Here is a 107,658-nt window from a genome sequence, read left to right as displayed (position 1 = left end):
ACTCCAGATTCTCCTCAATCCGATCCGCAATCCGATTCAAGATCACCGCCCGCTCCGCCGGCGAAGTCTTCCCCCACCCCGGCGCCGCAGCATGCGCGGCATCCAACGCCGCCTCCACATCCACCTCATCCGAACGCGGAATCTCACAAAACACCGCCCCCGTCACCGGCGACGGATTCTCGAAATACCGGCCCGCAACCGGGGCCACCCACTGCCCCCCGATGAAATTCGCATAACGCGCCTTAAACGACATCAAAGAACCCTCAGCGCCCGGGCGTGCATAAACAGTCACGATTGATCTCCTACGGTGTGGATGACTGTGTCGGTCGTCACTCAACGTAGTTTGCAACCCGTTGCAGCACCGTTGGGGTTTTCCGCAACGTTGGTCCAACGTCAGGACAGGGCTCTGTCCAATGCCGTCAGGTGCCCTCGGGTCTGAGCCCGGGTCAGCTCGTCGGAGCCCTGGTGATCATGCAGCGTCTGCCAGCCATCGCGGTCGTCGCGCGCCTCGGGAAGGTCCAGCCACCGGCGCAGGACATGCGAGTCACCGGCCAGCACGGCACCCCGCAGGCTCGCGCTGAGTTCGGTGCGCAGGCGTGCCACGGCCGGCGAACCGGACCGCGGCAGCAGCKGGCCGCTGTAGTTGTCCAGGGCGGCGGCGACGTCGCCGCGGCGCAGGGCCGCGAACACGTCGGCCATGTCGCTGTCCATGGTGCCGAGCAGTCGGTATGGGCGAGAGCCGATCATGTCGGTTCCGACGATGCGGCGCAGCCGCGACAGTTCGGCGCGGATGGTGACGGCGTCGAGTTCCCGTTCGTCGAGCAGCAGCGCGAGGTGGTCGCTGCTGAGACCTTCGGAGTGTTGGAGCAACAGCACCAGGATCTCGGCGTGCCTGCCGGACAACTGCTGGGCGCGGGTCCGGCCGCGTTCGTCGACGGTGTGCCAGCACGGCCGGTCCGAACCCAGGACCGTGAGGTGGCCCGCGGATCCGGCCGGCGCAGCGGGAATCTGCGTGTAGGCCAAGGCAAGTCGATGTTCGACGGCGACAGCGGTGGCGCGCACCAAAGCCAACGTCTGCGCCGAACCGATCGAGGAACCGCCGGTGAGGTCGATGCTGCCGATCGGCAGGCCGGTCACCGGATCGTGCACCGGCACCGCCGTGCAGGTCCATGGCCGAACCAGCCGGGAGAAGTGTTCATGCCCGTCGATCTGTACTTCGCGGTCCAGGGCCAGCGCGGTGCCGGGGGCGTTGGTGCCCGCCCCCTGTTCACTCCAGTCGGCGCCCGGCACGAAGTTCATCGCGGCCACCTTGCGGCACGCTTCGGTGTCGCCCTCGACCCACAGCATGGTGCCGTCGGCCGCCGTGACGGCCACCACGACGCCGGAGTCGACGGCGTATTCCACCAGCAGCTTGCGGATCACCGGGAGCGCCGCCGCCAGCGGGTGACCTTTCCGCAGTTCGGAAAGCCGCGCGGCCGCGGCTGCCTCCCGGGCGCCGCTGTCGGGGTCGACACCGGTCGCCAGGCTGCGCTGCCAACTCTCCGCGACGAACCGTCGGAGTGGTGTCTGACCAGCGACGATCAGATCGTGGGCGGGACGCGCGGACGCGGCCGTCGCACCGGGCGACGGCTTCACCGACCTCGTCTTGTCTGCCACGATCCACACGCTCCTGACGCCAGTGCCAACTACTCGCTGACCATCGGGCCTTCCGGCCACAATACCTGCACGTCAGGACCCCCGCGGCGATTCATGGGTGCAGTCGGCGGCCCTCCGTTACCCTTTGCCCATGATCGAGGGCGACACGGCGCCTGACTTCACGCTGCTCGATCACACAGGTCGCCCTCGAACACTGTCGACGCTGCTCACCCGGGGCCCGGTCGTCCTGTTCTTCTTCCCGTTGGCATCCTCACCGATATGCACCGCCCAGGCGTGTCATTTTCGGGACCTGGGCGACGAATTCGCCAAAATCCGCACCCAGCGAGTGGGCATCAGTACCGACGCCGTCGACAGGCAGGCCCACTTCGCCCAGCAGCGATCGTTCGACTATCCGCTGCTGTCCGACCCGGACGGCGTGGTGTCGGAGCTGTTCGGAGTGCGCCGCGGCCGGCTGACGAAGTTGCGCAGGTCCATGCCGCCCAAGAACCGTCAGCACAGCCGTCGTCGCGGCCTGCTCGCCCGGCTGATGCCGGTCCGGCGCACCACCTTCGTCATCGACACCGACCGCACCGTATTGAAGGTCGTCTCCAGCGAGTTGCGCGCATCGATGCACGCGGACGCTGCCTTGACGTTCCTGCAGAGTCTCCCGGCGCCACACATCGTGCCGGAGGACATCGGCACAGAATCGCAAGCCGTCGCCACGGCGAGCATGGTGCGGCCGTACGCGTTGACGGCAGGCCGCACCGACTCTGTCGTCGAACTGCCACTGGACGCACGCGTCGACGTCATCGACAGTGCAGAGATGGCGCCGCGCTGGCCCAAACATGATGTGCGGGGCCAGATCCTGACGTTGTGCGGGACCGGCCCGTCGGTCGCGGAGGTCGCCGCCGCGGTGTCCCTGCCGCTCGGTGCGACACGATTTCTGGTGGGCGATCTGGTGACCAAGGGGCATGTACGAGTGCACGCACCAGACGATTCGATGACGATCCATGACCGGCGTGAACTGCTGACGCGGACACTGCGCGGTCTGCGAGAAATCTGAGACCGTCCGCAATGTCGGCCTGACAGCTTCGTCATCGATATATATCCGGTGTGAAGGCTGTCAGCCCGACATTGCGATCGACATCGAACTAAACGTTGAAGCGGAACTCCACGACATCCCCGTCGGCCATGACGTAATCCTTGCCCTCGATCCGGACCTTGCCGGCAGATTTCGCCGCGGCCATCGAGCCCGCCTCGACAAGGTCGTCGAAGGACACGATCTCGGCCTTGATGAAGCCCTTCTCGAAGTCGGTGTGGATCACCCCGGCCGCCTTGGGCGCGGTGTCCCCGCGGTGAATCGTCCACGCGCGGGCCTCTTTCGGCCCGGCGGTCAGGTAGGTCTGCAGGTTCAGGGTGTGAAAACCGGCCCGCGCCAACGCATCCAGGCCGCGCTCGGTCTGACCGATCGACTCCAGCAGCTCAGCGGCCGACTCCTCGTCGAGCTCGATCAGTTCCGACTCGATCTTGGCGTCCAGGAACACCGCGTCGGCCGGGGCGACCAACTCGCGCAACTCGGCCTGCTTGGCCGCATCGGTCAGCACCGCCTCGTCGGCGTTGAACACGTACAGGAACGGCTTCGTCGTCATCAGATTCAGCTCGCGCAGCAGCGACACATCCACCCCGGCCGAAAAGAGCGTCTTGCCCGAGTCCAACACCGCCTGCGCCGCCACCGCCGCGTCCAGCACCGCTTTACGGTCCTTGTTGGTGCGCGCTTCCTTCTCCAGCCGCGGCAGCGCCTTCTCCAGCGTCTGCATATCGGCCAGGATCAGCTCCGTCTCGATGACCTCGATGTCCGAGCGCGGATCCACCCGGCCGTCGACATGGATCACATCGTCGTCGGCGAACGCCCGGACCACCTGGCAGATGGCGTCGCACTCGCGGATGTTGGCCAGGAACTTGTTGCCCAGCCCGGCGCCCTCAGACGCGCCTTTGACGATGCCGGCGATATCGACGAAGGTCACCGGCGCCGGCACGATCTTCTCGGAGCCGAACACCTTGGCCAGCGCGTCCAACCGCGGGTCGGGCAGCGCGACGACGCCTTCGTTCGGTTCGATTGTCGCGAACGGGTAGTTGGCGGCCAGCACGTCATTGCGGGTCAACGCATTGAACAGCGTCGACTTTCCCACGTTCGGTAGACCGACGATTCCCAGGTTCAAGCTCACGGACTCCAGAGTCTAGGAGATGAACGGTATGCGGCTCGCCACAGCGTGCTGGCCGCACGCCGCCAGCCTGAGCCGGTACGGTCAACATGTGTCAGGTCAGCCCGCAGAGCAGACGGATGCGGTGGTTGACCGCTCCGCGCTCCCCCGCGTTCCGGGGTTACCGTGGTGGAGCGCCGTGGTGATTGCGGTGATCTTCACCGCCATCGGTATCGCCTTCGACGCCGGTACCGGCAACAAGGAGCTCGGCGCGGTGTTCGCGACGTGCTACGTGTTGGGTTGCCTGCTGGCCGTGCTGGCAGTGCGACAGTCCTCGGTGTTCACCGCCGTCATCCAACCGCCGCTCATCCTGTTCGTCGCCGTGCCGAGTGCCTACTTCCTGTTCCACAGCGCGGAGATCGGCGGCATCAAGGACATCTTGATCAACTGCGGCTATCCGCTGATCGAGCGGTTCCCGCTGATGTTCTTCACCTCGGCGGCCGTACTTATTGTCGGGATGATGCGCTGGTACCTGCACGCATCGAACAAGAGCCTGTGGCCGGACAAGCCGGCCACGCATGTTGCCGCCGCTGCGGCGTCGGACGCTCCCGCACGTCGGGTGGCCCGGCGCTTCGCGCAGACCTCGGTCGCCGATGACGCGGAACAGGCCGACGAGGCCCCGCCGCGTCGCAGTTCCGCCCGCAGGCCCGCCCGGGACGCCACGGCGTCGTCGCCCCGGCGCAGTGGACGCCCGGCTGAACCGTCGCGGTCGCGGCACACCCGGCCGCCGGAGAACGACATCGCCGCCTCGGCGGCCGCCGCGGACCGCCGCGAACGGATGGCCGCGCGCGAGCGTCCGGCCCGCAGCCGCCGTGAAGGTGAGCCGCCGGTCGATCCGGCCCGCCAGCCGCGTCGTCCCCGTCCGCCGAGCCGGGAGGCGCGCCGCAGCGCGCCGAACCCCTATGAGCCGACCGACTATTACGAGCGGCCACGCCGCCCCGAGGGTCAGGACGCTTACGAGCGTTACGGCCGCGACCCGCGGGATGCGCGGTATGAAGAGCGGCAGCGCCCGCCGGCCGCCTCCAACCACCATCCGGTGTCGCGGGTGCGTTATCGCAGCAGCGACGAAGATCCGCGACCGCGCACCTCACACAGTCGCGATGACGACGGCTGGGACGGCGACCGCTAGAAGACCGCTACGAACGCGGCGGACGGATCTCGCGCGGCAGCGTGAACACCAGCGTCTCGTTCGCGGTGGTGACCGGCTGGACGGTGCCGTAGCCGTATTCGGCCAACCGGTCCAGCACGCCACGAACCAGGATCTCGGGTACCGACGCGCCGGACGTCACACCGATGGTCGTCACACCGGAGAACCACGCCGGGTCGATGTCGTCGGCGTAGTCCACCAGGTAAGCGTTCTGCGACCCGGCGTTCAGTGCCACCTCGACCAGGCGCACCGAGTTCGACGAGTTCTTCGACCCGACGACGATCACGAGCTCACATTCGGGGGCCATCGCCTTGACCGCGACCTGGCGGTTCTGGGTGGCGTAGCAGATGTCGTCGCTGGGCGGATCCTGCAGCGTCGGGAACTTCTCCCGCAGGCGGCGCACCGTCTCCATGGTCTCGTCGACGCTCAGTGTGGTCTGGGACAGCCAGATGACCTTGTTGGGGTCGCGCACGGTGACTTTGTCGACCGCGTCGGGATTGTCGACCACCTGCACGTGGTCGGGGGCCTCACCGGCGGTGCCGACGACCTCTTCGTGGCCCTCGTGGCCGACCAGCAGGATGTCGTAGTCGTCGCGGGCGAACCGTTTGGCCTCGTTGTGCACCTTGGTCACCAGCGGGCAGGTGGCGTCGATGGTCTTCAGATTGCGGGCGGCGGCCTCGACGTGGACGGTCGGCGCGACACCGTGCGCGGAGAACACCACGATGGCGCCTTCGGGCACCTCGTCGGTCTGCTCGACGAAAATGGCACCCGCCTTGGCCAGCGTGTCGACGACGTAGCGGTTGTGCACGATCTCGTGGCGCACGTAGATCGGCGCGCCGTGCTTTTCCAGCGCCCGTTCGACGGTTTCGACGGCACGGTCCACGCCTGCGCAGTAACCGCGCGGTTCAGCCAGGAGCACACGTTTGCCGGCCACGCCCGAGGTCACCGAACTCGTGGCGCCCGGAATACCCATATTGACTGTTGGCGGCATTCCTTCAGGGTACTGACCCGCCCCCGTACCGGGCCAGCCGTAGGCTGACACCCATGTCGACAGCACCGTACGGGGTCCGACTGCTGGTGGGTGTAGCGGTGACCGCCCTGGATGAGACCCGCAAGCTCCCGCAGACGATCCTCGCGTATCCGATGACGGTGGCCAGTCAGGTCGCACATCTGGTCATGAAAATGCAGCAGGACGTGGCCGATCTGGTGATCCGCGGCGACGAGACGTTGGGGGAGCTGTTCCCGCCGAAGGATGAGCAGCCCGAATGGGCGACCTTCGACGAGGACCTGCCCGATACCGGTGACGAGCCCATCGACATCCCGGTCAGCCGAAACACCGAAGGCCGCTTCGCCCTCTACAGCGAAGGCGAGCCCGAACGTGCCGCCGAGAAGACCGCACCGAGCAGCAACGGTTCGGGCCCGTCCGTCGTCGCCGACCTCGGGTACGACGCGCTGACGCTGGCGCAGCTGCGGGCGCGGCTGACCTCCCTGAAGGTCGACGACCTGGAGTCCCTGCTCGCCTACGAGGAGACCACCAAGGCCCGGGCCCCGTTCCAGACGCTGCTCGCCAACAGGATCACCCGCGCGACGGCCAAGTGAGCGATCCCGGCCAGTCACCGGAGAACCCCTGGCCGGTCCGCGCGGTGGCCACCCGGGTGGCCAAATGGATCGACCGGCTCGGCACGGTGTGGGTCGAGGGTCAGATTGCCCAGCTGACCATGCGCCCGGGTTCGGGCACCGTCTTCATCGTGTTGCGCGATCCCGCCGCCGACATGTCGCTGAGCATCACCTGTTCGCGGGAGCTGGTGGTGAATGCACCGGTGAAACTTGCCGAGGGCACCCAGGTCATCGTCTACGGCAAGCCGGCGTTCTACACCGGCCGCGGCACCTTCTCGCTGCGGGTCACCGACATTCGCGCCGTCGGCATCGGCGAGCTGCTGGCGCGCATCGATCGGCTGCGCCGGCTGCTCGAGGCCGAAGGGCTGTTCGATCCACGCCTCAAACGTCCGATTCCTTTCCTGCCCAGCACCATTGGGCTCATCACCGGGCGCGCCTCAGCAGCCGAGCACGACGTGGTCGCGGTCGCGGCCGCGCGCTGGCCCGCGGTGCGGTTCGCGGTGCGCAACACCGCAGTGCAAGGCCCCAACGCCGTCGCCCAGATCGTCGAGGAGCTCAAGGCACTGGACGGCGACCCGGACGTCGACGTCATCGTGCTGGCCCGCGGCGGCGGCAGCGTGGAAGACCTTCTGCCGTTCTCCGACGAGACCCTATGCAGGGCCATCGCGGCATGCACCACCCCGGTGATCAGCGCGGTCGGACACGAACCGGACAACCCGCTGTGCGACCTCGTCGCCGATGTGCGCGCCGCCACCCCGACCGACGCTGCCAAGCGGGTGGTGCCCGACGCGGCCGCCGAACAGGCCTTGGTGAGCGATCTGCGCCGTCGCGGTGCGCACTCACTGCGGCACTGGGTGCACCGCGAGCAGCGCCTCATCGAGCAGTTGCGCAGCCGGCCGGTGCTGGCGCAGCCCTTGCTGGCGTTGGATGCCCGCGCCGACGAGGTGGCACGGGCGCGCGGCACCGCGCGCCGCGACGTCAACCGACTGCTCGCGGGCGAGAGCGACCGCCTCGAGCACCTGACGGCGCGATTGTGGACGCTCGGACCGGCCGCCACGCTGGCCCGCGGGTACGCCGTGGTGCAGCTACTGACCGAGCAGACGCCTGTCCTGCGGTCCATCACCGACGCCCCGGCGGGCACCCGGCTGCGGGTACGCGTCGCCGACGGCGCCGTCATCACCATCAGCGAGGGATCAGATGAAGCCCATTAGTCAATTGGGGTACGAAGAGGCACGCGACGAACTGGTCGAGGTGGTGCGCACGCTGGAACAGGGCGGGCTCGACCTGGATGCCTCGCTCAAGCTCTGGGAAAGAGGCGAGGAGCTGGCCAAACGGTGCGAAGAGCACCTGGCCGGCGCGCGCAAACGGGTCGAGGACGCACTGGACTCAAGCGCCGCCGACGAAGATTGATTGCGCAACCAGTCGGGTCCGACCTTCATGGCGGACTTTAAAACTGGAACACGTTTCATTTATGCTCTCGACATGGGTGACGCATCACTGACGACCGAACTGGGCCGCGTTCTGGTGACCGGGGGCTCCGGCTTCGTCGGCGCCAACCTGGTGACCACACTGCTTGAGCGCGGCCACGAGGTGCGCTCCTTCGACCGCGTGCCCTCTCCGCTGCCAGAGCATCCGAAGCTGCGGACCCTCGTCGGTGACATCACCAACACCGACGACGTCACGAAGGCCGTGGACGGCATCGACACCGTCATCCACACCGCGGCCATCATCGACCTGATGGGCGGCGCCTCGGTCACCGAGGAATACCGGCAACGCAGCTTCTCGGTGAACGTGGAGGGCACCAAGAACCTGGTGCACGCCGGGCAGGCCGCCGGCGTGCAGCGGTTCGTCTACACGGCGTCCAACAGTGTGGTGATGGGCGGCCAGGACATCGTCAACGGTGACGAGACCATGCCCTACACGAAGCGGTTCAACGACCTGTACACCGAGACCAAGGTGGTGGCCGAGAAGTTCGTGCTCTCCGAGAACGGTAAGCAGGGCATGCTCACCTGTTCCATCCGGCCCAGCGGCATCTGGGGCCGCGGTGATCAGACGATGTTCCGCAAGGTTTTCGAGAACGTGCTCGCCGGACACGTCAAGGTGCTCGTCGGCAATAAGGACATCAAGCTCGACAACTCCTACGTGCACAACCTGATTCACGGTTTCATCCTGGCCGGACAGCACCTGGTGCCCGGCGGCACCGCGCCCGGGCAGGCCTACTTCATCAACGACGCCGAACCGCTCAACATGTTCGAGTTCGCCCGCCCGGTGCTCGCCGCGTGTGGCCGCCCGCTGCCCACCTTCCGGGTGTCCGGCCGGCTGGTGCACAAGGCGATGATGGCGTGGCAGTGGCTGCACTTCAAGTTTGCGCTGCCCGAGCCGCTGATCGAACCCCTTGCGGTGGAACGGCTTTACCTGAACAACTACTTCTCCGTGGCCAAGGCTCAGCGCGACCTCGGCTACCAGCCGCTGTTCACCACCGAGCAGGCCACCGACGAATGCCTGTCGTACTACACCGATCTGTTCAAGCAGATGGAGAGCCAAGCCGCCAGGCAGCCGGCGATCGCCTGATTCGGCGCCCGCCTACGGCGTGACCCCGGCTGTTGCGCCCGCCTACGGCGTGACCCCGGCTGTTGCGCCCGCCTACGGCGTGACGATGTTAAACCAGAACGGGAAAGTGTCCAGCAGCCCGACGAATTCGTCGACAGACTGCCGATCACCTTCGAGGGCAACCTTTTTCTGGTCGATGCCGTCGTTCAGTTTCAGCTTACCCAGCTGAATCTCGTTCATGGTGGCCTTGCTGAGCTTCAGACTCGCGTTGGCATCGGGGACCTTGCCCGGCTCGTAGTTCAGCACGCCGTTTTCCACGACCAACGTGTAGTCCTTGTTCAGGTCATCGAACGTCACGTTCAGCTTGAGGTTCTTACCGCCGGCCTTGGGGCCGTTGAGTCGGACACCGAGGTAGTCGAACATCATCTCCGGCGGCATCGCGTTGATAGTGTCGGGGCTGGCCACATCGGTGCCACCGGCGGACGGCACGCCGTTGCGCAGCTCGTACGCGCCCTGCAGGTACACCGAGCGCCACGGACCGGACTCGGCCTGATAACCCATCTGCTCGTAGGCGTCGGCCAGCAGGTTCTTTCCGTTGACGCTCTGCGGGTTGGCGAACACCACGTGTTTGAGCACCATGGCCGCCCAGCGGTAGTTCCCCGCGTCGATGTCCTTCTTGGCCTTGTCCAGGATCGCGCCCTCACCGCCCATGTACTCGACGTACTTCTTGGCCGATTCGACCGGCGGCAGGTCGTCCAGATCGGACGGGTTGCCGTCATACCAGCCCATGTAGCGCTGATAGACCGCGCGTGAATTGTGTTTGAGGGTGCCGTAGTAGCCGCGATCCGGCCAGAAGTTGTTCAGTTCGGGCGGCATCCGGATTTCTTCTGCGATCTCAGACCCGACAAGACCCTCATTCATCAACCGCACCGACTGGTCGTGAATGTACTTGTACATGTCACGCTGCTTCTTCCAGTAGTCGATGATCTTGGTTGCCCCACATCGGCCAGTGGTGACTCTGGAACTTCACCTCGGTGTTCGGGCCGTAGGTGTTGATGGTGTCGTTGAGGAACTTCGCCCAGATGCGGGCGTCGCGCACCTGCGCACCACGCAACGTGAGCAGGTTGTGCATGGTGTTGGTCGTGTTCTCTGCCATCCACATGGCTTTGAGCTGCGGGAAGAAGGTGTTCATCTCGGTGGGCGCCTCGGTGCCCGGTGTCATCTGGAACTCCAGGTCGACACCGTCGATGGTCATCTTCGTGCCCGTGGTGCTGACGATATCGGTGGGGATCACCAAGGTGGGAAGTCCGGTCGACACCGTCATGCCGAGGCCTCCGTTGACGCCGCCCTGCGGATTTCGCGGCAGGAGCGCGCCGTACATGAACACGGCACGTCGGCCCATCGCATTGCCGGCAATGACGTTCTCACTTACCGCATCTTCGACGAAGGCTTGCGGGGCAATGACTTTCACCTTGCCCGAATCGACGTCGGCCTGGTTCACAATGCCGCGTACGCCGCCGTAGTGGTCCACGTGCGAGTGACTGTGGATGACGGCGACCACGGGTCGCGCTCCGAGCTTCTGGTTGGCGAGATCCAGCGCCGCTTTCGCGCACTCGGGCGAGATGGCCGTGTCCATCACGATCCAGCCGGTGTTGCCCTTGATGAAGGTCACGTTGGAGAGATCAAATCCACGGACCTGATAGATCTTGTCCGCCAACACCTCGAACAGGCCGTACTCCATGCACAACTGGGCATTGCGCCACAGGCTCGGGTTGACCGTGTCGGGTGCAGCCTTGCCATCGCTGATGTAGGTCTTGTACTGCTCCAGGTCCCAGATGACATCGCCGTTGGCGTTCTTGATGGTCAGGTCTCCGGCCGCGCGATCAGTCCGCGCTTGGCATCCTCGAAGTCGGCCTTGTCATTGAACGGCAGCGTGTCGAGCAACGTCTTGTTCGCGGCTTTGGTCGCATCACTTGCCGACTTCGGATTCGCATCGGTGGTGAGTGCACCTCCCCCACCCGATGACGTGGACTGCGCTCCCTTGTCATCGCAGCCCGACACCAACGCTGTCGTCGCGACGGCACCAAAACCGAGGGCTGCCAAGCCACCCAGCGCACGCCGGCGGGACAACGTCCCCCGGTCATCGGTATCAACGGGCGCGACATCTCGATCGGCGTGTGATTCCATGCGGGCGAATTATGCCCCGGGCGAACCACTTTCACGGCGACATCACAGATTCAGTGCCCAACTCCCGGCGGAGCGGTGTGCCGGGCGCAACCAGGCAGGACCAGCAGCAATCTCTCCGGGGATGAGTGTCAGGCCGCTGTTCTCCTGCTTGCGGCGAGCCACCCCGTCGCGGCGAAGTCCTCTTGGTGCCAGGCCCAAAAACTGGACGAGGCCGGCGACGCTGTAGCGTCCCGGCCTCTGGTTTCCCGCTCAGCGTCTACAGTGCCGGGGAAACTTGGACTCCAGGGTACGGCACCGCGCCGCGGTCGGACAAACCGCACCTACCACCGCCGGTTTACCAGCGCCCAGGATCCAGCGCAGCGTGGGCACGCTGCACTGACCGACGGCGGCCGCGAGTACCCGGCGCGCGTCGATTCGGTGGCACCGCCAATGAGCGTGCGCGACCAAAATGGAATCAACCATCTCGCGGACCCGTGACGTACCCGCCCACGGCCAACTACGGTGAACTCAGTACCGCTCTTCTGCGACGAAGGAGTACGAAATGCCCAACGGCAAGCCCAACATCCTGGTGATCTGGGGCGACGACATCGGGATCAGCAACCTCAGTTGCTATAGCGACGGTCTGATGGGCTACCGCACGCCGAACATCGACCGCATCGCCAAAGAGGGCATGCGGTTCACCGACTCCTACGGTGAGCAAAGCTGCACCGCCGGCCGCGCCGCCTTCATCAGCGGACAAAGTGTGTACCGCACCGGGATGAGCAAAGTCGGCGTGCCTGGCGCCGATATCGGTTGGGCCGCTGAAGATCCCACCATCGCCGAACTGCTCAAACCGCTCGGCTACGCCACCGGGCAGTTCGGTAAGAACCACTTCGGCGACAAGAACAAACATCTGCCGACGGTGCACGGCTTCGACGAGTTCTACGGCAACCTGTACCACCTGAACGCCGAAGAAGAACCCGAGCAGTTCGACTATCCGCACGCCGACCAGTTCCCCAAGCTGCACGACTTCGCGCTGCCCCGCGGTGTGCTCAGGTGCAAGGCGACCACGGATGTGTCCACCGAACCCGACGATCCGAAGTTCGGTCCGGTCGGCAAGCAGACCATCGAGGACACCGGCCCGCTGGACACCAAGCGGATGGAAACGATCGACGACGACACCACCGGTGCATGCATCGACTACATCAAGCGCCAGGCCGCGGCGGACACCCCGTTCTTCGTGTGGATGAACACCACCCACATGCACCTGTACACCCACACCAAACCCGAGAGCCGCGGACAGGCCGGGCTGTGGCAGTCGGCCTACCACGACTCGATGATCGACCACGACCGCAACGTCGGCCAGCTGCTGGACTGCCTGGACGAACTCGGCATCACCGAGGACACCATCGTCATCTACTCCACCGACAACGGTCCGCACCGCAACAGCTGGCCCGACGCAGGCACCACGCCGTTCCGCAGCGAAAAGGACACCAACTGGGAAGGCGCCTTCCGGGTACCGGAGCTGATCCGCTGGCCCGGCAAGATCGAGGCCGGCTCGGTATCCAACGAGATCATCCAGCACCACGACTGGTTGCCTACGTTGCTGGCCGCCGCCGGGGAGCCCGAGGTCATCGAGAAGCTCAAGACGGGTCACAAGGCCGGCGCCGACGGCGACACCGAATACAAGGTGCACATCGACGGCTTCAACCTGCTGCCGTACCTGACCGGCGAGGTCGAGACCAGCCCGCGGCGCGGGTTCTTCTATTTCTCCGACGACGCCGATCTGCTGGCGATGCGATTCGAGAACTGGAAGGCGGTGTTCATGGAACAGCGTTGCCAAGGCACACTGCGCATCTGGGCCGAGCCGTTCACCACACTGCGGGTGCCCCTGCTGTTCAACCTGCGCACAGATCCGTTCGAGTACGCGCCCATCACCTCGAATACGTACTATGACTGGCTGCTGCATCACGACTACTTCATTTTCTATATGACCGCGATGGCCACGATGTTCCTCGAGACCTTCAAGGAGTTCCCGCCGCGGCACCCACCGGCCAGTTTCAGCGTGGATCAAGCCGTCGAGAAGCTGCACAAGTTCCTCGCGAAGGATTAGGGTCAGACCGCGACTTCCGCCGGAATCACAAGTGAAGATGAGGACCGCGCATGCCTGAGTCCAAGCCGAATATCCTCGTCATCTGGGGCGACGACATCGGCATCTCGAACCTGAGTTGTTACAGCCGCGGCATGATGGGCTACTTCACGCCCAACATCGACCGGATCGCCGACGAGGGCATGTTGTTCACCGATTCCTACGGTGAACAGAGCTGCACTGCGGGCCGGTCATCATTCATCACCGGCCAGAGTGTGTACCGCACCGGGATGAGCAAGGTCGGGATGCCCGGTGTCGATATCGGGCTGCAGAAGGAAGACCCCACGATCGCCGAGCTGCTCAAGCCACTCGGTTATGCGACAGGGCAATTCGGCAAGAACCACCTGGGCGACCTGAACAAGTACCTGCCGACCGTGCACGGGTTCGACGAATTCTTCGGCAATCTCTATCACCTCAACGCGGAGGAGGAGCCGGAGCACGAGGACTACCCCACCGAAGAGGAAGCCCCGCTGCTCCGCAAGGCACTGCTGCCGCGCGGGGTGATCCACTCCTGGGCCACCGACGAGGACAACAGCGAAGTCGACGAGCGCTACGGCCCGGTGGGCAAACAACGCATCGAGGACACCGGGCCGCTGACCAAGCTACGGATGGAGACCGTCGACGACGAGACGACCGCGGTGGCCGTCGACTTCATCAAGCGGCAGCACGAAGCCGAAACTCCGTTCTTCGTGTGGATGAACTTCACCCACATGCACTTTCGCACCCACACCAAACCGGAGAGCAAGGGCCAGGCCGGCCGCTGGCAGTCGCCGTACCACGACACGATGATCGACCACGACCGCAATGTCGGCACGCTGCTGGACCTGGTCGACGAACTCGGCATCGCCGAGGACACGATCGTCATCTACTCCACCGACAACGGGCCGCACGCCAACAGCTGGCCGGACGGGGCGACGACGCCGTTCCGTAGCGAGAAGGCGACCAACTGGGAGGGCGCCTTCCGTATCCCCGAGATGATCCGCTGGACCGGAAAGATCAAGCCGCGTTCGGTATCCAATGGCATTGTGCAGCACCATGACTGGCTGCCCACCTTCCTTGCCGCGGCGGGAGACACGGATATCGTCGACAAACTCAAGGCCGGCCACACGATCGGTGACACCACCTACAAGGTGCACATCGACGGCTACAACCTGCTGCCGTTCCTCACCGGCGAGGTAGCAGAGAGCCCCCGGCGCGGGATGATCTATTTCTCCGACGATTGCGACGTGCTGGGCATTCGGGTGGACAACTGGAAGATCGTGTTCATGGAGCAGCGCTGCCAGGGCACGCTGCAGCTGTGGTTCGAGCCGTTCACCAAACTGCGGGCGCCCAAGCTGTTCAATCTGCGCACCGATCCGTTCGAGCGGGCCGATGTCACGTCGAATACCTACTGGGACTGGGTGATCGACCGCCTGTATCTCATGTTCTACGGTTCGGCGCTGGTCAATCGGTTCCTGGAGACCTTCAAGGAGTTCCCGCCGCGTCAGGAGCCCGCCTCGTTCACCATCAACAACGCGGTCGAGGAGCTGGAGAAGTTCCTCGCCACCCGTGGGGGCTGAGCGTGGCTGAACTTGCAAGTTGGACGGACGGCCCCACGAAATCGGCGATCATCGATTTCGTGGACCGGGCAGCGGACCTGCCTGTCGAGGAGCGGGTGGCGGTCTTCGACAACGACGGCACGCTGTGGGTGGAGAAGCCGGCGTACATCCAGCTGGACTTCCTGGTCCGGCGGCTGGCCGCCCAGGCCGCCGAAGACCCTGCCCTGGCCGCCAAGCAGCCCTATGCGGCAGCGGCCGCCGGTGACCTGGCTTGGTTCGGCGACGCCGTCACCAAGCACTACAACGGCGATGATTCCGCCCTGAAAATCCTTGCCGGAGGAATTCTTTCGGCCTACCAGGGATTGACCGTCGAAGAACACGCGGCGCGGGTGACGGCATTCTTCGCCGAGGCGACGCATCCGACGCTGAGCCGGCCGTACACCGCGTGCGGATACGCACCGATGGTCGAGTTGCTGCGTTACCTGGAAGCCAACGGCTTCACCTGCTACATCGTGTCGGGCGGCGGGCGCGACTTCATGCGGCCGGTCACCACTGCCCTGTACGGGATCCCGCCGGAACGTGTCGTCGGCAGCTCCGTGGGCGTCACCTTCACAGACGGCAATCTGGTCACGACCGCACAGCCGGAATTCCTCAATGACGGCCCCGTCAAGCCGGTGCGGATCTGGGGCAGGATCGGCCGGCGGCCGATCTTCGCGGCGGGCAACTCCAACGGCGACATCGAGATGTTGCAGTACACCAACGGGTTTCGACTGCTGATCAATCACGACGACGCCGAGCGGGAGTTCGACTACACCGCGGGCGCGGAGAAAGCCTTGGCGCTGGCGGCCGAGGACGGCTGGACAGTGGCCAGCATCCGCAACGACTGGGCCACCGTCTTCAGTGGTTAGCCGGTTGACGCAGATCCCGGCGATCCTCCCGTACCAGCGTGCGTGGCTCCGCGCTGATGTGCTGGCCGGTCTGGCGACCGGTGCCGTCGTCATCCCTCAGGCGATGGCCTACGCCACCGTCGCGGGAATGCCGGTGCAGGTCGGCCTGTACACCTGCATGGTGCCGCTCATCGTCTACGCGTTCCTCGGCGGCTCGCGGACGGCCAGTGTCACCACCACGTCGACCATCGCCACCCTGAGCGCATCTGCCCTGTTGAGTGCGGGTGCGGTCATCGGCTCACCGGACGCCGAGGCGCGACTGGTGACCTTGACTTTCCTGGTGGGTATCTTTCTGCTCGTCGCGCGGTTCCTGCATCTCGGGTCGATCATCGAAAACGTCAATCAGGCAACACTACTGGGGATCAAGGTCGGAGTCGGCCTGACGGTTGCGGCGAGCCAGCTGCCGAAACTTCTCGGGGTACCGCCCGACCCCAAGGAGGACGGGTTCTTTGGGCTGCTTCGTTCGGCCTTCGCCGAGCTGAGTCACGCGAACGCGGTGACGATCGGCCTGTCGGTGGCGGCCATCGCGGTGCTGCTGGCAATGTCGAGGTGGACGCCGCGAATCCCCGGACCGCTGATCGTGGTGGCGGCGGGCATACTGCTTGCGGCCTACGCCGGCCTCCCTCAACACGGCGTCGCCTTGATACCCCAAGTAGCGCAGGGAATTCCAGTGCCTACCTTGCCGTCGCTGCAGCACATCCCCGACCTGGTCCCCGGGGCGCTGGCGATCGCGCTGATGGCCTTCCTGGAGACACTTGCCGTTGCGAGCAGTGTCCGGCGGCCCGATGAACCCGCGGTCGATCCCAACCGCGAGATCAGCGCCACCGGATTCGCCGCGATCTTGGGGGCGTTGACCCATTCGCTGCCGCCGGCAGGTGGGTTCTCCCAGACCGGCGTGAATCTGAAAGCCGGTGCGAAAAGCCAGGTTTCCGGCCTGGTGACCGCGGCGCTGGCCGTCCTGGTCGCCGTCGCACTGGCACCGGTCTTGAGCGAACTGCCGCAAGCGATTCTCGGTGCCATGGTGTTCGTGGCGGTGCTCGGGCTGATCGACGTCGACGCGCTGAGTCAGCTGTACCGTTTCGAGCGACACGAGTTCGCCCTGGCCGCTGTCGTCGCCGCGACAGCCCTGACTGTGGGGCTGCTGCCTGCGGTGGCGGCGGGCGTAGTACTGACGCTGTATTCGGTTCTGCGCGAACTCAACCGCGCGCATGTGGCGCAGCTCGTCAGTCAGCACGAGCTGTGGGTGGAAGGACCCGAGAACGTCCTGGCCGAGCCGGCCGACCCGTTGGTCGTCCGGACTCGGCTGGGCCTGTACACGGCCAACCTGCGGCCCAACGTCGACGGCATCCGCGGCATGGTGAGTGAATGCTCGCCAGCACCCGCGGTCCTGGTGTGGGACCTGTCCGCGCAGCCGGTGCTCACGTCGACGATGCTGAACGGCCTGCGCGACGCCGAGACCGAACTGGCCGGGATACGCGTCATCTACGCGGCACTGCAAGAGGCCTTGCATGAAACCGCCCAGCGCTGGCCGTGGTGGCAGCAGGTGGAGAGCGAAGGCCGGTACTTCCCGACCGTCAGCGCGGCGGTGTCGGCATGACCCACCCCGGACTGGTTTGGATCCCAGGACAGGCCGCCAGGCTCGGTTCGGATGAGCACTATCCGGAGGAGGCCCCCGCGCGCGACGTCACCGTGGACGGCTTCTGGATCCAGCCCCATCAGGTGACCAACGCCGACTACGCTCGGTTCGTCTCGGAGACCGGCTACGTCACGGTCGCCGAGCGCCCGATCGATCCCGCCGACTTTCCCGGTGCCCCGCCACAGAACCTGGTGCCGGGATCCATGGTGTTCCAGCGCACCGCGGGGCCGGTGGACCTGCAGCACCTGAGTCAGTGGTGGGTGTGGACGCCCGGTGCACGCTGGAATCATCCACGCGGGCCGCGGTCCTCACTCAAGGGACGCGAGCACCATCCGGTGGTGCACATCGCGTTCGAGGATGCCGAGACGTACGCGGACTGGGCCGGTTTGGCACTGCCGACCGAGGCCGAGTGGGAGACCGCCGCCCGCGGTGGCTTGGCAGGCGCCACCTACACCTGGGGTGACGAGCCGGAACCAGCCGGTCGGCGACTGGCCAACTATTGGCACGGCGAGTTCCCTCACCTGCCCGAAACCGGTTACGGGACAACGAAGCCGGTGGGCAGTTTCGAACCCAACGACTACGGCCTGTTCGACATGGCGGGCAACGTCTGGGAATGGACCACCGACTGGTACGGCCCGGACCGGGTGAGCACGCCGTGTTGCGCGTCCGACAGCCGCGACCCCCAGTTCCAGATACCACGCCGGGTGATCAAGGGCGGCTCGTTCCTGTGCGCGGACAGCTACTGCATGCGCTACCGGCCCGCGGCGCGCCGACCACAGATGGTAGATACCGGCATGAGCCACATCGGCTTTCGCTGTGTCGGACGGGGCTAGTCGAAGCCCGGTGCGACGAACCGCGCGAGCAACCGCTGCTCGTCCGAGGCACCGGCAGCGGGCCAGAACAACAGCGCCAACACCACCCGCACAGTCCACTGCGCCGCCTCGGGATCGTCGTCGGCGACCCCGGCGAACTCGGCGGCGAAGCGCATCACGGCCTCCGAGTCGGTGAGTGACCGCGCCCCGGGCGCACCTACCACAGTAGCGGCCAGTGGGTCGGCGCGAATCTCGCGCAGCGCCACCGAGATTGCGGTCACGACGCGATCCGCACCGGCCCGGTCGAGCACCGCGGCGCGAACCGTCTCGACGATGCGGGCTGCCGACCGGGCCAGTACGGCATCGCGGATCTGCGCCTTGGTGCCCGCGTGCCGGTACACGGTGGCACGCGAACAGTGCACGACGGCGGCCAGGGCGTCGATGTCGATTTCACCGAAGCCGCCGCGTCCCATCATGTCGGCGGCCGCGGCGTAGATCCGTTCGGCGGCGGCCACGCGACGGTCTCCGCCCACCAACCAGTCCTCACGCCTTGGCGACATGTGTACATCTTTATCGCATAGTGAGACAGATTGGAAATTTTTTCGCAGTCAAGGTGCACGTCAGCCGGCTGCGGTGAGACGCCGTGACGGGCAGTGCCGGTATCCCCCATATCAATTTCGCCGATCCCCATTGACGCCGGACCGCCCGCGACCGAACCTGGGAAAATGCTTGCGGCTCAAGACTTCTTCGCACCGGATGCGCTCGACACCCCGTACCCGCTGTATGACCGGTTGCGGGCCCAGCCCGTCCAGCAGATCGGCGACAGCGGCTTCTTCCTGGCATCCACGTGGGACGCGGTCGCCGAGGCCACCACCCGTACCGCCGATTTCTCGTCGAACCTCACCGCCACCATGGTGTACCGGCCCGACGGCAGCGTCACCCCGTTCCTCATGGACGGGCCCGGCGAACCCACCCACGTGCTGGCCACCGCAGACGAGCCGGCGCATGCGGTGCACCGCAAACCGGTGCTGCTCAAACTCGCCGCCAAACGACTGCTCACCCTGGAACCCGTGATCACCGGCATCTTCGACGAGCTCTGGACGGGCGTCGACGGCGACTGGATGGCACAGGTCGCCAACCGCCTGCCGATGATGGTGGTGGCCGAACTGCTGGGGTTGCCCGGGGACGACGTCGACGACCTGGTGCGGCGCGCCTACGCCAGTACCCAGTTGCTGGACGGACTGATCGAAGACGACCAGCTGGCCGCGTCCGGCGTCGCGGCGATGGAACTCGGCGGCTATCTGATCGACCGATTCACCCGCGCGGCAACGACGCCCGGAGACGACCTGATGGGCCAGCTGGCCCTCGCCTGCGCCGCGGGTGAGCTGGACCCGACCACCGCCGGCATGATGCTGATCCAGCTGGTCGCCGCCGGCGCCGAGTCGACGGCGTCCCTGCTGGGCAGCGCGGCCTGGCTGCTCGGGTCACGCCCGCAGGTGCAACAGCAGATCCGCGAAAACCCCTCGCTGCTCGGCACATTCATCGAGGAGGTGTTGCGCTACGAGTCACCGTTCCGCGGCCACTACCGGCACGTCACCACCGATACCACGCTGGCCGGCACCGACCTGCCGGCCGGTGCACGCCTGCTGTTGCTGTGGGGCGCCGCCAACCGCGACCCTCTCCGGTTCGACCAGCCCGGCGACTTCCGCCTCGACCGGGCCGGCGCCCGCACGCACCTGTCCTTCGGGAAAGGCATGCACTTCTGCGTCGGCGCGGCACTGGCCCGGCTGGAAGCCCGCGTCGTTCTCACGCAATTGCTGGAACGCACGGCCTGGCTGGAGGCGCCGCCCCAGCCGGAATGGCTGCCCAGCGTGCTGGTCCGCCGCCCCGCTCGGCTGGATCTCCGGATGCGGTGAGCCCGCGGGTACCCATTCGCTAGGGTTGGAACACGTTCTAATAACCCTGACGGAGGGCCTCATGACCGACACCGTGCTGGTAACCGGCGCCTTCGGGCTCGTCGGGTCGGCCACCGTGCACCGCCTCGCAGCCGACGGCCGCCGTGTGGTGGCCACCGACCTCGACAGTCCCGCGAACCAGAAGGCCGCGGCCACCCTTCCGGTCGGCGTCACCGTGCGCTTCGCCGATCTCACCGATCCGTCCGCCGTCGGCGCCCTGATCGCCGATGTCGCACCGTCGGCGATCATCCACCTCGCCGCAGTGATCCCGCCGTTCATCTATCAGCGTCGCGGGTTGGCGGAGAAGGTCAACGTCGGCGCCACCGGCACGCTGCTGGCCGCCGCCGAAAAGCTGCCCACGCCAACACGTTTCGTGTTGGCCTCCAGCATCGCCGTATACGGGTCGCGCAATCCGCACACCGTCGACGGGGTGCTCACCGCGGACACCCCGGTCAACCCGGCCGACATCTACGGCGACCACAAGGTCAAAGCCGAGACGCTGGTGCGGTCGTCCGCACTGGACTGGGTGATCCTGCGGCTCGGCGGGGTGCTGACCGCCAACCCTGGCTCGTACATGAAGATCGACAACTTCTACTTCGAAGGCATGCTACCCACCGACGGCCGCCTGCAGACCGTCGATGTCCGAGACGTGGCACGCGCTTTCGCCGCCGCCACCACCGCCGATGCGACCGGCGAGACGCTCCTGATCGGCGGCGACGACGCCACGCACCGATTGCTGCAGGGCGACGTGGCGCCGGCCATGGCCGCCGCGCTGGGCTTGGTGGGCGGGCTGCCCACCGGCCTCAAGGGCAACCCCGGCGATGATGCCGCGTGGTTCAACACCGACTGGATGGACACCACACGGTCGCAGGAAGTGCTTGACTTCCAACATAATTCGTGGTCGAACATGCTGATCGAAACTGCCGAGAACGCCGGTATCAAGCGCCCACTGTTGCGGTTGATCGCACCGCTGGCCAAACAGATCCTGCAACGCCGTACGGCGTATCACGGCACCGGCCAGCGCTACGCCGACCCGTGGAAAGCCATCGAAGCGAAATGGGGCGATCCTCGCCCGGACGGGAGTAAGGCATGACCAAGACCGCGATCATCGTCGGTGGCGCCTCGGGAATCGGCTGGGCGTCGGCCCGGGCGCTGGCCGCCGAGGGGTACCGCGTCGTCATCGCCGACCGCAATGGCGAGGGCGCCAAGGACCGCGCCGCCGAACTCGGGGCACCGCACACCGGCGAGACCGTCGACGTCATCGATGAATCCTCGGTGGCAACACTTTTCGAACGGACTGGCCCGGTCGACGCGGTGGTGAGCTGCGCCGGCTTCTCCAATATCGGCCTCATCGTCGATCTCGCGGTGGAGGACTTCCGCGCGGTCATCGACGTCTGCCTCACCGGTGCGTTCATCGTCGCCAAATACGCGGGAAAGCACCTGAACGACGGCGGCTCACTGGTCTCCATCTCCTCGCTCAACGGTCGCCAGCCAGCCGTCGGGATGAGCGCCTACTGCTCGGCCAAGGCCGGGCTCTCGATGCTCACGCAGGTCGCCGCGCTGGAACTGGCACCGCGCGGAATCCGGGTGAACGCCGTCGCGCCGGGGTTCGTGCACACCCCGTTGACCGAGGGCGCGGCCCTGGTTCCCGGCGTCGTCGAGGAGTACGTGGAGAACACCCCGCTGGGACGGGCCGGCACGCCCGAGGACATCGCCGAGGCCGTCGTGTTCCTCACCAAGGCGTCATGGCTGACCGGCGAGGTGCTCGACCTCAACGGCGGATCGCACATGAAGCGCTACCCGGACCTGCTGGGGCACATCATGAAACTCGCGGCGCCGTGACGTTTCCTGTGAGATAGCCCTGTGGATACCGAGTTCACCCTCACCCAGAAGAGGGCGCTGGCGATCGCGACCGTCGTCGCCATCGCCTTCGGGGCGTACTTCCTGCGTGGCTATTTCATCTTGATCGTGGTGGCCGCGGTGGTGGCTTACCTGTTCGATCCGCTGTACGAACGCCTGCGCAAGAAGCTGAGCAACGGCCTGGCCGCCACGTTGACCCTGCTGGCTGCGCTGGTAATGGTGATCGTGCCGATCGCCGGCGCTGTCGCCATCGGAGTGGTGCAGATCAGCGTGATGGTCCGCAGTGTCTCCGACTGGGTGGGCAAGACCGACCTGAGCTCACTGGGCGACCGGTCGCTGCGACTGCTCAACGAGTCACTGGACAAGGTGCCGTTCCTGCAGAGCACCAACATCACCCCGGAGTCGCTGCAGAAATGGGTGGTGACGTTCGCGCAGCGGGCCGGTCAGTGGGGCCTGGAATTCCTGCAGGGCGCGGCGGGCGGTCTGTTCGGCGGCCTCACCGCAGCGGTCATCTTCCTCTACGTCTTCATCTCGATGCTGGTCAAGGGCGAGGACCTGCGACTGCTGATCCGTCGCCTCAACCCCTTGGGCGAAGAGGTCACCGACCTGTACCTGGCCAAGATGGCCGCCATGGTGCGCGGCACCGTCCAGGGCCAATTCGTCATCGCCCTCGCCCAGGGCGTGGCCGGCGCCATCTCCATCTACGTCGCCGGATTCCACGACGGCTTCTTCATCTTCGCGATCCTGTTGTCCGCCCTGTCGGTCATTCCACTCGGCGGCGGCATCGTCACGATCCCGTTCGGGATCGGCCTGGCGTTGTTCGGCAACGTCGGCGGCGGCATCTTCGTCGTCGTCTTCCACCTGTTGGTGGTCACCAACATCGACAACGTGCTGCGCCCCATCCTGGTCCCCAAGGAAGCCAGGCTGGATTCGGCACTGATGCTGCTCTCGGTGTTCGCCGGGATCACCATGTTCGGTTTCCTGGGCATCGTGATCGGGCCGGTGGTGATGATCGTCATCGTCACGACCATCAGCGTCTACCTGTGGGTCTACAAGGGTGTCCCGATGGACATGGGCACCGAAGACGATGACGAACCGAAGAAACCGGGCCTGATCAAACGGCTGATCACCCAGGCCCGGGCGAACGCACATCGCCGACCCACGCCTGCGAAATCTGCGCCCACGACCGACAACTAGGCAGGCAGCGGCTGCGCGATCTGGACCGCCTTCGCCAGCACCCGGAACTCGTCGGCCCCAGCAGCTCCGGTGATCGCCAGCTGCGCGCCATCAGGCAGTCGCGTCGTCCAGGCGGGCTCGCCCTCGCCGGATTCGTAGACGACCCACTTCACCCCGTCCACATCCTGCGTTCCGGTGGGCACGAGGTCGATGTCGAGGGACGAGATGAGCGCCTCCTCGTCGGCATTGCTCTGCGTCACCGACAGGTACATCCCGGTGGGCGACAGATAGCCCACCCGGGAGCTGACCGCGCGGGTCTTCTGACCGGTCGCCGGGTCGACGCGACCGCCGTCGATGCCGCCCCTGCCCCCGGAGTTCGCGGTCCAGCCCTGCGGCAGCACCGGCAACCGGACGGGGATCTTCAGCGCCGCGGCATCGGCCTTCAGTGCGGCCGGTGCGTCGTAGTTGGGCGCGGGTCCCACACCGGGGCCACTGGGCTGGAACGAGCACATGCCCAGCACGCCTGCCAGCACGATGCAGGCCAGCACCAACGGGGCCATGGACCAGAACATGTCGCGGCCGTCCTGCAGCAGCCGGTTCTTGGCGGGCGCTGGCACCGGCACCATGATCGGCGTGTCGGTATCCGGGTCCCGCGGGGTACTCATGAGAGCCAGTATCCCAGTTCCCAAACTTCGGATCACTAATGGGAGAATCTGCCCCATGACGCCATCGCGCCGGGAGGCCCCCGACCGTAACCTCGCACTGGAACTGGTTCGTGTCACCGAGGCCGGGGCCATGGCCGCCGGTCGCTGGGTGGGTCGCGGCGACAAAGAAGGTGGTGACGGGGCTGCCGTCGACGCCATGCGCGAGTTGGTGAACTCGGTTTCGATGCGCGGTGTGGTGGTCATCGGCGAGGGCGAGAAGGACAACGCCCCGATGCTCTACAACGGCGAAGAGGTCGGCAACGGCGACGGTCCGGAATGCGATTTCGCCGTCGACCCGGTGGACGGCACGACGCTGATGAGCAAGGGCATGCCGAACGCCATCTCGGTGCTCGCGGTCGCCGAGCGCGGCGCCATGTTCGACCCGTCGGCCGTGTTCTACATGCACAAGATCGCCGTCGGCCCGGACGCCGCCGACGTCATCGACATCACGGCTCCCATCGCCGAGAACATCAAGCGCGTGGCCAAGGTCAAGAACTCCAGCGTCGCCGATCTGTCCGTCTGCATCCTGGACCGGCCCCGGCACGCGCAGCTGATCGCCGACGTCCGCGAGGCCGGTGCCCGCATCCGGCTGATCTCCGACGGTGACGTGGCCGGCGCGATCGCCGCCTGCCGTCCCGGTTCGGGCACCGACCTGTTGGTCGGCATCGGTGGCACCCCCGAGGGCATCATCGCCGCCGCGGCCATCCGCTGTATGGGTGGTGCCATCCAGGCCCGCCTGGCCCCCACCGACGACGACGAGCGCCAGAAGGCGCTGGACCGCGGCTACGACCTGGACCGGGTGCTGCACACCGAGGATCTGGTCTCCGGTGAGAACGTGTTCTTCTCCGCCACCGGCGTCACCGACGGCGACCTGCTCAAGGGTGTCCAGTACTCCGGCGGCGGTGCCACCACGCAGTCCATCGTGATGCGGTCCAAGTCCGGCACCGTCCGGATGATCGAGGCCTACCACCGCCTCGCCAAGCTCAACGAATACTCCGCGGTGGACTTCACCGGGGACCTGTCCGCAGCACACCCGCTTCCCTGACCCTTCCTGCACCGAGAAAAAGGACCCAGATGACCGACAGCGCAGTCGAGTACCGGATCGAGCACGACACCATGGGCGAAGTCCGGGTGCCCATCAATGCCCTGTGGCGCGCCCAGACCCAGCGAGCGGTGGAGAACTTCCCCATCTCGTTCCGCCCCCTCGAGCGGACCCAGATCCGCGCGATGGGTCTGCTCAAAGGTGCTTGCGCCCAGGTGAACAAGGACCTGGGGCTGCTCGCCGCGGAGAAGGCGGACGCGATCATCGCCGCCGCCGGTGAGATCGCCGACGGACTGCACGATGACCAGTTCCCCATCGACGTCTTCCAGACCGGCTCGGGCACCAGCTCGAACATGAACGCCAACGAGGTCATCGCGTCCATCGCGGCCGCCAACGGCGTGACCATCCACCCCAACGACGACGTCAACATGTCGCAGAGCAGCAATGACACCTTCCCCACCGCCACGCACATCGCGGCCACCGAAGCCGCTGTGCGCCACCTGATCCCGGCGCTGGAGATCCTGCACGAGTCGCTGGCCGTCAAGGCTCGGCAGTGGCGCACCACCGTCAAGTCCGGCCGCACCCACCTGATGGACGCGGTTCCGGTCACGCTGGGCCAGGAGTTCGGCGGCTACGCCCGTCAGATCGAGGCCGGCATCGAGCGGGTCAAGGCGACGCTCCCCCGCCTCGGTGAGCTGGCCATCGGCGGCACCGCCGTCGGCACCGGCCTCAATGCCCCCGAGGGCTTCGGCGCCAAGGTGGTCGACGTGCTGGTCGCCCAGACCGGGATCGCCGAACTGCGCACCGCCAAGGACTCTTTCGAGGCTCAGGCCGCCCGCGACGGACTCGTCGAGGCGTCCGGGGCACTGAAGACCGTCGCGGTGTCACTGACCAAGATCGCCAACGACGTGCGCTGGATGGGCTCCGGCCCGCTGACCGGTCTCGGCGAGATTCAGCTGCCGGACCTGCAGCCGGGTAGCTCGATCATGCCGGGCAAGGTGAATCCGGTTCTGCCGGAAGCGGTTACCCAGGTGGCCGCGCAGGTCATCGGCAACGACGCCGCCGTCACCGTGGGCGGCCTGTCGGGCGCGTTCGAGCTGAACGTCTACATCCCGATGATGGCGCGCAACGTGCTGGAGTCGTTCACGCTGCTCACCAATGTGTCGAAGCTGTTCGCGGCCAAGTGCATCGACGGTCTGGTGGCCAACGAGGCACATCTGCGTGAGCTGGCCGAGTCCTCGCCGTCCATCGTGACGCCGCTGAACTCGGCGATCGGCTACGAAGAGGCCGCCAAGGTCGCCAAGGAAGCCCTCAAGGAACGCAAGACGATCCGCCAGACGGTGATCGACCGCGGCCTCATCGGCGACAAGCTCTCCGAGACCGAACTGGACAAGCGCCTCGACGTGCTCGCGATGGCCAAGGTCAAGCCAGGCGACTAGGCGATGTCTGCCGAGTGTGAACCTGACGACGCTGTCGGGCTGATTCTGTCGTGACGTTCACACTCGGCGACGAAATCCGGGTCCAGGTCACACATCTGCTGACCAGCTACCAGTACCTGGCCGACACGGGCAAGGTCGAACGCCTGTCCCAACTGTTCGCCCCCGACGGGGTCCTGGAGATCGGCGACGGACGGTGGGTCGGACCCGACGCCGTGCTCGGGATGTTCCGGGACACCGCGGGCCGGTTCGCCGACGCCGACTTCCTGCCGGCCCGGCACCACCTGAGCTCGATCTACATCGAGCCGCAGCCCGACGGCACCGCGAAAACCTATGCGTGCTTTCAGTTCATCGGCACGCGCGGCCTCGACCACTGGGGGACCTACCGTGATGTGACGGTACCGGGGCCCGACGGCGGCTGGCTGTTCGCCCACCGCCGGGTGGTCACCGAGGGTTTCGCACCCGGATCACGGCTGAACGGCGCCTGACGCCAGCCGGTCGGGCGCGACGAATTTGATGCCCGGCCAGGCCGTCAGGCTGTGCAGCAGCAGGCTCAACGTCACGGTGATCACGACCGCCTCGGTGATGACCGCCGTGTTCTGGATACCGCCGTGCCCGAGCACCAGCAGACCGAGCACCAAGGTGCCGATGCCGCGGGGGCCGAACCACCCCACGAACAATCGGCTGCGCATCGGGACATCGGTGCCGATCAGCGCGAGTTGCACCGCGAGCGGGCGCACCAGCAACAAGGCGGCGACGCAGAACAGCACGGTGCGCCAGTCGATCTCGCGCCAGCCCATGAACATGGCGTACCCGCCGAAGATGGCGAAGACCACCAGCTCGAGTACTTGGCCCGCGGCGTCGGACACCTGGGTCGGGACCGACGTGTCCGCATGACGGGCCACGGCGGCGAAGCCGAGACCGCCCACAAAGGCGGCCACGAACCCGCTGGCGTGCACGCGTTCGGCCAGTCCGAAGCACACCAGAGCCATTGCGACGGTGGCCAATTGCGCCCAGGTGTCGTTCATCCAGCCGCGCCGCCACGAGGCGACGACGACCACTCCTCCGAGCAGTCCGATGGCCGCTCCGAGGACCACCGCGAGCAACTCGGTGTGCACCAGGAACCAGCCCCAGTGACCGACGTCGCCGTCGGAGTGTTCGGACGCCAAGGCCAGCGCCGCGAGGGCGGCTGCCAGCGCGAAGCCGTCGTAACATCCGCTCTCCACCGAGAGCGCATGCCGAACACGTTCGGGAATGCGCTGGTCTTCGAGCAGCGCATCGATGAGCGCCACCTCCGTCGGCGCCACCACCGCGGCCAGACACACCGCTTCCCACAGTGGGAGCACAGGCAGCAGCACCAGGGCCGTCGCCGTGCCCAGCACCAACGCCAGTGGAATGCCGACGATCAACAGCCGGAAGGTGGCATGGCCGCGACGGATGGCCTGCACCAGGTCCAGCGAGGCCGCCTGATTGAACAAGATGACGGTGAGGGCCAACTGGGCCAGCGTGGTGAACGTGTGCGTGTCGTCGGCGGCGATGACATCGAGCCCGAACGGGCCGAGCATCATGCCCATGACCACGAACACCAGCGCCGGCGCCAGGTACCACTTGTTGACCAAACCCGAGATCACCGCGTAGATCAGCACCAGCACGGTCAGGGCTAGCGCGGTGCCGGTGTGCATACCGCGAAATACTAGGGGTTTGGCCGCGGCGGCGAACTACGCGCGCCGCACGGCATCATTCGTCGGGTTGTGCGTTGTTGGCGCCGAGTGCCGCGGTGTTGATGGCGGTGCCGCCCATCCCGGCTGCCGCGGTGGCGATACCGATACCCGCGCTGTGCCGGGCCGCCGGCCGCTCCGGCGGCTTCGGGGCGGGCAGGGGCGCTGCCGGCAGGTGATAGTGCTGAACCAGCACCTGCTCTTCGTCCGGGGTGATGCCTTCGCGTGCACGCAGATTCGGTGCGTGCTTGATGGTGTCCTTGTCCACGGCGACGGTCACGGCATTGCGGTTGCAGTGCGCACCCGCGAGCGGAACGAACGCAGAGGACAGGCCGAACAGCCCATGGTTGACGGTGACCCACTTCGGCTCGTGGGTGTAGGCGTCGACGAAAATCTGATGGATCTTGCCGATCTTGTGACCGGTGACGTCATACGCGGTCGCACCGACGAAGTGCTGCGCCGTGCTGGTCATGAACTTCTCCTCCATCTGGGGAACGATCATCCACAGATCGGGTAGCCGCCTTGACCCCGCGGCTAAACATCACCAGGTCAAGCCCCGTTGTTGGGACCTCCGGAGTTCGCGCCGGGGATATCGGTGATGGGGAAATTCGGCATCGGTGCGGGCGACGGCGTGGCGGGCAGCGCGGGAATCTCGGCGGCCGGCAGGTCGGTGAGAACGTTTGCGGGTGCCCCGTTTTCGCGGCTGCCGTAGCTGGACCCCGGTGCGCGCTCGCCGAGCAGATGGCTGACGGTCACCAGGTGGTAGCCATTGGCCTTGAGTACCGGGATGAATTGGTACACCAGATCGACGGTGGAGGAATAGGTGTCGTGAAACAGCACCACGGAGCCGGGCTTGATCTGAGTCATCAGCATGTAGCGGGTGGCGGCGGTATTGGCGTCGTTGAACCAATCGAACGGGATGACGTCCCAGTTGATGTCGGCCAGACCCTGCTTGGCCGCCTCGGCCAGCACCGCGTCATCGACCAGTCCACCCGCGGTGCGTACCAGCTTCGGGCGCTTCCCGGTGGCGGCCTCGATGGCGTCGCCGGCCTTGCTGAACTGTGCGGGAATGTCTTGCGGCGGAATGGCCGTCATGTTCGGGTGTTCCCAGGTGTGGCTGCCGATCTCCATGCCGGCTTCGGCGATGCGTTTGGCGCCTTCGGGATTGGCCGCGACCTTGTTGCCGATCAGGAAGAACGTCGCCTGGGAATCGGTGTCGGCCAGGATCTTCAGCAGCCGGTCGGTGTACGGGCCGGGGCCGTCGTCGAACGTCAGCGCGACGCATTTGACCTCGGCGCAGTTCACCACGTCGGGATCGTCACGGCGGATGTGGCCGGACAGCCCTCCGACGCGGGTAAACGCGCCGAAATCACTCAGATCAGGGCAGCGCGTCGGGGGTGATCTCCTCCAGCATCTCGGTGACGAGCGCCGCGATCGGCGAACGCTCGCTGCGCATCAGCGTGATGTGCGCGAACAACGGGTGACCCTTGAGCTTCTCGATGACGGCCGCCACACCGTCATGCCGGCCCACCCGCAGGTTGTCGCGCTGCGCGACGTCGTGGGTGAGCACCACCCGCGATCCGGCGCCCAGCCGGGACAGCACCGTCAGCAGCACGTTGCGCTCCAGGGACTGCGCCTCGTCGACGATCACGAATGAGTCGTGCAGCGAGCGACCGCGAATGTGGGTGAGCGGCAACACTTCCAGCATTCCGCGGCTCAGGACCTCTTCGAGTACCGCAGGGCTGGCGAGCCCTTCCATGGTGTCGAAGACGGCCTGCGCCCACGGCCCCATCTTCTCGCTCTCGCTGCCAGGCAGGTAACCCAGATCCTGGCCGCCGACGGCGTAGAGCGGCCGGAAGACGACGACCTTGCGCTGGGTGCGGCGCTCGAGGACCGCCTCCAAGCCAGCACACAGCGCCAGCGCAGACTTGCCGGTACCCGCCTTGCCGCCGAGCGACACGATGCCGATGGACTCGTCCTGCAGCAGATCGAGGGCGACGCGTTGTTCGGCTGACCTTCCCCGGAGGCCGAACACCTCGCGATCACCGCGGACCAGTTGCACCCGTTTGTCGGCGTTGACCCGTCCCAGTGCCGACGAGCTTCCGCCGAGCAGCCGAACTCCGGTGTGGCACGGCAGATCCCGTGCCGTGGCCAGATCCAGGTCGCCGTCGGCGAACAGGGTGTCGATCTCCTCGGCGGCCACGTCAAGCTCGGTCATCCCGGTCCAGCCGGAGGTGACGACGTCCTGGGCGTGGTATTCGTCGGCTGTCAGGCCCACCGCGCCCGCCTTGACGCGCAGCGGGATGTCCTTGCTGACCAGGGTGACGTTCTTGCCCTCGGCCGCGAGGTTGGCCGCGCAGGTCAGGATCCGGGCGTCGTTGGTGTCGGTGCGGAAGCCCACCGGCAGCACGGTCGGATCGCTGTGGTTGAGCTCGATGTGCAGGACGCCACCGTGACGGCCGACCGGGATCGGCTGATCCAGCCTGCCGTGTTCCAGGCGTAGGTCGTCGAACAATCGCAAGGCTTGTCGGGCGAACCAGCCGAGTTCGTGATGGTGCCGTTTGGCTTCCAGCTCGCTGATGACCACGAGAGGGACAACCACCTCATGCTCGGCGAACCGTGTGCATGCCCAGGGATCGGACAGCAGCACGGAAGTGTCGAGCACGTAGGTCCGGATCGGCGAATCGGTCACGAGGCGCTCCTAGACCTCCGCGGCCCCGCGGAAGCTTTTCGGCGGGCACCGCGGTACCTAGGACCGGGGCCGGCCCCGTTCTCGCGAAAAGATCGGTACCGCCCGGACAGCAAAGCAATTCGCTAGCCATCGGAATGGACGCTACTCCCGGTCCGCGCAGTGCGCTTGGCAGGCGCGCCGGGTCAACCGGCACAACAGGTTACGCGCGCGTGAACTCTCGTAACACTGGTTCCTCGGACAGGTCCCAGGCGGCGATCAGGTCGGCGACGACGGCCCGCCGTGCGGCCTCGTCGAAGATGCCCGCGGACCCCACGGAGGCCACCTTGTCGGCGTATGCGTCGATATCGCTACCGACCGCGCCCAGCACCGCGGCCCGGGCGGCGACGGCCGCTGCGGTCTCGGTGCGTGCCGTCTGCGCCAGGTGGGCGACGAGGTTGGCGAAGAACACCGCGTGGCGCTCCTCATCAGCGGCGATCTTGCCGATCAGGCCCTTCAGCGTGGGCTCGGTGATCTGAGCTTCCAGATTGCGGCAGAACACCGCATTCGACCGCTCGAAGAACGCCAGGTTCACCAGCGTGTCGATCTGGGACAGCGTGTCGGCGCGGTAGCCCTTCATGACGTGCTCGACGCGCACGTCCTCATTGGCCGACGGGTCGACCTCGCGGGTGACGACGAGGTAGTTGCGCAACGCGATGGCGTGCAGGTGCTCCTCGGCGGTCCAGCGGCCGATCCAGCGGCCCCACTTCTTGTCCAGGATGAAGTGCTCGACGATCTCGCGGTGATGCGCGGCGAGGTTGTCCTTGGTGATGAGCAGGATCTCGCATGCGTCGGTGACCGGCTTGGGCAGCGTCACATCGGACGGGTCCCAGTCCTTGCCGCCCAGGAACGCGAAGTTCTCGCCTTGGTCGAACGGGACGTAGTCGTGGCCGTACCACGGCTCTTCCGTCGCGAGGTGGCGAGCCAGGTTCTCGGCGACAACAGGCTCCAGCTCGAGCGTCAGCGTATTGGCAACCGGCGGCGTTTTCTCTGCCATGAGATAACTGTAACCCTCGTACACATGTTTCTCGAAATTGCCGGCGACGTGTCGCTCTCCCATGCTCAGAGCGTCAGCCCCGGGTACAGCGGGTTGGCGGCCAGCAGCTCGGCGGAGGCGGCCTTGACCCGGTCGGCGGTGCCGTCGGCCAGCTTGTACTTGGCCTTCGACGAACCCTCCACCGAGGTGTTCGTGAGCACGTCGACCACCAGTTCGGCGACGCGGTCGAAGTCCTCGCCGCCGAAGCCGCGGGTGGTCAGCGCCGGGGTACCGAACCGGATGCCGCTGGAGTACCAGGCCCCGTTCGGGTCGTTGGGGATGGAGTTGCGGTTGGTGACGATGCCGGCGTCCAGCAGCGCGGACTCGGCCTGCCGACCGGTCAGGCCGAACGAGGTGACGTCGAGCAGCACCAGATGGTTGTCGGTGCCGCCGGTGACCAGTCGGGCGTCCCGCTTGAGGAAGCCGTCGGCGAGCGACTTGGCGTTGTCCGCGATGCGCTGGGCGTAGTCGCGGAACGAGGGCTGGCGGGCCTCGGCCAGCGCCACGGCCTTGGCCGCCATGACGTGGCTCAGCGGTCCGCCGAGCACCATCGGGCAGCCCTTGTCGACGGCGGGCGCGTACTCCTCGGTGGCCAGCACCAGGCCACCGCGCGGGCCGCGCAGCGACTTGTGCGTGGTCGTGGTGGTGACGTGCGCGTGCGGCACCGGGTCCTCGTCACCGGTGAACACCTTGCCCGCGACCAGGCCGGCGAAGTGCGCCATGTCGACCATCAGGGTGGCGCCCACCTCGTCGGCGATCTCACGCATCTTGGCGAAGTTCACCCGGCGCGGGTAGGCCGAGTACCCGGCCACCAGGATCAGCGGCTTGAACTCACGGGCGGCCGCGGCGACGGCGGCGTAGTCGATCAGGCCGGACTGCGCGTCGGTGCCGTAGCTGCGCTGGTGGAACATCTTGCCCGAGATGTTCGGCCGGAAGCCGTGGGTCAGGTGGCCGCCGGTGTCCAGCGACATGCCCAGCAGTCGCTGGTTGCCCAGCTTGTTGCGCAGCGTCTCCCAGTCCGCCTCGGACAGGTCGTTGACGTGTTTTGCGCCCAATTCGGCCAGGCCGGGGGCCTCGATGCGGGTGGCCAGGATGGCCCAGAACGCAACCAGGTTGGCGTCGATCCCGGAGTGCGGTTGCGCGTAGGCGTAGGGCGCACCGAACAGTTCCCGCGCATGCTCGGCGGCCAGCGCCTCGACGGTGTCGACGTTCTGGCAGGCCGCGTAGAAGCGGTGCCCGATGGTGCCCTCGGCGTACTTGTCGGAGAACCAGGTGCCCATGGTCAGCAGCACCGCCGGGGAGGCGTAGTTCTCGCTGGCGATCAGCTTCAGCGAATCACGTTGATCGGCAAGCTCTTTGCGGGTTGCGGCGGCAATCCGGGGCTCGACCTGCTCGATGACCTGCAAGGCGGCCCGATAGGCCTCGCTGGCGGTGGCGGCGTAGTCGGCGCCGAGTGCGCCGACCGTCGAATCTGCAGTCATGCCCGTAAGAGTATCGCCCCACGATCAGGCGGATTACCGGGGCGAGGCGGCCCTAACCCACCCGCAGAGCGGACGGGATCAGCGGTTCGTCCAGCAGTCGGCCGAACCGCTCGGTGAGCGACACCTCGGCCGGTCGGGCATCCAGCCACCCGCGCAGCAGCCGATAACCCTCGACGTAGGTGCTCGTGTATGCGCGCCACAGCGGAGAGGACAGGAACTTCAGCATCTGCCGGGCCCGGCTCTCGGAGGTCAACAGCCAGGTGGACAGGTAGGCGACCACCTCGTCGACGTCGCGGTGCTCGTCGTGCAGCATCAGTGCGGCGTCCTGGCGCACATCGGCCAGCGCCGCCGAGGCCTCCGAGACGGCTGCGGCCCGTTCACCGTCGAAGCGCAACCCGAGGTCGGCGTAGATTTCCGCCGCCCACGGGCCCCACTGCGGGCCCACCACGGCGTACAGCGCCAAGTCGGCCAGACCCTCGGCCATCAGGCACTGCGGCGTGTTGACCAGGAAGATGGTCTGCTCGGCCTGCCCGTCGCGTGCCACCAAGCCTGCCTCTTTCCGGCAGTGCTCGGTGTGGTGGCCCGGGTAGGACTCGTGGGCCACCAGCCGCGGCAGGTTGGACATCTGCTGTTTGAGATCGGCGTTGACGGCCACGGTCGACGTGTAGTCGCCGAGGTAGTAGTTGAACCCCGACCACGGTTTGTCGGTGACCACCTCGTAGTTGACGGTCTCGGTGTCGGGCAGCGGATAGGTGGCCCGCACCTTGTCCCGCAGCGCCGAGGAGAAGGCGTGGATGGCCTCCTCCAACCGGGCGGGTGGGATCTCTTCCCCGCTGCGGTAGGCGTGCATCCGGTCGGCCAGCGACCCACTGCCACCGACCGCTTCGTCGAGCTTGCGATGCGCGTCGCGGTAGCGCTGCGGGTCCCCTTTGGCGATGTCCACGTCGAAATACTCGCGGACCTCCTCGACGAACCCGACATCCTCGCCGGCGAACTTGCGGCCCGCGCAGGCGAGCGCCTTCAGGTGCGCCGCGAGGTAGTCCGCGCGCGGCCCGTCCAGACCGCTGCCGGGGACCTGCGACAGCAACCGCTGGGCCTGGCGCGCCAGATCCGCCGGGTCCGGTGCGGCCTCGTCGGCCACCCGCTTGCGCAGCCGCGGGTCGCCGGTGAACGAATCGACGTAGCCCTCCTCGACCCGGTCGAAGCGCAGTCCGAGAAGCAGATATTCGTGGATCAGGGCCTCTGAATCCGTACCGGCGTCCATGACCTCAACCGTAGATGTAAGACTGACGACATGCCGCGGCCTAGTGAGCCGAGCCCATATGTGGAGTTCGACAGAGCCCAATGGCGCTCATTGCGCATGGCCACGCCGCTGGCGCTGTCCGAGCCGGAACTGCGCAGCCTGCGCGGCCTCGGCGAGCAGATCGACCTGCTCGAGGTCGAAGAGGTCTACCTGCCGCTGGCCCGGCTGATCCATCTGCAGGTCGCCGCACATCAGCTGCTGTTCGCCGCCACCTCGGAATTCCTCGGCGAGCAGACGCCGGTGAATCCGGTGCCGTTCGTGATCGGTGTGGCGGGCAGCGTCGCCGTCGGAAAATCCACCACGGCCCGTGTGCTCAAGGCGCTGCTGGCCCGCTGGGACAACCACCCGCGGGTGGACCTGGTGACCACCGACGGCTTCCTCTACTCCAATTCTGAGCTGCGCCGACGAAACCTGATGCACCGCAAGGGTTTTCCGGAAAGCTACGACCGGCGCGCACTGATGCGGTTCGTGACGGCGGTCAAATCCGGAGCCGATGTCGCGTGCGCCCCGGTGTACTCACACCTGCTGTATGACATCGTGCCCGGCGAGAAGCAGCTGATCCGCCAGCCCGACATCCTCATCCTCGAGGGTCTCAACGTGCTGCAGACCGGGCCGGCGCTGATGGTCTCGGACCTGTTCGACTTCTCGCTGTACGTCGACGCGCGCATCGAGGACATCGAGGGCTGGTACATCTCCCGGTTCCTGTCGATGCGGGCCGGCGCCTTCGCCGACCCGGCCTCGCACTTCCACCACTACTCGACGCTGACCGACGATCAGGCCGTGTTCGCCGCCCGCGACATCTGGCATTCGATCAACCGGCCCAACCTGATCGACAACATCCTGCCGACCCGGCCGCGCGCAACGCTGGTGTTGCGCAAGGACTCCGACCACTCCATCAACCGGCTGCGGCTACGCAAGCTCTGATCTACGCTCCCAGCCGCCCCAGTCCTCCCCGGAGAACACCAGGCCGTCGGCAAGGGCGAAATGTTGCAGAAAGACCTGCAGGGCGGGCTGCATCTGGACGTGCAGCGCGGTCATGGCGTCGACGATGTCGGGCGTCATCGGGTCATACCCGGCCGGTTTCTGCGCCGGGATCAATCCCAGATGCAGCGCCATCTCCAACTGATAGAAGGTGAAGTCGCCGTAGGGCCGCTTGGGATCGGCACCCGGGATCTCCTCGTCGAGGTACGGGTCCGACAGCTCCCAACTCATCTTCGCCAGCAGCGCGCGGTGCGCGTCGGTGAACACGAAGCCGCACTCCTCCGGCAGTTCCTCGACGAAGAACGAGCATTCGTGATCGGCGGACGGGCGACCGTACAGGTAGGTGCCCGACGGGCAGGTGCCGAACTCAGTGGCGATACGCAGCAGGTGCACGTCGTCGGGCTCCGGTTCCCAGTCCGGCCCGAAGCACGGCGCCCCCACCTCGGTTCCGTCCCAGCCCACTCGGACGGTTCGCAGCCGGTCGGTATGACGTTGCCCCCATTCGATGTCCACCCCTCCCAGTGTGCCGAGCGGTCGCAAATGCCCGCGTCAGAGGCGGCGCAACCCTGCGTACTGCACCGCGCCGATGACCGCGGTGTAGAGCGCACCACCGAACAACAGCACGTAGCCCCAGGTGGTCAACGGCCAGATCCCTGCCTCCGCCAGCCCGACGAAGCCGACGGTGAAGAGCGCGTTGGCGGCGATGGTGCCGATCGCGCCGGGCCGCACCCGATCCCGGCCGGCGAGCCAGAACACGACCACGCCGTACGTCAGGAAGAACACGCCGAGCCCGTACTCGACGGCGACCGGCACTCCGGTCAGCGCGGACAGCTGGCCGGCGGCAGCCACGAACGGGATCCCGGCGATCCCCACGAGCACCGCGTCCAGGCGCATCGCGAAACGGAGCAACCCATCCTTGGTGGCGGGAGCTGTGATTGCGGTCATCGAGCGTTCCTTCCTACTTGGGTGAGAGGACAGACCGGTGCGGGGGCATCACGCCAACCTCTAGCGGGACGACCCCGCACCGGGTTCGAAGGGAGTCACGCCAGACGGCGCACTCCGAGGTACTGCAACCACGCGCAGCTGAGCGTGGCCAGCACGACCGCCAGCGTCATCAGGACGCCCGCGGTGGTCAGGGGCAGAACGCCGGCGGCCAACACTGCGAGTGTCACGACGGCGATCAGCACGTTGGCGGTGACGACACCGACACCGACGCGGCGCAGTCCCTGCACCGCAGCGAGCACTTGGAGCAAGGCGCCGTAGAGCACCAGCGCGGCACCGGCTATCCATTCCGAGGCGGCCGACAAGCCCGACAGCCGCGACAGTGGGTCGGCGGCCACCGCGATCAGCAGGCCGGTGCCCGCGCAAACGGTCGCATCGGCGCGCATCACGAACCGCAGCAGCGAATCCGTACTGTCCGACAGCGGTCGCCGGGTGAGTGTGATGGTCATGTCGGGCTCCCTCTTCGTTGAGGTTCTGGACACCCCCAACACTGCGGAAAAGCCGCTGCCAGATCTGCACCCGTCGCTGCCAGACGCTGCCAACCGCAGGTCACGCCGATGCGGCCGAGGGACGAGGCCGAGGAGAAGTGACCTCATGGGCACCGCTCAGGCCGTATGCACGACCTGCCCGCCGCGCAGGTCGGCGGCGATGACGCGCGCCGCCGCGTTCTGCCAGTTGTGCAGGGACCGCTGCGGCACCTCTGTCACCAGCCACTGCCAGGCCTGGCGGGCCACCGGGTCCAGACCCGACGCCGTGGCGTTCTGGGCGTACGCCCGCACACCCGCGACGTACGGGAAGTACAGCGAGTTGTAGTGCCGCCACTGCTCGCTGGTGCCGAAGTCGCCACCGTCGCGCGGTTTGAGTGCGGCGATCCGGTCAGCGAGAAGAGCCTTGAGTTCGTTGGCCCGTTCCAGCGGCTGGTCGGGTGCCCCGCGGGCGGCCAGCCGGGCATCGATGGCCGGGAGTGCCGTGAGCGGACTGGCCACGAGTTTGGACAGGTCCCCGTAGTGGCCCAGCGCGCGGCGGGTCAGCCGGGCGAACGCATCGTCGTCGACGCGGTCCAGCGGGTGCTCCGAACGCAGCGGCAGGGCGGCCTCGGTGCGGCGCAGCGCGGCGCGATCGGCACGCAGCGCCGGGGAGCGCGAGAACGTCACCCGGTCCAGCAGTCCGGCCAGCGGATCGGCGAGAACGTTGATGGTGATGGCGATCGCGACGCTGGTGAACAGCAGGACGGTCAGCGCGGTCTGGGCGGACGGACCAGCCACGGCCAGCCCGACGAGTGCCTGTGCGCCGAACACGACTGCCACCACGGACGTCGCCGCGAACGAGCGCAGCATGTCGGCCCGCAACGCCTGTCCCTCGTCGAACGCGTCGGACAGGGCGACGGCCACCCCGAGCAGGGCCACGTCGAATCCGGTGGACGCCAAGGCAAGCCAGCTCGGCACCAGTCCCAGCGGGATGACCAGGATCGCGTTGCCGAGCGCGAAGAACAAGGTGGCCACCAGGACGAAACGCACCACCGGCACGGGCTGCACGGGTCGCAGCGTCGTCGCCGCCATCGCGCCCAACGAGGACACCGACACCGCCGCGAACATCACCCAGTGCCCGGCCCGCAGCGGCCCTTCGACAGTGCCCGCCATGGCGGCGCCGGTGAAGGCGACCGCAGCCACGGCCGCGACGACCGCGACCTCCCGGGCCCGGCCGGCCGGGTTGTCGTGGGGCCGGGACAGTTCCAGCAGCACCGCGAACCAGAAGACGCCGGGCAGCACCACCAGGTACACCTCGACCTGCCCGAGCAGCTCCGAGTCGGCGACGACCCGCACGGCGTCCAGCGCGACGACGGCAGCGAAGCTGGTCAGTCCGGCCGCGGCCAGCGCCAGCACGGGCTTCCGTGGATTGCGGGCCAACAGATACAACCCGAGCCACCAGCTGAGCGCGAAGACGACCGCCGACAGCCCGGCCATGACGGCCTAGATGCCGTGGCGCCGGTGGCGCCGGGTGTAGTCACGCAACGCGCGCAGGAAGTCGACGCGGCGGAACGCCGGCCAGTGCGCCTCGGTGAACCACATCTCCGAATAGGCGCTCTGCCACAACAGGAATCCGGAGAGACGTTGCTCACCCGAGGTGCGGATCACCAGATCGGGATCGGGTTGCCCGGAGGTGTACAGATTCTCCGAGATCGCGTCGACGGTCACGGCCTCGATGAGTTGCTCGGCGCTCGCCCCCTCGGCCAGTTGCTTGCCGAGCAGCGCGCGCACCGCGTCGGCGATCTCCTGGCGGCCGCCGTAGCCGACGGCGACGTTCACGTGGAAGGAACCGGGTCCGCTACTGGCGGTTCGCGCCGTGCCGTCCACCGCTTCCCGCAGCCTGCGGGCGGGTTCCTGGCCGAGCAGTTCGAGGTCGCCGACGGTACGCACGCTCCAGCGATTGGCCGGGGCGCAGATCTCTTCGACGACGTCGGTGATGATCTCGATGAGCGACGACAGCTCCTCCGGGTCGCGCCCGAGGTTCTCCGTGGACAGCAGGTAGACGGTGGTCAATTCGATTCCGGCCGCCTGGCACCAGCGCAGCATCTCGGCGATCTTGGCCGCGCCCCTGCGGTAGCCGTAGCTCACATCGTCGTAGCCGGCATCCCGGGCCCACCGGCGATTTCCGTCACACAGCACGGCGATATGCCGAGGCAGTTCCGATTTGGACCGGAGCAACTCGTTGCGCAACCGCATCTCGTACAGCCGGTACGCCGGCTCCTTGAGACGCGGCGGAATGATCTCCACGAAAATCAGACTACTGTGGCGACCAACATCCCCCATCCCAGTTAGTGGAGGTGAGATGAGCCAAACGAGAAGCGAAGCGGGATCGCGCAGTAGTGATCCGGCTCCGATCGACGCCACCAAGCCATACCGATCCGCGGCGCAGCCGTTCGACGATCCCGAGGATCTGCCCGGGGCCGTCGCCGAAGGCGTCGCCCAGTTCCTGGGCAAGCCGCGCGCCCGCGGCTGGATCCACGTCTACTCCGCGATCGTCGCTTTCATCGCGGGCGCGGCGCTGGTCTCGGTGTCGTGGTCGCTGCAGGGCACCCGCGCCGGCCTGGCGACGCTGCTCTACACCTTCACCATCGTCGCGATGTTCGCCGTCAGCGGCACGTACCACCGGGTGACCTGGAAGTCGCCGGACACCCGCAAATGGATGAAGCGCGCCGACCACTCGATGATCTTCATCTTCATCGCGGGCAGCTACACCCCGTTCGCCCTCTTGGCGCTGCCGTCGTCCAAGGGCATGGTGCTGTTCTGGATCGTGTGGGGTGGCGCCGCGGCCGGCGTCCTGCTCAAGATGTTCTGGCCCTCGGCTCCGGCCTGGGTCGGGGTGCCGTTGTATCTGCTGCTGGGCTGGGTGGCCGCGTGGTTCATCGGGCCCATCATGGACGGCGCGGGCGTCGCGGCGGTGGTGCTGCTGATCGTCGGCGGTGCGCTGTACAGCATCGGCGGGGTGCTCTACGGGGTGAAGTGGCCCAACCCATGGCCGACGACGTTCGGGCATCACGAGTTCTTCCACGCCTGCACCGCGGTCGCGGCGATCTGCCACTACATCGCAATGTGGTTCGCCGTCTTCTAGCGAAATCGCTCAGTGGCTGGTGACGTTCTCCGGGCCCCAATAGGCCTTCATCGACGTGATCTTGGCGTCCGAGTCGAACGTCATGACGCTGATGATCTCGATGCTCATCCCGGTGCCGTTGCCGAAGTCCAGTGCCAACTGCCAGTAGTAGGCCGCCTCGTGGCCGAGCGCGCGCAGCGTGTGGATCTCGGTCTTGCCCTTGACGTTCTCGATGTTCGCGTAGAAGCCGCGGATCGCCTGGCGGCCGATGTGCACCTCGCCGCCCACCGGATCCTCCAGCGTGGCATCCGAGGTGTACAGCTCGGCAACCTCGTCCGGCGCGCCCTTGGCGACCAGCTCGAGGTAGCGATGAACGGTGGCGGTGATCTGCTCGGGAGTCGGCATGCGCCGCACGCTACACGGCGCGACTCAGCGCCGCGGCGAGATCCTGCGCCGTCGTCACCGGCAGGTCGCACGTCCGTCCGCGGCACACATAGGCGGCATCGCGCCCGCCGATGCGGTCCCGGCCGACCAGCAAATCCGAGCTGTCGACCGGACCGCCGACGACGATGGCACCCCCGGGTGCCAATGCCCGTGCGGCGGTGAGCAGTTCGGAGGCCTCCGGGTCGCAGGCGACGGCGATCTGGATGGGTCCGCGGACCGCGGCCTCGGCCACCGCCAGCCAGTGCCCGCCGGAGCGCGCCGCCTTGGCCAGGATCGGCGTCGCCGCCGCGAGGGACGCCGCCGCAGCCGCCGCATAGCGTTCCGTCCCGGTCAGGTGTGCAGCCAACTGCAACGCCTCGGCGATCGACGACGCTCCCGACGGGGTCGCCCCGTCCAGCGGATCGGCCGGGCGCAGCACCAGTGCCTCGGCGTCGTCGGCGGTGTCGAACCAGCGCCCGTCGGCGCCGGCGAAATGCGCGAGCGCGGTGTCGAGCAATCCGGTCGCCTCCGGCAGCCACGATCCGGTCAGCTGGTGCAAGGTCAGCAGTCCGGTCGCCAGGGTCGCGTAATCCTCCAGGATGCCCGCACTGTCGCCGACGATCCCGCCCAGACTGACCCGGCGCAGCCGGCCGTCCAGCAGATGACGGTCCAGCAGTGTGCGGGCGCATGTCGTTGCGGCGTCACGGTATTCGGGGCGACCGAGCGCCACGGACGCCTCCGCGAGCGCGGTGATGGCCAGCCCGTTCCACGCGGTGACGACCTTCGCGTCGCGTCCCGGCTGGACCCGCCGGGCCCGAGCGGCCAGTAGCGTGTCTCGCACCCGCGCGAACCGATCGGCATCGTCGGGGTCCGCGGGCAGCTGCAGCACCGATGCGCCGTCTTCGAACGTGCCGGCCGCCGTCACGCCGAAAAGCGTTGTGGCCCAATGCCCATCGTCGTCACCGAGGGCCTCGCGCAGCTGGGCCGGCGTCCAGACGTAGGTCAGGCCCTCCACCCCGCCGGAGTCGGCGTCCAGAGACGAGGTGAACATGCCGCCGTCGCGGAGTTCGGCGAGCAGGAACCGGGCGGTCTCGTCGGCGATCTTGTGCGCGAACGGATTTCCGGTGCGCCGCGCCCAGTGCGCGTAGACCCGCAACAACAGCGCGTTGTCGTACAACATCTTCTCGAAATGCGGTACCACCCAGGCATTGTCGACGCTGTACCGGGCGAATCCACCGGCCAACTGGTCGTAGATTCCACCACGGGCCATCGCCTGACAGGCCCGCTCCACCGCGTCCAACCCCGAGCCGGTCCGTTCGTGATGGCGCAGCAGCGCTTCCAGCAGGTTGGCCGGCGGAAACTTGGGCGCCCGGCCGAAGCCGCCGTGCACGGTGTCCTCGTCGCGCAGCGCGGCGGCCACCGCATGGTCACACAGGGCGGGCTCCAATGCCTGACCACCAGGCAGTCCGCCCGCCATCGACCGCAGCTCGTCGGCGATGGCGTCGGAAGCCTGTTCCACCTCGCCGCGGCGCTCGCGCCATGTCTCCTCGACCGCCGAGAGCAGTTGCAGGAAGCCCTCTTTGGGGTAGTAGGTGCCCGCGAAGAACGGTCGCCCGTCCGGGGTGAGGAAGCACGTCATCGGCCAGCCGCCCTGCCCGGTCAGCGCGACGGTCGCGTTCATGTAGACCGCGTCCAGGTCGGGGCGCTCCTCGCGATCGACCTTGATGCAGACGAAATTCTCGTTGACGATGGCTGCCACGTCGTCGGACTCGAAGGACTCGTGCGCCATCACGTGGCACCAATGGCAGGCGGCGTAGCCGATCGACAGCAGGATCGGGACGTCCCGCTCGGCCGCCTCGGCCAGGGCCTCGGGCGTCCACTGCTGCCAGTGCACCGGGTTGTCGGCGTGCTGGCGCAAGTATGGGCTGGTGGCCTGCCCCAGGGTGTTACCCCTGGGATTCACCCTTGGACTCACCTGCCGTGCCTTCGTCGATGGCCTGGTCGGGTTCGGGATGATCCGGATCGAAGGACTCCGGCAGCCGCTTGAGGTGCTTGTTCATCGACCACACCAGCGCGAAGGTGCCGACGAGCAGCAGCACGACGACGACAAGTCCCAGCGGACTGGCCTTGCCGAAGTCGGGTCCGGTGTCGCGGGGCCCGTCCTCGGCCAGCAGGCCGGCGATCAGGATGAGCGTGTCGGTCATGGTGTGATCCCCGCGAACAGGTCGGTTTCGGGCAGCTGCACCGGCACCCGGGACCGAGCGAGCTCGTACTCCTCGGTCGGCCAGAGTCGGTGCTGCCACTCGATGGGCGTGGTGAAGAAGAAGCTGTTCGGGTCGATCTGGGTGGCGTGCGCCCGCAGGGCGTCGTCACGCTGGGTGAAGTACTTGGCGCACTCGACGCTGGTGGTGATCCGGCGGTCCAGGACGTCGAGTTCGGGGTCCCAGTCCTTGAGCCACTTCTCGAACGGACCGACCTCGCCGTTCTTTGCGAACTCGTCCTGGAACAGCTGCATGCGCTTCCGCAGGAAGCCGTGGTTGTAGTAAAGCTTCGACACGCTCCACGGGTCACCCGCATCCGGATGCAGGCGGTAGTCCGCGGCGGCCTCGTAGGCGGCGACGCTGACCTCATGGCAGCGGATGTGATCGGGGTGCGGATAGCCGCCGTGCTCGTCGTAGGTGGTCAGCACGTGGGGCCGGAACTCCCGGATCACCCGCACCAGGCGTTCGACGGGTTCGGCCAGCGGCACCAGCGCGAAGCAACCGTCGGGCAGCGGGGGCAGCGGGTCGCCCTCGGGCAGCCCGGAGTCGACGTAGCCCAGCCAGTGGTGCTCGACGCCGAGGATCTCGGCCGCCTTGGCCATCTCGTCGCGGCGCACCTCGCTGATCCGGCCGTGTACTTCGGGCAGGTCCATCGCCGGGTTCAGGATGTCGCCGCGTTCCCCGCCCGTCAGTGTCACCACCATCACGCGGGCACCTTCGGCCGCATAGCGTGCGGTGGTCGCCGCACCCTTGCTGGATTCATCGTCAGGATGGGCGTGTACCGCCATCAATCGCAGTTCAGTCATCTCGTCTCATTCAACGGTTTCATCCAACAACCGCGGCCGCCGGCCCTTCATGCCCACGGTCCTATAGTTCCAGTCCTAGTAGAAGCAACCGACCGACGGGCAGCCAAAACCTTGACCATCGACCGTCCCGCCGCCCGCTACGGGCGTCAGCGATTGTCCCGCAGTACCCGGCGCCGGGTGGCGATCGGGTTGACCGTACTGATTGTGGTGGCAGGAGTGGCCCTCGCGCTCGTCGCCTTCAACCGGCTCGGCACCGGGGACGTCAAGGGCGAGCTCGGCGGGTATCAGCTGATCGATGACCAGACGGTGTCGGTGACCATCACGGTCACCCGCGCCGATCCGGGGCGACCTGCGGTGTGCATCGTGCGGGCGCGGTCCAAGGACGGCGGTGAGGTGGGCAGGCGTGAGATCCTCGTCCCGCCGTCGACCGAGACATCGGTGCAGGTCACCACCGAACTCAAGACGACCAAACCGCCCGTCGTCGGCGATATTTACGGTTGCGGCACCAACGTGCCCGGCTATTTACGGGCGTCCTAGCGACGCCGCTTTCGGGCCGCTCAAGCGTCGGCACAACCAACGCCGAACAGCGAAATCATGAAAATCCGCTGACCCGACGGTGGTAGACTCGGCCGATACACGGTTCCGGCTGGAGCCGTGTATTGCTGCTTTAGTACGCGATATGCGGCTGCGAAATGCGGCATCAAGCCACAGACCCACGCAGCGCAGCGCACGAAGATACCAACGACAGGAGCGCGAGGATATGACCGATACCCAGGTCACCTGGCTGACCCAAGAAGCTCACGACCGCTTGAAGGTCGAGCTGGACCAGTTGATCGCCAACCGGCCCGTGATCGCCGCCGAGATCAACGACCGCCGCGAAGAGGGCGATCTGCGCGAGAACGGTGGCTACCACGCCGCACGCGAGCAGCAGGGCCAGGAAGAAGCTCGCATCCGCCAGCTGCAGGAACTGCTGAACACCGCCAAGGTCGGCGAAGCCCCCAAGCAGTCCGGTGTCGCGCTGCCCGGCTCCGTGGTGAAGGTCCAGTACGGCGACGACACGAGCGACACCGAGACCTTCCTGATCGCCACCCGCCAGGAGGGTGTCAGCGACGGCAAGCTCGAGGTCTACTCGCCGAAGTCGCCGCTGGGCGAGGCCCTGCTCGACGCGAAGGTCGGCGACACCTGCAGCTTCACCATTCCCAACGGCAACACCGTCACGGTCACTCTGCTCAGCGCTGAGCCGTACCACGCTTGACGGCCGGGTCCTCGGCGGCACGTAGAGTCATCGCCTGATGGCCCAGATCGCCGAGGACCTGTTCCTGCTCCTGCTCGACAATTCTTCGGCCCAACCTGGCCTGGAGCGCCAGCGACGGCAGCGCGTTCTCGGAGCGGCCGTCCTACTGGACCTCGCCTACGCCTGCCGGCTGCGGCCCGCAGTGGACGGCGAACCTCATGCACCGGATCATCTGGTGGCGCTCACCGGCACCACTCCTCTCGATCCGGTGACCGGCCCCGCGTTCGACCTGTTGGCGCGGCGGCCGCTGCGGCCCGCGGCCGCGCTGACCAAACTGCGCAAGCACAGTGAAGGCCACGTGGTGGGCTGGCTGGAACACACCGGCCAGATCCGCCGGGAACAACCGGGCGCGGTCTTGCCGCTGCTGCGTCGCGATCGCGTCGACCCGGCCCGAGCGGCCGTGCTGGCAGCCCTGTTCGACCGGGAGCCTCCCCCGCCGCCGACCGCCGCCATCATCTCGCTGTTGCATTCGGTCGACGGGTTGGGCGCGCTGCTGAGCCTCAACGATCGCGGCTGGCGCTGGGTGCATGCCCGAGCCGGCGAGATCACGCTGGGCAGCTGGATCGACGAACAGCCCACCGGCCTGGCCGAGATCAACCTCGCGGTGACCACCTCGGCCCTGCGGCCGGCGCTGGCCGGCTGAGCCCCGGACTACCCGAGCGCCTGCTCCAGGTCGCCGAGCAGATCGGCCGACTCTTCGATACCGACCGACAGCCGGACCAGGTCGTCGGGTACTTCCAGCTGCGATCCGGCGGTCGACGCATGGGTCATGGCGCCGGGATGCTCGATCAGCGACTCGACGCCGCCCAAAGACTCGGCGAGAATGAAAATCTCGGTGCGCGCACACAATTCGTGGGCCGCCGCGCGTCCGCCCTTGAGCCGGACGGACACCATGCCACCGAATGCGCTCATCTGCTTGGCCGCGACGGCATGCCCGGGATGGCTGTCCAGCCCTGGGTACAGCACGGACGCCACGGCGGGATGCTCGGCCAGGAACTCCGCGACCTTGGCGCCGTTCTCGCTGTGCCGCTGCATCCGCAGCACCAGGGTCTTCAGGCCACGCATGGTCAGGTATGCGTCGAACGGGCCGGGCACCGCACCCGCGCCGTTCTGCAGGAATGCGAACGCTGTGTCCAGTTCCTCGTCACTGGTCAGCAGCGCGCCGCCCACCACATCGGAGTGTCCGCCGATGTACTTGGTGGTCGAGTGCAGCACGATGTCCGCGCCCAGGGTCAGCGGCTGCTGCAGCGCGGGCGAGGCAAAAGTGTTGTCCACCAAGAGCTTTGCGCCGCGCTCACGGGAAATGGTTGCCAGCGCCGCGATATCGGCGATGTTGAGCAGCGGGTTGGTCGGGGTTTCGACCCACACCAGCTTGGTCTGCGGGGTGATCGCCGCGGCGACGGCGTCGACGTCGGACAGCGGAACGGGCGTGTGGGTGACACCCCACTGCGTGAAGACCTTGTCGATCAGCCGGAACGTGCCGCCGTACGCGTCGTCGGGAATGACGACGTGGTCGCCGGGGCGCAGCACCGCACGCAGGGCACAGTCGGTGGCCGCCATTCCGGAACTGAACGCGCGCCCGTAGTCGGCCTCCTCGACGGCGGCCAGCGACGCCTCCAGCGCTGCGCGGGTCGGGTTACCGGTCCGGGCGTACTCGAAGCCACCGCGCAGACCGCCCACCCCGTCCTGGGCGAAGGTCGAGCTGGCGTAGATGGGGGCGTTGACGGCGCCGGTGGCCGGGTCCGGCCGGTACCCGGCGTGGATCGCCCGGGTCGCCAGGCCTTGCCAACGGTGTGCATCTGTCGCCGAACGCTTCTCGCTCATGTCGATCAGGGTAGTGGTCCGGCGAGAAAGCGAAACGGGGGGGACCGACTGCGGTCCACCCCGTTTCGTCCGACTGGTTACGGAGTCAGTGCGGCGATCGGGCCGCCGGTCAACTTGCGGTAGGCGTAGACGGTGACCAGCGACGCCACCGGGTAGGCGACGATGAGGCCGACGAAGCACAGCACCACTCCGAGGATGGTGATGGCGATGGTCGTCAGCCACGTCAGTGCCACCGGGCCGAAATTGGCCTTGGCGATGTTGAAGCTCGTCGTGATGCCTTCGATTCCGGGCACATTGCGATCGAGCACGATCACCGTGGTGAACATCAGCATGATCACCGCGATGATGCCGGGCACGATGCACAGCACGATGCCGATACCGACGATGATGCCGGAGACGACCGACGCGATGATGACGTTGACGACGTTGCGCGGCTTGAAGAACGAACCGATCTCGACCGGTTGCCCGTTGGCGATGTCGAGCATGCCGCCGATGTACGCGGACTGCACCACCGCCGCGACGACCAGCATGACGATGCTGCCGATGATGGAGACGACGATGCCTCCGGCCCCCAACGAGTAGCTCGCGGCGAAGCCGCTGTCATAGTCGCTGTAGGACGAGCTGTCGACGGTGGTGAACAGCCCCGAAATAACCTGGATGAGGCCCTGCAGAACGGCGTACACCACTCCGAAGGCCAGTGTCGGCACCAGAATTGCGGCCGTGTTCTTGCTGAACTTGTTCCACGCCCACGACACCGCTTCGCCGATGTTGAAGCCCTGGGCGGGCCCACCGAAGGCAGGCGCACCCGGGTATCCGGGCGGCGGCGGCGCGTAACCGCCCTGCGGGGGCGGCGGCGGGTAGCCACCTCCCGGCGGGGGCGGGTAATTCCCCTGCGGCGGTGGGTAGTTGCCACCGGCGGGCGGCGGCGGGTAACCACCGGGTGCGGGCGGCGGGTAACCGCCCTGCGGGGGCGGCGGCGGGTAACCACCGGGAGCCGGCGGCGGGTAACCACCCGGCGCGGGCGGCGGATAGCCACCGGCGGGCGGGACGTTCTCCGGCGGCGGATATCCACCGGGCGGCGGGTAGTTGCTGGGCGGAGGTGGTGGCTGAGTCATAACACCCTCTCGTGAGTTGGTCGTTACGGTGAAACGCCGGTCCGCGTAGTGATTCCGCGGACCGGCGCTTGGGTTGAGCCTAGGTCAGAGTGGCAGACAGACGGACTTCACAATCTTGTCCACGAGCGACTGCCGCTTCTGGTCCCACAGCGGGAACAGCACGGCGACGATCCAGACGATGCCGCACGCAACGTTGAACACGAAGTAGATGAGCTCACGGACGAGGGACATCCCAAACCCCAAGGGCTGGCCGGTGTCCTCCCTGACCACCTTGAACTTCATGATGCCCTTGCCGATGCTCGACCCGGTGGTGCCCTGGCGATAGCCCAGGTTCCAGATCACGAAGGCGAGCGCCAGAATCGAGGCGAGACCGACCGAGACCTGCCCCAGCGTCGATGCACCGCTGGCGCAGAAATCACCGAGGTCGTACTCCGAAGTGTCGGTGAGACAGACGGTTTCGCGAGTGCCCAGCAACAGGCCCCAGCCGATACCCATGATGATGTAGACCGGGATGTAATCCAGGATGTAGGCCAGCACGCGCGTCAACCACGGCGTGTACGCCTCCTGCGGCAACCCGCCGCCCGGAGGCGGTCCCCCGAATCCCGCGCCATAACCCGGCCCCACTCCCCCACCGGGCGGCGGAGGCGGCGGGAAGCCACCTTGCGGCGGAGGCGGATATCCGCCGGGCGGCGGTGGCGGCGGCGGATAATTTCCAGGCGGCGGTGGCGGAGGTGTGGTCATGGACGCCTTCCAGGTGAGGAATTAGCTGACTATGAGCGGTGTCACCCTACCTGAGAATTCGCCCGAAATGGCCGCCATGATCATTTCTTCACCGCGTCGACACAATGACCACCGCACGCCAATGATTGGCGTGAGTAGTTGATTTCGCAGATATCCGCCCGTGGGCAGACGCGCGAAAACGCGTAGATCTACCGGCGCAATCCGCCGTCGGACAGCGATCCGAGGAGATCATGGCGGGTCAGCACGCCGATCGGCTTGCCATCTTCGACCACCATCAGCGCGTCGTAATCGCGCAGTGTTTTCGCTGCGGTGCTGAGTAGTTCACCGGATCCGATGAGCGGCAACGGGGCGCCCATATGGTCTGCCACCGCGTCCACCAACTTTGCTCGTCCCTCGAAAACGGCGGACAGCAGCTCCCGTTCGGATACGCTGCCCGCCACCTCGCCCGCCATCACCGGCGGTTCCGCGCCGACGACGGGCATCTGCGAAACCCCGTACTCACGCAGGATGTTGATCGCATCGCGGACCGTCTCGGACGGATGGGTGTGCACCAGGTCGGGCAGCGCGCCCGACTTTCCGCGCAGGATGTCCCCGACCGTGACCTCCTCGACGGAACCGTCCAAGCGGCTGCGCAGGAAGCCGTACGACGACATCCATCCGTCGTTGAAAACCTTTGACAGATAACCGCGCCCACCGTCGGGCAGCAACACCACCACCACGGCTTCCGGGCCCTCGCGCTCGGCCACCCGCAGCGCCGCGACGACGGCCATGCCGCACGAGCCGCCGACGAGCAGCGCCTCTTCGCGGGCCAGCCTGCGCGTCATGTCGAAGGAATCCGCATCGGAGACGGCGATGATCTCGTCGGCCACCTCCGGGTCGTAGGCGCTGGGCCAGAAGTCCTCTCCGACGCCCTCGACGAGGTAGGGGCGCCCGGTTCCGCCCGAGTACACCGAACCTTCCGGGTCGGCGCCGATGACCTTCACCCGGCCGTCGGAGACCTCCTTGAGGTACCGGCCGGTGCCGGTGATGGTGCCGCCGGTGCCCACGCCCGCCACGAAGTGCGTGATCTTGCCGTCGGTGTCGGCCCAGATCTCCGGACCCGTGGTCTCGTAGTGACTGGCCGGCCCGTTCGGGTTGGAGTACTGGTCGGGCTTCCATGCCCCGTCGATCTCCCGGACCAGCCTGTCGGACACGCTGTAGTAGCTGTCCGGGTGGTCCGGCGGCACGGCCGTCGGCGACACCATCACCTCGGCGCCGTACGCGCGCAACACGTTCTGCTTGTCCTCGCTGACCTTGTCCGGGCAGACGAAGATGCATTTGTAGCCGCGCTGCTGCGCCACCAGCGCCAGGCCGACGCCGGTGTTGCCGGAAGTCGGTTCCACGATGGTGCCGCCCGGTTTGAGTGCGCCGCTGGCCTCGGCCGCGTCGATCATCTTCACCGCGATGCGGTCCTTGGAACTGCCGCCCGGATTCAGGTATTCGATCTTGGCGGCGACCAGCCCGGCGCCCTGGGGCACAACCGAGTTCAGCTGAACCAGCGGGGTGTTACCGATGAGGTCACTGATGTGCCTGGCGATGCGCATACGCCCATCGTGTCAGGCCGCGCAATCAGTCACCAAGCGGGAGTCACCAGGTGGCTTCGCGAATGTAGTCGCCGATCTGACGCAGCGAGCGCGTCGCCTCGTTCACGAACGGCGAACACAACTGGAAGACGTGCATTTGGCCAGGCCATACCCGCACCTCGACCGGGACGCCTTCGGCGGCCAGCATGCGCGCCGCCTTTCGCGCATCGTTGAGCAGAACCTCCGAACCCGACACGTGAATGAGGGTTCGGGGCAATCCCGGCTCGATGTGGTCGAGAGGTTCGTAGATCTCTTCGGCGGTCTTGCCTGCCGCCCGGCCGATCAGTTCGACCAGCGCCCCGAACGCATGCGGCGGGAACATCGCGTCGCCTTCGAGGTTCGGATGCTGCTCGCGGCCGGCGTTGTCGATCTCGAACAGCGGCGAGAGCGTCACCATGGCCGCGGGCTCTTCACCCTCGGCCAGCAGGCGCTGCGCGAGCGCCAAAGACAGGTAGCCGCCTGCCGAGTCACCGGCCAGCACGATGTGTTCGGGGGCGTACCCGGTGAGCCGCAGCCACTTGTAGGCGTCGTAACAGTCATCGAGGGCCTGGCCTATCGAATGCTTGGGCAGCATCCGATAGTTCACGACGAACATCGGGCTGTCGGCGAACTTCGACAGGTTCTCCACCAGCCGGCCGTGCGTGTTCACCCCGCAGGCCAGGAATGCGCCGCCGTGCAGGTACAACACGACGCTGCGCTTGCCGTCCGCAGGCAGCACGCCGTCGGCACGGACCAGTTGGGCGGTGCAGTGCGGCAACGCGATGGTGGCCCGGACGGTGCCGGCCGACGGCCGCAGGATTCTGGCGGCGAAGTCGACGATCCCGAACGGCCACGGCAGCGTGGGGGCATGACAGCCGATTGCCAGAACTGGCTTGATGGTCATCCGCACGGCCAACGAGGCCAATCGGCCTGCCACGCTCGGACCATCTTCGACGACCTCGACCGGGGCCCAGTCACTGACCGGGAACCGACGCCCTTGATACGCCCTAGCTGCACTGATGGCAGAACGAGGGGAGCCTGAGACCTTGCTTGGTGCCGTCATCGCCACCACTTCCTACGCCGTTGTAGTGCCCGGTAAGTCTAGTTACTTAGCCAACCGGAGTAACTTAGCTTGACACCGTCAATTAATTCAACAAAACGATCAGCCAATTTGGTACCGCACTCGATACCGCAACGTGACCGTTCGGACAGCTCGGACTCACTGACAACGGCGAATCCGTCCCTAAAATCAATCGTGTGGGTACACCGCGTCGGTCAACCATCGCCCTTGCAGCCGCGGCCACCCTCGCTTCGGGGGGGTCGGCGTATGTGGGAGCGCGGTCACTGCTGACCGGACAAGCAGCCAAAACACGGCAGGTCATCCCGAAGTCCTGGGATGTGCCGCCGCGCGCCGACGGCATCTACTCCCCGGGCGGCGGACCCGTCGAACGCTTTCAGCGCGATGTCCCGTTCGACGTGCACCTGATGGTCTTCGGCGATTCGACCGCCACCGGGTACGGCTGCACCGACGCCGAGGAGGTGCCCGGGGTGCTGATCGCGCGCGGCCTCGCCGCGGAGTCGGGCCGGCGGATCCGGCTGAGCACCAAGGCGATCGTCGGCGCGACGTCGAAGGGACTGTCCGGGCAGATCGACGCCATGTACGTGGCGGGCCCACCGCCGGACGCCGCGGTCATCATGATCGGGGCCAATGACATCACCGCGCTCAACGGCCTGAGCGCGTCGGCGCGCCGACTCGGAGCCGCGGTCCGCAGACTGCGTGGCAGCGGCGCGGTCGTCGTCGTCGGCACCTGCCCGGACTTCGGCGTCATCACCGCCATCCCTCAACCCCTGCGCCTGGTGACCCGCACTCTCGGGCTGCGGCTGGCCCGGATGCAGGCCGCGGCCGTGCACGGCGCGGGTGGCGTCGCCGTGCCCTTCTCGGACCTGCTGGCCCCCGAGTTCTACAAGGCCCCCGAGGTGCTGTTCTCCTCGGACATGTTCCACCCGTCGGCGGCGGGGTACGCGCTGGCCGCCACGCAGCTGCTGCCGGCCCTGGCATGTGAACTGGGCGTGCGCAACGTCGACTCCGACGTCGACGACGCACTCGAGTCGCGCTCCGGCGACGGCACACTGCTCGATCGCCTCGGCAACGTCAGCCGGCTGTGGCGGCGCACCACGGGCGTACCCGCGCCGATCGTCGCTCCCGTCACGGGCTAGGTTCTGGGGTAGCCACCCCGCCAACCTGGGAGCCAGAGGAGCCGTCATGCCCGAAGCCGTCATCGTTGCCACCGCCCGTTCGCCGATCGGCCGCGCCGTCAAGGGATCGCTGGCCACCATGCGTCCCGACGACCTTGCCACCCAGATGGTGCGCGCCGTCCTGGACAAGGTCCCGTCGCTGGACCCCCGCGACATCGACGACCTGATGATGGGCAGCGCGCAGCCCGCCGGTGAAGCCGGCTACAACATCGCGCGTGCCGTCGCCGTCGAGCTGGGCTACGACTTCCTGCCCGGCACCACCGTCAACCGGTACTGCTCGTCGTCGCTGCAGACCACCCGGATGGCGTTCCACGCGATCAAGGCCGGCGAGGGGGACGTGTTCATCTCCGCCGGTGTGGAGACGGTCTCGCGCTTCGGCGTCGGCGCCGCCGACGGCGCGCCGAACTCGAAGAACGCGCTGTTCGACGAGGCTCAGGCCCGCACCGTCACGCAGGCCGAAGGCGATATCACCTGGCATGACCCGCGCGAGGACGGCCTCATCCCGGACGTCTACATCGCCATGGGCCAGACCGCCGAGAACGTCGCCACCTACACCGGCATCAGCCGCGAGGACCAGGACCACTGGGGCGTGCGGTCGCAGAACCGCGCCGAGGAAGCCATCAAGAGCGGCTTCTTCGAGCGGGAGATCTCACCGGTGACGCTGCCCGACGGCACCGTCGTCTCCACCGATGACGGTCCGCGCGCCGGCACCTCCTACGACAAGATCAGCCAGCTGAAGCCGGTCTTCCGGCCCAACGGCACGATCACGGCGGGCAACGCGTGTCCGCTGAACGACGGCGCCGCCGCCGTGGTCATCATGAGTGACACCAAGGCCAAGGAGCTGGGGCTGACCCCGCTGGCACGCATCGTGTCCACCGGCGTCTCGGGCCTGTCGCCGGAGATCATGGGCCTGGGACCGATCGAGGCCATCAGGAAGGCGCTGGCCAAGGCGGGCAAGAAGATCTCCGACATCGACCTGGTCGAGATCAACGAGGCCTTCGCCGTCCAGGTGATCGGCTCGGCACGCGAGCTCGGCATCGACGAGGACAAGCTGAACGTGTCCGGCGGCGCCATCGCGCTGGGCCATCCCTTCGGCATGACCGGCGCCCGGATCACCGCGACCCTGCTGAACAACCTGGCGACCTACGACAAGACCTTCGGCATCGAGTCGATGTGCGTCGGCGGCGGCCAGGGTATGGCGATGGTCGTGGAGCGCCTGTCCTGATTTCAGGCTGAAACACGTTGAGGGCGCGGGCAATTGATTGCCCGCGCCTTCGGCGCTGACAGGGAGAAAAACATGACCACTCTCGGAACACCGCTCTCGCCGAATGCCACCCGCGTGATGCTGCTGGGCTCTGGTGAGCTGGGCCGCGAAGTGCTGATCGCGTTGGCGCGTCTCGGCGTCGAGACCATCGCCGTCGACCGCTATGACAACGCGCCGGGCCAGCAGATCGCGCATCACGCCCGCACCATCTCGATGACCGATCCCGAACAGTTGCGCGCGCTGATCGAAGCCGAGAAGCCCGATCTCGTCGTCCCCGAGATCGAGGCGATCGCCACCCCGGTGCTCGAAGCCCTGGAGGCCGAGGGCACCGTCCGGGTGATCCCGACCGCGCGGGCCGCGCGGCTGACGATGGATCGCGAAGGCATCCGCCGACTGGCCGCCGAAACCTTGGGCCTGCCGACCAGTCCGTACCGGTTCTGCGATTCGTTGGAAGAGTTACGGGCCGCGGTCGGTGAGATCGGCTATCCGTGTGTGGTGAAGCCGGTGATGAGCAGTTCGGGCAAGGGCCAGAGCAAGATCGACGATCCCGACGGTGTCGCGGCAGCCTGGGACTACGCCATGTCCGGCAGCCGGGTGAGTAACACCCGGATCATCGTCGAGGGTTTCGTCGATTTCGACTACGAGATCACGCTTCTGACGGTGCGGGCGCCGGCGGGCACGCAGTTCTGCGAGCCGATCGGGCACAAGCAGGTCAGCGGCGACTACGTGGAGAGCTGGCAACCGCACCCGATGTCGGACGCCGCACTGGCCGCGGCCCAGCAGATCGCACGCGCCGTGACCGAGAATCTGGGTGGGCAGGGCATTTTCGGCGTCGAACTGTTCGTCAAAGGTGATCAGGTGTGGTTCAGCGAGGTCAGCCCGCGCCCGCACGACACCGGCATGGTGACGATGGTGTCCCAGTGGCAGAACGAGTTCGAGCTGCACGCGCGGGCCATCCTGGGCCTGCCCGTCGACACCACGCTGAAATCGCCGGGGGCCAGTGCGGTGATCTACGGCGGGGTGGATGCCGAGGGTGTCGTCTTCGACGGGGTGGACGAGGCATTGCAGGTGCCGCGCACCGATATTCGGCTGTTCGGCAAGCCGGAGAGCTTTCTCACCCGGCGCATGGGTGTGGCGCTGGCCTTCGACGACGACGTCGAGGTCGCCCGGCGCAACGCCGTCGAGGCGGCGAGCCGCGTGACGCCCCACCAGGGGGGGGCSCCCTCGTTCGCAGTTGAACTAGTCGTTGTTGAAGTAACTCAACAGGCGCAGGATCTCCAGGTACAGCCACACCAGGGTGACCGTCAGGCCCAGGGCGATGCCCCATGCGGCCTTCTCCGGAGCACCGGCGCGGATCAGCTGGTCCGCCTGGTCGAAGTCGATCAGGAACATGAACGCCGCCAGGCCGATGCACACCAGCGAGAAGATGATCGCCAGTGGGCCACCGCTGCGGATACCGAAGCCCTCACCGCCGCCGACGCCGAAGAGACCGAGAACCAGGTTCAGCAGCGCGATGGCGAACACACCGAACAGGGCCGCGACCATCATCCGGGTGAACTTGGGCGTCACCCGGATGGCGCCGGTCTTGTAGACCACGAGCATCCCGACGAAGACGCCGACCGTGCCGAAGATGGCCTGCGCGATCATTCCGGGGCCGCCGGTGGATACCAGGTTGGCGAACAGGAAGGACGCCGCGCCGAGGAACAGACCTTCCAGGGCGGCGTAGCTCAGCACGATCGCCGGGTTGTCCTGCTTGCGACCGAACGTCGCGATCATGACCAACACGAAACCGCCGATGCCGCCGATCGCCACGAACGGCATCATCAGGCCGACGTTCTGCGACACGAAGAAGTACGACAGGACGCCTACGACGGTCACGACGGCCAAGGTGATGCCGGTCTTGGTGACGACGTCATCAATGGTCAGCGGCCGCGAGACACCGCGCTGCTGATCCGGGTACTGCGTGATGTACGGCTCTGCATCACGCACCTGCTGCGCACCGAAGCTTGCGGCTCCGGTACCGAATTGCGCGTATCCACCCTGCTGCCCTTTCGGCAGTGAGCGGAATACCGGGTTGCTGCTCTCGCGCACCGTAGGTCCTCTCCTGTGCTGTGGTCCGGAGTTCCCGGACTCACGGTCAACGATCAAGTCCCCGGCCGGGTTCCCGAAACACTGATAACACTCTCAGGAAACGTCCAGGATTGATCTTGTCCAAACCCTACCCGTCGCCCGACCCCGTGGGGCGACGAACTAGATTGCAACTGTGACCGAAAGCAAGGACATCCTAGTAAGTGTCCGCAATGGTGTCGGCATCCTCACCCTGAACCGGCCCAAGGCGATCAACTCGCTCAACGACGTGATGGTCGCCGGCATGCAGGCCGCCCTGACCGACTGGGAACGCGACGACGACATCAAGGCCGTCCTGCTCACCGGTGCCGGCGAACGCGGCCTGTGCGCCGGTGGCGATGTGGTCGCGCTGTATCACTCCGCCTTGGCCGACGGCGCCTACGCCAGGCAGTTCTGGTGGGACGAGTACCTGCTCAACGCTCACATCGGTCGCTACCCCAAACCGTATGTCGCCCTGATGGACGGCATCGTGATGGGTGGCGGCGTCGGTGTCGCCGCACACGGCAACATCCGGGTCGTCACCGAGAAGACGAAGATGGGCATGCCCGAGGTCGGCATCGGCTTCATCCCGGACGTGGGCGGCACCTACCTGCTCGCCCGAACCCCGGGCCTGCTCGGCCTGCACGCCGCACTGACCGGCGCACCGTTCACCGGCGCGGACGCCATCGCGCTGGGTTTCGCCGACCACTTCGTCCCGCACGAGCGACTCACGGACTTCGCCGAGGCCGTCATCACCGAGGGACATGAGGCCGCGCTGGCCACCTACGTCCAGGAGCCGCCGTCCAGCGACCTTCTCGCACAACGCGATTGGATCGACACCTGCTACGCGGGCGATACCGTCACCGACATCCTCGACGACCTGCGCGGCCATGACGACCCCGCCGCCAGGGGCGCAGCCGACCTGATCGCCACCCGCTCCCCCATCGCGCTGGCCGTGACACTCACCGCCGTCCGGCGCGCCGCCCACCTGAAGAGCCTGGAAGAGGTTCTGCAGCAAGAATTCCGGGTGTCGGCGGCCTCGGCGAAGTCACATGATTTCGTCGAAGGTATCCGCGCCCAGTTGGTGGACAAGGACCGCAACCCCCAGTGGTCGCCCGCCTCGCTCGCCCTGTGCGACGATGCGGCCATCGATGCGTATTTCGCTTCTGCCGAGCCCGACCTGACCTTCTAAGGAGCAGCATGACAACGGAGAACTACGAGACCATCCTGGTGACCCGCGACGGCCGGGTCGGCACCATCACCCTGAACCGGCCCAAGGCGCTCAACGCGCTCAACAGCCAGGTGATGCACGAAGTCACCACGGCCGCAGCCGAATTCGATGCCGATGCCGGCATCGGCGCCATCATCCTGACCGGTAGCGAAAAGGCTTTCGCCGCGGGCGCCGACATCAAGGAGATGGCCGACCTGTCCTTCGCCGACGTCTACTCGTCGGATTTCTTCGCGCTGTGGGGCAAGTTCGCCGCCACCCGCACCCCTACCATCGCCGCGGTCGCCGGCTACGCGCTGGGCGGCGGCTGTGAGCTGGCCATGATGTGTGACCTGCTGATCGCCGCCGACACCGCCAAATTCGGCCAGCCGGAAATCAAGCTGGGCGTGCTGCCCGGCATGGGCGGCAGCCAGCGACTGACCCGGGCCATCGGCAAGGCCAAGGCCATGGACCTCATCCTCACCGGCCGCACCATCGATGCCGCCGAAGCCGAGCGCAGCGGACTGGTCTCCCGCGTGGTCGCCGCCGACAGCCTGCTCGACGAGGCCAACGCCACCGCCGCCACCATCGCGGGCATGTCGCTGTCCGCGGCGCGGATGGCCAAGGAAGCGGTCAACCGGGCCTTTGAGTCCACGCTGACCGAAGGATTGCTCTACGAGCGCCGGTTGTTCCACTCGGCCTTCGCCACCGACGACCAGACCGAGGGCATGAGCGCGTTCACGGAGAAGCGCACACCGAACTTCACCCATCGCTAAAGTCCAGGGGTGACTGTCGAGACCACTGCAGCCGCCCCGGTAGCCGACCCGCCGTCCGCCAAGAGTGCGTGGTGGGCGCGGCATTACACGTTCTTCGGCACCGCGTTCGGATTGCTGTTCATCTGGTTGTCGATGACGCCGTCCTTGCTGCCGCGGGGCCCGCTGTTCCAGGGACTGGTCAGCGGCGCCGCAGGCGCGATCGGCTATCTGCTCGGTGTTTTCGGGGTGTGGCTGGTCCGGTTCATGCGCTCGAAAGAGACGAGCCCCGCCGCCCCGAAGCGAGCCTGGTTCGTGCTCGTCGTGGTGGGCGTGCTCGGCCAGATCGGCGCGATCGTCTGGTTCCACATGTGGCAGGACGACGTCCGCGACCTGATGGGCGTCCCGCGTCTGACGTTCTGGGATCACCCGCTGACCGCATTGCTGTCCGTCGTCTTCCTGTTCGCGTTCGTCGAAATCGGCCAGCTGGTAGGCAAACTGGTGCGCTTCCTGGTGCGCCAACTGGAGCGGTTCGCGCCGCCCCGGGTGTCCGCGGTGGTCGCCGTCGCGCTGTTGCTGGCCTTGACCATCGCGCTGCTCAACGGTGTGGTTGCGCGCGTCGCGATGTCAACCATCAACAACACGTTCGAATCCGTCAACGACGAAGCCGATCCCGACAATCCGGCTCCCACAACGCCTCTGCGCTCGGGTGGCCCACAGTCGCTGGTCAGCTGGGAGTCGATGGGTCATCAGGGCCGAATCTTCCTGTCCGGCGGCCCGTCGGTCGAGGATCTCTCGAAGTTCAACGGCGCCAAGGCCACCGAGCCGATCCGGGCCTACGCCGGGCTGAATTCGGCCGACGGCATCAAGGCGATCGCCCGGCTGGCCGCCCAGGAACTCAAGCGCACCGGCGGTCTGGACCGCAAGGTCATCGCGGTGGCCACCACCACCGGAACGGGCTGGATCAACGAGGCCGAGGCGTCGGCGCTGGAGTACATGTACAACGGCGACACCGCAATCGTGTCGATGCAGTATTCGTTCCTACCCAGCTGGATCTCGTTCCTGGTGGACAAGGAGAACGCCCGTCAGGCCGGCCAGGCGCTGTTCGAAGAGGTCGACGAGTTGGTGCGCGAACTCCCCGAGGGCAAGCGGCCCAAACTGGTGGTGTTCGGCGAGAGCCTGGGCTCCTTCGGCGGTGAGGCCCCGTTCCTGTCGCTGAACAATCTGGTGGCCCGCACCGACGGTGCGCTGTTCTCCGGTCCCACGTTCAACAACACCATCTGGACCGACCTCACCATCAACCGCGACGAGGGGTCACCGGAATGGTTGCCCATCTACGACAAGGGCGCCTACGCGCGTTTCGCCGCCCGCCCGGACAACCTGAACCGGCCCGCCGACCCGTGGGAGCGTCCGCGCGCGGTGTACCTGCAGCACGCATCCGATCCGATCGCGTGGTGGAACCCGGATCTGCTGTTCGCCAAACCCGATTGGCTCAAAGAGCCACGCGGCTATGACGTCTCGCCCCGGATGGAATGGATTCCGGTGGTGACCTTCCTCCAGGTCTCGGCCGACATGGCGGTCGCGGTCGACGTGCCGGACGGCCACGGTCACGTCTATGTGCGCGACGTCGCCAACGCGTGGGCGGCCGTGCTGCAGCCGCCGGGCTGGACACCGGCCAAGACCGAACAGCTCAGGCCGCTGCTCCGATCAGACGAGTGAGGCCGCCTTGAGCGCGTGATAACCGCCGACCACGTCGGTGGCCCGGTGCAGCCCGAGATCCTGTAGGGCGGCGGCGGCCAGGCTGGAGGTGTAGCCCTCCGAACACAGCACCACCCACTCGACGTCGTCGTCTTTCGCCTGCGGCAGTCGAGCGTCGCTGGTCGGGTCGGCGCGCCATTCCAGGACATTGCGCTCGATCAGCAGCGCGCCGTCCACCTCGCCCTCGGCCGCGCGTTGGGCGGCGGGGCGGATGTCCACCAGCAGGGCGCCACGCTCCAGAGCCGCGGGCACCTCGCCGGCCTCCAGTCGCCGCAGCCGCGACCGGGCGGCGGCCAATACGTCGTCGATCCGGCTCATGGTCATCCCTCGGGTGCGTCGGTCAGTTCGGTGCGGTTGCGCCGCAGCGTCTGTTTGTCGGTGACCTCGTAGTAGGACATCGCGGTCAGCGGTGGTGAGTACGCGTGCACGCTCAGCGTGACCGGCGCCCCAGCCGATCCCCCGGTCGCTACGCTCCTGCACACCGGACTGGGCGCCCACACCACATCGTGCACCCAACCCAACGGAAATCCGGCCTGGTCCCCGGCACGCAGCCGGCGGCGCTTCAGTGCCTGGCCGTCCCATCGGGTCTCGGTCAGCGCACCCGACACGACGGTCAGTGCGCCGAGTGAGCCGCCGTGGTCGTGCAGTTCGGTGGACCGGTCCGGCACCCAGCTGATCAACCAGATGTCGAGTTCGTCGTCGCCGTAGAGGCGGCTGTACCAGCGCTCGTCGGTCGGCGCACCGCCGGCGGGCAGCAGCCGGTCATAGCGGCCGGAGAGCACGTCATCGGCGCAGCGGTCGGTCGCGTTCAGCAGATCCGGTAGGCGCAGCCGGGTGGGCGCGGAGACGGCGGGCGGTGCGATGAGTGCGGAGGCGGCAGTCATTCGTAACTCCAGAAAAGGGGACGGTTGGCGGGGGCGTCATCGAACGCGACAACAGCCCTTCACTCCGGTCCCCTCCGTCACGCCGGCGAGTGTTGCATAGATTGGATGGCATGCGCAGCTACCCGATCCTGCTGTCCGTGGCCGCGATCGCCGTCCTGGCCGGGTGTTCCTCGCACACCGACGCCCCGGCCGCGTCGAGTGCGACCACCGCCAGTTCGATCTCGGAGCCGCCGCCGCTGCCTCAGGAAGCGCCCCTGCACGCGGGGGCTGTCGCCGTCTCACCCGGCGGCGTCACCACCGCCGTCGACGTCCCGTCCGACGCGACGGAATCCCAGTACGGGCAGGCCTGCCACGCCGCCAAGCTGTGGCTCGACGAGCAGCACGCCCAACCGGTGACGCTCGTCGAGGACTACCTCAAGACCTTGCAGGCGCCCGAGGCCAACGGCCCGGGCAGCTTCAACACCCCGTGGGCTCAGCTGACCCCGGCGCAGCAGGCCGGCGTCATCATGGCGGCGAACGCCGCGGCCAACGGCGAGTGCAGCTGAGGTTCGAATCAGGGCGAGCCCAAGTGCCGATCTGCGATCCATTCCCGGCCCCGCGCGACAGCCATGTCGAGGGCCCCGAACACCCGGTCGGTGGCGGGCACGATGCCGTCCTGACCGATCTCGTCGGTGATCCCCCCGCGTTCCAGGACCCGCTGCACCGCCGGGGTGACGCCGGCGATGATCAGCCGGCCGTGATGTGACTCCAGTTCGGCGGCCCAGCGCCGCAGCGCCTTGATCGCCACCGAGGACGGCACGTCGGGCAGGGCCCGCATGCTCAGGACCACCACGGCGTTGTTCGACCCGTCGGCGCGTGGCCACTCCTCGTCGATGCGGGCGACCTCCGCGAACAATCCCACCCCCGCGTAGTGCAGGACGGTGACCTCGTCACTCGCGCAGCGCTCCGGCACCGGGCAGGACCGCCAGCCGCCGTCACCGGTCGGCTCCAGCGCCATCAACTGGGCTGCCTTGGCCGCCTGCGCGCAGTACAGCACCAGTGAGGTGATGACACCGATCAGGATCGCGGTGTGCAGCGGCAGTTCGGTGGTCGCGGCGAAGGTGATGAGCATGGCCACCGCCGACATCGGCGCCACCCGAAACACCAGTTTGATGTCGGGCAGCCGGCCGACGATCAGTTCGGCGCCGATCACCAGGATCAGCCCGCCGATCACCGGCATCGGGATGATCTCGGCCGTCGAGCCGGCGACCAGTACCAGCAGCGCCAGCCAGATCCCGGCGAAGATGCCGGCCCAGCGGGTCTGGGCGCCGGCCGAGGTGGCGACCCCGGTGCGGGACAGCGAACCGCCCGCGGGCAGCGCACCGAAGAACCCGCCCGCGACGTTCGCCGCGCCCTGGGCAAGGAAATCGCCGTTCATGTTGGTTCGGCTGCCGTCCGGGTTGGGCACCGCGGCCGAGATGCCCGCAGCCTGGGCCAGCGCGACCAGGGCCACCGCCACGCCACCGACCAGCAGCTCCGGCATGGCCGCGAAGTTCGGCAGGGTCAGCGGCGGAAGCGAATTCGTGATGGACGCAATGTCACCCACGGTTTCGACGTCGATGTGCGCGATGGCGACGACGGCGGTGACCACGACCAGGGCCAGCAGCGTCGCGAAGGACTCCAGCGGTTTGATGAAATGAAACACCGCCCATACCGCGACGGTCGCCACCGCCACCGCGACGGCGTGCGGATGCCACAGCCCGATATGGGCCAGGGAGTCGATGAACTTGCCAATGGTGTTGCCGCTCTGAGGTTTATAGCCGGTCGCGTCACCGAGCACGCCGGCGACGATCTGCAGGGCGATGCCGGTGGAGAAACCCGTCATGACGGCGTTGGAGACGAAGCTCATGATCGAGCCGAACTTCAGCAGCCCGAAGACGAGCATCACGATGCCCACGACGATCGCGAGCGCGGCGACGTTGGCCGGGTCGCTCGGGTCCAGCCCGGCATCCTTGAGGACGCTGCGCGAGGACAGCGCGATGGCACTGGTCAAGGTGGTCACCATCAGCACGGTGCGGGCGAACAGCGACCCGATGATGCCGGGAAGCACGCCCGCGTACAGGCCGGCGACCGGGTTGAATCCGCCGATGCTGGCGTAGGCCATTCCCTCCGGGATGGAGAACAGGCCGGTCACCAGGCCGGCCAACGCGTCGCGGGAGGTCGGGCGGCCCAATTTGAGTGCCATGATCGACAACCCTGCCACCTTGTCCGCGCCGCTGCCGCGAACTGTCGAGATACGGCAGGATGGCGGTGTGGACTTTCGCAATCGCACCGCATTGATCACCGGCGCCAGCGGCGGAATCGGCGAGGAATTCGCCCGTCAACTGGCCGGCCTCGGCGCCAACCTGATTCTCGTCGCGCGCCGCGCCGACAAGCTGGCGGAGCTGCGCACCACCCTGCTCATGAGCACGCCGGGTATCGAGATCGACGTCCTCGCCGCAGACCTGTCGCTGCCGGGCTCCGGCGCGCAGCTGGCCGCCCAGATCGGTGACCTGGGCAGGCAGGTGGACGTCCTGATCAACAACGCCGGTGTCGGCTCGCACGGCGACTTCGTCGACCTGGATCCCGAGGCGCTGGCCGCACAGATCCAGCTGAACTGCGGTTCGCTGGTCGACCTGACGGCCCGCTTCCTGCCGGCGATGGTCAAGGCACGCAAGGGTTTGGTGATCAACGTCGCCTCGACCGCGGCGTTCCAGCCGACCCCGACCATGGCCGTGTACGGCGCCACCAAGGCGTTCGTGCTGTCGTTCACCGAGGCACTGTGGCAGGAGACCAAGGGCACCGGGGTCCGCGTGCTCACGCTGTGCCCGGGCGCCACCGAGACCGAGTTCTTCGCCCGTACCGGCAAACAGTTCATGACCCGCGGCCGCCAGACCTCCCGACAGGTGGTGGATACGGCGCTGGCGTTCGTCGACAAGTCCGGGCCCACCGTCGTCTCCGGCCTCGTCAACACGGTGCTGGCGGTATCCACCCGGCTGTTGCCGAGCCGCGTGCTGGCCCCGGTGTCGCAGCTCATCATGAAGGAGTCCTGACCGGCGATGCGGGTTGCCCTTGCTCTCGGGAGCGGCGGTGCGCGGGGCTACGCGCACATCGGTGTCATCAACGAGCTGCGCGACCGCGGCCATGAGGTGGTCGGTATCGCCGGGTCGTCGATGGGCGCCCTCGTCGGTGGCCTGTACGCCGCCGGCAAGATGGACGAATTCGCCTCCTGGGCAAGCGGATTGACACAACGCGCGGTGTTGCGGCTGCTGGACCCCTCGCTCAGCTCACCCGGCGTGCTGCGTGCGGAGAAGATCCTCGACGCGGTGCGCGAGATCATCGGCGATGTCACGATCGAGAACCTGCCGATTCCGTACACGGCGGTCTCGACCGACCTGATCGCCGGCAGATCCGTGTGGATGCAGCGCGGCCCGCTCGACGATGCGATCCGGGCCTCCATCGCGATCCCGGGCATCTTCACCCCGCACGTCGTCGACGGCCGACTGCTGGCCGACGGCGGCATCCTGGATCCGCTGCCGATGGCGCCCATCGCGGCCGTCAACGCCGATCTGACCATCGCGATCACCTTGTCCGGAGCTGATCCGGCTCCCCGGTTGAGCGAACCGGAGCCCCGGCCGACCGCCGAGTTCCTGGGCCGGATGTGGCGCAGCACAACCGCATTGCTCGATACCACCGCGGCCCAGCGGGTGCTGGAGACTCCGGCCGCCAGGTCCATGCTGAGCCGGTTCAGCAGCGCCGTCGACCCGGAACCGGCACCCGACGAGGTTCCCGGCGCGACGTCGATACCGCGGCTGGGCAGCTTCGAGATCATGAACCGCACCATCGACATTGCGCAGGCCGCCCTGGCCCGGCACACGCTGGCCGCCTACCCGCCGGACCTGCTGATCGAGGTGCCGCGCACCGCCTGCCGCAGCCTGGAATTCCATCGCGCCGACGAGGTCATCGAGATCGGCCAGGAGTTGGCCGCGGCGGCGCTGGCCGCGCTGGACTGACCTCCTGCGCCTAAATGTCATTCGTGCAGCAAATACTCCGACTTCCACCCGAAGTGCCAGTCTCTGCGGATTCAAAGCGTCGGCGTGTCGGGCTTTCGGTGGAGAGCCTCGAAGGAGGCTCTAGGAGTTCTCCGGCCTGCATCCCAAGCCTCAAGCGCCTCTTCCAGGCTCAAGTACGAGGCAAAAAACAGCACTGACAAATCCGGACCCACGAGTACTGTTCCGACTCCGCGAATATCGCTGGCCACTCGGATGATTCCGTCTCGAACATCATAAGTTCGATCGGCCGCGACATTTCTATCCATATTCAAACATTGAGCGGCAACTGCGATTTGATCAGATCTCATTACGGCACTCCTATATCCCAATGCGTAACAGGGGCACTCGGCAGGTCCATATTCGGCGGCCACCCAAGAATTTGCCCAGTCTGGCCGTCTACGGCATACACGTTCTTCCCATCGTAGTAGGCATTGAACCAATGGCCAGCGAAGCCGTTAGCCCGATCCACTCCGATGACAGCGTGCGCGCCTGCACCCTGATCGATCAGATAGCGCTCGATCTCCGTGGGTGTGGCCGCAACTTGCCGCAATCCGGTCGCGGCTTCCATTTCGGGGACGGAGAGAGTCCCGAGCCCGGCCGACGCCCCAGAATCGATGCCCGAAATTCGGTGGTCAACCGCAAGCGCGCACTGGCCGCAATTCACGGCCCGCGCGGGATCGAAAGGGTCCATGCCCGGTCCATGATTGATCTCCGGCAACCACTGACCGATCTCGTTGATCGATTGGGGTGGCATTGGACCGATGGGTACGTGGTGATCGAGTCCGTCGGGGGCACTCACGACCGGTTGGTCGCCGTGACCCAGTGTTCCGGGGAACCCGCGGTCCGTAGCCAGCGAATGGGTTGCCGCCGAGTCGGGGATGTGCCCTGGAGAATCGACAAGTCCGCTCGGAATTCCATGCGAGGTGATCCCGGGACCCGCGGCTACTTCGTCGAGCCCGGCCCGGGCGAGCGCACCTTCGCCGCCGAACATCAGTGTGGGCGCGGTCATCGCGCCTTCGGCGGACTTCTGCCCGAGGTAATACGCGGCGTTCGGAGAATTCCACGCACTCTTGACTTCATTGACCGCGGGATTCAACGGCCCGAACGGGCCACTGAACTGCTCCGCCGTCCCCTTCACGAGATCTCCCCAGGACTCCGCCACCCCCGGCTCACCAGGCCCGCCCTGGCCCAAGAGATTCCTGATCTGCTGCTCAGTACCGAACCAGGTGTCAGCGCAACCATCGCCGAACCCCGGCTCCGGACCTTTTACCTCCGGTGACCGATACGAAGGCGGCAGAGGCTCATTGGCCTTGGCCATCAGTTCATTGACGCGTGCTTCGATCTGATCAGGCGGAACACCGCCATTGACCATCACTTGCCGCAGGACAGCTTTCGCCCGTTCAGCTTCGGCGGGATCCATCGGTGGCCGAGGTTGCGGCGCAGGCAATGGACCCGAACCACCTGCCAACTGCCCCAACGCATCGTCCAGCGAATTCGGCTGCGGCGCAGCCTGATGCCCCGACGGCGGCCGGCCCGCATCAGGCTGCGGGGCCTTCGCCGCGGGCACTCCGGTTGCCGACGAAATAGCCTGCGCCAGTTCAGTATCGATAGCCGATCCGCGACCCAGCACTGCCGCGATACGCGCCTGTAAGTCGGCAACCTTTGCCGCCACTTGCGCTGCGGCCTCCTCTGTCAGATACGACGTATCCGGAGCAACTACTTGATTGGTGGCTGTGTTCACCACGACAGCCGGTGCTGCCGCCGCATCGTTCAGAATGGCCCGGACATCGGCGGCCAACGCGTCAGCTTCCCTCTCCGCATGATCCATCGACGTAGCAGCTCTACCCACGCGGTCAGCGGCATCTTCATGATCACCGGCACTGGCCACCATCGCCTGCTGAGCTGTCGCGCCCGCGGCGCCCTCCCATGTCGATGCATTGGCCAACGACCGATAAAACTCAGCCGAACAGTTATGCGTCGCGGCAGCCGCGTGAGACGCCGAGGCAAGGTTCTCGATTTCCGTCGGCCAGTCCAACAACTCCTGCAGACTCAAACCCACGAACGCCGCCTACATAGCGGACGCGGCATCATCGATCGCCTCGGAACCCTCGGTATCGCTCTGCACGTACCGTCCCGCAGCCTCCCGATGCGCATCCGCATGACCGACAAAGACAGCACCGAACCGGGCCCGCTCGTCCTCCCAGGCCGACAACATCCCCGCCAAAGCCGCACCGGAAGCCGCCCCTAAACTCACCCCCGCAGCCTTCGCCCGCGCCGCCTCGTGATCAGCCACAAAAGAAACCCCGTGACCCTCCAACCGACCAGCGGCCACAACCAACTCTTCAGGATCAACCCGCAACGGCTCACCCACTGACTTCACACCCCCCCAACGAACAAGGTTAGCCCGGAGCGCCCGACGGCACCGCCAGGAATTCCGCAACCGCCGCCGCCACCCGGCGGCCCTGCGCCCGGCCCGCGATGGCCGACGGTTGCCGGCACCGCGGATCGAGCGGGTTGGGCCCGAACGCTGCGACCGCGTCGTCGTCGGCGAACACGGCGAGCTTGTTTCCCGGGAACGCGGCAATTTCTGCGGCCGCCCCGCTGCTGAACGGCGAGGGGACATTCTCCCCGGCGGGCACCAGCACCACCACGGCGTCGCAGTCCTCGGCGGCGGAGGTGTTGACCGCACTGCGCACACCGCCGTCCATGTAGCGGCGGTTCCCGATGGTGACCGGCGGCCACACCCCGGGGACCGCGCAGCTGGCGGCGACGGCGTCGACCAGCGACACCCCCGAGTCCGCGGTGAACACCACCAGTTCGCCGGTGTCGACAGGGATGGCGGTGATCCGCAGATCACGGTCGGGCCAGTCCTGAACAGGCAATCGGTGCGCGATCACCTCTCGGCGTAGCGCCTCGGGCACGGTGTCGGAGGCGACGGCGATCGCGCCGACGCGTCGCAGCTTTGCCGCCGCGTCACCCGGTTCGCTCAGCGCGGTCAGGAAGATCTCGGCGATGCCGTCGATGTCGATGCCGGAATCGATCTCATGCGACTCCGCGGCCACCTGACGGGCGTACAGCTCGGTCAGCGGGGTGCCGGTGCCGAGTTGGGCTGCGACGGCGGACCCCGCCGACGTTCCCAGCAGCACGTCGGCGGCCAGCACCGCCGCGGCGGTGTCCGGGGATTCATCGGCGATACCGGTCAGCACCCCGGTTTCCCAGGCGATGCCCGCCAATCCGCCACCGGCCAGGATCAAGCCACGTTTCACGAGGTCCGAGTCTGCCAGCCCGCGGCGCACTATCGTGCACCCATGTTCCGCATCGGGGTCCTCGCCGCCACGCTGCTCGTCCTGCTCGCACCGACCGCCGCAGCCGAGCCACCCAACCTCAGCGACGTCAAAGACCAGGTTGTCACCTATCACGACAGCGGCGCATACCTCGCGGATCTCACGACGGCCACCCGTCCCGCGCTGGCATGGCTCTCCGAACAGGCCCCGCGGGTGCCACGGCCCGCTGCGGTGTTCGACATCGACGAGACGTCCCTGTCGAACTGGGAAGGGCTGTCCGCCAACGATTTCGGTCGGATCGGCGCTGGATCCTGTGACGATCTCCCGCATGGCCCGTGTGGGCTGGTCGCCTGGACCCAACTGGCCCGCTCGACCGTCATCGAACCGACACTGGCGGTGTACCGGGAAGCCCGCAAGGACGGTGTCACCGTCTTCTTCATCACCGGCCGGGACGAGTCGATGCGCGATGCCACCGTGCGGAACCTGGCCGACGCCGGGTATACCGATTACGCCGAGCTGGTGATGCAGCCGCCGGGCTCGCACCCACCGTCGGCCGCGGACTACAAGGCGCCCCAGCGGGCCCGGATCGAATCCGAGGGCTACACCATCATCGCCAATCTGGGCGATCAGCCATCGGACCTGGCCGGCGGCCACGCGCAGCGGACCTATCTCCTGCCCAACCCCTTCTATCGGATTCCCTAGGAGCGCCGTGACAGCGACGATGCGGGCACAGCGCTTCTACGCCGACACCAAAACCATTGCGGTGGAGGACGTTCCGATACGGGAGCCGGGCCCCGGCGAGGTCCTGGTCAAGGTCGCGTTCTGCGGCATCTGCCATTCGGACCTGAGCTTGATCAACGGCACCTTCCCGGCTCAGGTCCCGGTGGTGACCCAGGGGCATGAGGCCTCGGGCACCGTCGCCAAGCTGGGGCCCGGGGTCACCGGCTGGGCCGAGGGTGACCGGGTGGTGGTCGCCGCCGGCCGCCCGTGTCTGGGTTGCGTGAACTGCCGGCGCGGCGATGTGAGCAACTGCCTGCGCATCCGGCTGATGGCCTTCGCCTACGACGGGGCGTGGGCGCAGTACACCGTCGCGCAGGCGTTCGGCCTGACCCGCGTGCCAGACAACGTGCCGCTGGAGCAGGCCGCCATCCTGGCCGACGCGGTGTCCACGCCGTTCGGCGCGGTGGTGCGCACCGGCAAGGTCGGCATCGGCGAGTCCGTCGGCGTGTGGGGCGTCGGCGGCGTCGGCACCCACATCGTGCAGCTGGCCCGGCTGGTCGGCGCGGCGCCGATCATCGCCGTGGACATCAAACCTGCCGTCCTGCAACGTGCCGTCGAGTTGGGCGCCGACCACGCGTTCGACGCCCGCGACGAGCACCTGCACGACAAGATCGCCGAACTCACCGGGGGCCGCGGCCTCGACATCGCCTTCGACGCGGTCGGGCTGTCGTCGACCTTCGACCAGGCGCTGGCCAACCTCACCGTCGGCGGCCGACTGGTGGGAGTCGGGATGAGTGCCGACGCACCGAGCATCGGGCCGACGGCGATGTTCAATCTCACCAAGCGGCAGGTACTCGGCCACCTCGGCTACCAGAACGCCGACATCGGGACACTGGCGAATCTGGTATCGCTGGGCCGGCTGGATCTGCACCGCTCGATCAGTGAGATCGTGTCACTGGAGGACGTCGCCGAAGGCATCGACAAACTTCATCGCGCCGACGGCGATCCGATCCGGATTCTGGTGAAGCCCTAGCTGAGGTGCGGTGCGGCCCGCCCCGCGATGAGCGGCAGATCCAGATAGGTGGCGACGCCGGGGGCCGCGGCGCACACCGCGGGTACCGAGTTCACACAATGCGCGGCGGTGCCGACCACGCCGGACTCCACCTCGTCACCCGGCTCACCCTGGAATCCCCGCACGACGACGGTGAAGTCGGGGTTGCCGCGCACCGACATCTCGTAGCGCTGCCCCTCAGGACCGAAAGTCCATGCGGGATCGAGGTTCTCCTCACCCATCAGCCAGTTCACGGTGATGCGCACCACCGGTTCGCCGGCCACCTGCGCCTCCCAGTGGAAACGCCGGGCGGCGACCTGGCCGGGCTGGATGTCGCCGATCGGCGAGGCGATCGGGGCGGTGGCCACGGCCACCTCCTGGGACGTGACGACCCGTGGGTCGACCCGGAAGCCGAGCTTGTCGGTGCACATCCGGACCGCCTGGATGAACCCGCCGTCGAGCATCTTCTGCATCGGCCCGCTCATCGCCTTGTCCGGGGTGTCACCGAAACCCATCACGTGGCGCAGCACATCGGGCGCGTCATAGGTGCGGAGGTCGGAAAACTCTTCGGCGCGAACGAACGTCACGCCGGTGGACAGCACCGACAGCAGCAGCGGGAACTTCTCACTGAAGCCGCCTGGCGCGATGCCGGTGCCGTGCAGCGTCACCCCGCCCTCGACGGCCGCGGCGGCAAGCGGCGCGGCCTGCTTCTCGCTGGGGTACAGCCACCCGACCGGGGTCACGACGTTCTTGCCCGACCGCAGCAGCGCAGCCACCTCGTCGGGGTTGGGTAGCAGCGGCGCATAGATGACGGCATCGGCATCCAGCGCCAGGATGTCCTCGATGCGGTTGGTGGCGCGTACCCCGAGCGGTCCGGTGCCGAGGATGTCCCCGATATCGCGGCCGTTCTTGGCGTCCGAATGCACCCACGCGCCCGCGAGTTCGAGTTCGGGGTGTTCGAGTACGCCCTTGATGGCCGCGATGCCCACTCCGCCGGTCGCCCACTGCACCACTCGCAACGCCATTGTCGCTCCTTCATGAACCCGCACCGGAAAATCGAAACTAGAACACGTTCTACCACCTTCGGCGCCGCTACCCGGCACAATGACGCGTGATGACCAACGGCCTGGACTTCGGTGTGCTCGGCCCGTTGCAGGTGACCGTGGACGGCAGGGGGCTGCCGCTGGGGACGCCGAAGCAACGGGCGGTGCTCGCGTTGCTCGTGATGAGCCGGAATCGACCGGTCAGCGGCGACTCCCTGGTGACCGCGGCCTGGGAACAGTTCCCGCCGCCCGAGCCCAAAGCCAGCCTGCACTCCTACATCTCCAACCTGCGCAAGCTCATCTCCGGGACCGGGGCCGACGGCCGGACCGTGCTGGCCAGCGCGGCGCCCGGCTACCGGTTGGCGGTGGCCGACGCGAACTGCGACATCGGCCGGTTCATCGCAGGCAAGAGTGCCGGGGTGCAGGCCGCGGCGGCCGGCCAGTTCGAGCAGGCCAGCAGTTATCTGTCGACGGCGCTGGCGCAGTGGCGCGGGCCGGTGCTCGACGATCTGCGCGATTTCGAGTTCGTGGATCCGTTTTCCACCGCCCTGGTCGAGGACAAGGTGGTCGCCCACACTGCGCACGCGGAAGCCGAAATCGCTTGCAACCGTGCGTACACCATCATCGGCGGGCTCGAGTCACTGGTCGTCGAGTACCCGTACCGCGAGCCGTTGTGGGCGCAACTGATCACCGCGTATTACCTCAGCGACCGGCAATCCGACGCACTGGACGCGTACCAGCGGCTCAAGACGACCCTGGCCGACGATCTCGGGATCGACCCCGGGCCCACCGTGCGCACCCTCTATGAACGCATCCTGCGTCAGGAACCTCTCAACGTCCGGCAGGCCGCACAGACCACGGCCGTGCACAAGATCAACACCCTCGACCTGCGCACCGCGGTGGGAGTCCACACCGTGACGGCACAGGTGCGCACGCTCTCCGGGCGCACCTACCCACTGGTGGCCGCGGCCACCCGGATCGGCCGGCTGCCCGACAACGACATCGTGCTCGACCAGGCCAACGTGAGCCGCCACCACGCCGTCATCATCGACACCGGAACCAGCTTCGTGATCACCGATCTGCGCTCGGCGAACGGCGTCGACGTGGATGGCCAACGCATCCGCGGCACCGCCAGCCTCACCGATGGCGACCGTTTCCGCATCTGTGAGCACGAGTTCGTGTTCGAGATCGTGCGCCCCGGCGAGTCATGACCGGACCGACTTCCCGGGAGGGCACCGATTTCGGCCCCTATCGGCTGCGGCGTCTCATCGGACGCGGCGGGATGGGTGAGGTCTACGAGGCGGAGGACACCGTCAAAGACCGCATCGTCGCGCTGAAACTGTTGCCGGAGGGCGTCTCTCACGACCCGGTCTTCCGCAAGCGGTTGCAGCGCGAGGCGCATTCGGCCGGGCGCCTGCAGGAACCGCATGTGGTGCCGATCCACGACTACGGCGAGATCGACGGTGTGCTGTACGTCGACATGCGCATGATCAACGGGAGCGACCTGCGCAAGCTGCTCAAGGGATACGGCCCGATGACGCCGGCGCGCGCGGTCGCCATCGTCCGGCAGATCGCCTCGGCGCTGGACGCCGCCCACGAGAGCGGCATCATGCATCGCGACGTGAAGCCCGAGAACATCTTGATCACCCGGGACGATTTCGCCTACCTGGTGGATTTCGGTATCGCCAATGCCGCCAGCGACGAGAAGCTGACCGAACTCGGCACCGCGGTGGGCACGTACGCGTATATGGCGCCCGAGCGATTCACCAGTGGCGAGGTCAACTACCGCGCCGATGTGTACGCACTGACTTGTGTGCTGCACGAATGTCTCACCGGGTCACAGCCTTTCCCCGGCGACAGCGTCAGCATGGTGATCACCGCCCACCTGATGAATCCGGTCCCGGCGCCGAGTACGACCCGCCCCGGTATCCCGACGGCCTTCGACACGGTCGTCGCCCGCGGCATGGCGAAGAGACCCGAGGAACGCTTCGCCAGCGCGGGCGATCTGGCCGCCGCCGCCACCGAAGCGTTGAGCTCCCGGGATCAGGACCAGGCGGCCACCATCGTGGCGCGCGGCGAGGCCGCCGCGCGCCCCGGCGTGCAGTACAGCGCCCCCGGCCGGCCGCCCATCCCGCCGCCACCACCGCCGGGAGCCACGCCGAGGCCCTACGCCGCGACACCCCCGCCGGGCGCGGGCTTCTACCAGCCGCCGCCGAGCGGTCCGGCCTGGAATCAGAACCCTCCCCCGCCCAAGAAGAAGACGCCGTGGCTGCCCATCGCCGCCGCCGCGGGCGTATTCGCCTTGGTGCTCGCCGCGCTCGGGATCTTCTGGCTGGTCAAGCCCAGCGACGACACAGACGACACCGCCTCGCCGCCTACCGGCACCACCAGGACGACCGCAGAACCCACCGAGACCACCGAACGGACCAGAACCAGTGAACCCGACAGCCCGGGTTCACTGGAGAACCAGCTGCTGGGCCTGCTGCCCCGCGATTACGCCCCGGGCACGTGCCAGGTGGTGCACCCGCCCGTCACCGGCGCGCTGGCCACCGTGGACTGCGGGCAGTCGACCTCCCCGGGCGGCCCGGCGGCCTCGCGGTATTCGCTGTTCGCCGATCAGGGCCAGCTGTCGGGACATTTCGACGACGCCATCAAGGGCGATTCCGAACTGCTGCAATGCCCGGGCAGCGGCATCGAGTCGCCGACGACGTGGCATTACACCGACTCCGCGCAACGGGCCGAGGGTTCGATCGCGTGCGGCACCTACGACAACGGCCCGGATATCACCTGGACCAAGAACTCCGACCTGCTGATCGGCAACATCCAGGCGCCGGATCTGGCTGAGCTGCACCAGTGGTGGCTGGCCTACGGGTAGGCCCGCCAAGGATTCACCAAGAATCCATCAAGATCGGCGTTGGACTCTGATGTCACCCCGGAGCGACCGGGACCGACCTCACCAGGAGTCCAGCACATGCTTTCCACCTTCGCCCGCACCGCGTTCGTCAGCACCGTGCTCGGGCTGGCGGCCTTCGGATCAGCGACGGTCTCGGTAGGGACGGCGCACGCCATCACCTCGCAGACCGACAGCGCGTTCCTGCGCGAGATCGCCGCGGAGGGCATCTCCTACGAGTCCGCCTCCGCGGTCATCGGCAACGCACACCAGGTCTGCTCGGAGCTCAAGGCCGGCGCGTCGGGCACCGACATCGGCGTGGACATCCTGAACAACACCGACCTCACCACCCGGCAGGCGGCGGCCTTCGTCGTCACCTCGATCGACTATTACTGCCCGCAGTACACCGACGCTTTCGCCTGAGACGTATGTTGAGCCCGACCGCAATGAAGCGAAAGGGACCCACCATGCCGAATCGTGTTTTCGTCGTCGGAGTCGGAATGACGAAGTTCGAGAAGCCCGGGAGTCGCGAAGGGTGGGACTACCCACAGATGGCCAAGGAGTCGGGGACCAAAGCCCTCGCCGACGCCGGCATCGACTACACCGAGGTGCAGCAGGGTTACGTCGGTTACTGCTCCGGCGACTCGACCTCCGGCCAGCGCGCCCTCTACGAACTGGGGATGACGGGCATCCCGATCGTCAACGTCAACAACAACTGCTCCACCGGGTCGACGGCGCTCTACCTTGCCGCACAGTCCATTCGGGGCGGGTTGGCCGACTGCGCCATCGCGCTGGGGTTCGAGAAGATGCAGCCCGGTTCACTGGGCGGCGGCGCGCAGGATCGCGAATCCCCGCTCGGCAAGCACGTCAAGGCGCTGGCCGAGATCGACGAGTTCGCGTTCCCGGTGGCGCCGTGGATGTTCGGCGCGGCCGGGCGTGAACACATGAAGAAGTACGGCACCACCGCCGAGCATTTCGCGAAGATCGGCTACAAGAACCACAAGCATTCGGTGAACAATCCGTACGCGCAGTTCCAGGACGAGTACACCCTCGACGACATCCTGGGCGCGAAGATGATCTCCGATCCGCTGACCAAGTTGCAGTGCTCGCCCACCTCCGACGGATCGGGCGCGGCCATCCTGGCCAGCGAGGCCTTCGTCGACTCACACGGTTTGGCGGCTCAGGCGGTGGAGATCGTCGGGCAGTCGATGACCACCGACTTCGCATCGACGTTCGACGGCAGCGCGGCCAACATCATCGGCTACGACATGAATGTCAAAGCCGCACAGCAGGTCTACGACCAGTCGGGGCTCGGGCCGCAGGACTTCCAGGTGATCGAACTGCATGACTGCTTCTCCGCCAACGAGCTGCTGCTGTACGAAGCATTGGGCCTGTGCGGCGAGGGCGAGGCCCCGGCGCTGATCGACAAGGACGACACCACCTACGGTGGGCGCTGGGTGGTGAACCCGTCCGGCGGGCTGATCTCCAAGGGTCACCCGCTCGGGGCCACCGGACTGGCGCAGTGCGCAGAGCTGACCTGGCAGTTGCGTGGCACCGCCGACAAACGGCAGGTCGACAACGTCAGCGCCGCCCTGCAGCACAACATCGGCCTCGGCGGCGCGGCCGTGGTCACGGCCTACCAGCGCGCCGAGCGCTAACCGTCCAGCATCGCGTCGATCAGGCGGGTCAACACCTGCCTGATCTCGCGGCGCGCCTTTTTCGGGTCGTCCGCGGTGGCGATGACCATGGCGGCCTCGTCCAGGGCGCCGATCAACACGTGCGCCAGGGCGCGTACCGGCTGGCGGGTGAGCTGGCCTGCCTTGATCGCCTCGGCGAGCAACTGTTCGGTCATGCCCAGGCTGTAGCGCTGCGCGACGTCGCGGAATCCCGCCCAGCCGAGCACGCTGGGAGCGTCGAGCAGGATCAACTGCCGTACTTCCGGGTCTCCCGACACTTCCAGCCAGGCCTCGACCGCGGCCCGGATCGCATCCGCCGGTGTGGCCGCGCCGGTGGCGGCCACCTCCGTCCCCAGCCGGACCATCACGTCCTGCTCCACCGCCTCCGCCACAGCCAGGAAAAGCGCTGCCTTGTCGGCGAATTGGTGATACATCGCGCCGCGGGTCACCCCGGCGGCGGTGGCGATCTCGGGGGTGCCCACATCGGCATATCCACGCTCGCCCCACAGCCTTCTGGCGGCGGCGATCAGCGCTTCGCGGGTGGCCGCGGAGCGCTCCTCCTGGGTACGTCTCTTGTTTTCCATACACCCTGTTGGTAAGTTACGGACACACTGTCCGTAAATGCGAATCGAGCCGGGAGTCATTCATGCCGACCATTGAGATTAACGCCGGAACCATCCATTTCGAGGAATTCGGGCCCAAGGACGGCAGGCCCGTCGTCTTCGTGCACGGGTACATGATGGGCGGTCACATGTGGCGACCGCTCAGTGCGCGACTGGCCGAACGCGGGCTGCGCTGCATCGTCCCCACCTGGCCGCTGGGCGCCCACCCCGAGCCACTGCGGCCCGGGGCCGACCGGACCATCCGGGGTGTGGCCGGCATCGTCGCCGACACCCTGGCCGCTCTGGACCTGCAGGACGTCGTACTGGTCGGCAACGACACCGGCGGGGTGGTCACCCAACTGGTCGCGGTGCACCACCCCGAGCGGATCGGCACCCTGGTGCTGACGAGTTGCGATGCGTTCGAACACTTTCCGCCACCCATCCTGCAGCCGCTGATCCGCGCCGCGCGATCCAAGGCACTTGTCCGAATTCTCACCCAGGCCATGCGCATCCCCGCCGTGCGCCGCAAGGCCTACGCCGGCCTGGCCCACTCGGACATCGACGCCCTCACCCGGGAATGGGTGCGCCCGGCCCGGTCGAATCCGGCGATCGCCGAGGACCTGCGGCACCTCACCTTGTCCCTGCGCACCGAGGTCACCACCGCGGTGGCCGCCCGGCTGCCCGAGTTCGGCAAACCGACGCTCATCGCGTGGTCGGCCGACGACGTGTTCTTCCCCGTCGGTGACGGCGAACGACTGGCGCGGATCATCCCGCAGGCCCGCCTGGAGATCATCACCGGCGCGCGCACCTACTCCATGCTGGACCAGCCGGATCGGCTGGCCGACCTGGTGTCGGCCGTCGCCGTGCGAACAGGCTAGAGCGTGGTGACGTCGTAGCCGCCCTCGGCGTGCCGGGCCCGGATGGTCTTCTTGTCGTACTTGCCGACGCTGGTGCGGGGCACCTGGTCGATGAACGTCCACCGCTCCGGCAGCCACCAGCGGACGACCTTGTCCGCCAAGAACTCCCGCAGTTCTGCGGGATCGGCCGAGGCGCCTTCGTCGAGGACCACGACAGCCAACGGGCGCTCCTGCCAGCGCTCGTCGGGCACCCCGACGACGGCGGCCTCCAGGACCGCCGGGTGCGCGATGAGCAGGTTCTCCAGTTCGACCGACGAGATCCATTCACCACCGGACTTGATCACGTCCTTGGCCCGGTCGGTCAGCGTCACGAAACCATCCGGGTCGACCACCCCGACATCGCCGGTGCGCAGCCAGCCACTCTCGAACTTCTCGGCGTCGCGGCCGAGGTAGTAGCCGCCGGTAATCCAGGGCCCGCGAACCTCCAATTCGCCCACGGCCTTACCGTCGTCCGGCAACCGGTTGCCCTCGTCGTCGACGATGCGGATCTCGACCCCGCACATGGGCCTGCCCTGGGTTGCGCGCATCTGCCAGTGCCGTTCCTCGGACACTCCGGGCAGCGGTTTGGCCACCGTGGCCAGCGGCGAGGTCTCGGTCATCCCCCAGGCCTGCTGGATGTAGACGTCGTGCTCGTCCTCGAATGCTCGCATCAACGACACCGGCACCGCCGAGCCACCGCACGCGACCAACCGCAACGACGAAACATCATGTCCCGGAGCCTTTTCCAGGCAGTGCATGACGTCGTTCCAGATGGTCGGCACCGCGCCGGCCACCGTGGGCCGCCGGGTTTCGATCAATTCGATCAGCGACGTCCCGTCCAGGAACCGGTCCGGCATCGCCAGATCCGCACCGGCCATCAGCGCGGCGTACGGCAGCCCCCACGCGTTCGCGTGGAACATCGGCACGATGGGCAGCACCACATCGCCGCAGCTGACGTCCAGGGCGTTGGCGGTGCAGGTGCTCAGGGCGTGCAGATAGCTCGAACGGTGGCTGTAGACAACACCTTTCGGATTCCCGGTGGTGCCGCTCGTGTAGCACATGGCGGCCGCCGAATTCTCGTCCAGCTCGGGCCAGTCGAACGCGGCGGGCTGACCCGCCAGCAGTTCGTCATAGCTCAGCACCGTGGGCCCCGACAGCGCACCGGTGTCGGCGTCGCCGACCACGATCACGGTGTGCACAGTGGTCAGCTGCGGCACAACCGGAGCCAACAGGGGCACCAGTGAGGCGTCGACGATGATCACCTGGTCCTCGGCCTCGTTGGCGATGAAGGCGATCTGCTCAGGCGACAGCCGGATGTTCAGGGTGTGCAGCACCGCACCCATGGCGGGCGCGGCCAGGTATGCGGTGAGGTGCTCGGCGTTGTTCCACTGGAAGGTGGCGACCCGCTGGTCGCCGGTGATCCCGAGCCCGCGCAGCGCATGCGCCAACCGTGCGGCCTGTTCACCGATCTCGCGGTAGGTAGTGCTGCGGTGGCCGAGCCCTGATGTCGCCGCCCCTGCGGCTCCGCCCTGGCCGGTGGCGGTGGTGACGACGCGGTCCCCGTTGACGCCGCATGCATGGCGCAGGATCGCGGTGATGGTCAGCGGCCAGTTCTGCATGGTGGAGTACACCGCCGCGATGGTAGCGCCCACCCGAGTCGTGCCTGCAACGAATCACCGCCGCGCGACGATGTAGTTCACAGCAAGTGTTCACCACCTCGACAGGGGGCGCGGCATGCGTCCATATCTCACTGCTGTGACCGTCGCGGCCGCCGCACTGCTCGCCTCGGCGCCGTCCGCGCAGGCCGACGAGTCACCGCTGGAGACCATCGGCCGGTTGCAGACCGAGGGCTACACCGTCAACGTCGACCGGGTGGGCAGCGCGCCGCTCGACCGGTGCGTGGTCACCGGGGTGCGCAATCCGCAAACCGTGACGCGGCTGATCCGGGTCGACAATGGCCGGAACGGCAAACATGACTACGACTACATCGAGGTGGTGGTCAGCCGGTCCATCTCGGTGTCCCTCGACTGCACCGCAAACCAGCGCCATGGGCCATGATGGACACATGCGAATGAGATGGCTACTGCCGGTCGCGGCGGGTTGCGCCGCAGTCACCCTGCCCGTGGGGCTTGCCTCGGCTGAGGAGTCGGCGCAGGAAACCATCAATCGCCTGCAGTCCGAGGGCTACACGGTGAACATCGACCGGACCGGCACCCTGCCGATGAGCCAGTGCGTGGTCACCAACGTGCGCAATCCCAACACCATCAAGCAGTGGGTGCCCTATGTCGGACCGGGCACCGACGAGCGGGTGCTGGTGCAGCAGACGGTCAGTCAGTCGGTCTCGGTGTCGCTGGACTGCAACCGCTCGATCTCGGGAACGCGCTAGACGCCGACCGGCTCCAGTTCGCGTGCGTCGTTCATGTCGACCGCCTCGAACGGCGAGTACATCGGCGACGGCGGGGTGACACGGAACGCGGTGATCTGGCCGTCCACGTCGGAGATGTACAGCCGGTCGCCCTGGTTGCTCAGGGTCACGGCCGTCGGACGGGATCCGACGGTGATGATCTCCAGCACTTCGTTGGTGACGGTGCACAGCACCGCGACCTGGTCGTAGTCGACGACATAGGCCCGTGAGCCGTCGGCCGAGAGCGCCATCTGAATCGGCAGTGAGCCGGCTGCGATGGAGCGGCTGACGGTGAAGCCGGCCAGGTCGACCACGACGATCGCACCGAGGTCGGTGATGTCCGAGGTAAGCACGTACGCGGAAGTCTCGGTGACGGCGAGGTCGCGAACCGGTGCGCCGAGCGGCAGCGTCTTGCGGACGCGGGCCGTCTCGGTGTCGATCATCAGCAGGCGGCTGCCCGAGATGGTGCTGACGGCCGCGTACAGCGTCTGCCCGGACGGGGCGATGCGAAGACCGTCGATCGAGGCGCCGACGCCCGTGGGGATGTCGATGGTGCCGACCCGCTGCGCGGTCGTGTCGATGACGGCGATGTCGACGTGGTCGTCACCGGTGCGCGCGACGTACGCCCGCTTGCCGTCGGGACTGACCTCGATGGTGGTCGCGGTCATCGCCAGCGGATAGGTGTCGAGCACCTTGTTGGCTCGCGTGTCGACCACCACGACGTTGTCCACCTCGGCGGTGCTGGTGATCACGTACGCGCGGTCGTCGGCGAGTGCGACGGCCGTGGGCTCACCCTGCACGTCCACCAGGCCGGGGCCCGCCACGGTGTCCGGGCGCACCACGGTGACGGTGTCGTCGCCGTGGTTGGCCGCCACGATGGTCCTGGAGTTGGCCGCGACGTCGGCAATGGCACCGCGCCCGATCAGCACCGATCCTGCGAACGCCGTCCGCGACTCGGTCAGCGCAGCATCGTTCGCACGCACAAAAACACTTGCCATTTTCTTCGACACCTCCGCCGGTATAACTGCACCGGCACTAGATTCAGTCGCCATGCGCCACGGTAGGGGCGCGTCTGCATAGAGTCTAGCGACGAAAATTGCACCGAACGAAGGCTCGAGCGGCCCCGGCCCGTGTTCTGCCGTCAACCTCTCAGACACTTATTAGGAAACTTTTCGTTATGCAGTTGTGACCTTCCGTCAGCAACTCAATACTCTTCATTTAGCTGCGATTTTGGGGCGTCAGCAATCTCCGCCGCGGCGTCGGAAACGGCCCCCGCAGACGGCCACGCAACCCGCACCGGCCGAAAATGAGCGCCATATCACAAGCGACACGTCAGCAAACAGGGCCTCACACGCGACGCTTGACCCGGGCGCGCATCCGGCACATCGGGCGGCTCAGATTTGACATTGCTGTCAAATTAGCTGGAGTCAGCCGGCCTGCGGCAGGGGAATGTAGGAAAGGCCTTTCTCGGCTTTCACGATCCGCCCGGACCAGGTGTCGGGCGCCCCACCGGGCCCGTCCATCTCGATGATGCGCAGGTAGCTTCCGTCGGGCCGTTGCGACACCGCGTCCACCCATGCGGCGTGACCGCCCGACGGCGCGTCCAGCAGCCCGGCGGGCACCACCACGATGGCGTTCGCCTGGGGAGCGTCGACCACCGTCCAGCCCGCGGCCCTGGCGGCACCGGGCAACGCCGTCGGTGCGCCGCTCATCGCGGGATAGAACTGCTTGCCGGACACGAAGTACCACTTCTGCAACGCAGCCCAGACATCGGTGCCGCCCGCCGCCGGGTTCTCCATCACCCTGCGCCCGTTGGCGCGTCCCGACGCCGGCTGTACCGAGTCTGCGACGCAGGGTGGGACCACCGGCTCGTTGGAGCCGGTGGACAGCATCGCGTCGGTGACGTACCCGCCGCCCTCCATCCGATTCCACAAGTCGGTACTCAGCTTGTGCGGACCACCGCTGAATTCGGCCCCTCGTGCGTAACACGTGATGACGACGCGCGAATGGTTGGCGATGCTGCCGATTTTCTGACTGTTCGACGACGGCGCCGAACGCACACTCAGATCGAAACTCCCCGTATCGACCGTGACCGTGCGCTTACCCACCGGGGTTTCAGATTCGGGCACCGCTCCAGCCGGCGCGACCATCCCGGCACTTCCGGACACCACCGAGACCAATGAGAAAGCCACGACGAATGAGAAAGCCACGAATGCGATTACCCACGTACTCACCCCGGTTGAACGCACAGCAACCCCTTCGGAATACCAATTCCGCAGAAGCATAATTCCAGAATTGGTTATTTGCTAGCACCGAAAGATTTCTTTGCCGAGCCGTGACGTCGGTTCAGTGGGACTCAACGCCATTGATAGCGCGTCTTCGGGCGCCCGGCCTTCCCGTAATCGGTGCCGCGAGCGACGGTGCCGTCGTCGGCCAACCGCTCCAGGTATCGCCAAGCGGTCACGCGGGACACCCCGACCCGCTCGGCCACTTCGTCGGCCGTCAGGCCACTCGGGCTGTCCCGCACCACCCGGGCGATCTCGTCGGTGGTGTGCGGGGCCGCCCCCTTCGGAGAGACGGCCTTGTCGGTGGCCACCCGCAGTTCGGCGAAGGCGCGGTCCACCTCGGCCTGGCTCGCGGCCTCGGTGCCGGCGGGCAGTGCGCTGCGATAGCGCCGATAGCGCTCCAGCCGATCCCGGAACGCGGCGAACGTGAACGGTTTCAGCAGGTAGGCCAGTGCGCCATGCGCGACGGCGGCCCGCACCATCTCCAGATCCCGCTCGGAGGTGATCGCGATGATGTCCGGCGCCGGCGCCAAGCCCGACAGCGCCGAAGCCAACGCGATGCCGCTGGCGTCGGGCAAGCCCAGGTCGAGCAACACCAGATCGACGGGCGGTTGCGCTTCCACCGCCACCCGCATGGCATCACGCGCGGTGTGTGCCACCCCGACCACCGAAAAACCTTCGAGGCGGCCGAGATAGGTGCGGTGAGCCTCGGCGATCAGCGGTTCGTCCTCGACGATCACAACCCGGATCGTCATCGGGCGGCCCTCGGCACCGTCACGGTGACGACCGAGCCGTAGGTGATTTCGGCGGTGACCGTACCGCCATGCCGGTTGACCACCTGCGCCACCAGCGCCAGGCCCAGGCCGTGCCCATGATCGGGGTCCGCCGCATCGCTTTTCGTCGAGTACCCGCGTCGCAGCGCCCGCTCGAACGTCTGCGGGTCCATCCCGGGCCCGCTGTCGGCCACCCGGATCATCAATGCGTCGTCGTCCTGGTGCACGGTGACCTCGACCCATGGTTCGTCGCGGTCGCAGGCATCCAGTGCGTTGTCGATCAGGTTGCCCAGCACCGTGACGATCTCCTGGCCGGTCAGCGGGACATCGGAGGGCAATTGGGTGTCCTCGGTGACGGTCAGCGCGATGCCCCGTTCGTCGGCCTGGGCGGTCTTGCCCAACAGCAGCGCCACCAGGGCCGGTTCGTTCACCGCGTGCGACAACCGGTCGACGAGGTGCTGGGACAGTTCCAACTCCCGGGTCGCCACCGCGACCGCCTCCTGCGGACGGCCCATCTCCACCATCGTGATGACGGTGTGCAGTTTGTTGGCCTGTTCGTGGGCCTGTGCCCGCAACGAGTCGGTGAGCACCTTGAGTGCGCTGAGTTCGCCCAGCGCACCCTGCAATTCGGTGCGGTCGCGGACCGTGACCACCTCACTGTGGACGCCTCCGACGACGCGCGCCCGGTTCACCACCAGCACCCGATCCTCGGTGACCTGCAACTCATCCCGGACCCCCGGGTCGTGGCTGCGCAGGAATGCCGGCAGGTCTGCGAGCGTCACCGGTCCGTCCGGCAGGCCCAGCAGTCTGCGCGCCTCGTCGTTGACCAGCGCCACGCCACCCCCGTCCAGCACGATCAAACCTTCGGACACCGAGTGCAGCACCGCATCGTGGTGGTCGTACATCACCCGCAACTCATCGGGGCGCAACCCGTGCGTCTGCCGCAGCAGACGCCGCCGGATGGCCCACGCGCCGAGTAGCGAAATCCCCAGTGCCGCCGCGGTGACCGCGACGATCGTCGGGATCTGCGCCTGCCAGCGCTGCGCCAGCGACTGCCGGGTGATACCCGCCGACACCATGCCGACGATGCGGCCGTCGGACGACCGCACCGGGGCCACCGCCCGGATGGACGCTCCCAACGTGCCGGTGTACACCTCGGTGAACGTCTCACCTCGCCGCGCCGGGTCCAGGGTGCCCAGGTAATGTCCGCCGATCTGAGTCGGATCGGTATGGGTGAACCGGATCCCGTCCGGCGCCATGATGGTGATGAACGCGATGCCGGTGGCGGTGCGGACCGCCTCGGTCATCGGCTGCAAAATCTTTGTCGCCGAGCCCGATTCGATGGCCGACGCGGTCGACGGGGAGTCCGCGAGCGAGGTCGCGATGCCCAGCACCTGCTGCCGGGCCGCATCGTCGCCGTCACGGCGGGCATCCAGCAGGGCCAGGCCGCTGCCGGCCAGCACTACCAGCGCGATCACCAGGATCTGGAGCGCGATCGTCTGTCCGGCGAGCGACCACCTGCGCACCCGCCACCCCCCGCTGAACGAAATGAACTAAAACGTGACCCCGGTCACGTCTTCGCGCACCATCCTTACATGACCTCCTCCACGGACACGCCCCCCAAGAAGCGGGACCGCACCCACTGGCTCTATATCGCCGTCATCGCCGCCGTCGTGCTCGGCGTCGCTGTCGGCTTGCTCGCCCCGGCCATCGGCAAGGACGTCGGCGTCCTCGGCACCATGTTCGTCAGCCTGATCAAGATGATGATCGCCCCGGTCATCTTCTGCACCATCGTGCTGGGTATCGGCTCGGTCCGGAAAGCGGCCACCGTGGGGCGGGTGGGCGGCCTGGCCTTCGTCTACTTCCTGGTGATGTCGACCGTCGCGCTCGGCATCGGGCTGGTGGTGGGCAATCTGCTCAAGCCGGGCTCCGGGATGCACCTGTCGGAGAAGTCGGCGGGCCAGGGCGCCGCGCTGGCCGAGAAGGCCCATGAGGCCGGCGGGTTGATGGACTTCGTCACCCACATCATCCCGACCACACTGCTCTCCTCCCTCACCGAGGGAAATGTGTTGCAGGCGTTGTTCGTTGCGCTGCTCGTCGGATTCGCCCTGCAGGCCATGGGGACCGCGGGCGAACCCATCCTGCGTGGTATCGAACATCTGCAGAAACTCGTATTCAAGGTATTGACCATGATCCTGTGGCTGGCCCCGATCGGCGCGTTCGGCGCCATCGCCAATGTGGTCGGCCAGACCGGCTGGAGCGCGGTCACCCAACTGCTCGCGCTGATGCTCGGCTTCTACCTCACCTGCATCGTGTTCGTGTTCGGCGTGCTGGGCGTGCTGCTGCGTGCCGTGTCGGGCGTGTCGATCTTCAAACTGGTGCGCTACCTGGCCCGCGAGTATCTGCTGATCTTCTCCACCTCGTCTTCGGAGTCGGCACTGCCGCGTCTGATCGCCAAGATGGAGCACCTCGGCGTGGACCGCAGCACCGTCGGCGTGGTGGTGCCCACCGGGTACTCGTTCAACCTGGACGGCACCGCGATCTACCTGACCATGGCGTCGCTGTTCATCGCCGACGCGATGGGTCATCCGCTGGCCCTCGGGGAGCAGCTGTCGCTCCTGCTGTTCATGATCGTCGCGTCCAAGGGCGCCGCCGGGGTCAGTGGCGCCGGGATGGCCACCCTGGCCGGTGGTCTGCAGAGCCACCGACCCGACCTGCTCGACGGTGTCGGCCTGATCGTCGGCATCGACCGGTTCATGTCGGAGGCCCGCGCGGTCACCAATTTCTCCGGGAACGCCGTCGCCACCGTCCTGGTCGGCTCGTGGACCAAGACCATCGACCGGGACCGGGTGGACACCGTGTTGCGTGGCGACGCCCCGTTCGACGAGCTGAGCATGGTCGACGGCGAGCGCGTCGCAGAGCCGGCATCGGAGCGTGTCCCGGTACCGGCGTAGGGCGTGCACGAGAACCCGGCCGGAGCTTTTCCGGCCGGGTTTTTCGTTGTTGTTGAACCGATTCCACGTCCGGACCGTGTTCTCGGTATGCGTCCGATCTTCCTGGCCTCACTCGCCGCGGCGATGGCCCTGGCCACCGCCGCGCCTGCCCATGCCGAGTCCGCGCTGACCACCATCGGCCAACTGGAAGCGCAGGGTTTTCACGTCAACGTCGACCGTGTCGGGAGCGCCCCGCTGGATCGGTGCGAAGTCACCAGTGTCCGTAACCCGCAAGAACAGACCAGGCTCATCCGAGTGGACCGGCACGGCGACCGCGATGTCTTCATCCCGGTGGTGGTGCGGCGCACGATCACCGTGTCACTGGACTGTTCTCGATAGGGGCCGGGGAATCGAGGCAGAGGCACGCTGTATGGGACCATCTGCACATGACCCCGCAGGATGATCCCGAGGCCCGGATCAGAGCGCTCGAGCAGCCGCTCAGCGATATGGCCAGGGCTTCCGAACTGGGCAATGACAACCGCTACGACGCGTACGGCTATCCGCCCGCGCTGCCGCCCCCGCCAACGCCGCCGACGCAGCAGTGGCCGTACGCCGCCAACCCGTATCCCGGCGGGTATTCAACCGGATTTCCCACTGCGCCAAACCGTTCCGGGTTTCGCCCCTGGATGTTGTTCGTGCCCATCGCCATCGTCTTTCTCGCGGTGGCAGGCGGCGTGGTGGCCTGGACCATGTTTCAGAGCACGTCGGTGATCGGGAACGCTCCGGGGATCTCCGGTGGCGGGGGCCTGATCACCGATGCACCGCCGAGCCGGCGGTCCACGGTGATCGAGGCTCCCACCGCGGCGCCGTCACCGCCTGTGCCGCAACCCGGTAGCACGGTGAGCGTCTCCGGTATCGGGTCCATCAAGACGATCGCCTGCAACGAGAATGTGATGGTGGTCAGTGGCGCCAACAATCGGATCACCATCACCGGGCATTGCACCAGCCTGACGGTGTCCGGCTTCGAGAACAACGTCACCGTCGACAGCGCCGACGCCATCACCGCCGCGGGTTTCAACAATCATGTGGCGTTCCACTCCGGTGCACCCGCCATCAACCAGTCCGGCGAGGGAAACCTCATCGAGCAGGGCTAGCCTGCCGGTAGGACCGTGAGGTGCAGCGCCGCTGCGGTGGCGGGGCCGACGATCCCGTCCACCACCAATCCGGTTTTACGGGACTGGAACTCGCGTACCGCGGCTTCCGTTTCCGGTCCGAATACCCCGTCCACCGCCAGCTCGCCGGCATAGGCCGCGTAAGCAGATCTCAACCGGCGTTGTAGTTCGGCCACCTGTGGACCCATCGATCCGGTGAACAACAGGATCCCGATGTATTCGCCCACCGGTACCGGTGGGCGCGGCGTCGGCGCGGGGGCAACCAGCACACCGATGCGCGCGGCGATGTCGGCGCGCAGCTTGGTCATATCGATCGCGCCGGGGTCCCACTTCCCCTGCGCGTACCCCGCGTACTCCTTGTGGCCGATGGTTCGGGCGGACGTCTGGGCCAGTCGGCGGTTGATCGCGGCACAACACCCAACCAGCGCGAAATACTGTGCGTCCGGCCAGTTCCGGCGATGCGGGGCGAGTGGGCTGGTACCGGTGTTGGCGCATTCGATGCCGATCAGGTGCCAGTTGCCCATGTTCGCGGGCACCCACGGGTACATGCCTGCCCCCGCGTGCCAGGCAACCCCGAGCGCCACCACCGTCACTGTGCCGTCCTGCGCAATGTGCAACTGCGACAGGGGCCCAGACAGATCGGGGCGGCCGGCGGCGATCGATGCCGCCGTCGCGGTATCCGATCCGGTGTGGTGCACCATGACACCGCGGATGTCCTTGAAATCGCCGTGTCCGCGGTCCCGCCAGCCCGGATACTCGACGACGTCGAGACCTTCGGCTCTGAGCACCTCGCCCAGCCAGACCGGATCACCGGTCCAGGGTCGCGTCGACGGCACCGCGTTCGCCCCCATCTCACGTCGTCGTCTACCTGCGATCTCCAGGTGATCTCCACACAACCTCCAAGCACCACCGACCCCCGTGGCGACAGGATGTATCTCAGCCAACCTACCGGGGATCGCCTACAGGCTCACCCGCACAAGGAGTCTCACCATGAAATACATCTTCAAATCCATGGCTTCGGCCGCTGCCGCAGTGGTCGTCCCCGTGGGGGCCGCGATGGCCATCGGCGTCCTGGCCGCTCCCGACGCCTCCGCGGCCGGTGAATCGGCGGTCGCCACCATCGGCCTGCTGCGGGCGCAGGGGTTCGACGTGAAGATCGATCGCGTGGGTTCGGCACCGCTGGATCAGTGTGTCGTGACCAACGTCCGTAATCCGCAGGAGCGGACCGTTCGCAGTGCGAACGGGCCGGTAGACGCTCGATCCAGATTGGCAGGCTCAGCCCCCGAAAGCCTTGCCGATCCTGTTGACGATGTTGGTGACGCCCTTGCCGACCTGCTTCTGCAGGTTGGTGCCGCCCTTACCCACCTGGTTCTGCAGGTTCGTGCCGGCCGCACCGAGACGGTCCTGGACATTCGTGCCGGCCGTACCGAGCTGACTGCCCACATTGCTTGCAGCAGTGCCACCGCGCACCTGCAGATTGGTGCCGGCCTTACCTACCTGCACCTGCAAATTGCTGCCCGCCTTGCCAAGCTGGTCGCCCACATTGGCACCGGCCTGTCCCAGGTGGCTACCGAGCTTTCCGAGATTGTTTCCGAGCTGTGTGATCACATTCTGCTGCGAGTCGGCCGCGGCCACTCCCGCCGATGCGGTGGCAACGCCCATCGCGACCGCGAGCCCGCCCGTGCTCACGATTGCCGCAGCGGCAATTCGTTGCAACATCCCCTGACGTCGATCCATGATCGTCCTCCCTCTAGCAAACGCCTTTGTTGGCCTTAAAAAGTTAACACAGGGGTTGCTGGCGGAGCCATAGAAGTCACTGTCTTGCAGCAGAATAATGTATTAACCCCTTCGTAAATTGTTTTGCCCTGTGCCGTGGTGGTGAAGTACCCGATGACGCCATAAGCAAACCACCCCCGGGACGTCGCCGCACGCGCTCCGGCGAGCCAAAATTCGCTAAAAGTGCACGCAAAAGCCATATCTGAAACCGGCACCCCAGCAGCCGAGCCCAAGTCGGCAAACACCATAAGTGCCAGCTGAGCGACGGGAAGCTGCATTTTTCACCCGCCCGGCACCGAACTGGCACCGCATTCCGATTGCATGGAATGAGCACGGACACGTTGGCGCACGCGTGTTTGCTAGAGCGGCGAGTTGGCAAACGAATTTGGGCGGCGAGGCAGGCCCGCGCATAACGCCGTACCCATTAGGGATCGACGTTGGGACGCGCCACGTGTCCCGGCGCCGGCCGGCGGACGAAGCTACGCCGGCCGTCCGTCACTCAACGTTGCTGATTGAGCCAGACCTTGGTTCCGCCAAAAAGCGTCCAGGTGATCGCTCCGAATTGGAACGAGACCTTGGTTCCACCGCCCACCCACGCCTCGTCCGACGTCGCCAGCCCCAGTTGGGGCACCCACGCCTTGGCGAATTCCTTGCTGCCCCAATGCGCCCCAGTCTCGGGCGAGTACCACACCCGGACGGGGGTGCTGCCGGTGAAGTCCTGAAAGCCGTTCGCGAATGCCGTCAAGGGGACAACTTTGCGCGAGCGGGCCAGATCCCCGACGGGCGACGGCGACCAGACGAACTGGCCGGGCGTCAGTTCCCACAGCATGGCGGCCGTCCGCAGTTGCGCCCACACTTTCGACGTGGCGGCGAACACCGGACTGAGCACGTCCCCCAGCGTCGGCTCGATGATGGTCGCGAATCGCTGGTACACCGCACTCGTCCCGGGCGGGGACACAACGACCTGTTGCGCCTTCTTCGTGGTCCAGTTGGACTGGTACACCCCGAAGCGGTCCTCGTCGGACATGCTCGCGCTGTTGAGATCGCGCGTCGTATAGAGCATCAACGGGCCGCCGTAGGGTAGCTCCCGCCAGCTGCTGATCATGTCGGATATCAAGGCCGCTTGCGCCGTCTCCGAGACGCGGTTGGTCGGTGCGCCGAATTCGGTCACCCAGACAGCCTTCGCGCCCTCATTGTTGGCCAGCATGATCTGACGTAGCCGCACCAACTGATCGACAGGCGAATCGGCCTGGTACATCCCCTCCGAGAATTTCATGCTGTAGCTATACGGGTGGTAGGACAATGCGTCGAAGAATGGGCCGGCTCCCGCGGCGTACATCTTCGCCAGAAATGTCACCGGATTGATGGTCCAGGTGCCCCACGATTTACCCGATCCGAGCACGCCGCCGAGGATTGTGACCGTCGGATCGACGGCCTTTATCTTCGGATACGCCGCTTTCAGGAGTTCGGTATATCCGCTGGGATCCGGCTCCGGCCGATATCCGAAGATTCCGTTGGGTTCGTTCCAGATCTCGAACGCCGAGATCCTGCCTTTGTAACGCTCCGCCACCCGCGCGGTGAAATTTCCGTACGCCTCCGGTGACGCCGGCCTGCCGTTGGGCGGCAGCGTACCGGGCAACGCCGCCCACATCGGACTGGAGGTGATGGCGCAGATGATCGATATGTTCGCCGCTGCCGCCGCCGTGACCAAGCGGTCTGCCCGCGTCCAGTCGAGATTCCCCTTGGTCGTTTCCACATTGGCCCACGGAATGCCGATTCGAACCGTCCGGATATTGTCTGCGACCCACCGCTGAACGGTCTGCGCGACTTGGTCCTCGTTATAGAAGAACACCTGGGAATCGGCGAATCCCACAATGGATGACGCCGCCGCAGACGCGGCGACCCGGCCGTCCTCGACGGGTCGGTGACGTTGGGACGTCGGTACCACGAAGAGCAGCGCCAGCGTCAATACAGAAATGGCGAGAGAAGTGGTGGCACGAGAAAATTTACGGGCTGGATAATTCGTCGTCCGGCGCACGCGCACCCAATCTCTCTGGCCCCACCTGTGCCAGGAAACATTCTCACGCATCAGCCATTTCGCCACGCGCAATCCCATTCGGCGTGTCGTCCGAACGGTGGACACGAAATGGCTACTCGGCGGTCACCGCATTTGCCTTCTCGGCGGGCACCCGTTGTTGCCACGGCCAGCGACCGGTGATCTCGACCTCCAACGAGAAACTCAGGAACGTCCGGATGACCACGATTCCGGCCAGCACCACCACGCTCTGCCACGTGGGGGTGATGGCGACGGTGCGAATGATGTCTGCCGCCACCAGGAATTCCAGGCCCAGCAGAATCGACCGTCCGAGCTGCTCCCGGAAAAACCGGTATGGATCACTGGCTTTGTCCCGCATACGGCGAAAGGTGGCCCCGACCGCCAGCAGCGCCCCGGCCGCGATCACCGCCACCCCGATGCCGTCGATCACCTTGCCGACCGTCTCGACGACTTCTACGAATCCCATGACGCAACGGTAGGGCCCTGCCCGGCATTTCGGCCCCGGCCCGGGCACGACACGGTCGGCAATCGGCCCGACCGCCGGCCCGCAAACAACCTTCCGGGTGGCGCAGGCCTGTGTACCCGCCGACTCGTTGGTCTCGCATCATTGCCAGGAATCCCAGAAGCTCGGTACTCCTGCCCATTCGACAGGCCGATGCGTCCACCGGCGCGCAGCACGGTCGGCCCGAACTGGACAGATCAGCAAATTCGCGTGATAGTAAACGGATGACGAACCTGAAAGGCCGGTCATTGTCTGGTCGTGTCCTGGCCGCAGCCGTCGGTATCACCATCGCCGCCGCCCCGCTCGCCGCCGCACCGGCGCACGCCGACGGAGCCGATGACGCGATCATCGCCGCACTGGGCGCCGCCGGATTCTCGATCGCCAATCCCGCGGTGGTGAAGCAGGTGTCCCGGTCGATCTGTCCGTCGTTGAAGGACGGGGCCAAGTCGATGGCCTGGTTGGTCACCGGCGCGACGATGGGTGGCGTTCCTCGGGTGATGGCGACCAGGCTCGTCGCCCTGACGGTGAAGACGCGCTGCCCGCAGATGGTCAAGTCAGTCCTGACCTGACCTGACCACCGGCGCCGAAAATTGCGAGAATGGCGCCATGTCCGAATTCGCTGACTTCCCGGACCACGCCGCTCGACGGGGCCGGGTCGAGCCCGCCCCACGCCGGGTCCGTGGCTACTGCGCCGGTGAGCTGATTTTCGACACGACTGCCGCCCGCTATGTGTGGGAACTGCCGTACTACCCGCAGTACTACATACCTCTCGACGATGTGCGCGCCGATCATCTGGTGGATGAGCAGCACCCACAACGGAGTCAGTTCGGACCTTTCCGGCTGCACGCGATCAGCGCAGGCGGCGCCACGGTCCGTTCGGCGGCACGGGTCTTCGATCCCGGCGACGGGCTGATACCGGGCCACGTGCGGTTCGAATGGCACAGTCTGGACTGGTTCGAAGAGGACGAGCGAATCCTGGGCCACCCGCGCAATCCGTACACCCGTGTCGACGCTCTGCGCTCGCACCGGCACGTGGTGGTGGAGCTCGGCGGGAATGTCCTCGCCGACACCCACTGCCCGGTGCTGCTCTTCGAAACTGGCTTACCGACAAGGTATTACATCGATCGCACCGATGTAGACTTCGCGCACCTGACCGCTGCCCAGACGCAGTCACTGTGCCCATACAAGGGCACCACGACCGGCTACTGGTCTGTGCTCGCGGAGGGGACCGTACACGCCGATCTTGCGTGGTCATACGACTATCCGCTGCCCGCGGTGGCTCCGATCGCCGGCTTGATCGCGTTCTACAACGAGAAGGTCGACATCACCGTCGACGGTGTCCGGATACCCCGGCCGACAACGCATTTCAGTTAGCCAGCGAGCCCCAGAATTCGGTGAGCACCGCGGCGCCGCGGACGGGGTCCTGCACCATCCACCAATGCCCCAAGCCGTCGAGCACCTCGGTGCGGGCGCCCGCCCGCTCCGCCGCTCGGCGCCGGAGCGCCTCGGTGCCGGTGTAGCCGTCCTCGGTGGCCAGCAGGTGCAGACCGGGCGTGGCGGCCGCGGCGCCGAGCCGGCGACCTTCCTCGGCCAGGACCTGGCCCGGCACCGAGCGATACAGCGACAGGATGACCCGGCCCATCTCCGGCCCGATCCCGGGGGCGATCTCGGCCGCGACGTCAGCGGCGATGCCGAGCGCGGCCAACCGCTCGGCCCGGTCCTGCACGGTACCCGCGATCAGGGCGTCCACGAATTGCTCGCCGGCATCAGGAGTCTGCCAGATCTGGGCGGCTTCATGCCAGACGTACTCCGGGTCGAACACCCCGATGATGTCAGTTGCCCAGCTACGCACCAGTTCTGGGCGGTGCATCATCGCGTTGACGACGTGGTTGCCGCCCCAATCGTGGCCCACCAGGTCGATGGTGCCGCCGATGCGGGTCAGCTCGCCGACCAGCCAGTCCCGGTAATCCAGATAGGTGCCGCCCCAACCGTCCGGTACCGGCGCGCCGAATCCCGGTGGGGACAGCCGGATCACGTCCTCGCGGCCGAGTGCCGTCACCAACGGATCCCACAGCGCGTCGGTTTCCGGGTTGCCGTGCACGAGAACTATGGCCATGAACCCATCCCTGGTGTCGATGTGCGCTCAGCGCGGCGGATCGCCGCGCCAGGTGAAGCTGTTCACGTACTTGCCGATGTCCATGGCGAGTTGGAGGTTGGCCCCGGACGGGTGCCCGATCCCGAACGAGGGGCTGAACTCGTGATAGGGCCCGACGGCGGACGCCACCAGGGCGACGTCGTTCTTGATCGCGACCAGCACCATGATGCGCAGCCTGGTGTAGGTGCCGGTGGAGTCCTGCGGGTACTCGTCGGCGAAGACGCCGTAACCCGGTTGGTAACCGATTGCGGCGTTGGGTATCTCATAGTCGACGGTGGCGTCCGGATAACTCTTCTCGACCAGTTCCTCGGCGATCGCCCTTGCCGTCCGGCCGCGGGCCGGCTCGCCGAAGAGTTCGAGGGTGCCCGTGTCGCCCGCGGTGAAGTCCAGCGTCACGCCATCCGGGGCGAGGATCGCGCGGTACGCGGTGCCCGGGCCGGGATAGGAGACCGAGAAGGACCCGTCCTCGGCCGTGAACCGGGGGTTGGTCTCCACAGGCGTACCGATGGGCGGGCGCCCGCAATCCGGTGGACACCGGTAGTTCGCGACGTCAGGGGTGATCACGACCGACACCAGCGACGCCACGACCGCCGCAATGCCCACGCCCACACCGACAGGTAGCAGTACCCGGGTGTCCCGGACCGCCGGTTCGGTGTCCGGATCGGCGCCGGCCCGGATCACCAGGCGCGCGCCGAGCAGGGCCACGACTGTCAGCAGGAGGTGCCCGCCCACCTGTAGACCCTGCGGCAGCGGCGCGACCTCCAGCATGCCCACGCAAGCGTAAAGGAGCACCGCCGCAAGCACACTGGCGGCAACTGCGGCACCGGAACGCGTGCGGAACCCGAATGCCGCACCGACCATGGCGCCGACGGCCGCCGCCATCAGCGGCACCGCGACACCCTGGATTCCCGCCTCCACGAGAAGCGCGAGCACCGACCGTTCCCGTGTCGACACCCCCGTCGCCAGTTGCGGACTGAGCCGGGTCAGCGTCGTTACGGCGGTGAACGCCGTCGCGCCCAGCGCACCGAATACGAACCCGGCGTACGGATTCCGCGCCACCCCGGACAGCGCGCGGGCCGCGGCGGCGGGCACCAGCATGAGAAGGGCCCCGATCACCGGGATCGAGAGCCCCTCCAGGACGGTGTGCCCCACGGTGATCCCAGAGCCCAGCGCGACATCGTAGGCCTGTGCCACGATCGACCCCGCGATGAGCGCCCAGCCCAGACCCAACGCCGCCCCGAACGCAGCCGTGACCATCAGCGCACGGGCCGGCCTGTCGCCCGCACGCAGATACAACGCGAACACCAGAGGGAATCCGGTTACGGCGGTGCCGATCAGGGGCGCCTGCCAGCGCAGGGTCGCGAAAACCACCAACGCGATCAGCACCGCCACAAGTGCGAGCCGGAACGGTGCGCGCCGGCCAGGCGGCAGATCCGGGAACAACGTCATCGGCGCGGTGCGCCCGTCTGCAGGGCAAGGAGATCGCGGACGAGATTGTCGACGTTCGGGCTACCCAGCCCCGTCACCAGGTCGTAGCCCGGCGTGGACACATCCACCGCATTCGCGCCGAGGCTGACATCGCGGAAACCTGGCTGCCGTGAGCCCGAGGCGACTTGGTAGAGAAGCGGATTGAGGTCACCGCCCAGTGGGCGCCCACCGTGGGCTTTGAGATACTGGTTCATCAGCACGGTCAGGGCCGCCCAGATGGGCGCGGCCTGTGAGGTTCCCGCGCCGATTCGAGGCTGCCCGTCGAGCATGATGCGCACCCCGGTGAACGGGTCGGCCACCGCCGCCACGTCCGGTACCAGCCGTTGAGTATGGTCGCGACCGGTGGTGACGCTGCCCTGAAAGGCCGGGCGGGCATAGAGTTTCGATACACCCCCGGTGCTGCCCAGAGACATCGGCACATCGACCCAGGCCCGCTCGGACAGCCACCGGCCCTGCGCGTCGGTGGACAGCGTGGTGCCGCCTACCGATGTCATCTCGGGCATCGATGCCACCGCATCCAGGCCGATGTCGTCTGGACCCGGCGGCGAGGACCAATCCGCGCCGCCCTTGCACTCCAGGCCGCCGTTGTCCCCGCTCGCGTCGAAGGCAGTCGTGCCACGCCGCTGCGCCGCCGCCACCGCCGCGCGAACCGGGGCCAGATCGGCAGCGGCGTGCAGCCGGTCGCATCCCCATCCGATCGACAGGCTCCACACCGCCCCCGGGAACTGGCGGTCCGTCTCCTCGAACAGTTGCCCGACCTTCTCGTAGCCCCCGTCGCCCTCCACGGTGGGACGCGCATTGACAACGACCAACTGTGCGTCGGGCGCAATGGCATGCGCCACTTGAAGATCCATCACCGTCTCGCCCGTGGACGGGCCCGGCTGGCCACCGATGAGGACCGGGGTGAACCTGGGTAGTCCGGACATGTCCGAGAAGGCGTCGAGATCGGACTGCTCGTAGCCGTCGAATTCGAAGAACACGATGGTGGCACCCTTACCGGTGAAGCCGGCCGCGGCGAGGGGTTGGGCGTTGTACGCGGCCAGCAGCGCATCCGGGTTGAGTCCTTGGGGCGGCACGTCGAGCGGCAGCAGATCGGGGCGCGCCAGGTGATGCGGGGTGTAACCGAGGATGCGCCCCGTCTCGGTGACCGGGCCTGCCAATTCAGCGGGTACCGCGGGTTGCTGTGGCGATGCGTAGAACACCTGGCCGCGTCGGCCACGGTAATCGCGCACGGGCACACCGAATGCCCTCGCCACACTATGCGCCGTGCCCTCGACGACGGCCCACGAGTCTCCGGGTCGCCACCGCACCTCAAGCGATCGACCGGTCGCCCAGCCGATCAGTTCGTCGGGTCTGCGCGCATCGGCCAGCATCACGGTCAGTTGGGTGTCCCCCGACCGCGATGCACCCAAATCCGTTGACGCGGCCAGAAGCCGCGCGTAGGGGCCGGCGAGCACGGCATCGACAGTGTGCGGGAGCGGCGCAATGTCGGCTGCTAGCAGTAACCCGGTCACCACCAGCACCCACAGTCGGCGTCGACCGCTCATGCCTGCGGCGCCTGCGGCGCCACGACCGGCGGGGTGAACAGGTTCCCGCCCGTCGGATCGATCGAATTCTGCGTGGGAGCCACGGTTTCCGACGTCGCAGGCGGTGCGGTCGTCGTGGTGGTCGTGCTGGTCGTTGAGTTGCTGGGGCTTTCCTTGTCACTGCTGCCGCAGGCCGCGGTCAAGCCACCCAGCGCGATAAGCGCTGTCGCACCGGCGATGACGCGCACGCGTGATGCCACGATGCCCGTCCGATCTAGGACGACGACCCGTGGCGGTGCACGCCCGGGGGTTCCGTCGGAGCAGGCGGAGCGACGACCGACGGCGTGAACAGGTTCCCGCCGGTCGGGTCGATCGAGTTCTGCGTCGGAGCCAGCGGCGGCGCCGACGTGGGCGCCGGAGTCTCGGGCGGGGCCGTCGTCGTCGTGGTCGTGGTGGTGGTCGTCGTGCTGGACGGCGCCTCTTGCTTGTCACTCGAACCGCACGCTGCCGTGAGGCCACCCAGCGCGATCAGGGCCGCGCAACCGGCGGTCATCCCGAGACGTCGAACAAATACCTGTGAAGCCATGACATCCATCCCATGCGGCCGCAGCACCTAGTTGAAAACAAGATCAACACCATCGTCGCACATCAGACGGTGACGCATGGGTTTTACGGGTTAGGCAGCCTTCTTGTCCGAGCCGGCGTCATTCCCGTGTCCAGCGGCGTGCCGGGGCGCGCGGTCGCCGGCCGCATCGGTCTTGTCCGGGGCGGCGTGCTTGCCACCGCCGGCGGTCGGCGCGGGGCCGGCATCCGTCGCATCCGCCGGTGTCGTCGAATCCACCGCCGCGGGTGTCTTGACGCGGTGTGGACGCGGCGTACGGCTGGGCTGCCGACGTGCCGGCTGTGCGGCATCGCCGCTCGGCTTCTCCGTCGCCGCAGGGGTCTCGGCGGCGGCTTCATCCGGCGCGCCCTCAGTCGCTGCACCTGCGACGGTGACCTTCTTGACCTCGTCGGCGGTATCGGCTTCGCCCGCAGCAGTTTTCGGGGCAGCCTTCTGTGCACTCGAGGCGGTGAGGGCGTTCGTGGTCGTCTTCGCCTGGGGCAGCGCGGTGGCTGCGACGGGAGTCTTGTCCGTCGTCTCATCCGAGACCGCGGGCGCAGTGTCCGAGGACGGCTTGTCCCAGGACGGGTTGAGCGCATGCCGAATGCCCACGCCCACCGCGTTGAGCAGCTTGACCGGCAGCGCGAGCAAGCGCTGCGGGGTGGGCGACAGCGACGCGGGCGTCGCGACGCCGGGGCTGATCGAGCGGTCATAGCCGAGATCGACGAGCACCTTCAGCGCCGGTTCGACGAGGTCGCGCAACTGCTTGGGCACTCCCAGCATCTTGAGCGCCGCCGCCAACGGAAGCTCCGGTGCCGTCAGCGTGACGTAGGTGATGTTGCCGACGGTGACGTCCGGACGCACCCGCGGGCCGGTCATGTCCGCGGGGAAATAGTTCGCGTGGAGCAGGCCGAAACCCACCAGCGCGTTCAGGTCGGCCAAGAAGTTGAGCGGATAGTTCGGGAAATCCGAGATCGGGTCGTACTCCCAGCTGACATCGGTGGTCTTGTACGGGGTGTCGGTCGGGGTGGTGCCGTCGAACCCGATGTTGAGTAACGGCACGAAAAGTCCCGGAAAGCGTTGCGCGATTCCGCCATTGGGACGGTTCATGCTGGCGATGAGCAGGAACTCGAGCCGCTCCGTGTCGGGCGAACCGATCGACTGCAGGTAGCGCATCTCACGCACGACGACGTTGGCGCCGGACGAGTAGCCGGCCACCGCGACGGGATCTTCGGGGTTCAGCGTGGGATCCAGCAGGGGGTTCAGCGCGTCTTGGACGTTGAGTAGGCCTTGCCGCTGCGACTGTTCGAAGCTGGTCTTGCCGTCCCACCCGGAGGTGAACGGGATTTGCGACGGCCACGGGACGTTCTCGAAGTCGTATCCGAAGTACGGCGAGTCCGGGTTGGCCGGATCGAGGTAGCCCTTGCCGTCCACCCCCACACTCCCGGGGTTGAACCCGAGCGGCCTCGGATCACCGCCGAGCTCCTGGATCATGCTGATGCTGGTCGGGTTGCTGTTACCGCCGATGGCCACCAACGTGCCTGCGAGCAGTCGCACGCCGACGCCGACACTCGACAAAAAGCCGAGTACTGCGATTACAGCGAACACCGCGATCGTTCTGGTGGCGGATGACGCCACCTGCACCATCGGACGACCCAACATGACACCCTCCCCAGGCATTGGGCGCCCGCTGAATCTCCCCGCAGCTAGGCGCCCTTGGGGATGTTTCTACCACGCAAATATGCGACACGCCCACCCTTTGGACCGCACTCGCCCAAAGGTGGCCGGAGCCGAACATCTCTCACGTGAGAAACGGCCGGGCAAATCCTTACTCAAGAGTAGGTTTGGCACGACCGTACCAGCGGCAGTCCTAGAGCACCTTGGACAGGAACTCCTGCAGCCGCGGGTGCTTCGGGTTGTCGAACAACTCGGCAGGCGGCGCGTCCTCCACGATGTTGCCGCCGTCCATGAAGATCACCCGGGACGCGACCTCGCGGGCGAAACCCATCTCGTGGGTGACCACCACCATCGTCATTCCCCCTTCGGCGAGGGCGCGCAGCACCTCGAGCACGTCGCCCACCATCTCTGGGTCCAGCGCGCTGGTGGCCTCGTCGAACAACATGATCGACGGATTCATGGCCAGCGCCCGCGCGATCGCGACGCGCTGCTTCTGACCGCCCGACAATGTCGCGGGTTTCACCTGGGCCTTCTCCGCCAGCCCCACCTGGGCCAGGAGTTCGAGGGCCTTCTTCTCGGCGGCCGCCTTGTCCAGTTTCTTGGTGAGCAGCGGCGCGAGGGTGACGTTGTCGATCACCGTCATGTGCGGGAACAGGTTGAAGTGCTGGAACACCATGCCGATGTGCTGACGGACCTTGTCCAGGTCCACCTTGGGGTCGGTGAGGTCGAACTCGTCGATCACGACCTTGCCGCCCGAGATGTCCTCCAACTTGTTCAGGCAGCGCAGGAACGTGGACTTACCGGATCCCGACGGGCCGATGACACACACCACCTCGCCCTGCTTGACCGTGGTGTCGATTCCGTTGAGCACCAGCAGGTCTCCGAAAGACTTCTTCAGGCCCTCGATGCGGATCTTGACGGCTCCGGCCGGCTCGGTGGCGGCGGCTTCGGGAATGAGATCGGTCATGGTTCGATGCCCCTATTTCACTAGCCGGTGTTCGAGCCGGTCCGAGAGTTTGGTGAGCGCCATGATCACCACGAAGTAGATGATGCCGATGATCAGCCACATCTTGAACGACTGGAAGTTGCCGGCGATGATGATCCGGCCGGTCTGGGTCAGCTCGGCGATGCCGATGACCGACAGGATCGACGTGTCCTTCAGGGTGATGACGAACTGGTTGATGTACGACGGGATCATCGTCCGGATCGCCTGGGGCAGAATCACTCTGCGCATCGTCGGCAGATACCCGATACCGAGGCTGCGGGCGGCCTCCATCTGCCCCTTGTCCACCGACTGGATGCCGCCACGCACGATCTCGGTCATGTAGGCACCGGCATTGAGGGACAGCGTGATGATGCCGGCCGTCAGCGCGCTCATCTGGAAACCGAGTGCGGACGGAATGCCGAAGTAGATGAAGAAGGCCTGCACCAGAAGCGGTGTGCCCCGGAAGACGTCGACGAACGTGGTGCCGATGGCCCGCAGCCAGATGGACCGCGACACCCGCAGCAGCCCGAAAATGATGCCGAGGACGAGGGCGATCGCGATGGAGACGACCGTCAGGATGACGGTCATCTTCAGACCCTGCAACAGGATCGGGAAGGTGCTCTTGATCAGACCGAAGAACGAGTTGTCGTCGTTCGATGCACCTTCACCGAGGTAACGGTTGAGGATCTCGTCGTAGCGTCCCGATTTCTTGAGGTTGTCCAGGCCGGCGTTGAACTTCTGCAGCAGCTCCGCATTTCGGCCCTTGTTGACCGCGAAGCCATAACCCGTCGGATCTTCCTTGGGGGTGACGGTCTTGAACCCGTTGCCCTGCGCGATGCCGTACAGCAGAACGGGGTAGTCCTCGAACACGGCCACCGAGTTACCGGTCTTCACTTCGTCGAACATGGTGGACGAATCCGCGAACGACACCACCTGGAAGCCGTACTTGTCCTTGATCGAATTGGCGAAGTCCGAACCCTGGGTGCCGTTCTTGACCGAGACCCGCTTACCCCGGAGGTCCTCGTAGGACTTGATGTCGTCGTTGGACTTCAACACCGCCATCTGGATGCCGGACTCGAAATACGGTTCGGAGAAGTCGAATACCTTCTTGCGGGCGTCGGTGATGGACATGCCTGCGATGACACCGTCCACCTGATTCGCCTGGACGGCCTGCAGCGCCGCGTCGAATCCCAGCGGTTTGATATCGACGCTGAACTTCTGGTCTTCGGCGATCGCCCGGATGACATCCATGTCGATACCGACGAAATTGCCTTGCTTGTCCTGGAATTCGAACGGCGCAAACGTCGTGTCCGTGGCAATGGTGTATTTCTCGCCATCCGCTGACGCCGGGCCCGCCGTCAGCATGAGGCTCAGCGCGCCGATCAACAGGGCGGCGACCACCGCCACCGTTCTGTGCAGCACCCCTGGTCTACATGTCGAACGCTTCATGCCCCGCCTCCCCTCGTCCGCATTGCGCGGAGCTCAACGCTAGCGGGCGGGGTCGCTTCGCGTCAGAGAACGGAGCGCCGAATCCCTACGGACGGGCGCCGACCACGACGCGGTTGCCACCGCTTCGCTTGGCCTCATACATCGCCAGATCGGCCGCGCCGATGAGCTCGTCGATCAGCTCGACCGGGCGTGACGCGGCCTGCACACTGTGCCGCGGCGCCGCAGCAACGCCGACGCTGGCACTGACATCGCCGAGCCGGGCGGCGATCGCTTCGCACAGCGGCGTCGCGATGGCCGCCGCCTCCTCGGTGTGCGCGGCCACCGCGATCAGGAACTCCTCACCCCCGGCCCGGCAGATGGCCGAATTGACGGGCGCGTGCTCGCGCAGGATGTCGGCGACCCGCAGCAGCACCCGGTCGCCCTCCGCGTGCCCGTGCGTGTCGTTGACGCGCTTGAAGTCGTCGAGGTCGACCATGATCACCACGAGGTGGTCACTGACCATCTCGGCGATCAATCGTCGTTCGACGATCTCCAGGAATGCTCGTCGGTTGAGCAGTCCGGTCAACGGGTCCTCGTCGGAGCGAATAGCGTAGTGGCTCATGGCCCCCGACGTGCCGCGGATGGCGAGCGGCACCGTCGTGTTGATCAGCCACATGATCCAGAACGCGGCGGTGGCGGTCGCGAGGTCGGTTTCGCCGGCCAGTCGATACGCCGCGAATGCGGATGCGGACAAGCCGACGACCATGTTGAACAGCAGCGCCCGGGTGTTGTGGAAGAAGCCGATGTAGCCGCCGGTGATCGCCGCGGCAGTGCAGGTCAGCACCGCCAGGGCGGACGTCGGCTGGCAGACGCTGAACGCCGCGACGCACACGGTGCCGATCAGAACCGAGATCAGGGATACGCGCTGGGTGGGCCACCGCGTGAGCCAGAACCACGTCATCACACATGCCAGTCCGCCGCCGAGCAAGCTGACCAGAACGATCTCGATCGTCACATCGCCGTACATGGGGATGAGGAGCGAGATGGGGGTGAGTGCCGCCGATGCCGCGACCAGCGCCATGAGCATGCGGGTCGGGCGGATCATCCCGCGGTGGTGCAGGACAGCAGTCATCACGTCGAACTGGTCAGGCTCGTTGAGCCATTCCCCGAGTCGAGCCATCCCCGCTGCCCTCATGTCCCAATAGCTAACTAGCCAGCCTCGCGTTCATTTCTAGCAAACTTAGCCGATGAGTGACAGCTGCGCTTTCAGGCTGCACTTCTCGATCAATGATCGCGACAAACAATTTTGCTCATGCAAGTACAGTTCCGCCCAGGCGGAGTCACAGCTAATTAGAATGCAGTGTCAGCCAGTCGTCAACGCCGCGCAGACCGAGCCGACCCCGGCCTCGGCAGCCAACGCGCCGTGCCGGTCGGTGACCACCGCTCCCCCGGCGCGCAGGATCTCGACGACACTCACCACCACGGCGGCGCGATAACCCGCCCACGGGATGTTCACCGACCACCACACCAACAGTGCGTCGAGTGCGCGTGCCGGCTGAGCACCCAGCTCGAGCATGGTGCCCACGGTCGCGGGCAGCAGCCGCCGCGCCGCCGCCTCGATGGGCCGTCCGCCGCCGGTGGCTTGGGCGTCGACATCCGCGCCGGCAGTGACCAGAGCTCGAACGATGCCCGGATTGAGATGGTCGGATCGGTCGCCGAGCACGTGCAGGGGCGTTGCGCCCTCGGAGTCACGCACCGTCGGGTCGGTACCCCGGCCGAGTGCCCGGGCGAGCGCGACAGTCCGGCCGAGGGTGACGATCTCGTGCAGGATCGTCGTGAACCGCTCCCCGCGCGCCGAGAGTTCGATGCGCCGGGCAGCATCGGCGCCGGCGTCGACGAGGACCAGGGCGGCGCCCTCCTGTAAGGACCGCACCGCGTACCAGAGCGCGGATGCACCACACGGGTCGAGCACGTCGGCCCCGACGCCGCGGGCCAGCAGATCTGCCACCGACGCCCAACCGTTCTGGGCGCGGTTGAAGAGTTCGAGGACGTCGGCAGGCAGTGGCTCCGTCCACGCCGGCGGCGCGACACCGAGTGCGCCGAGCACCTTCAGCGCTCCGTCGCGGCGATCGGTGAGGTCGTACCACGGCCACGGCCCCTCGCCCTTGGCGAGGAAATCAGCGACGGCGATCCGGGACTCCGACTGGATCGACCGGCCGTTGTCGTCGAAGTCCGACCAGAACACCAGCTCATCACCGTTGCGCGACACGATGACCCGGGCGTAGCCCTCCTGATATTCGACCAGCTGTTCCGGCACGCGTTCAGCATGCCGTACCCGTGCGGCATGCTGAAGGCGTGTCGGTGACAGATATGGTCGCGCTGCTGCTCGGGTTGGCCATCCTTGCGGGCGTGGCCGTGGCAGCCGCCAAGATCCTGGAGTCGAACGACGACTCGATGCGCTGGGAGGGCGGCGTCGCGGTCGGCTTCTCGGCGTTGATCGTGCTAGCGCCGCTGTGGGTAGCGCAGGCGGTGTGCACGGTGCTGGCCACGCTCAACGGCAGCAGTGTTCGGTGGTGGCTGTGGGCGTGGCTGCTGCTGGCCCCGGCGCTCGGCGCGTCGCCTCCCGCCGCTGCGCTGGCGCGCAGACTCACGCCGTTGCGGGACAATACGTCTCAACCTCGACGACCGAACATCCAATTCCTGGTCGATCAGGCCTGGGCGGACACCGGCGCCGAGGACGGATGGGTGTTGCGGCGGACGCCACCGCTCCCCGAATCGTGGCCACCGTCGCCCGACGGGCCGGCGTTGTGGTTCTGCTACGCCGAACGTGCGAGCACGCCTGCCACCATCGAGGTCGCCGCACCGTGGGCCCGCGTCGTGCTGACCCGCGGCGATTCTGCCGTTCCTCGGCTCGAGCGGTTCAGCCATCAGGTTGAATCGCTTGGGCCGCAGGGCATTCACCCGCTGCCACCGGAGATGTTGCAAACCTCGGAGCCGGCCCAGTCGACGCTGTTGGAGGCGATCCATCGCGGCGACCCGGCCGGGATACTGGCCCCCACCTTGCGGAAATGGCGCGCACTGAACAGCCTCATCGCGTCGCATCCTGCGGTGGCGGTGCGGCTGCCGCCACACCTCGGCTGATTACTCGCTCGCGCTTGCCGAACCGGCTTTGACCCCGGCGCCCGGCGACGATTCCTGACCCGAGGTGCCCGTCGCGGACCCGCCGGTGGTGGTGTTCACCTTGGTCGATGTGGAGGTGGTGCCCGGCTTCGGCGAGGCCTCGTCGTCGTCCTTCTTGGTCGCTTCGGTTTTCTTCGCCGGGGTGGTGTCGTCGGCGTCTTTCGGATCCTTGGTCGACGTGGACGGCGTGGACGGCGTGGCGGGCTTCTCGGTCTCCTTGGTCGCGGTTGCCTTGACGGTGGGCTCCGTCGTGGGGGTCGGCTTCGCCTCCGTCGTGGGCTCGGTCGTGGGCTCCGTCGTGGGGGTCGGCTTCGCCTCCGTCGTGGGCTCGGTTGTCGCGGTGGGCTTCACCTCAATGGTCGCAGTGGGTTTGGTCTCGGTCGTGGGCTCGGTGGTTTCCGCGGTCTCGGTGGCGTCGTCGCCGGCGGCCACCTCGTCGTCCTTGTCCAGATCTACTGCAGCAGTTCCGGATTCGTGCTCCTTGACGACCGTCCCGGTGTTGACTTCGGCGGCAGTGGTGGTGAGCGCCCCCGACGCAGCACGCAACGACCGGGCGCCGGTCAGTGTCTCGGTGGTGGCGGCCGGATCGTTGCGGTTGAAGAAGTCCTGGATGCGATCCACCACGGCATGCACGGTGTTGCAGATGGCCGTGCCGATGCGCTTGGCGATGTCGACGATGCCCTGCACCACCGCACCCGCGACCTTGGCGATGGTCTTGACGACCCACACGGTGGCGTCCACCAGGGCGTTGACGATGCCGACCGTCACGTTGACGATGCCCTTGATCACAGCACCCGTGATCTTCGCGAGATTCACGATGGCATTGCGGATGAAGTCGATGATCGGATTGCCGTTTTGGGCTGCAATGAAGTCCTTGATGACCTCGACGGCCGGCTTTGGTGTCCAGTCCGTTTCCCAGATGCCGTAGGTGTCTTGCTCTTCGTCACTTCCGGTGTCCAGATCGCGCGTCGAGTAGATGAAGATCGGCCCGGTGCCGTCTACCTTTCCCCAGTTTTCGAGGAAATCCTTGATGAAGTCGGCTTGCTTCTCGGGCGAGATGTAGGCCGGGTCCGTCGGGTCTATCGCGGGGGTCGGCAGGCCGTATTCGGTGGCCCAGATCTTCAAACCCTCGTCGCCATGGAGCGCCATCAGGGTTCGCAGTTCCTCCAACTGCGCGCGGGGTGTGAGCGGATTTCCCACTTGGTCGGAGAATTTGATGTCGGGCTTATAGGGATGGAAGCTCAGCGCGTCGAAGTTGCCCTGGGCGCCGGCCGCGTACATCCGTTCGAGGAATGTCACCGGGTTCATGGTGGTCGAAGGATCAGTGGGGCTGGGCAAGGAGAATCCGAAGCCGAGAACACCGCCGACGATGGTGATGCTGTCGTCGACGTCCTTGATGCGATCGTGTGCCTCAATCAAAAGTTTGGTGTAGTTTTCCGGACTCACCGGGTTTAGGAAGAACTTCGCATTGGGCTCGTTCCACACCTCGTAGGCCGAAATCCTGCCATCGAAGTGGGTCGCCACTTCTTCCGCGAAGTCGCCGAACTTCGTCACATCGTCGGGCATGCCCGAGATGATCCTGTCGCCCGCCCAGCTCGGCGTCTCGTGCAACACCGCCAGCACGCCCATGCCGTAATGCTCGGCCCTGTCGACCACATAGTCGTAGTTGGTGAGTCCCCAGTTGTAACCATTGGGATTGAGGGGTTGCAGAGTGGCCCAGGAAATCCCGATACGCACGTTCTGGATGCCGATGTCGTGCATCATCTTCAGCTGCTGGTCGATTTCCGCTTCGGTGCCCAACCGCGCCAGGTTCGAGTCGGCGAGCCCGACGGTATTCGACGAGTCGTCGATCGCGGCCGCCAGCGCGACCTGATGCGAAACGGCAATCTGCCGTTCAGCCGTACCGCCGATGAGTGCCAGCCCCATGACCACGACAACCCCGGGAACCATTCGCCGCCAGAACATTCCGAACGCGTCTGTCCGCATGATCTTCTCCTGTGCGCGAGTGGGAGGCACCGTCCGTGAAGCGCTGCAAAGTGACATTAGTGGATCCTGGGAGTCATGTCCGGCGATATGGGAATCACCTCCGCATGACTCGGCAAATTTTCATGTGACCCGCCGCCGGAGATGCGCGATGGTCAGCCAGCTCGAAGAACAACCTCCACATCCGCCCCGCGCGGGATGGCGAAAGGCCATGGGAGCAAATCACTTCGCTGGCATCTGCACGCCTGTTCTAGTGCAATAATTGACGGTATTGATATATCTCAGTTAACTTCTTTCGCCCTCTCTACTCGCACAATCCGCGCTTCATTCCCAGTCACGTACCCAACTACTCACCCCCACCCAGCAGGGCTCCCAGATACTCGCTGAGCAGGAGTTTCACGCGCGTACGGGAGGCAGCCGGAGATGACCACGCCGAAGAAAGCCCACACGTCCCGGCGCAGTCAAGAGCCCTATCGGTGGCTGGGCGCCGGCGCGGTCGCGCTGGGCCTCGGAGTCGCGATGACGACGGGTCATGGGATCGCCTTGGCGGAACCGACATCGGATGGTGGCACAGCGGGCGCGACGGCCGGTCCGGCAGGTGATCCCACTCCGTCCAAGAAAACCAAGAAGCCGACCGCCAACACCAACGATTCACCCGAACCGTCAGCAACAGGCCCCAAGGCCGATACCGACGAGCACCTCGGCGCCCCGACGTCCACGCACAAGAAGCGCGGCGCCAAAGCCGCCGAACGCGTCAAGGTATCCACACACGTCGATGCTGAAGAGTCGGACGACCAGGTTCCCGCACCTGGGGCACGGAAGACCACAGCGGTGACGCCACCGCAGGCGGCCGATTCGCAAGCCGTCACCAAACCTGCAGTTCTCACGCTGACAGTGCAGGACAAGAACGAAAAAGCAGCCGGCATTTCAACTCCGGCGCTTACCCCGGCTCGTGCAAGGGCCGCCGCGGCTTCCACCGAATTGCATGAAGCACCACCAGCACACATCGAGACCAACAGCCCCGCTCCCGCCACGCCGGCACCCGCACCGTTGGAGTCGCTGTTGCTGTTCTTCCGGCGAGTCACCTCGGCGGCCGTCGGCCATCACTCCGCCGCCAGCCTTTCGAGCGCACCACCCGACCCGGTGCCGGTCGGCAGCGGAGGAGCGTTGCAGTACCGCTTGGATGGCCAACGGACACTGCAGGTCTCACCCACGTCAGGCACGCTGGCGCTTGCCATCGTGGACGCGCCCAGTTCGGGGTGTTGAACTTGAGTACCGGTGCGTGGGTTTCCGATCCGATCCGGGTCAACGGCACCACCACCGGGGCGGTGTTCACCGACAAGAACTCTCGCGTCTGGTTGGTCACCGACGATGTCGCCGGCACCACCGGCGGCGCCCCCGGCCAAGGACCACTACGCCACCGCACCATCGCCACCCTGATCAACACCACCACCGGTGCCGTGATCGCAACCCCCATCGACAAACCCGACACCCARCTSGTCGGTGGCCTGAACTTCTACGCCAAAGGCCGCGCCCTGGTCACCCTGATCAACGACCAAACCGCCARAGGCGGCCTCTCYACCACCTATGYCGGAGTRATCAACACCAGCACCGGCGCACTGATCGGCCCACTCGCCTCCACCGGAGGATCCGAACTCGCCGCCCCAATCACGTTCGACAGCAAGAAAACCCGCGCCTACATCACCACCAACGACATGGCCTTCGACCGCACCCACCCA

108 protein-coding genes and 1 pseudogene are annotated in these 107,658 nt (G+C 66.8%); 49 read left to right on the top strand and 60 right to left on the bottom strand.

The genetic code is table 11. The features are described 5' to 3' along the window. Both AC1DY7_RS30275 and AC1DY7_RS30270 read right to left on the bottom strand, forming a co-directional pair. Positions 1 to 292 (bottom strand): aldehyde dehydrogenase family protein (locus AC1DY7_RS30275; RefSeq protein WP_477497448.1); only part of this gene is annotated, 292 nt, incomplete at its 3' end. Positions 293 to 393: 101 nt separating this feature from the next. Next, a complete protein-coding gene (locus AC1DY7_RS30270) occupies positions 394 to 1,659 on the bottom strand; it encodes a transcriptional regulator (protein ID WP_477497456.1) in 1,266 nt (421 codons plus the stop codon). A 127-nt stretch (positions 1,660 to 1,786) separates the two neighbouring features. Between AC1DY7_RS30270 and AC1DY7_RS30265 the strand changes: the two genes are divergently transcribed. Continuing rightward, positions 1,787 to 2,698 (top strand): redoxin domain-containing protein, encoded by a 912-nt coding sequence (locus AC1DY7_RS30265; protein ID WP_477497447.1) that lies wholly within the window; start codon positions 1,787 to 1,789, stop codon positions 2,696 to 2,698. Between the two features lie 88 nt (positions 2,699 to 2,786). Here the strand turns inward: AC1DY7_RS30265 and ychF are convergent, their stop codons facing one another. Then, positions 2,787 to 3,860, bottom strand: coding sequence for a redox-regulated ATPase YchF (gene ychF, locus AC1DY7_RS30260; protein WP_477497446.1), 1,074 nt, complete (start codon positions 3,858 to 3,860; stop codon positions 2,787 to 2,789). An 88-nt stretch (positions 3,861 to 3,948) separates the two neighbouring features. On the opposite strand from ychF, the gene AC1DY7_RS30255 reads away from it, so the two are divergent. Next, positions 3,949 to 5,025 (top strand): DUF6542 domain-containing protein, encoded by a 1,077-nt coding sequence (locus AC1DY7_RS30255; protein ID WP_477497445.1) that lies wholly within the window; start codon positions 3,949 to 3,951, stop codon positions 5,023 to 5,025. Between the two features lie 7 nt (positions 5,026 to 5,032). Here the strand turns inward: AC1DY7_RS30255 and AC1DY7_RS30250 are convergent, their stop codons facing one another. Next, positions 5,033 to 6,034, bottom strand: a complete 1,002-nt coding sequence (locus AC1DY7_RS30250) for a 4-hydroxy-3-methylbut-2-enyl diphosphate reductase (RefSeq protein WP_477497444.1) — start codon at positions 6,032 to 6,034, stop codon at positions 5,033 to 5,035. A 53-nt stretch (positions 6,035 to 6,087) separates the two neighbouring features. Here AC1DY7_RS30250 and AC1DY7_RS30245 point away from each other — a divergent pair, with 53 nt between their 5' ends. From AC1DY7_RS30245 to AC1DY7_RS30230, 4 genes are all read left to right on the top strand, one after another. Further along, the gene (locus tag AC1DY7_RS30245; protein ID WP_477497443.1) at positions 6,088 to 6,642 is read left to right on the top strand and encodes a lipid droplet-associated protein; all 555 of its coding nucleotides are present in this window, start codon (positions 6,088 to 6,090) and stop codon (positions 6,640 to 6,642) included. Next, positions 6,639 to 7,871, top strand: a complete 1,233-nt coding sequence (xseA, locus tag AC1DY7_RS30240; RefSeq protein WP_477497442.1) for an exodeoxyribonuclease VII large subunit — start codon at positions 6,639 to 6,641, stop codon at positions 7,869 to 7,871. Before AC1DY7_RS30245 ends, xseA begins: the two co-directional genes overlap by 4 nt. Beyond that, on the top strand, positions 7,858 to 8,070 hold the full coding sequence (locus tag AC1DY7_RS30235; protein ID WP_477497441.1) for an exodeoxyribonuclease VII small subunit: 213 nt from the start codon (positions 7,858 to 7,860) through the stop codon (positions 8,068 to 8,070). Before xseA ends, AC1DY7_RS30235 begins: the two co-directional genes overlap by 14 nt. A gap of 72 nt (positions 8,071 to 8,142) precedes the next feature. Beyond that, on the top strand, positions 8,143 to 9,231 hold the full coding sequence (locus tag AC1DY7_RS30230) for a 3-beta-hydroxysteroid dehydrogenase (protein WP_477497440.1): 1,089 nt from the start codon (positions 8,143 to 8,145) through the stop codon (positions 9,229 to 9,231). A 72-nt stretch (positions 9,232 to 9,303) separates the two neighbouring features. Here AC1DY7_RS30230 and AC1DY7_RS30225 read toward each other — a convergent pair whose 3' ends face one another. The 3 genes from AC1DY7_RS30225 to AC1DY7_RS30215 form a co-directional block, all read right to left on the bottom strand. Further along, positions 9,304 to 10,167: an alkyl sulfatase dimerization domain-containing protein gene (locus AC1DY7_RS30225; RefSeq protein ID WP_477497439.1), complete on the bottom strand. Its 864-nt coding sequence runs from the start codon at positions 10,165 to 10,167 to the stop codon at positions 9,304 to 9,306. 1 nt (position 10,168) lies between these two features. Next, positions 10,169 to 10,951, bottom strand: coding sequence for an MBL fold metallo-hydrolase (locus AC1DY7_RS30220; RefSeq protein WP_477497438.1), 783 nt, complete (start codon positions 10,949 to 10,951; stop codon positions 10,169 to 10,171). Between the two features lie 122 nt (positions 10,952 to 11,073). Further along, positions 11,074 to 11,397 (bottom strand): hypothetical protein, encoded by a 324-nt coding sequence (locus tag AC1DY7_RS30215; RefSeq protein ID WP_477497437.1) that lies wholly within the window; start codon positions 11,395 to 11,397, stop codon positions 11,074 to 11,076. 541 nt (positions 11,398 to 11,938) lie between these two features. Here AC1DY7_RS30215 and AC1DY7_RS30210 point away from each other — a divergent pair. From AC1DY7_RS30210 to AC1DY7_RS30190, 5 genes are read left to right on the top strand one after another with little or no spacing between them, the layout of a single operon-like run. Continuing rightward, positions 11,939 to 13,489, top strand: coding sequence for an arylsulfatase (locus AC1DY7_RS30210; protein ID WP_477497436.1), 1,551 nt, complete (start codon positions 11,939 to 11,941; stop codon positions 13,487 to 13,489). Positions 13,490 to 13,539: 50 nt separating this feature from the next. Continuing rightward, positions 13,540 to 15,084 (top strand): arylsulfatase, encoded by a 1,545-nt coding sequence (locus tag AC1DY7_RS30205; protein ID WP_477497435.1) that lies wholly within the window; start codon positions 13,540 to 13,542, stop codon positions 15,082 to 15,084. Beyond that, complete coding sequence (locus tag AC1DY7_RS30200) at positions 15,081 to 15,971, top strand: HAD family hydrolase (RefSeq protein ID WP_477497455.1); 891 nt, start codon at positions 15,081 to 15,083, stop codon at positions 15,969 to 15,971. The genes AC1DY7_RS30205 and AC1DY7_RS30200 overlap by 4 nt, the downstream gene beginning before the upstream one ends. Positions 15,972 to 15,975: 4 nt before the next feature. Then, positions 15,976 to 17,607, top strand: coding sequence for a SulP family inorganic anion transporter (locus AC1DY7_RS30195; protein ID WP_477497434.1), 1,632 nt, complete (start codon positions 15,976 to 15,978; stop codon positions 17,605 to 17,607). After that, positions 17,604 to 18,479, top strand: a complete 876-nt coding sequence (locus tag AC1DY7_RS30190; protein WP_477497433.1) for a formylglycine-generating enzyme family protein — start codon at positions 17,604 to 17,606, stop codon at positions 18,477 to 18,479. Before AC1DY7_RS30195 ends, AC1DY7_RS30190 begins: the two co-directional genes overlap by 4 nt. Here the strand turns inward: AC1DY7_RS30190 and AC1DY7_RS30185 are convergent. Further along, entirely contained in the window at positions 18,476 to 19,018 is a 543-nt protein-coding gene (locus tag AC1DY7_RS30185; protein ID WP_477497432.1) for a TetR/AcrR family transcriptional regulator, read from the bottom strand. The genes AC1DY7_RS30190 and AC1DY7_RS30185 overlap by 4 nt on opposite strands. A gap of 165 nt (positions 19,019 to 19,183) precedes the next feature. Here AC1DY7_RS30185 and AC1DY7_RS30180 point away from each other — a divergent pair, with 165 nt between their 5' ends. The 4 genes from AC1DY7_RS30180 (at position 19,184) to AC1DY7_RS30165 (ending at position 23,470) form a co-directional block, all read left to right on the top strand. Then, a complete protein-coding gene (locus AC1DY7_RS30180; protein WP_477497431.1) occupies positions 19,184 to 20,374 on the top strand; it encodes a cytochrome P450 in 1,191 nt (396 codons plus the stop codon). Positions 20,375 to 20,435: 61 nt separating this feature from the next. Then, positions 20,436 to 21,506 carry an NAD-dependent epimerase/dehydratase family protein gene (locus tag AC1DY7_RS30175; protein WP_477497430.1) on the top strand — a complete coding sequence of 357 codons (1,071 nt, stop codon included), beginning with the start codon at positions 20,436 to 20,438 and terminating at the stop codon, positions 21,504 to 21,506. Then, a complete protein-coding gene (locus tag AC1DY7_RS30170; protein ID WP_477497429.1) occupies positions 21,503 to 22,255 on the top strand; it encodes an SDR family NAD(P)-dependent oxidoreductase in 753 nt (250 codons plus the stop codon). Before AC1DY7_RS30175 ends, AC1DY7_RS30170 begins: the two co-directional genes overlap by 4 nt. 21 nt (positions 22,256 to 22,276) lie before the next feature. After that, a complete protein-coding gene (locus tag AC1DY7_RS30165) occupies positions 22,277 to 23,470 on the top strand; it encodes an AI-2E family transporter (protein ID WP_477497428.1) in 1,194 nt (397 codons plus the stop codon). Here the strand turns inward: AC1DY7_RS30165 and AC1DY7_RS30160 are convergent. Next, complete coding sequence (locus AC1DY7_RS30160) at positions 23,467 to 24,114, bottom strand: DUF4245 domain-containing protein (RefSeq protein ID WP_477497427.1); 648 nt, start codon at positions 24,112 to 24,114, stop codon at positions 23,467 to 23,469. The two genes, AC1DY7_RS30165 and AC1DY7_RS30160, sit on opposite strands and share 4 nt — an antisense overlap. A 55-nt stretch (positions 24,115 to 24,169) precedes the next feature. Here AC1DY7_RS30160 and glpX point away from each other — a divergent pair, with 55 nt between their 5' ends. From glpX to AC1DY7_RS30145, 3 genes are read left to right on the top strand one after another with little or no spacing between them, the layout of a single operon-like run. Then, complete coding sequence (gene glpX / locus AC1DY7_RS30155) at positions 24,170 to 25,198, top strand: class II fructose-bisphosphatase (RefSeq protein WP_477497426.1); 1,029 nt, start codon at positions 24,170 to 24,172, stop codon at positions 25,196 to 25,198. Between the two features lie 29 nt (positions 25,199 to 25,227). After that, positions 25,228 to 26,634: a class II fumarate hydratase gene (locus tag AC1DY7_RS30150; protein WP_477497425.1), complete on the top strand. Its 1,407-nt coding sequence runs from the start codon at positions 25,228 to 25,230 to the stop codon at positions 26,632 to 26,634. Positions 26,635 to 26,684: 50 nt separating this feature from the next. Next, complete coding sequence (locus tag AC1DY7_RS30145) at positions 26,685 to 27,119, top strand: nuclear transport factor 2 family protein (RefSeq protein ID WP_477497424.1); 435 nt, start codon at positions 26,685 to 26,687, stop codon at positions 27,117 to 27,119. On the opposite strand, the gene AC1DY7_RS30140 is transcribed toward AC1DY7_RS30145, so the two are convergent. The 7 genes from AC1DY7_RS30140 to AC1DY7_RS30110 form a co-directional block, all read right to left on the bottom strand. Then, positions 27,099 to 28,313: a cation:proton antiporter domain-containing protein gene (locus tag AC1DY7_RS30140; protein WP_477497423.1), complete on the bottom strand. Its 1,215-nt coding sequence runs from the start codon at positions 28,311 to 28,313 to the stop codon at positions 27,099 to 27,101. The two genes, AC1DY7_RS30145 and AC1DY7_RS30140, sit on opposite strands and share 21 nt — an antisense overlap. Positions 28,314 to 28,368: 55 nt before the next feature. Beyond that, positions 28,369 to 28,821, bottom strand: coding sequence for a PRC-barrel domain-containing protein (locus tag AC1DY7_RS30135; RefSeq protein ID WP_477497422.1), 453 nt, complete (start codon positions 28,819 to 28,821; stop codon positions 28,369 to 28,371). Positions 28,822 to 28,898: 77 nt separating this feature from the next. Continuing rightward, positions 28,899 to 29,726: a polysaccharide deacetylase family protein gene (locus tag AC1DY7_RS30130; protein ID WP_477497454.1), complete on the bottom strand. Its 828-nt coding sequence runs from the start codon at positions 29,724 to 29,726 to the stop codon at positions 28,899 to 28,901. A 1-nt stretch (position 29,727) separates the two neighbouring features. Next, the gene (locus AC1DY7_RS30125; RefSeq protein WP_477497421.1) at positions 29,728 to 31,041 is read right to left on the bottom strand and encodes a PhoH family protein; all 1,314 of its coding nucleotides are present in this window, start codon (positions 31,039 to 31,041) and stop codon (positions 29,728 to 29,730) included. 199 nt (positions 31,042 to 31,240) lie between these two features. Next, the gene (locus tag AC1DY7_RS30120) at positions 31,241 to 32,074 is read right to left on the bottom strand and encodes an acyl-ACP desaturase (protein WP_477497420.1); all 834 of its coding nucleotides are present in this window, start codon (positions 32,072 to 32,074) and stop codon (positions 31,241 to 31,243) included. Positions 32,075 to 32,139: 65 nt separating this feature from the next. Next, positions 32,140 to 33,594: a glycine hydroxymethyltransferase gene (locus tag AC1DY7_RS30115; RefSeq protein WP_477497419.1), complete on the bottom strand. Its 1,455-nt coding sequence runs from the start codon at positions 33,592 to 33,594 to the stop codon at positions 32,140 to 32,142. Between the two features lie 52 nt (positions 33,595 to 33,646). Further along, the gene (locus tag AC1DY7_RS30110; RefSeq protein WP_477497418.1) at positions 33,647 to 34,858 is read right to left on the bottom strand and encodes a DUF885 domain-containing protein; all 1,212 of its coding nucleotides are present in this window, start codon (positions 34,856 to 34,858) and stop codon (positions 33,647 to 33,649) included. 30 nt (positions 34,859 to 34,888) lie between these two features. Between AC1DY7_RS30110 and coaA the strand changes: the two genes are divergently transcribed. Next, the gene (coaA, locus tag AC1DY7_RS30105; protein WP_477497417.1) at positions 34,889 to 35,821 is read left to right on the top strand and encodes a type I pantothenate kinase; all 933 of its coding nucleotides are present in this window, start codon (positions 34,889 to 34,891) and stop codon (positions 35,819 to 35,821) included. Here coaA and AC1DY7_RS30100 read toward each other — a convergent pair. From AC1DY7_RS30100 to AC1DY7_RS30080, 5 genes are all read right to left on the bottom strand, one after another. Beyond that, the gene (locus tag AC1DY7_RS30100) at positions 35,807 to 36,391 is read right to left on the bottom strand and encodes a hypothetical protein (protein ID WP_477497416.1); all 585 of its coding nucleotides are present in this window, start codon (positions 36,389 to 36,391) and stop codon (positions 35,807 to 35,809) included. The two genes, coaA and AC1DY7_RS30100, sit on opposite strands and share 15 nt — an antisense overlap. 36 nt (positions 36,392 to 36,427) lie before the next feature. Beyond that, entirely contained in the window at positions 36,428 to 36,823 is a 396-nt protein-coding gene (locus AC1DY7_RS30095; RefSeq protein ID WP_477497415.1) for a hypothetical protein, read from the bottom strand. A gap of 95 nt (positions 36,824 to 36,918) precedes the next feature. Next, a complete protein-coding gene (locus AC1DY7_RS30090; protein ID WP_477497414.1) occupies positions 36,919 to 37,329 on the bottom strand; it encodes a hypothetical protein in 411 nt (136 codons plus the stop codon). A 156-nt stretch (positions 37,330 to 37,485) separates the two neighbouring features. Then, positions 37,486 to 38,844 (bottom strand): hypothetical protein, encoded by a 1,359-nt coding sequence (locus AC1DY7_RS30085; protein WP_477497413.1) that lies wholly within the window; start codon positions 38,842 to 38,844, stop codon positions 37,486 to 37,488. Between the two features lie 6 nt (positions 38,845 to 38,850). Beyond that, positions 38,851 to 39,654, bottom strand: coding sequence for a (2Z,6E)-farnesyl diphosphate synthase (locus AC1DY7_RS30080; protein ID WP_477497412.1), 804 nt, complete (start codon positions 39,652 to 39,654; stop codon positions 38,851 to 38,853). Positions 39,655 to 39,709: 55 nt separating this feature from the next. Between AC1DY7_RS30080 and trhA the strand changes: the two genes are divergently transcribed. Next, positions 39,710 to 40,492 (top strand): PAQR family membrane homeostasis protein TrhA, encoded by a 783-nt coding sequence (gene trhA / locus AC1DY7_RS30075; protein WP_477497411.1) that lies wholly within the window; start codon positions 39,710 to 39,712, stop codon positions 40,490 to 40,492. 9 nt (positions 40,493 to 40,501) lie between these two features. Here trhA and AC1DY7_RS30070 read toward each other — a convergent pair whose 3' ends face one another. Genes AC1DY7_RS30070 through mca form a run of 4 tightly spaced genes read right to left on the bottom strand, consistent with a single transcriptional unit; the run spans position 40,502 to position 43,961 of the window. After that, positions 40,502 to 40,876, bottom strand: coding sequence for a nuclear transport factor 2 family protein (locus AC1DY7_RS30070; RefSeq protein ID WP_477497410.1), 375 nt, complete (start codon positions 40,874 to 40,876; stop codon positions 40,502 to 40,504). A gap of 10 nt (positions 40,877 to 40,886) precedes the next feature. Further along, complete coding sequence (locus AC1DY7_RS30065) at positions 40,887 to 42,857, bottom strand: thioredoxin domain-containing protein (RefSeq protein WP_477497409.1); 1,971 nt, start codon at positions 42,855 to 42,857, stop codon at positions 40,887 to 40,889. Next, positions 42,841 to 43,098: a hypothetical protein gene (locus tag AC1DY7_RS30060; protein ID WP_477497408.1), complete on the bottom strand. Its 258-nt coding sequence runs from the start codon at positions 43,096 to 43,098 to the stop codon at positions 42,841 to 42,843. Before AC1DY7_RS30060 ends, AC1DY7_RS30065 begins: the two co-directional genes overlap by 17 nt. Continuing rightward, positions 43,095 to 43,961, bottom strand: coding sequence for a mycothiol conjugate amidase Mca (gene mca / locus AC1DY7_RS30055; protein ID WP_477497407.1), 867 nt, complete (start codon positions 43,959 to 43,961; stop codon positions 43,095 to 43,097). The genes AC1DY7_RS30060 and mca overlap by 4 nt, the downstream gene beginning before the upstream one ends. Positions 43,962 to 44,072: 111 nt before the next feature. Here mca and AC1DY7_RS30050 point away from each other — a divergent pair, with 111 nt between their 5' ends. The 3 genes from AC1DY7_RS30050 to AC1DY7_RS30040 all read left to right on the top strand — a co-directional run bounded on the left by AC1DY7_RS30050 (position 44,073) and on the right by AC1DY7_RS30040 (position 45,898). Next, entirely contained in the window at positions 44,073 to 44,498 is a 426-nt protein-coding gene (locus AC1DY7_RS30050) for a DUF4307 domain-containing protein (protein WP_477497406.1), read from the top strand. A 223-nt stretch (positions 44,499 to 44,721) separates the two neighbouring features. Next, positions 44,722 to 45,216, top strand: coding sequence for a transcription elongation factor GreA (gene greA / locus AC1DY7_RS30045; protein WP_477497405.1), 495 nt, complete (start codon positions 44,722 to 44,724; stop codon positions 45,214 to 45,216). 37 nt (positions 45,217 to 45,253) lie between these two features. Next, the gene (locus tag AC1DY7_RS30040) at positions 45,254 to 45,898 is read left to right on the top strand and encodes a GOLPH3/VPS74 family protein (protein WP_477497404.1); all 645 of its coding nucleotides are present in this window, start codon (positions 45,254 to 45,256) and stop codon (positions 45,896 to 45,898) included. 8 nt (positions 45,899 to 45,906) lie between these two features. Here the strand turns inward: AC1DY7_RS30040 and AC1DY7_RS30035 are convergent, their stop codons facing one another. The 5 genes from AC1DY7_RS30035 to AC1DY7_RS30015 form a co-directional block, all read right to left on the bottom strand. Beyond that, on the bottom strand, positions 45,907 to 47,079 hold the full coding sequence (locus tag AC1DY7_RS30035; RefSeq protein ID WP_477497403.1) for a cystathionine gamma-synthase: 1,173 nt from the start codon (positions 47,077 to 47,079) through the stop codon (positions 45,907 to 45,909). A gap of 77 nt (positions 47,080 to 47,156) precedes the next feature. Then, on the bottom strand, positions 47,157 to 48,194 hold the full coding sequence (locus AC1DY7_RS30030; protein ID WP_477497402.1) for a hypothetical protein: 1,038 nt from the start codon (positions 48,192 to 48,194) through the stop codon (positions 47,157 to 47,159). A gap of 84 nt (positions 48,195 to 48,278) precedes the next feature. After that, positions 48,279 to 48,935 carry an RDD family protein gene (locus AC1DY7_RS30025; protein WP_477497401.1) on the bottom strand — a complete coding sequence of 219 codons (657 nt, stop codon included), beginning with the start codon at positions 48,933 to 48,935 and terminating at the stop codon, positions 48,279 to 48,281. A gap of 188 nt (positions 48,936 to 49,123) precedes the next feature. Continuing rightward, on the bottom strand, positions 49,124 to 50,518 hold the full coding sequence (locus AC1DY7_RS30020; protein ID WP_477497400.1) for a cystathionine beta-synthase: 1,395 nt from the start codon (positions 50,516 to 50,518) through the stop codon (positions 49,124 to 49,126). 43 nt (positions 50,519 to 50,561) lie between these two features. Continuing rightward, positions 50,562 to 51,599 carry an alpha/beta hydrolase fold domain-containing protein gene (locus tag AC1DY7_RS30015; RefSeq protein WP_477497399.1) on the bottom strand — a complete coding sequence of 346 codons (1,038 nt, stop codon included), beginning with the start codon at positions 51,597 to 51,599 and terminating at the stop codon, positions 50,562 to 50,564. Between the two features lie 194 nt (positions 51,600 to 51,793). Here AC1DY7_RS30015 and AC1DY7_RS30010 point away from each other — a divergent pair, with 194 nt between their 5' ends. From AC1DY7_RS30010 to purT, 3 genes and pseudogenes are all read left to right on the top strand, one after another. Next, positions 51,794 to 52,753 (top strand): SGNH/GDSL hydrolase family protein, encoded by a 960-nt coding sequence (locus AC1DY7_RS30010; RefSeq protein WP_477497398.1) that lies wholly within the window; start codon positions 51,794 to 51,796, stop codon positions 52,751 to 52,753. A 46-nt stretch (positions 52,754 to 52,799) separates the two neighbouring features. Continuing rightward, positions 52,800 to 54,017 (top strand): acetyl-CoA C-acetyltransferase, encoded by a 1,218-nt coding sequence (locus tag AC1DY7_RS30005; RefSeq protein ID WP_477497397.1) that lies wholly within the window; start codon positions 52,800 to 52,802, stop codon positions 54,015 to 54,017. Between the two features lie 72 nt (positions 54,018 to 54,089). Beyond that, positions 54,090 to 55,256 (top strand): annotated as a pseudogene (gene purT / locus AC1DY7_RS30000) (formate-dependent phosphoribosylglycinamide formyltransferase); the annotation flags it as partial. A 39-nt stretch (positions 55,257 to 55,295) separates the two neighbouring features. Here purT and AC1DY7_RS29995 read toward each other — a convergent pair. Next, positions 55,296 to 56,147 (bottom strand): Bax inhibitor-1/YccA family protein, encoded by an 852-nt coding sequence (locus tag AC1DY7_RS29995; protein WP_477497453.1) that lies wholly within the window; start codon positions 56,145 to 56,147, stop codon positions 55,296 to 55,298. A gap of 172 nt (positions 56,148 to 56,319) precedes the next feature. Between AC1DY7_RS29995 and AC1DY7_RS29990 the strand changes: the two genes are divergently transcribed. Genes AC1DY7_RS29990 through AC1DY7_RS29980 form a run of 3 tightly spaced genes read left to right on the top strand, consistent with a single transcriptional unit; the run spans position 56,320 to position 59,840 of the window. Further along, positions 56,320 to 57,354, top strand: coding sequence for an enoyl-CoA hydratase/isomerase family protein (locus tag AC1DY7_RS29990; protein WP_477497396.1), 1,035 nt, complete (start codon positions 56,320 to 56,322; stop codon positions 57,352 to 57,354). Positions 57,355 to 57,362: 8 nt separating this feature from the next. Continuing rightward, positions 57,363 to 58,145 carry an enoyl-CoA hydratase gene (locus AC1DY7_RS29985; RefSeq protein WP_477497395.1) on the top strand — a complete coding sequence of 261 codons (783 nt, stop codon included), beginning with the start codon at positions 57,363 to 57,365 and terminating at the stop codon, positions 58,143 to 58,145. Positions 58,146 to 58,154: 9 nt separating this feature from the next. Then, positions 58,155 to 59,840, top strand: coding sequence for an alpha/beta hydrolase (locus tag AC1DY7_RS29980; RefSeq protein WP_477497394.1), 1,686 nt, complete (start codon positions 58,155 to 58,157; stop codon positions 59,838 to 59,840). Here AC1DY7_RS29980 and AC1DY7_RS29975 read toward each other — a convergent pair. Continuing rightward, the gene (locus tag AC1DY7_RS29975; protein ID WP_477497393.1) at positions 59,829 to 60,197 is read right to left on the bottom strand and encodes a rhodanese-like domain-containing protein; all 369 of its coding nucleotides are present in this window, start codon (positions 60,195 to 60,197) and stop codon (positions 59,829 to 59,831) included. The genes AC1DY7_RS29980 and AC1DY7_RS29975 overlap by 12 nt on opposite strands. 2 nt (positions 60,198 to 60,199) lie before the next feature. After that, complete coding sequence (locus AC1DY7_RS29970) at positions 60,200 to 60,763, bottom strand: cysteine dioxygenase (protein WP_477497392.1); 564 nt, start codon at positions 60,761 to 60,763, stop codon at positions 60,200 to 60,202. A 110-nt stretch (positions 60,764 to 60,873) separates the two neighbouring features. Between AC1DY7_RS29970 and AC1DY7_RS29965 the strand changes: the two genes are divergently transcribed. Next, the gene (locus AC1DY7_RS29965; RefSeq protein ID WP_477497391.1) at positions 60,874 to 61,308 is read left to right on the top strand and encodes a lipoprotein LpqV; all 435 of its coding nucleotides are present in this window, start codon (positions 60,874 to 60,876) and stop codon (positions 61,306 to 61,308) included. An 8-nt stretch (positions 61,309 to 61,316) separates the two neighbouring features. On the opposite strand, the gene AC1DY7_RS29960 is transcribed toward AC1DY7_RS29965, so the two are convergent. Then, the gene (locus tag AC1DY7_RS29960) at positions 61,317 to 62,987 is read right to left on the bottom strand and encodes a SulP family inorganic anion transporter (protein WP_477497390.1); all 1,671 of its coding nucleotides are present in this window, start codon (positions 62,985 to 62,987) and stop codon (positions 61,317 to 61,319) included. 67 nt (positions 62,988 to 63,054) lie between these two features. Between AC1DY7_RS29960 and AC1DY7_RS29955 the strand changes: the two genes are divergently transcribed. Beyond that, on the top strand, positions 63,055 to 63,834 hold the full coding sequence (locus AC1DY7_RS29955) for an SDR family NAD(P)-dependent oxidoreductase (protein ID WP_477497452.1): 780 nt from the start codon (positions 63,055 to 63,057) through the stop codon (positions 63,832 to 63,834). A 6-nt stretch (positions 63,835 to 63,840) separates the two neighbouring features. After that, positions 63,841 to 64,794, top strand: coding sequence for a patatin-like phospholipase family protein (locus tag AC1DY7_RS29950; RefSeq protein ID WP_477497389.1), 954 nt, complete (start codon positions 63,841 to 63,843; stop codon positions 64,792 to 64,794). 346 nt (positions 64,795 to 65,140) lie between these two features. Here AC1DY7_RS29950 and AC1DY7_RS29945 read toward each other — a convergent pair whose 3' ends face one another. From AC1DY7_RS29945 to AC1DY7_RS29935, 3 genes are read right to left on the bottom strand one after another with little or no spacing between them, the layout of a single operon-like run. Then, on the bottom strand, positions 65,141 to 66,892 hold the full coding sequence (locus tag AC1DY7_RS29945; RefSeq protein WP_477497388.1) for a toxin glutamine deamidase domain-containing protein: 1,752 nt from the start codon (positions 66,890 to 66,892) through the stop codon (positions 65,141 to 65,143). A 9-nt stretch (positions 66,893 to 66,901) separates the two neighbouring features. Further along, entirely contained in the window at positions 66,902 to 67,204 is a 303-nt protein-coding gene (locus tag AC1DY7_RS29940) for an ESX-1 secretion-associated protein (protein WP_477497387.1), read from the bottom strand. A 28-nt stretch (positions 67,205 to 67,232) separates the two neighbouring features. Then, positions 67,233 to 68,099, bottom strand: coding sequence for a patatin-like phospholipase family protein (locus AC1DY7_RS29935; protein WP_477497386.1), 867 nt, complete (start codon positions 68,097 to 68,099; stop codon positions 67,233 to 67,235). Positions 68,100 to 68,141: 42 nt separating this feature from the next. On the opposite strand from AC1DY7_RS29935, the gene AC1DY7_RS29930 reads away from it, so the two are divergent. Both AC1DY7_RS29930 and AC1DY7_RS29925 read left to right on the top strand, forming a co-directional pair. Then, positions 68,142 to 68,819, top strand: coding sequence for an HAD family acid phosphatase (locus tag AC1DY7_RS29930; protein WP_477497385.1), 678 nt, complete (start codon positions 68,142 to 68,144; stop codon positions 68,817 to 68,819). A gap of 7 nt (positions 68,820 to 68,826) precedes the next feature. Further along, positions 68,827 to 69,870 carry a zinc-binding dehydrogenase gene (locus AC1DY7_RS29925; protein WP_477497384.1) on the top strand — a complete coding sequence of 348 codons (1,044 nt, stop codon included), beginning with the start codon at positions 68,827 to 68,829 and terminating at the stop codon, positions 69,868 to 69,870. On the opposite strand, the gene AC1DY7_RS29920 is transcribed toward AC1DY7_RS29925, so the two are convergent. Beyond that, positions 69,867 to 70,913, bottom strand: coding sequence for an NAD(P)H-dependent amine dehydrogenase family protein (locus tag AC1DY7_RS29920; protein ID WP_477497383.1), 1,047 nt, complete (start codon positions 70,911 to 70,913; stop codon positions 69,867 to 69,869). The genes AC1DY7_RS29925 and AC1DY7_RS29920 overlap by 4 nt on opposite strands. Before the next feature lie 89 nt (positions 70,914 to 71,002). Here AC1DY7_RS29920 and AC1DY7_RS29915 point away from each other — a divergent pair, with 89 nt between their 5' ends. The 4 genes from AC1DY7_RS29915 (at position 71,003) to AC1DY7_RS29900 (ending at position 75,479) form a co-directional block, all read left to right on the top strand. Further along, positions 71,003 to 72,142 carry a BTAD domain-containing putative transcriptional regulator gene (locus tag AC1DY7_RS29915; RefSeq protein WP_477497382.1) on the top strand — a complete coding sequence of 380 codons (1,140 nt, stop codon included), beginning with the start codon at positions 71,003 to 71,005 and terminating at the stop codon, positions 72,140 to 72,142. After that, on the top strand, positions 72,139 to 73,806 hold the full coding sequence (locus AC1DY7_RS29910) for a serine/threonine-protein kinase (protein WP_477497381.1): 1,668 nt from the start codon (positions 72,139 to 72,141) through the stop codon (positions 73,804 to 73,806). The genes AC1DY7_RS29915 and AC1DY7_RS29910 overlap by 4 nt, the downstream gene beginning before the upstream one ends. A 96-nt stretch (positions 73,807 to 73,902) precedes the next feature. Further along, on the top strand, positions 73,903 to 74,244 hold the full coding sequence (locus AC1DY7_RS29905) for a DUF732 domain-containing protein (RefSeq protein ID WP_477497380.1): 342 nt from the start codon (positions 73,903 to 73,905) through the stop codon (positions 74,242 to 74,244). Positions 74,245 to 74,288: 44 nt separating this feature from the next. Continuing rightward, a complete protein-coding gene (locus AC1DY7_RS29900; protein WP_477497379.1) occupies positions 74,289 to 75,479 on the top strand; it encodes a lipid-transfer protein in 1,191 nt (396 codons plus the stop codon). Here AC1DY7_RS29900 and AC1DY7_RS29895 read toward each other — a convergent pair. Next, positions 75,476 to 76,081 carry a TetR/AcrR family transcriptional regulator gene (locus AC1DY7_RS29895; protein WP_477497378.1) on the bottom strand — a complete coding sequence of 202 codons (606 nt, stop codon included), beginning with the start codon at positions 76,079 to 76,081 and terminating at the stop codon, positions 75,476 to 75,478. The genes AC1DY7_RS29900 and AC1DY7_RS29895 overlap by 4 nt on opposite strands. Before the next feature lie 62 nt (positions 76,082 to 76,143). On the opposite strand from AC1DY7_RS29895, the gene AC1DY7_RS29890 reads away from it, so the two are divergent. Further along, complete coding sequence (locus AC1DY7_RS29890; RefSeq protein WP_477497377.1) at positions 76,144 to 76,977, top strand: alpha/beta fold hydrolase; 834 nt, start codon at positions 76,144 to 76,146, stop codon at positions 76,975 to 76,977. Here AC1DY7_RS29890 and AC1DY7_RS29885 read toward each other — a convergent pair. Further along, the gene (locus tag AC1DY7_RS29885; RefSeq protein WP_477497451.1) at positions 76,974 to 78,626 is read right to left on the bottom strand and encodes a fatty acid--CoA ligase; all 1,653 of its coding nucleotides are present in this window, start codon (positions 78,624 to 78,626) and stop codon (positions 76,974 to 76,976) included. The genes AC1DY7_RS29890 and AC1DY7_RS29885 overlap by 4 nt on opposite strands. Before the next feature lie 103 nt (positions 78,627 to 78,729). Here AC1DY7_RS29885 and AC1DY7_RS29880 point away from each other — a divergent pair, with 103 nt between their 5' ends. Both AC1DY7_RS29880 and AC1DY7_RS29875 read left to right on the top strand, forming a co-directional pair. Next, the gene (locus AC1DY7_RS29880; RefSeq protein WP_477497376.1) at positions 78,730 to 79,053 is read left to right on the top strand and encodes a hypothetical protein; all 324 of its coding nucleotides are present in this window, start codon (positions 78,730 to 78,732) and stop codon (positions 79,051 to 79,053) included. Between the two features lie 7 nt (positions 79,054 to 79,060). Next, positions 79,061 to 79,381: a hypothetical protein gene (locus AC1DY7_RS29875; protein WP_477497375.1), complete on the top strand. Its 321-nt coding sequence runs from the start codon at positions 79,061 to 79,063 to the stop codon at positions 79,379 to 79,381. Here the strand turns inward: AC1DY7_RS29875 and AC1DY7_RS29870 are convergent. The 4 genes from AC1DY7_RS29870 to AC1DY7_RS29855 form a co-directional block, all read right to left on the bottom strand. Beyond that, complete coding sequence (locus tag AC1DY7_RS29870; RefSeq protein WP_477497374.1) at positions 79,378 to 80,382, bottom strand: YncE family protein; 1,005 nt, start codon at positions 80,380 to 80,382, stop codon at positions 79,378 to 79,380. The two genes, AC1DY7_RS29875 and AC1DY7_RS29870, sit on opposite strands and share 4 nt — an antisense overlap. Positions 80,383 to 80,826: 444 nt before the next feature. Continuing rightward, positions 80,827 to 81,591, bottom strand: a complete 765-nt coding sequence (locus AC1DY7_RS29865; RefSeq protein WP_477497373.1) for an amidase — start codon at positions 81,589 to 81,591, stop codon at positions 80,827 to 80,829. Between the two features lie 164 nt (positions 81,592 to 81,755). Further along, on the bottom strand, positions 81,756 to 82,439 hold the full coding sequence (locus AC1DY7_RS29860; RefSeq protein ID WP_477497372.1) for a response regulator: 684 nt from the start codon (positions 82,437 to 82,439) through the stop codon (positions 81,756 to 81,758). Then, positions 82,436 to 83,983 carry a sensor histidine kinase gene (locus tag AC1DY7_RS29855; RefSeq protein ID WP_477497371.1) on the bottom strand — a complete coding sequence of 516 codons (1,548 nt, stop codon included), beginning with the start codon at positions 83,981 to 83,983 and terminating at the stop codon, positions 82,436 to 82,438. Before AC1DY7_RS29855 ends, AC1DY7_RS29860 begins: the two co-directional genes overlap by 4 nt. Before the next feature lie 69 nt (positions 83,984 to 84,052). On the opposite strand from AC1DY7_RS29855, the gene AC1DY7_RS29850 reads away from it, so the two are divergent. From AC1DY7_RS29850 to AC1DY7_RS29840, 3 genes are all read left to right on the top strand, one after another. Continuing rightward, a complete protein-coding gene (locus tag AC1DY7_RS29850) occupies positions 84,053 to 85,411 on the top strand; it encodes a cation:dicarboxylate symporter family transporter (RefSeq protein ID WP_477497370.1) in 1,359 nt (452 codons plus the stop codon). An 87-nt stretch (positions 85,412 to 85,498) separates the two neighbouring features. Next, positions 85,499 to 85,789 carry a hypothetical protein gene (locus AC1DY7_RS29845; protein ID WP_477497369.1) on the top strand — a complete coding sequence of 97 codons (291 nt, stop codon included), beginning with the start codon at positions 85,499 to 85,501 and terminating at the stop codon, positions 85,787 to 85,789. A gap of 47 nt (positions 85,790 to 85,836) precedes the next feature. Next, positions 85,837 to 86,544, top strand: coding sequence for a DUF3060 domain-containing protein (locus tag AC1DY7_RS29840; RefSeq protein ID WP_477497368.1), 708 nt, complete (start codon positions 85,837 to 85,839; stop codon positions 86,542 to 86,544). Here AC1DY7_RS29840 and AC1DY7_RS29835 read toward each other — a convergent pair. The 5 genes from AC1DY7_RS29835 to AC1DY7_RS29815 all read right to left on the bottom strand — a co-directional run bounded on the left by AC1DY7_RS29835 (position 86,541) and on the right by AC1DY7_RS29815 (position 90,860). Next, positions 86,541 to 87,398: a peptidoglycan recognition protein family protein gene (locus tag AC1DY7_RS29835; protein ID WP_477497450.1), complete on the bottom strand. Its 858-nt coding sequence runs from the start codon at positions 87,396 to 87,398 to the stop codon at positions 86,541 to 86,543. The genes AC1DY7_RS29840 and AC1DY7_RS29835 overlap by 4 nt on opposite strands. Positions 87,399 to 87,521: 123 nt before the next feature. Next, positions 87,522 to 87,680 (bottom strand): hypothetical protein, encoded by a 159-nt coding sequence (locus AC1DY7_RS29830; protein ID WP_477497367.1) that lies wholly within the window; start codon positions 87,678 to 87,680, stop codon positions 87,522 to 87,524. A 157-nt stretch (positions 87,681 to 87,837) separates the two neighbouring features. Beyond that, positions 87,838 to 88,299, bottom strand: a complete 462-nt coding sequence (locus AC1DY7_RS29825) for a hypothetical protein (RefSeq protein WP_477497366.1) — start codon at positions 88,297 to 88,299, stop codon at positions 87,838 to 87,840. 538 nt (positions 88,300 to 88,837) lie between these two features. Beyond that, positions 88,838 to 90,307 (bottom strand): LGFP repeat-containing protein, encoded by a 1,470-nt coding sequence (locus AC1DY7_RS29820; RefSeq protein WP_477497365.1) that lies wholly within the window; start codon positions 90,305 to 90,307, stop codon positions 88,838 to 88,840. Between the two features lie 181 nt (positions 90,308 to 90,488). Beyond that, on the bottom strand, positions 90,489 to 90,860 hold the full coding sequence (locus AC1DY7_RS29815) for a DUF1622 domain-containing protein (protein WP_477497364.1): 372 nt from the start codon (positions 90,858 to 90,860) through the stop codon (positions 90,489 to 90,491). Positions 90,861 to 91,120: 260 nt separating this feature from the next. On the opposite strand from AC1DY7_RS29815, the gene AC1DY7_RS29810 reads away from it, so the two are divergent. After that, a complete protein-coding gene (locus tag AC1DY7_RS29810) occupies positions 91,121 to 91,465 on the top strand; it encodes a DUF732 domain-containing protein (protein ID WP_477497363.1) in 345 nt (114 codons plus the stop codon). A gap of 37 nt (positions 91,466 to 91,502) precedes the next feature. Further along, complete coding sequence (locus AC1DY7_RS29805; RefSeq protein ID WP_477497362.1) at positions 91,503 to 92,270, top strand: DUF427 domain-containing protein; 768 nt, start codon at positions 91,503 to 91,505, stop codon at positions 92,268 to 92,270. Here the strand turns inward: AC1DY7_RS29805 and AC1DY7_RS29800 are convergent. From AC1DY7_RS29800 to AC1DY7_RS29755, 10 genes are all read right to left on the bottom strand, one after another. Beyond that, positions 92,263 to 93,012 carry an alpha/beta fold hydrolase gene (locus tag AC1DY7_RS29800; RefSeq protein WP_477497361.1) on the bottom strand — a complete coding sequence of 250 codons (750 nt, stop codon included), beginning with the start codon at positions 93,010 to 93,012 and terminating at the stop codon, positions 92,263 to 92,265. The genes AC1DY7_RS29805 and AC1DY7_RS29800 overlap by 8 nt on opposite strands. Positions 93,013 to 93,039: 27 nt before the next feature. Then, a complete protein-coding gene (locus AC1DY7_RS29795; RefSeq protein ID WP_477497360.1) occupies positions 93,040 to 94,500 on the bottom strand; it encodes a zinc ribbon domain-containing protein in 1,461 nt (486 codons plus the stop codon). After that, on the bottom strand, positions 94,497 to 96,086 hold the full coding sequence (locus AC1DY7_RS29790; protein ID WP_477497359.1) for a S53 family peptidase: 1,590 nt from the start codon (positions 96,084 to 96,086) through the stop codon (positions 94,497 to 94,499). Before AC1DY7_RS29790 ends, AC1DY7_RS29795 begins: the two co-directional genes overlap by 4 nt. After that, positions 96,083 to 96,313: a hypothetical protein gene (locus AC1DY7_RS29785; protein ID WP_477497358.1), complete on the bottom strand. Its 231-nt coding sequence runs from the start codon at positions 96,311 to 96,313 to the stop codon at positions 96,083 to 96,085. Before AC1DY7_RS29785 ends, AC1DY7_RS29790 begins: the two co-directional genes overlap by 4 nt. A 26-nt stretch (positions 96,314 to 96,339) precedes the next feature. After that, entirely contained in the window at positions 96,340 to 96,651 is a 312-nt protein-coding gene (locus tag AC1DY7_RS29780) for a hypothetical protein (protein WP_477497357.1), read from the bottom strand. 90 nt (positions 96,652 to 96,741) lie between these two features. Next, on the bottom strand, positions 96,742 to 98,328 hold the full coding sequence (locus AC1DY7_RS29775; RefSeq protein WP_477497356.1) for a PE-PPE domain-containing protein: 1,587 nt from the start codon (positions 98,326 to 98,328) through the stop codon (positions 96,742 to 96,744). 208 nt (positions 98,329 to 98,536) lie between these two features. After that, positions 98,537 to 99,310, bottom strand: a complete 774-nt coding sequence (locus AC1DY7_RS29770; protein WP_477497355.1) for an amino acid ABC transporter ATP-binding protein — start codon at positions 99,308 to 99,310, stop codon at positions 98,537 to 98,539. Positions 99,311 to 99,322: 12 nt separating this feature from the next. After that, positions 99,323 to 100,693, bottom strand: coding sequence for an amino acid ABC transporter substrate-binding protein/permease (locus AC1DY7_RS29765; protein WP_477497449.1), 1,371 nt, complete (start codon positions 100,691 to 100,693; stop codon positions 99,323 to 99,325). 169 nt (positions 100,694 to 100,862) lie between these two features. Then, positions 100,863 to 101,936, bottom strand: coding sequence for a GGDEF domain-containing protein (locus AC1DY7_RS29760; RefSeq protein WP_477497354.1), 1,074 nt, complete (start codon positions 101,934 to 101,936; stop codon positions 100,863 to 100,865). 183 nt (positions 101,937 to 102,119) lie between these two features. Next, a complete protein-coding gene (locus AC1DY7_RS29755) occupies positions 102,120 to 103,073 on the bottom strand; it encodes an ankyrin repeat domain-containing protein (RefSeq protein WP_477497353.1) in 954 nt (317 codons plus the stop codon). 38 nt (positions 103,074 to 103,111) lie between these two features. On the opposite strand from AC1DY7_RS29755, the gene AC1DY7_RS29750 reads away from it, so the two are divergent. Next, positions 103,112 to 103,897 (top strand): hypothetical protein, encoded by a 786-nt coding sequence (locus AC1DY7_RS29750; protein ID WP_477497352.1) that lies wholly within the window; start codon positions 103,112 to 103,114, stop codon positions 103,895 to 103,897. Here AC1DY7_RS29750 and AC1DY7_RS29745 read toward each other — a convergent pair whose 3' ends face one another. Beyond that, positions 103,898 to 105,922 (bottom strand): cellulase family glycosylhydrolase, encoded by a 2,025-nt coding sequence (locus AC1DY7_RS29745; protein WP_477497351.1) that lies wholly within the window; start codon positions 105,920 to 105,922, stop codon positions 103,898 to 103,900. A gap of 420 nt (positions 105,923 to 106,342) precedes the next feature. Here AC1DY7_RS29745 and AC1DY7_RS29740 point away from each other — a divergent pair, with 420 nt between their 5' ends. Both AC1DY7_RS29740 and AC1DY7_RS29735 read left to right on the top strand, forming a co-directional pair. Further along, complete coding sequence (locus AC1DY7_RS29740) at positions 106,343 to 107,185, top strand: hypothetical protein (protein WP_477497350.1); 843 nt, start codon at positions 106,343 to 106,345, stop codon at positions 107,183 to 107,185. A 2-nt stretch (positions 107,186 to 107,187) separates the two neighbouring features. Continuing rightward, positions 107,188 to 107,658 (top strand): hypothetical protein (locus tag AC1DY7_RS29735; protein WP_477497349.1); only part of this gene is annotated, 471 nt, incomplete at its 3' end.

The sequence above is a fragment of the Mycobacterium sp. P2_H7 genome (genome assembly GCF_056403275.1).
Note: the sequence above shows the minus strand (reverse complement) of the source record. Positions and strands in the feature narration are given on the sequence as shown.

Bases quoted from the DNA above. Each gene is read 5' to 3' on its own strand.
- AC1DY7_RS30265 (WP_477497447.1), top strand. From the start codon at position 1,787: ATGATCGAGGGCGACACGGCGCCTGACTTCACGCTGCTCGATCACACA.
- AC1DY7_RS30250 (WP_477497444.1), bottom strand. From the start codon at position 6,034: ATGCCGCCAACAGTCAATATGGGTATTCCGGGCGCCACGAGTTCGGTG.
- AC1DY7_RS30245 (WP_477497443.1), top strand. From the start codon at position 6,088: ATGTCGACAGCACCGTACGGGGTCCGACTGCTGGTGGGTGTAGCGGTG.
- AC1DY7_RS30235 (WP_477497441.1), top strand. From the start codon at position 7,858: ATGAAGCCCATTAGTCAATTGGGGTACGAAGAGGCACGCGACGAACTG.
- AC1DY7_RS30230 (WP_477497440.1), top strand. From the start codon at position 8,143: ATGGGTGACGCATCACTGACGACCGAACTGGGCCGCGTTCTGGTGACC.
- AC1DY7_RS30225 (WP_477497439.1), bottom strand. From the start codon at position 10,167: ATGTACAAGTACATTCACGACCAGTCGGTGCGGTTGATGAATGAGGGT.
- AC1DY7_RS30220 (WP_477497438.1), bottom strand. From the start codon at position 10,951: ATGGAGTACGGCCTGTTCGAGGTGTTGGCGGACAAGATCTATCAGGTC.
- AC1DY7_RS30215 (WP_477497437.1), bottom strand. From the start codon at position 11,397: ATGGAATCACACGCCGATCGAGATGTCGCGCCCGTTGATACCGATGAC.
- AC1DY7_RS30210 (WP_477497436.1), top strand. From the start codon at position 11,939: ATGCCCAACGGCAAGCCCAACATCCTGGTGATCTGGGGCGACGACATC.
- AC1DY7_RS30205 (WP_477497435.1), top strand. From the start codon at position 13,540: ATGCCTGAGTCCAAGCCGAATATCCTCGTCATCTGGGGCGACGACATC.
- AC1DY7_RS30190 (WP_477497433.1), top strand. From the start codon at position 17,604: ATGACCCACCCCGGACTGGTTTGGATCCCAGGACAGGCCGCCAGGCTC.
- AC1DY7_RS30185 (WP_477497432.1), bottom strand. From the start codon at position 19,018: ATGTCGCCAAGGCGTGAGGACTGGTTGGTGGGCGGAGACCGTCGCGTG.
- AC1DY7_RS30180 (WP_477497431.1), top strand. From the start codon at position 19,184: ATGCTTGCGGCTCAAGACTTCTTCGCACCGGATGCGCTCGACACCCCG.
- AC1DY7_RS30175 (WP_477497430.1), top strand. From the start codon at position 20,436: ATGACCGACACCGTGCTGGTAACCGGCGCCTTCGGGCTCGTCGGGTCG.
- AC1DY7_RS30170 (WP_477497429.1), top strand. From the start codon at position 21,503: ATGACCAAGACCGCGATCATCGTCGGTGGCGCCTCGGGAATCGGCTGG.
- AC1DY7_RS30160 (WP_477497427.1), bottom strand. From the start codon at position 24,114: ATGAGTACCCCGCGGGACCCGGATACCGACACGCCGATCATGGTGCCG.
- glpX (WP_477497426.1), top strand. From the start codon at position 24,170: ATGACGCCATCGCGCCGGGAGGCCCCCGACCGTAACCTCGCACTGGAA.
- AC1DY7_RS30150 (WP_477497425.1), top strand. From the start codon at position 25,228: ATGACCGACAGCGCAGTCGAGTACCGGATCGAGCACGACACCATGGGC.
- AC1DY7_RS30140 (WP_477497423.1), bottom strand. From the start codon at position 28,313: ATGCACACCGGCACCGCGCTAGCCCTGACCGTGCTGGTGCTGATCTAC.
- AC1DY7_RS30135 (WP_477497422.1), bottom strand. From the start codon at position 28,821: ATGACCAGCACGGCGCAGCACTTCGTCGGTGCGACCGCGTATGACGTC.
- AC1DY7_RS30120 (WP_477497420.1), bottom strand. From the start codon at position 32,074: ATGGCAGAGAAAACGCCGCCGGTTGCCAATACGCTGACGCTCGAGCTG.
- AC1DY7_RS30115 (WP_477497419.1), bottom strand. From the start codon at position 33,594: ATGACTGCAGATTCGACGGTCGGCGCACTCGGCGCCGACTACGCCGCC.
- AC1DY7_RS30110 (WP_477497418.1), bottom strand. From the start codon at position 34,858: ATGGACGCCGGTACGGATTCAGAGGCCCTGATCCACGAATATCTGCTT.
- coaA (WP_477497417.1), top strand. From the start codon at position 34,889: ATGCCGCGGCCTAGTGAGCCGAGCCCATATGTGGAGTTCGACAGAGCC.
- AC1DY7_RS30095 (WP_477497415.1), bottom strand. From the start codon at position 36,823: ATGACCGCAATCACAGCTCCCGCCACCAAGGATGGGTTGCTCCGTTTC.
- AC1DY7_RS30090 (WP_477497414.1), bottom strand. From the start codon at position 37,329: ATGACCATCACACTCACCCGGCGACCGCTGTCGGACAGTACGGATTCG.
- AC1DY7_RS30085 (WP_477497413.1), bottom strand. From the start codon at position 38,844: ATGGCCGGGCTGTCGGCGGTCGTCTTCGCGCTCAGCTGGTGGCTCGGG.
- trhA (WP_477497411.1), top strand. From the start codon at position 39,710: ATGAGCCAAACGAGAAGCGAAGCGGGATCGCGCAGTAGTGATCCGGCT.
- AC1DY7_RS30070 (WP_477497410.1), bottom strand. From the start codon at position 40,876: ATGCCGACTCCCGAGCAGATCACCGCCACCGTTCATCGCTACCTCGAG.
- AC1DY7_RS30060 (WP_477497408.1), bottom strand. From the start codon at position 43,098: ATGACCGACACGCTCATCCTGATCGCCGGCCTGCTGGCCGAGGACGGG.
- mca (WP_477497407.1), bottom strand. From the start codon at position 43,961: ATGACTGAACTGCGATTGATGGCGGTACACGCCCATCCTGACGATGAA.
- greA (WP_477497405.1), top strand. From the start codon at position 44,722: ATGACCGATACCCAGGTCACCTGGCTGACCCAAGAAGCTCACGACCGC.
- AC1DY7_RS30040 (WP_477497404.1), top strand. From the start codon at position 45,254: ATGGCCCAGATCGCCGAGGACCTGTTCCTGCTCCTGCTCGACAATTCT.
- AC1DY7_RS30035 (WP_477497403.1), bottom strand. From the start codon at position 47,079: ATGAGCGAGAAGCGTTCGGCGACAGATGCACACCGTTGGCAAGGCCTG.
- AC1DY7_RS30030 (WP_477497402.1), bottom strand. From the start codon at position 48,194: ATGACTCAGCCACCACCTCCGCCCAGCAACTACCCGCCGCCCGGTGGA.
- AC1DY7_RS30025 (WP_477497401.1), bottom strand. From the start codon at position 48,935: ATGACCACACCTCCGCCACCGCCGCCTGGAAATTATCCGCCGCCGCCA.
- AC1DY7_RS30020 (WP_477497400.1), bottom strand. From the start codon at position 50,518: ATGCGCATCGCCAGGCACATCAGTGACCTCATCGGTAACACCCCGCTG.
- AC1DY7_RS30015 (WP_477497399.1), bottom strand. From the start codon at position 51,599: ATGACGGCACCAAGCAAGGTCTCAGGCTCCCCTCGTTCTGCCATCAGT.
- AC1DY7_RS30005 (WP_477497397.1), top strand. From the start codon at position 52,800: ATGCCCGAAGCCGTCATCGTTGCCACCGCCCGTTCGCCGATCGGCCGC.
- AC1DY7_RS29985 (WP_477497395.1), top strand. From the start codon at position 57,363: ATGACAACGGAGAACTACGAGACCATCCTGGTGACCCGCGACGGCCGG.
- AC1DY7_RS29975 (WP_477497393.1), bottom strand. From the start codon at position 60,197: ATGAGCCGGATCGACGACGTATTGGCCGCCGCCCGGTCGCGGCTGCGG.
- AC1DY7_RS29970 (WP_477497392.1), bottom strand. From the start codon at position 60,763: ATGACTGCCGCCTCCGCACTCATCGCACCGCCCGCCGTCTCCGCGCCC.
- AC1DY7_RS29965 (WP_477497391.1), top strand. From the start codon at position 60,874: ATGCGCAGCTACCCGATCCTGCTGTCCGTGGCCGCGATCGCCGTCCTG.
- AC1DY7_RS29960 (WP_477497390.1), bottom strand. From the start codon at position 62,987: ATGGCACTCAAATTGGGCCGCCCGACCTCCCGCGACGCGTTGGCCGGC.
- AC1DY7_RS29950 (WP_477497389.1), top strand. From the start codon at position 63,841: ATGCGGGTTGCCCTTGCTCTCGGGAGCGGCGGTGCGCGGGGCTACGCG.
- AC1DY7_RS29930 (WP_477497385.1), top strand. From the start codon at position 68,142: ATGTTCCGCATCGGGGTCCTCGCCGCCACGCTGCTCGTCCTGCTCGCA.
- AC1DY7_RS29920 (WP_477497383.1), bottom strand. From the start codon at position 70,913: ATGGCGTTGCGAGTGGTGCAGTGGGCGACCGGCGGAGTGGGCATCGCG.
- AC1DY7_RS29915 (WP_477497382.1), top strand. From the start codon at position 71,003: ATGACCAACGGCCTGGACTTCGGTGTGCTCGGCCCGTTGCAGGTGACC.
- AC1DY7_RS29910 (WP_477497381.1), top strand. From the start codon at position 72,139: ATGACCGGACCGACTTCCCGGGAGGGCACCGATTTCGGCCCCTATCGG.
- AC1DY7_RS29905 (WP_477497380.1), top strand. From the start codon at position 73,903: ATGCTTTCCACCTTCGCCCGCACCGCGTTCGTCAGCACCGTGCTCGGG.
- AC1DY7_RS29900 (WP_477497379.1), top strand. From the start codon at position 74,289: ATGCCGAATCGTGTTTTCGTCGTCGGAGTCGGAATGACGAAGTTCGAG.
- AC1DY7_RS29895 (WP_477497378.1), bottom strand. From the start codon at position 76,081: ATGGAAAACAAGAGACGTACCCAGGAGGAGCGCTCCGCGGCCACCCGC.
- AC1DY7_RS29890 (WP_477497377.1), top strand. From the start codon at position 76,144: ATGCCGACCATTGAGATTAACGCCGGAACCATCCATTTCGAGGAATTC.
- AC1DY7_RS29880 (WP_477497376.1), top strand. From the start codon at position 78,730: ATGCGTCCATATCTCACTGCTGTGACCGTCGCGGCCGCCGCACTGCTC.
- AC1DY7_RS29875 (WP_477497375.1), top strand. From the start codon at position 79,061: ATGCGAATGAGATGGCTACTGCCGGTCGCGGCGGGTTGCGCCGCAGTC.
- AC1DY7_RS29860 (WP_477497372.1), bottom strand. From the start codon at position 82,439: ATGACGATCCGGGTTGTGATCGTCGAGGACGAACCGCTGATCGCCGAG.
- AC1DY7_RS29850 (WP_477497370.1), top strand. From the start codon at position 84,053: ATGACCTCCTCCACGGACACGCCCCCCAAGAAGCGGGACCGCACCCAC.
- AC1DY7_RS29845 (WP_477497369.1), top strand. From the start codon at position 85,499: ATGCGTCCGATCTTCCTGGCCTCACTCGCCGCGGCGATGGCCCTGGCC.
- AC1DY7_RS29840 (WP_477497368.1), top strand. From the start codon at position 85,837: ATGACCCCGCAGGATGATCCCGAGGCCCGGATCAGAGCGCTCGAGCAG.
- AC1DY7_RS29825 (WP_477497366.1), bottom strand. From the start codon at position 88,299: ATGGATCGACGTCAGGGGATGTTGCAACGAATTGCCGCTGCGGCAATC.
- AC1DY7_RS29815 (WP_477497364.1), bottom strand. From the start codon at position 90,860: ATGGGATTCGTAGAAGTCGTCGAGACGGTCGGCAAGGTGATCGACGGC.
- AC1DY7_RS29810 (WP_477497363.1), top strand. From the start codon at position 91,121: ATGACGAACCTGAAAGGCCGGTCATTGTCTGGTCGTGTCCTGGCCGCA.
- AC1DY7_RS29805 (WP_477497362.1), top strand. From the start codon at position 91,503: ATGTCCGAATTCGCTGACTTCCCGGACCACGCCGCTCGACGGGGCCGG.
- AC1DY7_RS29800 (WP_477497361.1), bottom strand. From the start codon at position 93,012: ATGGCCATAGTTCTCGTGCACGGCAACCCGGAAACCGACGCGCTGTGG.
- AC1DY7_RS29795 (WP_477497360.1), bottom strand. From the start codon at position 94,500: ATGACGTTGTTCCCGGATCTGCCGCCTGGCCGGCGCGCACCGTTCCGG.
- AC1DY7_RS29790 (WP_477497359.1), bottom strand. From the start codon at position 96,086: ATGAGCGGTCGACGCCGACTGTGGGTGCTGGTGGTGACCGGGTTACTG.
- AC1DY7_RS29780 (WP_477497357.1), bottom strand. From the start codon at position 96,651: ATGGCTTCACAGGTATTTGTTCGACGTCTCGGGATGACCGCCGGTTGC.
- AC1DY7_RS29775 (WP_477497356.1), bottom strand. From the start codon at position 98,328: ATGTTGGGTCGTCCGATGGTGCAGGTGGCGTCATCCGCCACCAGAACG.
- AC1DY7_RS29770 (WP_477497355.1), bottom strand. From the start codon at position 99,310: ATGACCGATCTCATTCCCGAAGCCGCCGCCACCGAGCCGGCCGGAGCC.
- AC1DY7_RS29765 (WP_477497449.1), bottom strand. From the start codon at position 100,693: ATGCTGACGGCGGGCCCGGCGTCAGCGGATGGCGAGAAATACACCATT.
- AC1DY7_RS29760 (WP_477497354.1), bottom strand. From the start codon at position 101,936: ATGGCTCGACTCGGGGAATGGCTCAACGAGCCTGACCAGTTCGACGTG.
- AC1DY7_RS29745 (WP_477497351.1), bottom strand. From the start codon at position 105,922: ATGCGGACAGACGCGTTCGGAATGTTCTGGCGGCGAATGGTTCCCGGG.
- AC1DY7_RS29740 (WP_477497350.1), top strand. From the start codon at position 106,343: ATGACCACGCCGAAGAAAGCCCACACGTCCCGGCGCAGTCAAGAGCCC.